We start from the raw sequence: 115,343 nt of genomic DNA on the forward strand, positions 1-115,343 counted from the left end.
TCGTGCCACGGGCCTACCTGTCGCTACGGCGTCGCCTGCACACCCGTCAGCGTCTTCGTTGCGACTGGCTGCACGTGGTGCAGCCCTCCGGGCACGCGGCCTGAACGCTGGCGAGGCGCGCCCAGCGTGCCCCGCGCCACGGCTCAATCGATCGGGCTGTCGTCGCCCGGTGAGTCGGCCGGCGGGGCCTCGGTGGCAGCGGGGCCCCGGTCATCTCGCGCAGCCCGGGCCACGCTGGCGGCCACAAGCATCTGCACCTGCACCACATCCACCGGCTGGCGCAGGCGGCACTTGAAACTGCGCACCCCGCGGCCACTGCCCTCGAGCAGCGACAGGCCCGGCGGCAGCAGATGACCGTTGAAGATCTGCAGGTTCACGTGACCGCGGTGCGGCGCGATGGCCAGCATCGGGGCACTGTCCCACAAGAACACCAACTGCCCCCAGCGAACGATTTCGGTGAGGCCCGGCTCGGCTTCGCGTATGGCCGCCCGCAGCGCCTGGGCGACCTCACGCTGCGCCTCGGGCTGGAAGTCGAGCCAGGCGGAAACAAGCGCTTTGGAGCGAGGGCCGGTGCGCATATCAGGACAACGGTCTACAGGGCGTGAGGGCTCAGAGCTGACGAGCCTGGAAAGTGTCGCAGTCCTTCACCCGACCACTCTCCAGGCCACGGCGGAACCAGGCCACCCGCTGCGCGCTGGTGCCGTGGGTAAAGCTCTCGGGCATCACCTCGCCGCGCGCCTGGCGCTGCAGCGCGTCGTCGCCGATGCGTGAGGCGGCGTTCAGTGCCTCTTCCACATCGCCGCTTTCCAGGATCTGCCGGGCCTGATTGGCATGGTGGCCCCACACCCCGGCAAAACAATCGGCCTGCAATTCGACGCGAACCGACAGGGCATTGGCCTGCGCCTCGCTGAGCCGGCCGCGGCGCTGCTCGACCTGCTCGTGCACACCCATCAGGTTCTGCACATGGTGGCCGACCTCGTGGGCGATGACGTAGGCCTGCGCAAAATCGCCCGGCGCGCCCAGCTGGCGTTTCAAGGTGTCGTAGAACGACAGGTCGATGTAGACCTTCTGATCTCCCGGGCAGTAGAACGGCCCCATCGCCGTCTGGCCCAGGCCGCAGGCGGTGCGCGTCGATCCTCGAAACAGCACGAGACGCGGTCGTTGGTAGGAACCGCCGGATTGCTGGAACAACTCCGTCCAGACGTCTTCCGTGTCCGCCAACACCGTGGAGACGAACGCCGCCTCGCGATCATTGGCCGGTGGCGCATGCGCCGGTGCTGTCGGCGCCGCCGTCTCCGCTCCGCCGCTGAGCAGACCCAGCATCGTCAGCGGGTTGATGCCGAAGATCCAGCCCGCGAGCACCGCAACCGCCACGGTACCCAGGCCCACGCCGCGGCCGCCCAGGGCGATGCCGCCACCGGGGCCGCCGCCCTCGTCCCGCCGATCTTCGACGTTGTCGCTCTGTCGGTTGCCGTCCCACCGCATGGCACCACCCTCCAGGTATTTCAAGCACCGCCCCGCCAAGGCTGAGAAACCGGCCTCACCCCGAACCGGAGGAAGCCATCCAGCCGCGACGTGGGCACTCTTTCGAATGTGGGGCAAGTGCCGCGCCACGCCAGGCGATCGCATCGGCCAGGTGCTGCCTGCACGGGTCAGCGCCCCTGCAGGTCATTGTGAAACTTTTTATGACAGATCGCGCTGCCGACCGCCACCGTAGTGGCAGGCGTGGAACATCTGCAACGCCAATTCCCGCAGCGAGGCATCACCACTGGCGTGGGCCAGCGCGATCTGCTCGTAGGCGTAGAGACGATCGAAGCACATGCGCGTCATCTGTACCGAATGCCCTTGGCCGGTCATCAGCCGATGGAAGCGCTGCAGCGCCGGCCAGCCCGCTTCACCACCCGCCGCCCCGAGCGGCAGATTGGCCCAGGCGCTGGCCGGCAGCCCCGTAGGCCAAGGCACATCGAACCGGGCAGCAATGGACCCCGTGGCAGTCGTCGGCATCGTTCGTCTCCAGCAACGCGGCCAACACGGGAGGTGGCCGCCTGGAGCGATCGTGCCGTGCGAGGTTGGCGCCTGTTTGTATGAACAAGCGTGTAGAGACCCCCGATTTCACCGGCACACGAGCTACACGCTCCCCAAGGCGAGTGGAGCCGATCCCAGGCGTGTAGCCAACCAAGAGATCGACCGAGCCTGTGAAGGACGTCACCTGGTGATTCGTTCGCGTCGTGGGGAATATCACGTCGGCGCAAGCGGGCAAGCCACTCGACAGACAAGCCGAACTCGACAATCCAAGGTTTGGCTCCGCGACGCAATCGATGACGTCGCCAAGCCGAAAAGCCGACTCTCCATTCACCCAACTCCGAGGGATATATACATGAAGAAACTCGTCGTCTCTGGCCTGGTCGTTGGCATGCTCGCTGGATGCGCCAGCTATGAGAAGCGCCCGATGACCCAAGAGTCTGCCAAGGCTCTGCGCGGCCAATCCGTCGCAGTTACAGCGCGCAAAGCCCCTGACTTCACGGCCATGACTCCAGCCAAGGCCGCTTTCGGCCTCCTAGGCGCGGCCGCCATGATCAGCGAGGGCAACGGCATCATCGCCAGCAACCAGGTGGCCGATCCGGCGTCGACGATTGCCGCCCAATTGACGGCCGCGATAGGTGCCAACTACGGCACCACCAGTTCTTCAAATGCCGTGGCGACCGACAAGGACGATGCGCCATCCATCGCTGCCAGTGCAACGTCGGCAGACCGGTTTGTGATCGACGTGCAAACCATCAATTGGAGTTTCGTCTACTTCCCGTCGTCATGGGGGCGTTATCGGGTTATTTACACCGCCAAGGCACGGCTGATCGATGCGCAATCCAAATCCGTCATTGCGGAGGGCTTCTGCAAGCGGATTCCCGAAGACGCGACAAACGCACCGTCCTATGACGAGCTACTCAACAACCAGGCCGCCCGCCTGAAATCAGAGCTCTCGCTCGCGGCCGAAGAGTGCGTCAAGACACTCAAAGCCGAAATGCTCGCACTCTGATCTTCAAGTCATTAATCAGCCCGTCTGTTCCTTTTGGGATGACGGGCGTTTGATCCGAATGAAGGGGTCAAGCCTTGGGCAGTGTCACTCCACGCTGGCCCTGGTACTTCCCGCCACGGTCCGCGTAGCTGGTTTCGCAGACCTCGTCGGATTCGAAGAACAGCACCTGGGCGCAGCCCTCGCCCGCGTAAATCTTGGCGGGCAGTGGGGTGGTGTTGCTGAACTCGAGCGTGACGTAGCCTTCCCACTCGGGCTCGAACGGGGTGACGTTGACGATGATGCCGCAACGGGCATAAGTGCTCTTGCCCAGGCAGATCGTCAGCACATTACGCGGGATGCGGAAGTACTCCACGGTGCGCGCCAGCGCGAAGCTGTTGGGCGGGATGATGCAGACATCGCTCTCGATGTCCACAAAGCTCTTCTCGTCGAAGTTCTTGGGATCGACGACGGTCGAATGGATGTTGGTGAAGACCTTGAATTCACGCGCGCAGCGGATGTCGTAGCCGTAGCTCGAGGTGCCGTAGCTGACGATCTTGTGGCCATCGGCCGCAAAGCGCACCTGCCCGGGCTCGAACGGCTCGATCATGCCGTGCTGCTCGGCCATGCGGCGGATCCATTTGTCGCTCTTGATGCTCATCGTCGGGGCCCTGGGGTGAGCCGGCGATTCTCTCACTGCGATGGCGCAGCCGATTCGAGCTGTGCCTCCAGGCGCGCCAGGTGGGCACGCATCCGTTCGCCCATCGCGATCTGCGGGTTGGAGTAGCCGTCGGTCTTGCCCGCCTCTTTCTCGCGTTGCTCGATCACCAAACGGGCCTCGGCGTGGGCCCGCTCAAACGAGCGGGTGTGCCGAAGTTGCTCGTCGTACATCGCCCGGCCAAAGAAGGTCAAGTCGGAGCGACGACCGCAGCCGTACGAGGTGTGTTCGGCATCCGCGGCGGTCATCACCAGCGTGTCCGGTTCGGCCAGCGCCGGCACCCAGCTGCCCGAGTAGCAGGCCGAGATCGACAAGATGCGGTGGCGGATGCCCGCCGTGTCCAGCCAGGCCTTCAGCGCGTCGGGTGTCACGGGGGCCACGTCCAACGGCCAGAAACTCGCGGCCAGTTCGCCCGATTGAGCACCGTGGGAGGTGAGGTGGATGAACAGCACATCCTGCTCATGGTCCATCAGCCGGCTCACCCGCTGGATCGCACGCTGCAGGTTCAACGGCGTGGCCCACGGCCATTCGCGTGCCGCGTCGCGGTGATTCACCAGCTGGATCACACGCCCTTGTGCGTCAAAGCGCTGCTGCACGACCTGGGCGACCATGCCGCTCTCGCGCCGGAAGACGTCGGCCTCGGCATAGGGCGCGAAGGTGATCGCATACACATCGATCAGCCCCTTGCGCTGGGGCTGCAGTGCATCGAGCCTCTCGGCCAGCAGGCGTGGCTGCAACTCCAGCGTTTCCTGGGTGAAGCTGAACTCACCCGCACTGTCGCCAGATTCATCTTCCATCGCGGCCGGATCGGGGTACCAACGGCGAAAAAACTCCGGGTTGGTGATGGAGCAACCGGCCACCGCGCACAGCAGCATCGACCCCACGGCCTTGGCCCGCGGACGGGCACTGGCACCACGCCACAGCAGCAGCACCTGTGCCAACAGGGGCCAGGCGGCCGGCAACAGCATCGCCACCCACAGCCCAGGCGTGCCAAAGGCCTGCCGCAAGTCCACCTCCCCCCGGGCGATGGGCAGCAACGCGAGGCTCACACCTGCGATCGTGGCCAGCGACTGCGCCAGCATCATCGATAACAGCGCCGCCGCGCTGGGTGCCTTGCCAGCGGCAGAGGTGGTCGATGTGGCGCGGGCCTCGACCATGGCCTGCGGAGGCACCATGAGCCAGCAGACCCAGGCCCACACCATCAGCCAGGTGAGGCTCGACAACAAGCCCGGCGCGTAGAAGACCGCCGGGCCGTCGATGAAAAGGCGCTCGAGCCCCACAGCGGCCGCCACACTCACCAGGGCCAGGACCGCCAGGACACTGGGCGTGACCTGCAAGCCCTCCCAGCGTGGCCGCAGCAACAGGGCCGAACGCAGGCCCTGCGCCCACCAAGCTCCGAGCGCGCCGCGGCGCATGGGCTCGTGGCCCAGCGGCCAAGCAGGCGCGCCCGAGGGCTCGCTCGGCGTCGTCAAAGGCAGTGCCGCCGGCGCGGCGGGGGCCAGGTCCAAGTCCACCATGTCTGATCGGTATGGTCTAGAAAGACCCGCACTGTAGCCACTCGGCCCGTTCGGGCCGTTGAGCGACCCGGCCCCGTTCGGGCCGATCATCGCCCGCCACTGGGAACGGACGTCAGTCGGGCGGCAGGCGATCACCGAGGGCCGCCAGCCCCGGCAGGTCGAGCAATTCGATCGTTCCATACCGCAAGGTGATCAACCCCTGCGATTCGAGCGCCCGCAACGCCTTGTTGGTGCTCTGGCGGCTCACGCCAAGCATCAGCGCCAACTGCTCTTGAGGCAGTTGCAGAACACGCCGCGGTGCCCCCGCGCGTCCGCCGTAGCCGTGCGCCACCAGCCACAGCCGCTTGGCCAGCCGCCCTTGCAGCGGCAGGTGAGCGATGTCTTCCACCACGCCGAACAACATGCGCAGCTTCGCGCAGGCCAGCCGGGCGATGGACTGCCAATGCGCCGGGTGGGCGGCCAACCACCCCAGCAGCGCCACCTGGGGCACGAGCCACAGTCGCGTTGCCCCGTCGGCCACAGCGTCGTGTGTGCGGGGGCGCCCATCGATCAGCGATATCTCGCCAATCCATTGCCCTGGCTCGACAAAGGCGAGCAGCGACTCGCTGCCGTCTGCCTGGACGGCACCGACGCGCAACGCGCCTTCCAGCACGCAACACAGACCCTCGGCCGATTGGCCGCGTGCGAAAAGCGCTTGCCCCGGCCCCAGGGCCACCCCATGGCCGAGTTCCATCAGTGCGGCGCGAAACTCAAGTGGCACTTGCGCAAACCAGCTGTCGGCCATGAGCACGTCGCGCCACGGTGCGAGCGCTGGCGGCCAGATCCTGCCTGGGTGCGCCTGGGGATAGTCCTGATCCTGCATGGTGCTGACGGGGAGCCGAATGTCGGTGATTTGACAGTCGAGGCGGGGGCGAGTGCATAGCATGCCGCCACCGCCCATGCCACGACAGGAGTCCTCCATGCGCAGCGCGACCGATCTGTTGATCCAGTATGCCCACTACCACCGCGATCGCCGCAACATCGCGACGCACTTCTTCGGCATTCCCCTGATCGTCTTCGCGGTCGGCGTGCTGCTGGCACGGGCCAGTTTCACCGTGGGTGGCATGACGCTGACGGCCGCCTGGGTGACGGCAGCGGTGGTCACCGTGTGGTATCTGATGCGGGGCCGGATCGACCTGGCGGTGGCCGTCAGTGCGGCCACCTGGCTGCTCGTGGCGTTGGCCCATCAGGTGGCCGGCGGCACCACCGGCGAATGGCTGGCCTGGGGCGTCGGCACCTTCGTGTTTGGATGGGTCCTGCAGTTCATCGGCCACTACTACGAAGGTCGCAAGCCGGCGTTCGTGGATGACCTGGTGGGCTTGCTGGCGGGCCCGATGTTCGTGACGGCCGAGGCCTTGTTCGCGATGGGTTGGGGTGCCGAGCTGAAGGCAGAGATCGAACGGCAGGCCGGCCCGACCCATGTTCGAGACATGAAGCAGCCGCTCGCTTCGCATTGAGCGCGGACGGTTCTCCCCCGGGGTCGGTGCTGGTGATGGGCGCCGGCTGCGTGGGCGGCTACGTCGGCGGGTGTCTGCGAGCGGCCGGCGTCGACGTCCACTTCGTGGGCCGCCCCCGCATGCTGGAGAGCTGGCGCGCGCACGGCTTGCGCCTGACCGACCAAGATGGACGGGACGAGCGCTGCATCCCCGCCGACCTCCGCTTGTCCACGTCGGTACCCGATCAGGTCCACCCGGCCCTGGTGCTGCTCACGGTGAAGTGCGGCGCCACTGCCGAGGCCGCCAGGGCCTTGGGTGCGACGCTGCCTGCAGGCACGCCGGTGCTGTCCCTGCAGAACGGCCTGGGCCATGCCGAGACGGGACGCCGCGAGGCGCCGCATCTGCGCTGGCTGTCGGGCATGGTGCCGTACAACATCGCCGAAGTGGGGCCGGGTCACCTGCATCGAGGGACCAGCGGAATCCTCGCCGCCCAAGACGACCCGGCGCTTCGCCCATGGCGACCTGTCTTCGAGGCCGCGCGCCTCGCCCTGGTGTTGCACACCGATCTGCTGCCGGTGCAGTGGGGCAAGCTGTTGTTGAACCTGAACAATCCGGTCAACGCCCTGTCCGGCCTGCCTCTGCGGGCCGAGTTGATGCAGCGAGGCTACCGGCAGGTGCTGGCGGGGCTGCAGCGCGAAGCGCTCACCGCGCTGACGGCCGCAGGCATCGCGCCGGCCCAACTGGCCGCCGTTGCCCCCCGCCGCCTGCCGCGTCTGCTGTCTTTGCCGGATTGGATCTTCCGGCGCCTGGCTTCGCGCATGCTTCGGATCGATCCCGAAGCGCGATCCAGCATGGCCGATGACCTGGCCCAAGGCCGGCCAACCGAGGTGGACGCGCTGTGCGGCGAAGTGGTGCGGCTGTCGCGTCAACACGGCCAAGCGGCGCCTCTGAACGAACGCATCCAGGCGCTGGTGGAGGCTTGGCCTCGCGATCCGCGGCCTCTCACGGCCGAGGCCTTGCGGCAAAGGCTCGGTTTGCGCTGACAGCCGTCACGCAAAGGCGCCACAAAGCTGTCATTTCACTCTGTTCAGCCTTTCGATGCAGCGCTAGCATCGCCGCATGCATCGACCCCGGGAGGCTGTCATGCCCTCACCTTTTCGCCCGGCCCGCGAGCTGCTGGTTCAGTACGCCCGCTACCACCGGGACCGGCGCAACATCGCCACCCACTTCGTCGGCATCCCGATGATCGTGTTCGCACTGTGCGTGTTGCTGGCGCGGCCCGTGTTGGACGTGTCCACGCCCGCGGGCATTCTGGCGTTGACGCCCGCGGTGGCGCTGTGGACGTGTTCGACCCTGTGGTATCTGACGCGGGGCGAGTTCTTGTTGGGCGTGGCGGTGAGCCTGGTCAACGGCGTGCTGGTGATGCTCGCCGGGCCGGCCGCCAGCATTGGCACCGTCACTTGGCTGGCCTGGGGCCTGGGCCTGTTCCTGCTGGGTTGGGTGATCCAGTTCCTCGGCCACCTGTACGAGGGCCGCAAGCCGGCGTTCACCGATGACCTGATCGGCCTGCTGGTCGGGCCGCAGTTCGTGACGGCCGAGGCCCTGTTCTCATTTGGGCTGTTGCGCGGCCTGCGAGACGAGATCGAACGCCGCGCCGGGCCCACGCACGTCCGCGATCTGGCATTGCCAGCCTGAGGCGGGCAGCCCCCCGGCTCCACGACGGCGCGCCCCTGCGTCTACGTCGACTTCGAAACGGTGACGGTGGGGAACTTGGCCGAGAAATCCTTGGCCTTCTGAGCGACCTTCACGGCCACCTGTCGCGCCACCGCCTTGTAGATGCCAGCCACTTCGCCATCGGGATCGGCCACCACGGTCGGGCGGCCACTGTCCGCCTGCTCGCGGATCTTCATCGTGAGCGGCAAGGCGCCCAGGTAGCTGACCCCGCGCTCCTGCGCCATCTTCCGGCCACCGTCGGCACCGAAGATGTGCTCGGTGTGTCCACAGTTCGGGCAGCAGTAAACCGCCATGTTCTCGACGATGCCCAGCACCGGCACACCCACCTTCTCGAACATCGAGAGGCCGCGCTGCGCGTCGATCAGCGCGATGTCTTGCGGCGTCGTGACGATCACGGCACCGGTCAAAGGCACCCGCTGGCTCAGGGTGAGCTGGATGTCGCCGGTACCCGGCGGCATGTCGACCAGCAGGTAGTCAAGATCGCCCCAGTTGGTCTGCCGCAGCAGTTGATCGAGCGCCTGGGTGGCCATCGGGCCACGCCAGATCATGGCCTGATTGGGCTCGACGATGAAGCCGATGGACATGACCTGCACGCCGTGGTTTTCGAGCGGCTCCATGGTCTGGCCGTCTTGGCTCTCAGGTCGACCGGCCAACCCCATCATCATCGGCTGGCTGGGGCCGTAGATGTCGGCATCGAGAATGCCCACCCGGGCACCTTCGGCCGCCAGTGCCAGTGCCAGGTTGGCCGTGGTCGTGCTCTTGCCCACGCCACCTTTGCCAGAGGCGACGGCGATGATGTTTCGCACCTTGGGCAGCAGCGCCACACCGCGCTGCACCGCATGAGCGACCACCTTGAAGCTGAAGTTCACGTCGACACGGCCGACCCCGGGCACCGCCTGCGCTGCGGCTGTCAAGGCGGCCCGCAATGCCGGATACTGGCTCTTGGCGGGGTAGCCGAGCTCGATATCGAACGACACCTTGTCGCCGTCGATGCGCAGATGGCGCAGTTGCTTGCCCGTGACAAAGTCTTGCTGGGTCAGGGGGTCGACGACGGTGCGAAGCGCGTCGGTCAACGCGGTCTCGGAAACGGGCATGGTGTGAAGGACTGTGGGGCGGGACAACGTGCCACCATTGGCGGCAACGTAAGCTACGCAGTCTAGCCGAGCCACCTGCGCATACGCTGATGGGCCCTTTCGACTCCATTCCTGTCACCGGAACACTCGTGCCCCCCGATTCCCACGTCGACGCCTTGCTGGCCCAGGCGGCCCAACTGGCACGCGCCGGCCAGGCCCGGGCGGCCATCGATGCCTACCAGCGCGCCTTGGCGCTGCGTCCCGCCTCGCCCAACAGTTGGTACAACCTGGCTCGCCTTCTGCGTCGGGTACGGCACTACGACGAAGCGCTCGCCGCCTACCAGAAGGCGCTGGATCACCATGCCGATCAGCCGGAAGAGGTGCACCTGAACCGGGCCGTGATCCTTGTCGACCACTTGGCGCGCCCCGTCGATGCCGAGCGTGAGCTGCACACGGCGCTCAAGTTGAACCCGCGGTATGTGCCGGCGCTGCTGAATCTCGGCAACATCTGCGAACACCGCGGGGACGCGTCTGGCGCCATCGGCCACTACAGCAGGGCGCTGTTCATCGATCCGTACAACGCATTGGCGCTCGCGCGCCTGTCGACCATCCAACCGTTGTCCGGCCCGGATGACCCGTTGATTCAGCGCCTGCGCCAAGCGGTGACGCGCCAGAACGCCCATCCCGCCGAGCGTGCGGACCTGGGCTTCAGCCTGGGCGCTGCGCTCGACAAAGTCGAGGCTTACGACGATGCATTCGCCGCCTACCGGGCGGCCAACGCGGCGAGCAGGGAGTCTGCCGCGCCCGGATCCGGCTACGACAGAGCCGCGCACGAGCGGCTGGTCGATCGGCTGATCAGCATGTTTCCGACGTCTGCACCGCGCACCGGGACGCAAGGCGGGCCAGCCAGTGGCGCGGGCTTGATCTTCGTGTGCGGCATGTTCCGCTCTGGCTCCACGCTGGTCGAGCAGATGCTCGCCAGCCACTCGAAGGTGACGGCAGGTGGCGAGCTGGACCTGGTGCAGGTCCTTGTGCAACAACACCTTCCCGACCTGGGTGAGCGCGATCTGCCGATCACGCCGGCGGTGATTGAGCGTATGCGGGAGCGCTACCTGGCCACGGCGAGCCGACTGCACCCGAACGCCATCTATCTGACCGACAAGCGACCCGACAACTTTCTGTACATCGGTCTCATCAAGGCCATGTTCCCGGATGCCCACATCGTCCACACGCGCCGGCACCCGATCGACAACGGCTTGGCGGTCTTCTTCCTGCACCTGAGCCATTCGATGCCCTATGCGCTCGACCTGGCCGACATTGGGCACTGGTACGGCCAGTACAGCCGGCTGATGCAGCACTGGAAGACGCTCTATGGCGACGACATCCACGACGTCGACTACGACGCACTGGTGACAGACCCGGCGCCGGTCCTGCGCCGACTGCTCGGCAGCCTGGGCTTGAAATGGGAAGACGCCTGCCTGAACTTCCACCAGCAGCCGACCGTCGTCAAGACCGCGAGTGTCTGGCAGGTGCGGCAGCCGCTGTACACCCGCTCATCCGGCCGTTGGCACCACTACGAAAAATACGTGGGCCCGCTGGTGGATGAGCTTCGACACCAGCTCGGAGACGCCGCACTCTGAGGGGTGGGCTCGGGAACGCACCTTGCCCCCGAAGGGGCGGAGGTGCATTCATCCATGCTGGAGCCGAACCTTTCCATTCCGTCCCGCCGCGCCCTGCCTGGGGTGCTGATGGCCGCCTGGATGTGGGCAGGCCTCCCGGCGGCCGTGGAAGTGCCGCCTTGCCCGCTGGACAAGACGGCGATGACCGCCACCGGAACGACCCGCCAGGAGGCGGGCCGGACGTTGGCCGAGTACCGCTGTCAACAGGGCCACGTCTACTGGATCGCCGTGGACTGATCTGTGCGCGTGGCCACGCACACTGGGCTCTGCGCCACAGGCGTGGCTGTGTGCGTCAATGAGCCTGAGGCTCGGCCTCGGTCAGATACTCGATGTCGCGCTCGAAGAGCTCGATGGCCGCTTTGGCCACCTGCGCTGTGTCGTAGTAGGCATAGGCGGCGACGCCCAGCGCCCCCACCACCGGAAGCCACCGCGAAGCGCCGTGCGAAACGCCGCGCTCAGTCACCTTGGCCCCGATGCGTTGCGCCACCATCTGCAGCGCCTTCAGCGACGCCTTCTTGACCACGAAGCGTTCACCCATGCGAACGACGAGATCGCGCACCGCCTGCGAAGCCGTGTGCTTGAAAAGGCAGTAGATCATCTGCTCTTGGGTCAAGCTGGCGGACTTGCCGTAGTGGGCGGCAATGTCGGCCACCATCTTGGCCTGGATGCGCCAAACCGCCAGCAGCTCGGGCAGGATCGTCAACCATCCCAGCGGCCCCGGCGGCAGGGCCAGGGTGCCCGCAGCGGCCGCCGCCTTGGCGGCAGCCGAGGCGGCCGTCTGCCGCGCCGCCTCGGCGGGATGACCGGTCGGCTGAACCGAAGTCCGCGGCACTTCCCCCACAAACCCAAGAATCGCCTGGCCAACGCGGGCCGCGACACCAGCCGATTCACCTGGAGGTGTTTCTGGGACGCGTCGTATGGCGGGCAAGCCGGCACGCGAACGGCCGGCGCGAGAAGAATCGCTCGAGGGGGTATTCACACCCGCATCATGGCACTGCCGCGAAAACCCTGCGAAGGGCGGCCGATGCCCACCGACGGCATCACGCAGGCCAACGGGACGCGCTCACCACCACCACCTGCGTCGGAGCCTCGTCGGCCTGGGCCATCAGCGCGTCGTCATAGCGGTCGTTCGCGAGCTGGCCCAGGGCTGACAGCAGGCTGAGCGTCATCACCAGCGCCACACCCGCAGCCGCGCGGCGGGCTTGGAGTTCCTGCTTGCCGAAGATGAAGCGAGGCGTTGAGGTGTGCATGGCGGGGCTCCTGGGCAGTCACTGGAATCGAGTGAGTGCACTGTAGAAAACGCCGCGCCGCAGCGCGACCCCGATGCGATGGCTGGCGTGGGCCAAGCGCTGAGCTGCAAGGTAGAGCGACGAGTGGTGATCCAGCACGGACAGCGCAGATCACACAGGCTGACGAGGTGACCCCAACCGGAGCATCAGCGCTCAGGGGGATGGTGGCTGTTTGGGTATCACCGTCACCTCGCCACTGGCTTCGAGATAGATGAGATCAACCTCATCGAAGCCTCGAACGCCCTCCCGGTGCAGCGTCTGCTTCAGCTCTTCCGTGGTGATGAGTTCACGCCGCATGGCGCGCCGGTTCAACTGCCCGGATCGGAACAAACACAGACGCTGCCCCATCGCCAGTCGCTCGAATCCTGGCCAGCGATAGGCGAGGTAGTTCAACAAGACATTCCATCCCACCAACGTCGCGATCAACAGCATCGAGTCTGCCGACGACGTGGCCTCGCCGATCATCCCGTTCTGCGCCGCGTCGCCAATCAACACGACGAACAGAAAGTCCGAGAGGCCAATCGACCCGGCATCGCGCCGCAACACGAAGCGGAACACCAGGAACAGGAACACATAGATCAACGTTCCCCGGAGCACCAACTCCCACGGCGAAACGGAGAAGGCGAAGAGCGTGGATCCATCCATGACAGCCGGGCCGAAACCGAGTTGACATGAAGATAGATCGGCGCGACTGACCGCGGTGTCGGAGACCGGGCCATGCACGCGTCGGAGGGCAACCCCTCAACGAAGCTCCGACAGACGAAGCGGGGGGCCAGTTCAACAGAGGCCCCAATGAAAAAAGGACTTGCCTCGCGACAAGTCCTTCTTCGTTCAAATTTGGTGGGCCCTGTAGGATTCGAACCTACGACCAACGGATTAAGAGTCCGCTGCTCTACCAACTGAGCTAAGAGCCCTGAGTCTTTCGACCGGTGCCGTCTTTCGACCGCTGACTCGAAACCAAAGCCCTCGGCCTCAGCTTCTCGTCAAGCCCTCTATCATGCCACAGATTTCCGAAGAAACTTGCAACTGCGCACTTGGCGGCGCGATAGCGGGTGGTGGGTTGTGCAGGATTCGAACCTGCGACCAACGGATTAAAAGTCCGCTGCTCTACCGACTGAGCTAACAACCCTTTCCGGCAGAGCCTTAGATCATAGCACCAGTTTGACGAGATGGGGAAGATCCGTGTCGCGCAAGACACAACGCAATCGTTTCGCCGGCAGCTGCCATCCCGAAGCTGGCTGTCACGGTGACGGTGGAGCCGTAGCCGTGGCAATTGAGGCTGCTGTCTCGGCCGGCCGTGTCACACGTCGCATCCGCCGGGGGTGCGACGCTCTCACGCGAGAACACACAGCGCACGCCGATGGCGCCCTGCCCTGCCTTCGTGGCGCCATGTTCGCGACGCAGCCGCTGCCGCATCGACGCCAACAAGGGGTCGTGCGTCACTGCGGCCAGGTCGGCGATGTCGATTCGTTCAGCGTGCCGCTTGCCGCCCGCCGCACCGCAGCACACCAGTGGCACGCGCTCTTGCAGCGCCCAGGCGGCCATGGCGGCCTTGGCGCGCACCTGATCGCAGGCATCGATCAAGGCGTCGATCGGGCCCGGCAACAAGCTGGGCCAATTGCCAGCTTCGACGAACTCGTCGATCACCCGAACCTGGCAGCCGGGGTGGATATCTGCCACCCGATCAGCCAGGGCCAAGCCCTTGGCCATGCCCAGCGTCGAGCCGGTGGCCTGGATCTGCCGGTTGATGTTGGACTCGGCCACATGGTCCAGATCGATCAGCACCAGCTCCGCCACACCAGAGCGCGCCAGCGCCTCGACAGCCCAGGAGCCGACACCGCCCAGACCGACCACGGCGACCCGCAGGCCACGCAGCCGTTCATAGGCCGCGTGGCCGTACAGCCGCCTCAGCCCGCCAAAGCGGCGCTCCAGGTCAGCATCCATCGGCGCGGCGGCCACCGTGGCCGCCGCATGCTCAGGGTCTTTCGGGCTCAGCAATGGCCGGTCACTTCAAGGTGACGACGCGGTCACGCCCGGCTTGGGCCGCTTCGGACTTCGGATACTGACGAATCAGCTCTTCGAGCGTGCGCTTGGCGCTCTTGTTGTCTTTCAGCTCGGCCTGGCAGTTCGCCAACGCCAGCAGCGCCTCTGGCGTGCGCGGGTTGTCCGGCGCCGCCGTCACGAATGCGCGGAAGGTGGCGATCGCGTCCTTGTACTGCCGCAATCCGTATTGCGCGTTGCCCAGCCAGTAGCGGACCGAGTCGACATAGCCGCTGCTCGGGTAGCGCTTGAGGAACGTGACCAGCGCAGGCGCGGCCTTGTCGAACTCACCACCCCGCATCGCGGCCATGGCGTCGTCGTAGGCGCGCTTTTCTTCCGCCTCGACGAGGAAATCCTTGCCATCGACCGACACTTGCTGCGGCTCAAGCCGGCGCACGCGCTCGTCCACGTTCTGGGCGATGTCTTTCTGGTAGCGCTGCACCTCGGCGACATCGCGCCGCATTTGTTCGTTTTCGCCGCGCAGCTTGGCCACGTCGGCGCGCAATTGCTCGTTCTGGTTGTTCAGATCGAGCAGATTGCGCTGCAGGTTCTGCAACTGCTCGGTCAATTGCTTGACCTGCGCAGCCAGTTCGCCGCGCTGCTGGTCGCCCGTGGCCACCTTGCTGCGCAGGTCGAGGATCGCCTTGCGCGCTTCATCGTCGTCAAACAGGCCCGCTTGCGCGGGCAGCCAGACGGCCAGTAGCGCGCCCAACGAGACGGCGCGCAGCATGTGTCGGGAGGCCAGCAGCATGGGATCAGCGATCCTTCAGTTCGGCACGACGGTTCTTCGCCCAGGCTGCTTCGTCGCTGCCTTGGGCCGCAGGCCGCTCTTCGCCGAAGCTCACCGCTTCGAGCTGGCCGTCGGTGGCGCCGACCACCAGCATGGCCTTTTGAACGGCTTCGGCGCGCTTCTGACCCAGTGCCAGGTTGTACTCGCGGCTGCCGCGCTCATCGGTGTGGCCCTCGATGAGCATCTTCTTGGCCTTGTTGGCGCCCAGGTACTTGGCATAGCCTTCGACGATCGGGCGGAACTCGTCCTTGACGACGAAGCTGTCGAAATCGAAATACACCGTGCGTCCCAGGCCAGCGGGCGGCACGGCGTTGGCACCCAAGTCCACCGTCTTCACGGCGCTTTCCGCCGGCTTGGTGGTGTTCGCGTTGGCGTTGTTGTCCGTGGTGGTGCGGCTCTCCACCGGCGCCGGCTCCTCCAGCTTGGTGGTGCTGCAGCCTGCCAGCCAGACCAATGCCAATGCCGACAGCGCGGCGGCCCCAACGTTCCTCTTGACCTTCACGGCTCTCTCCTTCGTGTTGACGTGACTACTTTGTCGACGTGAATAAAGCGATGTATCTGGCGGCACCGCCGGCTCAGCGGCCGTAGGGGCCCCAGACCGGCTCGCGGATGTCGAGGCCGCTTGTCAACAGCCTCGTCTTGATCTTGCCATCCAGGGTGGTGGTCATCAACAGCTCACGCCCTTGGGCGCGGGTGGCGAAGATGATGAATCGGCCATTGGGCGAGAAACTCGGGCTCTCATCGTCGTTGGTGTCGCTCACCGACTGGACGGCCCCACTGCCGAGATCCATCGTCATCACCTTGAAGCCGCCACCACCGGTGCGCTGGACGAAGGCCATCGTTCGGCCGTCGGGGCTGATGGCCGGGCTGACGTTGTAGCTACCCTGGAAGGTGACCCGTTCCGGGTTGCCGCCGCCCGCCGGCATGCGATAGATCTGCGGGCTTCCCCCGCGATCGCTCACGAAATAGATCGACGCTCCGTCCGGGCTGAAGCACGGTTCGGTGTCGATCGCGTGGCTCTGCGTGATGCGGCGTGGGTTGCTGCCATCGCGCCCGAGCAGGAACAGCTGCGAGCCCCCGTCGCGAGACAGGGTCACGGCCAGCTGGCGACCGTCGGGCGACCAGGCCGGCGCACTGTTCGAGCCCTTGAAGTTGGCCACTTGGCGCCGCTGGCCGGTGGCCATGTCCTGCACCCACACGACTGGCTTGCGCGTCTCGAAAGACACGTAGGCGAGCTCGCGGCCATCAGGCGACCACGCGGGCGAGATGATCGGATCGGGGCTGGTCAACGGCACCTGGCCGCCTTCGCCATCGGCATCCGCCACGCGCAGCGTGTAGCGCCCGCCGCCCTTGGTGACATAGGCGATGCGCGTCGCAAACACGCCCTTTTCACCGGTGAGCTTTTCGTAGATCGCGTCAGCGATCCGGTGGGCGGCCAGGCGCAGGTCGGCCGCCTGCACCGCCATGCTCTGCCCGCCCTGGTCGACACCCTTGACCACATCCCACAGCTTGTAGCGCACGTCAAAGCGCCCATCGACCAGCTTGCTGACGGAGCCGGCCACCAGGGCATCGGCACCGCGGCTGCGCAGGTCTGGAAAGCCCGGCGAGCCAGTTTCGTCGATCGTCAACGGGGACTCGACAAACTTGAAGGCGCCGCTTCGCTCCAGGTCGGCGCGGATGATGGCCGACACCAGGTTGTCACCACCCAGCTCTTCGCCACGGAAGCGCAGCAGCGTGATCGGCAGCTGCGTCGCGCCGATACCGGAGATTTCCACGCGGAATTCAGCCCGCGCCGAGAAGGCGGCGGCACCACCCAGGGCGCCGAGCGCACCCATCCACTGTCGTCGGGACCACATAGCGGCAGATCGAGTCATGCTGTGGCCGAAGGTTCCCCCCGGCTTTCTTGTTGCGTTCGCCAAAAGTATGGCGCCGCGCATTTTAGGGGTGAGGCTTTGACCGGCCTACCATCACGCCCTTGGCGTTTGCCCCTTGTGCGTGACCATGAGTAACCCCCCTCCCATCAGCCGCTTCCCCGTTCCGGCCGTGGCCGACCTGCCCGAGGACCTGCGCGCGCGCATTCTCGAAGTGCAGGAAAAGGCCGGCTTCGTGCCCAATGTCTTCCTGGCGCTCGCCCACCGGCCCGCCGAGATGCGTGCCTTTCTCGCCTATCACGATGCCCTGCTGCTCAAGGACGGCGGCGGCCTGAGCAAAGGCGAGCGGGAAATGATCATCGTCGCCACTTCGGGCGCCAACCGCTGCCTCTATTGCGTGGTGGCGCACGGGGCCATCTTGCGGATCTACGAGAAGAAGCCGCTGATCGCCGACCAGATCGCCACCAACCACCGCAAAGCCGACATCACGCCCCGTCAGCGGGCCATGCTGGACTTCGCGATGAAGGTGTGCCTGCACGCCGACCAGATCGAGGAAGCCGACTACGCCGCCTTGCAGGCCCACGGCTTCAGCGATGAAGACGCCTGGGACATCGGCGCCATCGCTGCGTTCTTTGGCCTCTCCAACCGCATGGCCAACCTGATCGGCCTGCGCCCGAACGATGAGTTCTACCTGATGGGCCGCGTGCCGCGGCAGAAGTGATGACCAACCTCTCACCCGCTTCCCTGCAGATGTCCGCCCTGGTCGCCGGCGCTTGGCGCCTGGGCGATTGGGGGTTCGACGTAGGCCAGCGACAGGCCTGGATCGAAGGCAACCTCGAGCGAGGGCTCACCACCTTCGACCACGCCGACATCTATGGCGGCTACCGCGTCGAGGGCTTGTTCGGCGAAGTGCTGGCACAGGCGCCCGGTCTGCGTGACCGGATGCAGCTGGTGACCAAGTGCGGCATCAAGTTGACGGGCCCGGCCCGCCCCGCCCACGAAACGCACTGCTACGACACCTCCGCCGCCCACATCATCGCGTCGGTCGAGAACAGCCTGCGCGAGTTGCGCACCGACCGGATCGATCTGCTGCTGATTCACCGCCCCGACGCGCTGATGGATGCCGACGAGGTGGCTGCCACCTTCGAGCGGCTGCGCCGTGACGGCAAAGTGCTGCATTTCGGCGCCTCGAACTTCACGGTGCAGCAGTTCGAGTTGCTCCACAGCCGCATTGCGCTCGAAACCAACCAGGTGGAGTGCTCACCGCTCCAGATGGGCGCCATCCACGACGGCACCTTCGATCAGGCCCAACGCCTGCGGGCGCGGCCCATGATCTGGTCGCCTTTGGCCGGCGGCCGCCTGTTCAACGAAGACAGCCCTGCCGCGCACCGCGTGCGCTGGGTGATGGGGGAGATCGGCGCGCGGCTCGGGGTGTCCACCACCACGCTGGCCATCGCCTGGTTGATGCGCCTGCCCAGCCGGCCGATTCCGGTGGTCGGCTCGCGCCGCTTGAGTGCCACCGACGAGGCGGTCGCGGCCCTGAAGCTCACGCTCAACCCCGACGACTGGTACCGCATCTGGTCGGCCTCGACCGGCCACGAGGTGCCCTGACCGGCCGCGCCGGCCACGTTCTCAGAGCAGGACGATGTCGTACTGAGGGGCTTGAATCGAAAGGCGCTGACGGGACAACGGCCCGCGATGGGGCTCTCGACTTGTGGCGACTCAAGCAACCCGCCTGGCTACCTGGATTGCATGGCCTATGCTCGGACTGCATGACACGCGGTGAGACCGCGCTTTGTCCACGCAGTCGCAAACTCGATGCAAGGCTAGGCCATTCCGACGTGGGCAATGCATCGGAGTACTCGTCGGTCATCGATCAGAAGTCATCCTCAGGCATATCCAGGCCAATGCGCTTGGCGATGTCCTGGGCCAAAGCCTTGAAGTCGCCATGGGCCTTGGCAACCGCATTGGCATGGGAACCGATGGCCCCATCGGCAGAGCGCAGCGAGAAGATGGGCTTGCGCGCCTCTTGGGCCAACGGCATGAGGCTGTTGTAGTTCTTCAGCATGGCCAAGCAATACGAGTCTTCTTCGATCACCGGGACCTTTGCAGCGTCCTTCGCCAGCACGCTCCGCCTGAACTCGGCGGGGATCTGATCCAGCCAGCGGGTATACGCCTTCACGGGACGCGTGAGACGCACTCCGTGCCGCATCGCGATGTAGCCCACCGGAGTCATGTCACCCAACGGCAGAGCGAACTCCGGTGACTTCCAGTCATCGCGCCGCCTCGTCCAGCCCAATCGCCAGTCCCGAAGGGTGGGTCCAAGGTTGCGCAGACCCTGCAAGGAGAAGAGATCCGCCCCCAACGGAACGACAACATGATTGCTGGCCAACAACGCGGCGCGGTTGATGGCGCCGAGATTAGGCCCGACGTCAAACAGGATGAGGTCGGCGTCAAAGCGCTTGGCTGACTCCTGTGAAGCCCGCCAGAACGCCGTGAGGATTCGGAACGGTCGCGCCTTGTTCTTGTCGCTCAGGGCATCGGTCCAAGTCGCAGACAGTTCATCCTCGAAGCCAGAGAGGCCAAGGTCGCCAGGAATGAGCGCAAGCCTCCGATTGACCTTCTGATAGTCGACAGGCGCAAAGTCACCAACATCCAGGAGCGGCCTCACGCTACGAAAGATGGTGGACGCGCCAGCACTGTCCGCCCACAGTTCTGCAAGCTGATCTTCGTCGAGGAACGCGGCGGTGAGGTTGGCTTGTGGGTCGAGGTCAACCGCCAGCACCCGCAGACCTTGCTCGGCAAACATCCATGCAAGGTGGTACACCAGCGAGGTCTTGCCGACGCCTCCTTTGTTGTTGAAGAAGGTCAGAACCGGAACGCTCATGCCGACCTCCGAACTGTGACTAGAACGTGAGTTTCTCGCGGTTCGAACTGGGGAGCTGGGTTCCCGTTCTCGGCAAGCAACCTGCGTGCGGTTGCTATGCCAACCCCGAAGCGCTGGACGTAGCCGAGCACCTTCATAGCCTCTGCAAGGTGGGGGTTCCGATAGTCAGTGACACCAGGCTGGCCAAAGTTTGCAGCCGTGACAATGCCGAATGGCCCGCCTGGGTTAACGATCTCGATTCGATCCGAGAACCACGTTAACCGAACCGGCGCATTCGTCCCCTCGTAGCTCCGATGCATCACCGCATTGCGCACCAGTTGTTGGAGCGCGGCCAGAGGGTAGTCGGCTCGGCGCTTCTCAGTGTCTGCAGAGTGGACGTCAACAGCCGTTGAGATGTGGGCCTTAATCTTCTCATCGACCCGATTGATCACTTCACCCAAGCGACCGTCGATGGCGGCTTCGTCGAGGATCGGCGCGTCCAATTCAGTGCCGTCAATCCGGAGAAACTGAATATAGGCGCAAGGAATAAGGTCTCGAGTTCGTGTCCCCAGCACCAAGCTTCCCAGAACAGTCGGGACGGGACTTTCAATCGACTCGACCATGCGGCAGGAACTGAGGCGCTCTTCGAAGGTCCGATGATTGGCCTCCAGCACGTCTGCCGAGAAAGCGCCTACGAGGTATTCTTCCTCGAACACTCGTCGGCTGATGTCTGCAAGGGTCGCGAACGACACCGGCTGCAAGTCGAAGGGAAGGTTGCGGTGCCTTCTTCGTTCGTTGAGGATGCGCTCGTCCTGCAGACTGGCAATGTCGCGCCGCGGACCTGTACGAATGTACGTGCGGCCCTTGCAGCGCACGGGTGGGGCATCGGCCGGGAGCACGGTGATTACAGCAACCTCAACACCGCGCAGGACCCGCTTTTCGACGGTCATGCTCGGAATGGGTTGGATGTTCCCATCGCTGCGAATGCTCGCGAGAGTGAGAAGCAAGTCGTCCGTAATCGGCAGATTCGTAGGCGTACCGTCATCTCGAACGCCAATGAATGCCACTCCCGGTCGACCGTGCCCGGGAAGGTCATTCGCAAATGCGCAAACCGCTTGGCGCACTTTCTCTGGAGCGTCACCGTTAAACGTCTCCTTTCGCTCCGCGCGATCCGACTCCAGGTCGGCGAGCATGGCCTCAAGTTCTTCGTCTGGCAGTCTCATGGGCGAGCTCCTCATTTGTTCATTGCCGGTTGTCGCCGGACAGCGCCCGCAAACATGCGTATCCGACGTAGTTCTTGCCCAGCACTCATCTCCTCGCTCTGGCGACCGAGCCACCCATGGACTTCGCGGCCTGGGCAGTCCTGCCCGAGCTTAGGGGGATTTCCATGCATTGCGCGGATGGCGCAAGCCACTGTGTGACCGTCGTCCTTACGCCTCGAATCAAGATCCAGCAATGACAGCGCGAGTTGACTTGCGAGCATCAGCCGCTCCCGTCCGAGCGTCGGTTTCCACGACAAGGATGGTTGGCCTTCAACGACCATCATTACCCTCAACCCTCAGGTCGATTTGAGCATCGGACCCGTCCGCCATGGCCGATGTCTTGCGCAGGATGCTGGCCAACTCGACGAAGATCAGCCCGCTCGTGTTGGCGCTGTAGACCTGCCGGTTGCCTCGCGTCTCGCGCCGCAGCAGTCCTGCCGGCAGGCAAGCCCGTGCGCCGGGCGACCTCCCGGCCATGCAGCGATTCTTCTGGCCGCAGCAAGAGCAGGCCGAGCACGCGGCGGCGGTACTCAGGGAACAGCAGGGAGGCCAGAGGTTGATGCATAGAAGGCGTCAATTGTCGCCACTTCCACAGCGGTCCGCAGAGTACTTGGTCAGGTTCAATGCCACGGCACCGGCCGCTTTGTTGTACGCCACACCTCCAGCTCACTGGACCGATCGCCTCGCCTCGAAAAGCGGTGGCCTGAGCAAAGATTAGCGGGGAATTATCATCGTTGCCGCTTCGGGCGCCAACCGCTGCCTCTATTGCGTGGCGGTGCGCGCACCGCTGCGACACCTCCGCGCCCACATCACCACGTCGGTCGAGAACAGCCTGCGCGAGTTGCGCACCGACCGGATCGATCTGCTGCTGATTCACCGCCCCGACGCGCTGATGGATGCGGACGAGGTGGCTGCCACCTTCGAGCGGCTGCGTCGCGACGGCAAAGTGCTGCATTTCGGCGCCTCGAACTTCACGGTGCAGCAGTTCGAGTTGCTCCACAGCCGCATTGCGCTCGAAACCAACCAGGTGGAGTGCTCACCGCTCCAGATGGGCGCCATCCACGACGGCACCTTCGATCAGGCCCAACGCCTGCGGGCGCGGCCCATGATCTGGTCTCCTTTGGCCGGCGGCCGCCTGTTCAACGAAGACAGCCCTGCCGCGCACCGCGTGCGCTGGGTGATGGGGGAGATCGGCGCGCGGCTCGGGGTGTCCACCACCACGCTGGCCATCGCCTGGTTGCTGCGCCTGCCCAGCCGGCCGATTCCGGTGGTCGGCTCGCGCCGCTTGAGTGCCACCGACGAGGCGGTCGCGGCCCTGAAGCTCACGCTCAACCCCGACGACTGGTACCGCATCTGGTCGGCCTCGACCGGCCACGAGGTGCCCTGACCGGCCGCGCCGGCCACGTTCTCAGAGCAGCACGATGTCGTAATGCTCGGGGCTGAACGAAGGCTCGGCGGACAGCGAAATGGGTTTGCCGATGAAGGCGGAGAGGTCGGCCAGGTGCTGGCTCTCTTCGTCGAGCAGCATCTCGACGACCGAGGCACTGGCCACCACCCGAAACTCTTTCGGGTTGAATTGCCTGGCTTCCCGCAGGATTTCGCGCAGCACGTCGTAGCAGACGCTGCGCGCCGTCTTCACCTGGCCGCGGCCCTCGCAGGTGGGACACGGCTCGCACAGCATGTGGGCCAGTGACTCACGGGTGCGTTTGCGCGTCATCTCCACCAGGCCCAGCGCCGTGAAGCCACTCACGGTGGTCTTCGTGCGGTCTTTGCTGAGCTGCTTGCGGAACTCGGCGAGCACCGCCTGCTGGTGGTCGTCACGCACCATGTCGATGAAGTCGACGATGATGATGCCGCCCAGGTTGCGCAGACGCAGTTGCCGCGCAATCGCCTGGGCCGCCTCAAGATTGGTCTTGAAGATCGTGTCGTCGAAGTTGCGCGCGCCGACATAGCCGCCGGTGTTCACGTCGATCGTCGTCAACGCTTCGGTCTGGTCGACGATGAGGTAGCCGCCCGATTTCAGCTCGACGCGGCGCGCCAACGCCCGGGAGATCTCCTCTTCGATACCGAAGAGGTCGAAGATCGGCCGCTCGCCACGGTAGTGCTCCAGCTTGGCGACGGCGGTGGGGGTATACACCCCGCCAAAGGCCTTGAGCTGGTCGAACTGCATTTTCGAATCGATGCGGATCGACTGTGTCTGTTCGGTGGCCAGATCACGCAAGACCCGCTCGACCAGACTCAAGTCCTGGTGCAGGAGCGTGCCTGGCGGTTGCGACAAGGCCCGCTGGCGGATCTGGGCCCAGGTCTTGCGCAGGTAGCTGATGTCGTCGGCCAGCTCGGCATCGGTGGCTTCCTCGGCATTGGTGCGCAGGATGAAGCCGCCACCGCCGCCCTCCTCGGGCTTGCCCACCAGCGCCAGCATGCGCGCGCGAAGCTGGTCGCGTGTCTCGGCGGAGCCGATCTTCTGGGAGATGCCGATGTGGTTGTCCTGCGGCAGGAACACCAGCATGCGGCCGGCGATGCTGATCTGGGTGGACAGGCGCGCGCCCTTGGTGCCGATCGGGTCCTTCACAACCTGCACCGTGAGGGTTTGGCCTTCGAAGACCTGTTTTTCGATCGGCGTGGGTGGGGCGTTGTCGTTGCCCGCACGCGGGTTGTAGCCGGCGGTGTGCAGATCGGCCACGTGCAGGAAGGCGGCGCGTTCCAGCCCGATATCGATGAACGCGCTCTGCATGCCGGGCAGCACCCGCGCCACTTTGCCAAGGTAGATGTTGCCGACGAGGCCGCGTTCCAGCGTGCGCTCCAGGTGCAGTTCCTGGATCGCTCCGTTCTCGATGATGGCGACCCGCGTCTCCTGCGGGGCCCAGTTGATCAGGATGTCGTGCATGGGGCGCTGAATGTACGCGTCCGGGCCGGCTACTGCGTGGTTTTCACGGGCGCAGACCTGCGCGACGCAGCAGTTGATGGGTCTCGAAGAGAGGCAAACCCATGATACCGGAGTGACTGCCTTCGATGCGCTCGATCCAGCCTGCCAAGGAGCTCTGGATGGCATAGCTGCCCGCCTTGCCGAACGGCTCGCCACTGTCGACATAGGCCTCGATGACCTCGGCCGGAATCGCGGCGAAGCGAACGCGGGAGTCGTTCACCACCAGCGAGCTTCGACGTCCATCGAAGACAGCTACCGCCGTCAGCACGCGATGGCTGCGGCCGGACAGCGCCGTCAGCGTGGCCCGGGCGTCGGCCGCATCGGCCGGCTTGCCCAGAATGCGCCGGCCCAGCGCCACGGTGGTGTCGGCACACAGGATCGGCGCCGGCGGCAATTCGCGGCGCTGATGCCGACGGCGCGCAGCCGCCAGCTTGGCCCGTGTCACCCGTTCCACATAGTCGCGCGGCAGCTCACCGGCACGAGTGGCTTCCAGGGCTTCGGCATCTTCGTCGGCATCGGCCAGCAACAGCTCATGGCGCACACCGATCTGGCTGAGCAATTGGCGCCGACGCGGGCTTTGGGACGCCAGGTAGATGAAATCGTGTGAGGGCATGGGGCAACGATGGGCAAACGGGATGAAGCGCGCGACATCATCGGGCCACTGGCCGCGGCAGCGTCGGGCCTGACCAGCGCTGGCGCCACCACCGGTTGATGGGCTCGGCAAAATGGCGTGACACGATCGCCGCCACCCCCGCGCTGGCCAGGCCAAAGCCGATCAGCAGCGGCAGCCTCCAATCGCGATCGAGTGTCGCGCGGTCAAACAACTGCCGCATCCCCGCCAGCACGATGATGTGGAACAGGTAGATCTCGTAGCTGTGCCGGCCCAGCCAACGCCAAGGCCATGTGACCAGGACGGCCCAATGAGCCCCACCCGGCCCCGCGCCCGACGGCGCCCGGCCTGCCGGCCAGGCTCGGGTGGCCCAAATGAACAGGGCGGTGGCCCCCGCCATGGCGCTGAAGCCTACAACGGGGTGGTCGGCGAAGCCCACCAAGTACGTAGCCACCATCGCGGTCGCGGCCAGGGGCGCCAGCACACGGGCCACACGCCAGGAGACCGACCACCGCCGCGAGGCCAAGGCACACAGGCAACCCAGCGCGATGGCGTCGAAGCAAGCCGGGTAAGCGTAGAGGTACGCAATTTCGTTGTCCGGGTGTTGGGCTCGGTAGGCCGGCCCCATCAGCACCAACACGCCAAGGGCTGCCACGAGCCACACCTCGCGGCGCAGCAGCAGACAAAGCCCCGGAAGGGTCAGATAGAACACCTCTTCCACCGAGAGCGACCAATAGACGTTCAGGCAGTAGTTGAAGTAGCCAGCGCTCTGCATCAGCTGGTTGTGCCAGAAGGTCAGCACCGAGCCGACGGCCGGCCACCAGAAACCGGCCGGGCGCAGCACCTGGCCGTCGCTGTTGTCGAAGAAGGGCACACCCGCCAGGCCCAGCGGCACGATGATGCCCAACGCCAGCAACAACGGCGGCAGGATGCGCCCACTGCGGGCCACGTAGAACGGCAGCAGCTGCACGGTTGAGAGGTCACCGTGCCGGTCGATCAGGCCCCGGGTGATCAGGTAGCCGGACACGACAAAGAACACGGTCACGCCGTAGTTGCCATTCAGCACGATCGCCCGCAGAAGCGGCTTGCCCAGGAGATCTCCCAGAGCGCTGTCGGTCAGGCCGAAGGCCAATGCGAAATGCAGCAGCAGCACTACCGAGATCGCAGCGCCGCGCAGGCCATCGATGGTCGCATCGCGCTGAGGTGTCGGGCCCGTCATTCCCGGTGGTACGGATGCCCAATGGCCAGCGACCAGGCCCGATACAGCGCCTCGGCCAACAGCACACGGACGAAGGCGTGCGGGAGAGTCAGGTCGGACAGGCGCAGCGTTTCATCGGCGGTGTTCTTCAAGGCGGGGTCCAGGCCGTCCGGCCCGCCAATGAAAAACACCACGTCGCGCCCCTCGCCACGCCAGGCCGTCATGCGCTCGGCCAGTTGCACGGTCGTCATCCGCGTGCCACGCTCGTCGAGAAAGACGCGGCGCGCCCCCTTTGGCGCCGCAGATTCCAGCCGCGGCGCTTCGGCGGCCATCAGCTGCGCAGCGGTCTTCCCTCCGCTGCGCGGCTCGGCCTTCACCGCCTTCAGCTCCAGCCGCATCTCCGGCGGGAACCGTTTGGCGAAATCGTCATAGGCGGTGTCGGCCCAGGCAGGCTGGCGCTGGCCGACGGCCGCGATCAGCAACCGCATGGGGGTGATCGAAGCCGCTGGCTCAGCGAGAGCTGGTCTTGCGCGGCGCAGCCTTCTTGGCCGGCGCCTTGGCGGCCGTCTTGGCCGCGGTCTTGACAGAAGTCTTGGCAGCCGTCTTGGCGGGTGCTTTGGCGGGTGCTTTGGCGGGAGCCTTCACCGCCGACTTGGTGGCCACCTTGCCGGCCGTCTTGGTCGGGGCCTTCGCCGGTGCCTTGGAGGGGGCCGCCTTCTTCGCCGGAGCCGACTTGGCCGCTGGCTTCGAAGCCGGCGAGGTGGTCGCCGCCGACTTGCGAGCCGGGGCTTTCCTGGATGCCGGCGCCGAGCCTGCGCTGACCTGCCCTGAGCTCACCTTGCGCGCCGGTGCAGCCTTCTTGGCCGCGGGGGCCGCGTCATCCGCGCTCTTGCGCTTGGACGTCGACGACTTGGCCGCCGAAGACTTCGTGGCGGCAGAGCCCAGCGCAGCGCGGCCAGCGGCCGACTTTTCGGTGGACTTGGCGCCCGCCTTCTTGGCGGCTGGCTTCTTGGCCGGCACCGGGGCGTCGTCGTCATCTTCGTCGTCAGACGCCTTGGGCAGGCCACCCTTGGCATCGGCGAGCTTGAGCTTCACCGGCTTGCCGCCCCAGATCTCTTCGAGGCGGTAGTAGTCTCGAATGGCCGGCTGCATGATGTGCGCCACGGCAGCACCGCAGTCGACGATGATCCATTCGCCGTTGTCTTCGCCTTCGGTGCGCAGCACCTGCTGGCCGCTGGATTTCACCGCGTCGCGCACACTCGCTGCGAGCGCCTTGGTCTGGCGGTTGCTGGTGCCCGAAGCCACGATCACGCGCTCGAACAGCGGCGACAGGTGCTCGGTATTGAAGACCACGATGTTCTGGGCCTTCACATCTTCGAGGCCATCGACGATGGCGCGTTGCAGTTTGCGGATGTCCATTCATTGGCCGGGGGCTGCCCGGTAGAGGTGCTGTTGATCAATATAGCCTGCGACCGCCTCGCCCACCAGCGGGGAAACGGGTTCGCCGGCAGCGGCCCGGCGGCGCACTTCGGTGGCCGAGATGTCGATGCGGGGCAATGGGAGCTCTTGCCAGGCCAGCGGCGGGCCCGGCCATTTCACTGGCGGTAACGCTGCTTGGCCCTCCCGCGCCGCCACCGCCAGCGTGGCCAGGCGGGCGATGTCGCCAGCTTCTTTCCAGGTATCGAGCCGGGCAAACTGATCGGCGCCGATGACCAGGAACAGCTGGGCGCCAGGGCGCTCGGCCGCCACCTCACGCAAGGTGTCGATGGTGTAGCTGGGGCCAACCCGCTCCAGCTCGCAAGTATCGATCACGAATCCAGGCTCATCCTGGGTGAGCAGATGCAGCATCGCGACGCGCTGGCGGCCTGACGCCACCAGCCGGCCCGCCTTCTGCCACGGCTGCCCGGCCGGTTGCCAGCGCAGTTCGTCCAGGCCCAGGCGGTCCCGCGCCAGGCGCGCCAAGGCCAGATGCGCCAGGTGCGGCGGGTCGAAGCTGCCGCCGTACAGGCCGATTCGCCAGGTCACTCGGCCCCTTCGCTCACCGTTTCATCGGCCCAATCGCGCGGGCGAAGGAAGTCGGCGTAAAGCGCGGCTTCGGGTGTGCCCGCCTCGGGCTGCCAGGCGTATCGCCAACGAACGAGGGGTGGCATCGACATCAGGATGGCCTCGGTGCGCCCACCTGATTGCAGACCGAACAAGGTGCCGCGGTCGAAGACCAGATTGAATTCGACGTAGCGGCCACGGCGATAGGCTTGGAAATCGCGCTCACGCTCTCCGTAGGGATGATCTCGCCGACGCCGGGCGATCGGCAGGTAGGCGTCCAGAAACGCATCGCCGACGCTGCGGGTGAGCGCGAAGCTGCGCTCGAAGCCCAACTCGTTGAAATCATCGAAGAAGATGCCGCCCACCCCTCGCGGCTCATTGCGGTGCTTGAGGAAGAAGTACTCGTCGCACCAGCGCTTGAAGCGCGGGTGGAACTCGTCCCCGAAAGGCGCGAGGGCCTGCCGGCACACCCGATGGAAATGCACGGCGTCCGCCTCGACGCCGTAATAGGGCGTGAGGTCCATGCCGCCGCCGAACCAGACCACCGGCTCGGCGTCTTTCGGCATGGCGGCGAACAAACGCACATTCATGTGCACGGTGGGCACATAGGGGTTGCGGGGGTGCAGCACCAGCGAGACGCCCATGGCCTCGAACGGTGCCCCCGCCAGTGCCGGGCGATGGGCCGTGGCCGATGCGGGCATCGAGGCACCGCGGACATGGCTGAAATTGCAGCCACCGCGCTCAAAGAGTTGGCCTTCTTCGACCAGCCGGGAGATGCCATCACCCTGCAGCCGCTCGCCCTCGGGGCGCGTCCAGCTGTCACTCAAGAACGGGCTGCCGTCCAGTTCAGCCAGCGCATCGACGATGCGCGCCTGCAAACCGACAAAGTAGGCACGGGCCTCGGCGGTGTTGAAGCTCATCGGTTCATCCTTTCAGAACGATGGGGGCGGCCAAATCGGGGTGTTTGCCGGTGACGCGATCGTAGGCCGCGCGGATGGTGGCCAGGTCGGCTTCCCGGTCACCGCAGAGCTTGAGAACCACCTCGACGCCGAACCGTTTGCGCTGATAGTCGAAGAAAGCCAGCGCCAAGGGCACGTCGGCCTGCAATGCCACCTGGTAGAAGCCGCTGCGCCAGTGGGGCTGGTACCGGCGCGTCCCTTCAGGCGCCAGCGCGAGCCAGAGGAACTGGTCGTTCGCCCGGGCCACCTGGAATCGCTCGACCATGTCGCCAACGATGCCGTTGGCGTTGAAACGATCCACCGGAATGCCACCCAGCCAACGCAGCCAGCGCCCGAACAGCGGGATGCGAAACAGGCTTTCCTTGCCCCAGAACGCGAAGTGAAGCCCCAGGGCCCATTTCGCCAACACCCCGACGACGAAGTCCCAGTTCGAGGTATGTGGGTAGCCGATGATCACCCCCTGCCGGGCCGGCAGGCCATCGAACACCAGTTGCCAGCCCGCCAGACGCAGCAGCGCCCGCGCTAGGCGGCTGCCGCGCGGTGCCGGCAGCCTGGTGGTGAGGATCTGCGGGCTGGGCGGACCAGCCTCAGCGCTTGATGGCACGGTGGCCGATGTCGGATCGATGGATCGCCCCGTCGAATTGAATCGACTTCAGCACGTCATAGGCACGGGCTTGCGCAGCGCGTGCCGAATCACCCAGCGCGGTCACGCAGAGCACTCGGCCGCCGCTGGTGACAAGTCGGCCATCCTCCTGGGCGGTCCCCGCATGGAACACCATCGCGTCATCGCTGCCGGAGGGATCGGCCGGCAGGCCGGTGATGCCGTCACCCTTGCGGGGGTTGGCGGGGTAGCCGGCCGCCGCCATCACCACGCCGAGCGCGAATCGGCGGTCCCACTGCAGCTCCACCGTGTCGAGCGTGCCATCGGTGGCATGCATCATCACGTCGACCAGATCGCTCTTGAGCCGCATCATGATCGGCTGAGTCTCCGGGTCGCCCATGCGGGTGTTGAACTCCAGCGTCTTGGGCTGTCCGTGGGCATCGATCATCAAGCCGGCATAGAGGAAGCCGGTGAACGGGATGCCGTCTCTCGCCATGCCGGCGATCGTCGGCAGGATGATTTCCTGCATGGCCCGCGCGTGGACGTTCGGGGTCACGACCGGCGCGGGGGAATACGCACCCATGCCGCCGGTGTTCGGACCGGTGTCACCATCGCCCACGCGCTTGTGATCCTGGCTGGTGGCCAGCGGCAGCACGTTCTTGCCGTCACACAGCACGATGAAGCTGGCTTCCTCACCCTGCAGGAATTCTTCAATCACGACGCGGGCGCCGCCGGCGTTGTGAACGACGCCAAGGGTGTTGTCTTCCAGCATGAAACGCACTGCTTCGTGCGCTTCCTCGAGCGTCATCGCGACCACCACGCCCTTGCCGGCGGCCAGGCCGTCTGCCTTGACGACGATGGGGGCGCCGAGCTTGTCGATGTAGGCATGCGCGGCGGCCGGATCGCTGAAGGTTTCATAGGCGGCGGTCGGGATGCCGTGCCGCTTCATGAAGTCCTTGGCGAAAGCCTTCGAGCTTTCGAGCTGCGCAGCGGCCTTGGTGGGGCCGAAGATGCGCAGGCCGCGCGAGCGGAACACGTCCACCACGCCCTGAGACAGCGGCGCCTCGGGGCCCACCACCGTCAATCCGACCTTTTCTGCGACCGCGAAATCCGCGAGCTGCTGCGGGTCGGTGATCGCCACGTTGGTCAGGCGCTTGTCCAGCGCCGTGCCACCGTTGCCGGGGGCCACGTAGACGTGTTGCACCTTCTCGCTGGCGGCCAGCTTCCAGGCCAGGGCGTGCTCGCGGCCACCGCCGCCAATCACCAGGACGTTCATGCAAGACTCCGTGCGTTCAACAGGCGAATGTCGCCAGTGCGCATCATTCTTCGATTTCAGCGTTGTGGTAGACGTCCTGCACGTCATCCAGGTCTTCGATCACGTCCAGCAGCTTTTGCATGCGGGCCGCGTCGTCGCCCGACAGGCTGATGGTGTTCTCGGCACGCATGGTCACCTCCGAGATCTCGGGCTTCAAGCCGGCGCCTTCCAGCGCGTTCTTGACCGCCTCGAAGTCGCCCGCGGCGCACAGCACCTCGATCGAACCGTCTTCGCCGGTGATGACGTCTTCGGCACCAGCCTCGAGCGCGACTTCCATCACCTTGTCTTCCGAGGTGCCGGGGGCGAACACGAACTGGCCGCAATGCTTGAACTGGAAGGCCACGGAGCCTTCGGTGCCCAGGTTGCCGCCGTATTTGCTGAACGCATGGCGGACCTCGGCCACGGTGCGCACGCGGTTGTCGGTCATGCAGTCGACGATGATGGCGGCGCCACCGATGCCGTAGCCTTCGTAGCGGATTTCCTCGTAATTCACGCCTTCGAGGTTGCCTGTCGCCTTGTCGATGTTGCGCTTGACCGTGTCCACCGGCAGGTTGACGGCCTTGGCCTTTTCAATCGCCAGCCGCAGGCGGGGGTTGGAACCTGGGTCACCGCCGCCGAGGCGGGCAGCCACCATGATTTCACGAATGACGCGGGTCCAGGCCTTGCCGCGCTTTTCGTCCTGGCGGCCCTTGCGGTGCTGGATATTGGCCCATTTGGAATGACCGGCCATGAAAACTCCTGTGCCGCCACCTTGTCGCGCCATCGCCAGAATCAGAGATGGCCCAGGCAGCGTTGTCGTCGACGGGGAACCGATCATTTTAGCGGGGCGGCGCGTTGACAGGCCGGAAGGCCCCCCGCACACTCGCGCCCCTTGCAGTCACTCAGCCGCTTTGGTGCATGGCCCTCGCCCTGACGGAACAGCAATTGGCGGCCTCGGCCCTCGGCCTTCTGGCGCAACCCGCACTCTGGACGCAGCTGCATCTTCCGGCCGCTACGACCGCCTCGGCAGCCGACTCCCCCTGGACCACCTACTGGGCCACCCGGATCGACAGCAGTCTTGATGCGGCCGAGTCACGTGGTCTGCTCGAAGCGGCCTTCGCCGCCTTCACTTCGCAGGCCGACCACCCCGGCGAGATGCTGTGCCTGGCCTCCATCATCGAGAGCTACTACGTCGACGAAGGTTCGCTGGAGCCTTTGGACGCATGGATCGCTGAACTCGAGCGGCGCCTTCCCGCCGAGGGAGGCTGGGCGTCCCCAGAGCTCGAAGCACGGGTGCTCGCCTGCGGCGTGGGCATCCTGCTGCGCGACCAGACTCACCCGTTGCTGGCCGCATGGGCCCGACGCGGATCGGCGCTCGTTCGACAGCTCAAGCCCGGCGCATCCCGCCTGAAGCTGGCCACCTTCCTCGCCCAGTACCACCTCTGGCGAGGCGAATTCAGCCGTGCGAGCCTCATTGTCGAAGCCTTGCCCGGCCTGGACATGACCGGCCTGTTGCCGGGCGAAGCCTTGGTGTGGCTGGAAACGCTGGCCACCCATGCCCGGTATGCCGCCGAACCTGAACGCGGCCAGCAGGCCATCGACGCCGCACTGCAGATCGTTCGCCAACACGGCCTGCGCCAGCACAAATACGCGCTCCATGCCCATGGGGCGTCGCTGGCGCTGGCGGCGCACGACGCCAAGGCAGCGCGCGATCACATCGAAGCGATGCGCCCAACGCTCGACCGTGGGCCACAAGCCGACCAGACCCACTACTGGCACTTCAGCGCCGGGTTGGCGTTGCTCCAGTGTGACACCGCATCATCGATCGAGCTGGCGCGCGCCGCCCTCGACAATTCGGCCGAGATCGGGGGGCCGTACCGCACGGCGACCCACGCCTTGAGCCTGGGCCAAGCGTTGCTGGCGGCGGGCCGGTACGGCGACGCGACGGCTGCCATGGATCAAGCCCTGGCCGCGGCACGGCCGATCGATGCCCAATTGCTGGTCTTCACCGCGCTGTTGATGCGGGCCGCCTGCCTGCATCGGCAAGACCGCCAGGCCGAGGCGCTGGCCGCGCTGCAAGAGGCCTGGAGCACGGCCGCCGCTCGGGGATTTCGGGCCACCGCGGTGTGGTGGCTACCGGAGGTCGTGGCCGACATGGCCGCCCTGGCGCTGGCCCATGACATCGAAACCGGCTTCGTCCGGCGCTTCGTTCGACTCCACGCGCTGCCGGCGCCGACCCATTCGCCCGACAACTGGCCGTGGTCGTTGACCCTGCGCACCTTCGGCGAATTCGAAGCCTCGCTCCACGAGACCCCGCTTGGCCGCACCGGCGGCAAGACCGCGCAACGGCCGCTCGACCTGCTGCGGGCGATCTTGGCCCACGGGGAGAGCCCGCTGCCGGTCGCCACCGTGCTGGACTGGCTGTGGCCGGACACCGACCCCGGCGCGCAACGCAAGGCCTTCGACGTGGCGCTGCTGCGTCTGCGCCGCCTGTTGGGCGACGCCCAGCTGGTGAGGCTGGAGGGAGGCAAGCTGTCGCTGGACGGGCGCTGGGTATGGAGCGATGTCGGGGCGTTGCATGGCCTGATGCAGCAGATCGGCTCGGCGCATGGGGCCTCGATGGCCCAGTTGAGGGCTTGGGGGCAACCGTTGCTGGGCCTGATGCGCGGCCCGTTCCTGATCGGCGAGGACGCGCCGTGGGTCCAGTCGGCCCGCCAACGCTACCAGCAGCGTTTCGTGATCACCGTGGCACAACTGGCTTCGCACATCGAACCGCTCGACCCGGCAGCGTCGGTCCAGCTGTACGAAAGGGCGCTGGACATCGAGCCGCTGGCCGAATCACTCAGCCGCCGTCTCATGCGCCTGCACTCGCAGCTGGGCCAGCACGCCGAGGCACTGCGGGCCTGGCGGGCCTGCTGCACCATGCTGGGCGTCGCCGCCGGCATCGGCCCGTCGGAGGACACACGTCGCCTGGCGGTCGAACTGGGGCTGCCTGCCTGGCGGCCATGAGCCCGGCAGTCCTTCAGGACCGATCGGGTCGACTCGCGCATGTGTGGCCTTAGGGGGATATCGGTGGGGCCTCGGTAGGGCATCGGTAAGACCGGGTCGGCGAAGCTGTTGGCAGGTCGAAAGACCCGATTCAATTGGCTGTCACCCCCATATCAACCTTCAGGAGGCGCCGTGCGTCATCACCCCCTTGCCCTTGCTGCCCTGGCTCTGTCTTCGCTCACCTGGACCCCTGCGGCCCACGCCACCGCCGACTGGCTGACCGCCGCCCCCACCTGTGTGCCGGATTCACCGCAGAGTCTGGACTTCGGCCTGACCAGCTTGACCGGCGGCTACGTACGCTCAGCCGGACGCAACCCCCCGGTGGCCTATTTCTGTCCGGTCTGGAACCCGGACGATCTGACCTCCGCCATACCGACCTGGAAGTCACTCAAGCTGCAAGCCCTCGATCCGAACTCGGGCGGCGGCAGCGTGGTGGCGACGCTCTATGCCAAGAGCCGCAGCAGCGGAGCCGTCAGCCCGGTCGCCACGGTCAGCAGCGGTCTGTCGAGCATCGTCACGGTGACCAGCGTGCCGCTGCCGGCCGCGCTGAACTTCAAGCGCAATGCCTACTACGTGACCATCCAGATCGATGCACCCACCCAACCGGCCGAGGCGCACATGGTGATGCTCACCAACTGACGCCCACGTGGGTTAGGGCGTGTTCACACTACGGAGCCCCGATGCGTTGCCACCAGAACCGGTCGAGCGCAAGGCGTAAAACGAAGCCGGGGTGCGACCCCGGCGAGGCTTTGCAACGCCGCGGGCGGCTGGTTCTGGTGGCAACCCTTCGGGAACGGGCCGTCCAGGGCGCATGGCGGCGTTGCCCACCTTGCCCAGGCACCAGCCTGGGCGGCGGCGGGCGCCTTGCCCTGCTTCCCTGGACAACCCGTTCGCACGGGGCTGCGTAGTGTGAACACGCCCTAGGGGGTGTGGCCTCCCACACCCGAATGGCTCCTGGCGCGAGAACGGAAGGAGATCGGTAGGACGCCCGACCGAACAGTAGGTACCGGGCCGACACACGGCAACGGTCCATCCTCAAAACCTACTGGAGTTCATCATGTCTTTCCGTTTTTCGTTCGCTTCGACGTTTGTCCTGCTCTCTGCCGCACTGGCTTGCGGCCAGGTGGCCGCACAAGCCGATCACAGCTGGACCAGCATCGGCGCCGTCGGCAGCGTCACGCCGGCTGAGCAGGGCAGCGTGGAGCAGTCCATCAACTGGGCGCGAGTGCCTTTCGGCCTCGCCTCCGGCAGCGCCACCTTGCGCTACAACGTGACCGCAGTCGATGGCTTGTTCGTACCGCCCCCCGCCCTGAGCAGCTTCGCTTTCGGCATGCGATTCATCGACAACGGCGCGTCGGGTCGCGTGCAACTGCGGCTGCGTTCATACGACCGAAGCACAGGCGCTCTGACCACGATCGAAGCGCTCGACAGCAACGACGTCGCTCCCAGCAGCAGCGCGCAGTCGACCTTCAAGTGCATCGCCCACGACTTCGACTTCTCTCAAAAAACCTACTTCGTGGAAGCCGTGCTCAGCAAAACGGCATTGGCGGGACGCGCGCAACTGGGTGCCACCTGGATCACCCCAACCACGTGCATCGTTTCACCATGACGGTGCGGAGACTGGTGTTCCGTGTCGGGGTAGGCCGAGATTGACTCCGTCGTACGGCTGAGCGCTAATATCAAGCTCCATCAGCCCGGCCCCTGTATCCGGGCTCGAGTGCCAAATATTGGAGGTTTCGTATGCGCCTACAGCCCGTTGTGCCCGCCCTGCTTCTGAGTGTTCTCGCCGTGCTGGCGGGTTGTGCGACTCCGGCTCCCCAGCCAGAGCCCGACGCGCCAGTCGCCGCTGCGGACATTCCTGATCCGTCGCGTCAGAAGTGCGCCACCTCCACAGGGAGCCGGATTCCGCAGACCTGCTCCAACCTCGTCAAATCGACGAGCAACACGGCGGCGATCCGAGAAATGCAGCGCCACAGCCCCATGGAAGGCGGAAAGTAAGCGCGACCTCGCATCAATTGCAACGATCAGGCGGCGGTGCATCTCACCGCCGCCTTTTCTTTTGCTGATGAAGCTTGATACTTCGTTCGGCAACTGTCTGTGACGTAACCCGTTACCATGTTTCGGTGCACGGCCCTCGGGCCAACAGAATGCACCGCGATACCAAACCAACTCTTGTGGAGGTTCCCATGCGTCATCGACGCGGCGCTCTGGCTTTGGCCTTGGTGGCTGGCCTGAGCGGTCTTCTTGGCGCCTGTGCGGCGCCCACATCGACCACCGAAGTCGCCAGTTCGGACATATCGGCTCCTCGGGACTGCGAGCCGCAAACGGGCACCCGCGTGCCAGCCTCGTGCACCAAGGCTCGCGCCAGCCGCAGCAACGCTGCAGCGGGCGAGGCCAGCCCCGGGAACACAGCAAAGTAAACGCGGCCAGTCGACTCCGCTAGACTGGGGTGGCCTTGCCACCCCAGTTTTTTTGGTAGTCCTTCCATGGCCGATCCCCTTCTCGTCGCCAAGCATGGCGACACCGAATGTCACCTGCTGCCCAGCCTGGCGAATCGCCATGGGCTGATCACCGGCGCCACCGGCACCGGCAAGACCATCACGCTGCAGACACTGGCCGAAGGTTTCTCGAAGATCGGCGTGCCGGTCTTCATGGCCGACGTGAAGGGTGACCTGACGGGCATCACCCAAGCCGGCCGCATCAGCGACAAGCTGGCCACGGTGCTGCAAGAGCGCGGTCTCGAACCACCCACTCCGCTCGCCTGCCCCGCCACCTTGTGGGACGTGTTTGGCGAGATGGGGCATCCCGTCCGCGCCACGATTTCAGACATGGGGCCCTTGCTGCTGGCCCGCATGCTGGCGCTGAACGAAACCCAGAGCGGCGTGCTGAACCTGGTCTTCAAGATCGCCGACGACCACGGCCTGGCCCTGCTCGACCTGAAAGACCTGCGCGCCATGCTGCAGCACGTCGGCGAGAACGCGAGCCAGTACACCACCGAGTACGGCAATGTCAGCGCCGCCAGCATTGGCGCCATCCAGCGGGGGCTGCTGCAGATCGAAGAGCAAGGGGGCGACCAGTTCTTTGGCGAGCCGATGCTCAACATCGGCGACTTCATGCAGACCGTCGAAGTGGCCCACGGGGGCGTTTCGACGCCGATGGGGGTGATCAACATCCTCGCGGCCGACAAGTTGATGAATGCGCCGCGGCTTTACGCCACGTTCTTGCTGTGGATGCTGTCCGAGCTGTTCGAGACGCTGCCCGAGGTGGGCGATGTCGAAAAGCCCAAGCTCGTCTTCTTCTTCGACGAGGCGCACCTGCTGTTCAAGGATGCCCCGGCCGCCCTGGTCGAGCGCATCGAACTCGTCGTCCGCCTCGTGCGCAGCAAGGGCGTGGGCGTCTACTTCGTGACCCAGAACCCGCTGGACGTGCCCGACACGGTGCTTGGCCAGTTGGGCAACCGCGTGCAGCATGCCTTGCGGGCATTCACCCCGCGCGACCAGAAGGCCGTGCGGACGGCCGCCGAAACGATGCGCGCCAACCCCGCGCTGGATGTCGCCGCGGCCATCGGCGAGTTGGCTGTCGGCGAAGCCTTGGTCAGCTTCCTGGACGACAAGGGGCGGCCGAGCATCACCCAGCGCGTCTTCGTGGTTCCGCCGGGCGGCCAGATCGGCCCGGTCACACCGGCGCAGCGGCAAGCCTTGCTGCAAGATTCGCTGGTGGCCGGCGTCTACGAAAAGGCCATCGACCGAGAATCGGCCTACGAGAAGCTCAAGGGACGGGCGGTGGCCAGTGCCGACACGGCGCAGTCCATGGCCGACGAAGCAGATCGCGCCACCCGCCGAGCCCCGGAAGGCGCGCCTGCTGCCGAAACCAGCGCGGCGGGCGGCGGCCTGTGGGGCGGGCTCAGCGATGTGCTGTTCGGCAGCACCGGCCCTCGCGGCGGCCGGCGTGAAGGCCTGGCCGAATCGGCTGCGCGCAGCGCGATGCGCTCGGTGGGTTCGGCCGTGGGCCGCGAGATCGTGCGCGGGGTGCTGGGCTCCATCCTGGGCGGCGGCTCACGTCGACGGCGCTGACCGTTCGCCGCCGTTCGGCGGCTCGCATACTGCCCCACTGCGCGGAGCAGGTCGTGACGCCATCCCCACGGTGGTTCACGCCAAGGTGCGCGCGGTTGGCGCCCTCTGTCCACCGGTCGTCGCAGGCGGCTGGCGCCGCGCGGTGCCGGGCGGACAATGAACGCGATGGCTGAACAACGACCCACCTCCGGCCTGCCCATGGGCACGCCATGGCCCCACCCCTGGCCGCGCCGAATGCTGCGCCACGTTGCGTACGCCTTGGTGCTCGGCAGCGCCGTGGCGTTGGTGCTGGTGCTGCTGTTTCCGAGGTCGTCATGGCGCACCTGGGTCTTTTCTTGGTGCATTGCCATGGGCTGCAGCGTATCGATCGATGTGTTGCGTCACCTGGCCTCGGCTTGGGTCTACCGCCATGACACCGAACCCAGCCTGGCCTCACAGTCGGATTGGCCCGGCTGGGGCTGGATGTCGGTTTGCCTGGTGCTGGGCACCACCGTGGGCTTCACCGGCGGGGCCGAGCTTGCCGGCTGGATGACTGGCGCGAAGGGATCTCAGCTGTTCAGCGGCGGCCAAGACATGGGCGTGGGAATGCTGTTGATCTCGCTGATTCCAGGGGTGGGCGCCACCTTCTACTTCCACTCCCGCGGGCAATTGCAAACCGCCAAGGCGCAGGCCGAGGCCGCGCAGCGCCAGGCCGCGGAGACCAAGCTGAAGCTGCTTGAATCACAGCTCGAGCCGCACATGCTGTTCAACACGCTGGCCAACCTTCGGGCGCTGATCTCGATCGACCCCGAGCGCGCCCAAGCCATGCTCGACCGGCTGATCGACTTCCTGCGCGCCACCTTGGGCGCCAGCCGTACCTCGATGCATCCTTTGTCGGCGGAGTTTTCTCGGCTCGCGGACTACCTCGCGCTGATGCAGATCCGCATGGGGGACCGCTTGCAGGTGGAACTCGACTTGCCGCCCAGCTTGGCCGCCAACCCGGTCCCTCCGCTGCTGCTGCAGCCCCTGGTGGAAAACGCCATCAAGCACGGTCTGGAGCCGCGACGTGGTCCTGGGTTGATAAGGGTCGAGGCCCGCGTGGAGGCTGCCGACCTGGTGCTGCGCGTGTCGGACACGGGTGTGGGCCTCCAGCCAGCCCGGTCCGGCCCGGACAGCGCAGCGCCCGCCGGCTCGGGTTTCGGACTTGTTCAGGTGCGGGAACGGCTGGCCACGCTCTACGGCGAACGAGCCTCATTGCAGATGGCGCCCGGATCGGGCACGGCCGGCGGCACTGTCGTCACACTGCGGTGGCCCTTGGCCTCCATCCCCTCCACCCAGGAACCTCAGACACCATGAGCGACGCCTCTGTTGACGACCCCGGCCTGGCCGCCACCGCACTCATCGCCGAGGACGAGCCCCTGCTGGCCCACGCCTTGCAGGCCGAGTTGCGGCGCGCCTGGCCAGGTCTGCAGGTGGTGGCCCACGCCCCTGACGGTGACGCCGCCGTCGAGCTGGCGCTGCAGCACCTCCCCGAGTTGCTGTTTCTGGACATCCGCATGCCCGGGCGCAGTGGCCTCGAAGCGGCCCAGGCGATCGTGGAGGATTGGCCGGCGGATCGGTTGCTGCCGCTGGTCGTGTTCATCACGGCCTACGATCAATATGCCTTGCAGGCGTTTGAAGCCACGGCCGTCGACTACCTCCTCAAGCCAGTGCAGTCGGCGCGCCTGGTTGCGTCCTGCCAGCGTCTCAGGGGGCTTGTCGCGCGGCGGCGCCCTGCGGCCGGCCAGCCCGTGTCTTCGCTCCACACCGGGTCGGGGGGCGGCACGGCCGGCCCCGATGGTGAGCACCTGCTGAGCCAATTGCGTCAGTTGCTGGGCGCGCCACCCAGTGCGGGCAGCGCACCGCAGTGGTTGAGTGTGGTGCAAGCCTCCATCGGCTCGACCGTGCACATGGTGCCGATCGAAGACGTCATCTACTTCGAAGCCGCGGACAAATACATCCGCGTCATCTCGGCCACGCGTGAATACCTGATCCGTACATCGCTGCGCGAGTTGCTGCCGCAACTGGATCCGCAGAGGTTCTGGCAGGTGCACCGCGGCACGGTCGTGCAGGCCCGCGAGATTGACCAGGCACTTCGCGACGAAGCGGGGCGCGTCCAGCTGGTGCTGCGTCAGCGGCCCGAGCGGCTGAACGTCAGCCGCATCTACGCGCCTCGATTCAAGGGCATGTGAACGAGCGTGGACCGCGGGCCCGGCGCCCCACGGTTCGCCTGCCGCCGGTATCCATTGGCGCCACGTGCCGACCTCTCACGAACGCCAGTGACCGGGCGTCGCAAAGCGCTCGTCCGGCAGCCCTGGATGCCCGACCATGCAGTCGTCTTTCAACACCCACGACTCGACTGCCATGAGCACTTGCACCTGCACCGCCACCCAGCTGTCCGATGACCCGATCGTGCGCCGTGCCCGCGACCGGGTGGCCGTCAAGCTCGGATTCCTGGTTCACCTGGTCGTCTTCACGGCGGTGAACTTCGGCATGTTCCTCATGACCGAAATGCTTGGCGTGCGGGGCTGGATCCACATGCCGCTGTGGGGGTGGGGCATCGGCCTCGTCATCCACGGCGCGGTGACCCTCATCCGCCTGCTCGGCGAAGGTACGCACGAACGGCTGCTCGGCGCCGAAATCGCACGCCTGCGCGAGCGCAGTTGATCGACGCGAAAGTACGGGCTGCCCGCGGGAAGCGCAGCCCCACGCGATCCGGGCTCAGGACGCTTTTTCGCCCAACAGAAGCGGCTTGAGGGTGGTGTCGGCCGGCTTGTCGCCCAGCCAGATCTTGAGCAAGGCGTTGTAGAAGGCCAGATCGGGGAGCGGCTCGGAGACCGACTTGCCGTTCAGGGTCATGACCGTGCCGGTGCCGGGCACCCAGTCGGTGATCAGCGTGTCACCCTTCTTCAGGCTGCCCTGGGTGGTGAAGATCTCGCCGAACTTGGCCATCTGACTGACCAGCTTGCTCTTCTCGGCCTTGTCGGTGTTCTTGTTGATGCCGCTCATGAAGGCTTCGCCGAAGTCCTCGCCGCTGACATCGCGCAGCATCACGAGCGTGAAGCGGCGCGGCCCGTCGACCGCCAACACCTCGGCCGGGGTCTTCTTCTTCTCGGGCAGGTACAGGCCCATCACATAGACCTTGAAGATGGCGCGGGTACGAACGCCGGCCCCATTGAGCTTCAGATCCTTGCCCGCCACCTTGGCGGTTTCATCCAACTTGACCCCTTCGACCTCGACCGCAGCAGCCGGCAACGCCAGCGCCATGGCGCACAGCAGTCCGCCCATCAGGCGGGGGATCGCGGAACTCAGTTTCATGCGGACTCCAGACTAGGAATGAGAAAGTGAGAACAGGGCCTGGTTCGGCCTGCCTCGTATCAGGTCACAGCGGTGGTCTGCCTGTCAAGGCAGGGAAACAGGTGATGGCGTGCCACACCGCAAACCCGGCATGACAACGCGGCGCCACGGTCTTCGGTTGTCGCGCCCGGCAGCTGGGCACCGCCGGATGCGAAGGATGTGGCGACATCCACAACCCAGAGGCAGCGTCCACGCGGCGGCGGCCCGGGTCAAGCCTCGAGCTTGAACAGGCTCACCGTCTGCTCGAGGTTTTGGGATTGGCTGCGCAGCGATTCGGCCGCCGCCGCCGCCTGCTCGACCAACGCCGCGTTTTGCTGCGTGGAGCTGTCCATCTGATCGATGGTTCGGCTGACCTGCTCGATGCCTTCGCTTTGCTCCTGGCTTGCCGTGCTGATCTCGCTCATGATGTCGTTGACTCGCCGCACGCTGGCCACGACCTCGTCCATCGTCGTACCGGCCTGCGCCACCAGCTTGCTGCCAAGGGCCACCTTTTCGACCGAATCGGTGATCAGGGTCCGGATTTCCTTGGCGGCGCCGGCCGAGCGCTGTGCCAGCGATCGCACCTCGCCGGCCACCACCGCGAAGCCGCGGCCCTGCTCGCCGGCACGGGCTGCTTCCACGGCCGCGTTCAGCGCGAGGATGTTGGTCTGGAAGGCGATGCCGTCGATCACGCCGATGATGTCGCCGATCTTCTTCGACGACGCGTCGATCGAGCCCATGGTCTGCACCACCTGCGACACCACATCGCCGCCCTGGCGGGCGACCTCCGAAGCGGATCGCACCAGCGCATCCGCCTGGCGGGCGTTGTCGGCGTTTTGACGCACGTTGTTGGTCAGGTCCTTGATCGAGTGCGCCGTCTGTTGCAAGGAGGCGGCCTGCTGCTCGGTGCGCGTCGACAAGTCCATGTTGCCGCTGGCGATTTCGGCCGAGGCGGCTGCAATCGATTCCGTCCCTTGGCGCACGTTTCCGACGATGCGCTGCAGGCAATCGTTCATGTCCACCAAGGCGGCCATCAGCTGGCCGGTTTCATCGTGCGTTCGCACCTCCAGGCGCGTGGTCAGGTCGCCCGCAGCCACCCGCTGGGCGATCTTCACCGCATTCGTCAGCGGCACGGTGATGCTGTGGGTGGACAAGTAAGCCACCCCGAGGCTCAGGGCCGCCGCACCGAGCGCCATGCCCAGAATCAGCAGGCCCGTCCGCTTGGCCTGTGCCGCCGAGGCTGTCCGAGCCTCTTCCATCTGGCTGTGCTGATAGCTGATGAATTTGTCCAGTGCGGCGAAGTACTTCAGCTGGGCCGGACGAACCGCGAAGATGAACTTCACCATCGCATCGTCCTTGTTGTCTTCGGCAATCAGCTGCGAAAAGGCGGTGGTGACTGGCTTGAACTTGTCGCGCATCGCCGACAACTCTTTCAGGTGCTCCTGGCCCGCCTCGTCCGTGACCAGCGTCTTGAGGGCATCGAAGGTCGCATCGTTGGCCTTCATCACCTTGTCGATGTTCTCGAGCTCCTTCTTGATCTGACTCGGCTCGGTCATGATCAGGATGTTGCCCATGTTGCGCGACACCTCGCTCAGCTCGGACTTGATCTGCCCGGCGACGACCGTCTTCTGGTAGCGATCGCCCACCAGCAGGGCGATCTCGTCGCTCATGGCGCCGATGCGCATGTAGGCCATGGCTGCCATGGCGCCGAAAACGGCGATGACGATGCCGAAGCCCATGGCCAAGCGTTGGCCGATCTTGAGTCGCGTGATGTCGAACATTCTCATTTCCGTGCGTGCAATGGGCCCATGGGCCAGCCAGGGCTCCGCCGGCGATCGGGCGGGCCTGCGCTCTCACGGTCATTTTCGGCAGCCGGGCCGGAATCTTGAGCTCAGAAATGAGGGCCAATCGCGGGCCTTCTGCACGCTGCCACGCAGCATTCATGCACCAGCCGAGCGCTGATGGCAAAACGGCCGGTGCCCGAAGGCACCGGCCGTTGCGTGATGCGAAATCAGTGAGGCCGCCGCTGAGGCGGCGCCGGTATCAGCGAACTGGCGCCGCAGCCATCGGGCCGTACACACCGCGGCCTGGGCGCACCGGATGCCAGTTCTGCACCGGCGGGTGGCCCGGGCGGTAGATCACGGGCGGGCGGTAATACACCGGCCGCGGCGCGTAGACCACAGGCGCCACGTACACCGGCCGAGGGGCCACGTAGACGGGCGGCGGCGGCGCATACACGACCGGCGGCGGCACGTAGACCGGCGGCGGGGCGTACACCACGGGGGCCGGAGCGTAGTAGCGGGCGTGTCCGTTGCCAATGACGGTGCCCACCTGGACGCCCGGGGCGATGGGCGCATTGATGCCCACCGACCAGCTGACACCAGCGTGCGCTGGCGTACTGAGAGCGGCCACGGCCAGCGTGGCGGCGAAGGGGGCAAGGCGAAGCAAACGGGTCAACATTCGGGGCTCCTCTCGGATGGCGGCCGGCATTCGCGACCTGTGAGCGTCCAACGGGCCGCGGCGTCGCGCCGTTGACGGTGCACTGGTGGCAAGTTGTAACCCCACGCCGTGCCACGGCGACGCTGGCCAGCTGCCCCTGCCTCCACGGCCAGCGCGACGGGGTGCCGCCTACAATCAAACCACCTATTTCCTCTGCGAACCACACCGCTTCATGAGCGACGCCAAGCCCCACTCTGCCCCCGAGGCAGCCAAGCCAAGCAACTTCCTGCGCACGATCATCGAGCGCGACGTGGCGGCGGGCACCTACGACCAGCGACCCTACGGCGGCACCCCGGGCGATGCGGCACACCATGCGGCGGGCCCAACGGATCCGGCTCGGGTGCGCTTGCGCTTCCCCCCTGAACCCAACGGCTACCTGCATGTGGGCCACGCCAAGAGCATCTGCCTGAACTTCGGTCTCGCCCGCGATTTCGGTGGCGTGTGCCACCTGCGCTTCGACGACACCAACCCCGAGAAGGAAGACCAGGAGTACGTCGACGCGATCGAAGAAATGGTGAAGTGGCTGGGTTGGGACTGGAACGCCTTCGGCACCAGCCACCTGTACTTCGCCAGCGACTACTTCGACTTCATGTACCGCGCCGCCGAACACCTGATCGAGCGCGGGCTTGCCTATGTGGACGAACAGAGCGCCGATGAGATGCGCGCCAACCGTGGCGACTTCAACACGCCCGGCAAGGACAGCCCGTACCGCGCCCGCACGCCGTCTGAGAACCTGGCGCGCTTTCGCGAGATGCGTGATGGTGTGCACGCCGATGGCTCGATGGTGCTGCGTGCCAAGATCGACATGGCGTCGCCAAACATCAACCTGCGCGACCCGGCCATCTACCGCATCCGCCGGGCCACCCACCACAACACCGGCGACAAGTGGTGCATCTACCCGATGTACACCTACGCCCATCCGATCGAGGACGCGCTGGAGCGCATCACCCACTCGATCTGCACGCTCGAGTTCGAAGACCAGCGCCCGTTCTACGACTGGCTGCTGGAGCGTCTGGCCGAAGGCGGCTTGCTGTCGCACCCCCTGCCCAAGCAGTACGAGTTCGGGCGACTGAACCTGAGCTACGTGATCACCAGCAAGCGCAAGCTGAAGCAGTTGGTGGACGAGGGCCACGTGTCCGGTTGGGACGACCCCCGCATGCCCACGCTCGCGGGCATGCGCCGCCGCGGTTACACGCCATCTGCCATCCGCAAGATGGCCGACGATTCCGGCGCCAGCAAGACCAACATCTGGCTCGACTATTCGGTGCTGGACATCGCCCAGCGCGACGACCTCGACCCGCAGGTGCCGCGTGCCATGGCGGTGATCGACCCGCTGCCGCTCAAGCTCACGAACTGGAAGGATGTGTTCGGCTCGGCCGACCACCGCGAGCCCTGCCAGGCCCCGGTTCACCCGCACCACCCGGAGCGCGGCGTGCGCCAATTCAGCCTGGGCCCGACCCTCTGGATCGAGCGCGACGACTTCGCTGAAGTGCCGGCCAAGGGCTTCTTCCGTCTCTTCCCGGGCAACAAGGTGCGCTTGAAGTACGGCGTCGTCGTGGAATGCACGGGCTGCGAGAAAGATGCCAGCGGGCAGATCACGGCCGTCACGGCCACGGTGGTGCCCGACACTAAGAGCGGCACCCCGGGCGCGGACGCCATCAAGGTCAAGGGCGTGATCACCTGGGTGGCGGCACACGAGGCCGTGGCGACCGAGTTGCGCTTGTTCGATCGCCTCTTCACCGAGCCCCAGCCCGACGCCGGCGGCCGCGACTATCTCAGCGTGCTCAACCCGAACAGCAAGCGGGTGGTGCAGGGCTACATCGAGCCATCGCTGGCCGACGTGCCCGCCGAGACCCGAGTGCAGTTTGAACGCCACGGCTACTTCATCACCGATCGGATGGATCACCGCGCCAACCAGCCGGTGATCAACCGGATCACGGGCCTGAAAGACGGCTGGTCGAAGTGACGACATGACCCCAAGAGGCGCCTCCCGCGCCTCTTGTTCTTTGGTGAGGGCATCGGCCGCGGCCATGTCGGAATCGTTCAAGACGAGCGCGGTGGACGGCGACAGACTGGCGACCATGAACAACGCCACCACCGCGCAACGCCCAGCCGACTCACCTCGTTCCACCCCGACCCAGCCCCCCGGGCCGCCGCGCCGCTGGTGGGGCCTGCCGCTGATGCGCTCGATGCGGGCGGACTACCTCGGCTTCACGTCCGGCCTGCATCGGCAATACGGCGACATGGTGCACATGCGCCTGGGGCCGGAGCGAACCTACGACCTTTTCACTCCGGAGCTGGTGCGCGAGGCCTTGGTGGACAACGCCGACGGGCTGATCCGCTGGCAACGGGGCATCGAGGTGTTCGAGGAGGTGTTCGGCCAGAGCGTGCTGGTCACCGAGGGGGCGCTGTGGCAACGCCAACGGCGCATGCTGCAGCCAGCCTTCTCTCCAAAGCGGGTGGCCGGTTACGCCGAACTCATGCGCGCAGCCGCGGCCGATGCGCTCGAGGCCGCCGTGCCTGCGGGTCAAGCCCAGGCCACAGTGGGCATGGACGCGCTGTGGACCCGGGTGGCGATGGACGTGATCATGCGCACACTGTTTTCCAGCCGCGCCTCGAACGACGCCCGCGATGCCGCCGAGGCCACCCAGGTGCTGTCTGAAATGGCCATGCGTGAGATGTACTGGCCTTTCACGCCGCCCAATTGGCTGCCCCTGCCCGGCAAGGCGGCCAAGCGCCATGCCATGAAGGCCCTGCGCAGCTTGGTATCGCGCCACATCGAGTCCCGGCGGGGCGACCCGTCAACGAATATGCCCAGCGACGATCTGCTGGCCCACTTGATGGCCCTGCGAGACGAGACGACCGGCGAGGCCTTGTCCGCCACCGAAATCTTCGACCAATGCATGGTCAGCTTTCAGGCGGGCCACGAGACCTCCGCGACGGCGCTGCTGTGGTGGAGCCGCCTGATGGCCGAACACCCCGACGCTGCGCGACGTGCATGCGAGGAGGTGGATGAGGTGCTCGGCGAACGCGACCCGTCCGCCCAGGATCTGCCGGCCCTGCCCTGGTTGACGGCGACGCTGAAGGAGGCGATGCGCCTGTATCCGCCGGTCGCAGCGGTCATGACCCGCCGCACCACCCGCGAGATGACCTTGGGGGGATGGCCCATCCCCCGTGGCGCCCTGCTGCGCATCACCCCGTGGGTGATTCAGCGTGACCCTCGCGTCTATGAGCAGCCCGAGGCGTTCCGGCCCGAGCGTTTCATGCCGGGCGCCACACCGCCGCCGCGTGGCGCCTGGATGCCCTTTGGCGCCGGCCCGCGGGTCTGCATCGGCCAGCACTACGCGATGCTGGAGATGACCAACGTCTCGGCCATGCTGCTGCAGCGCTACACCGTCTCATTGCCCGACGGCGCGGGCCCCTGTGAACCGGTGATGAATGTGACGCTGCGGCCGCGCCATGGCGTGCAGTTGCTGCTCGCGAGGCGCCCGAGCTTCAGGAACGCTGGCGTGGCGTGATCCGCGTCGCGAGCGGTGCGGGGCGGTAGCCAGGCTCGAAGCGGCACCCACTGCCGAAGCGCGCCTGCATCGCCTGGCAATCGGCCGCGATGCGCTCGGGCGTCGGCTTGTCGCCCTGCACGGCCCAGCGCAGCAGCGCCTGCATCAAGGCGGGGTAGACCGGATCACTCAGGTAGCTGTGCTCGCTGTCTCGGGTGAATGTCTGAACCAGGTGATCGCCGCGGCCTGCGCGCTGCATGGTGCGGGCAAATTCGTGGTCGAGCTCGACAAAGGCGGTGGCGTCGTCAATGCCGTGCACCGTGAGCACCGGAAGATCGATCAAGCCGGTGGGGTCGGTGTCCTCGCTGAAGCGCCGGGCCGCCACCGGGTCGGCCGCATAACGCGCCACCTGCGCATTGAGCCACGCATCTTCCGGCGTCCCGCCGTACACCGCACCGAGGTTGCCGAACGGCGAAGCGCCACCGGTGCGCCGCTGCACGATGTCTTGAAAGTGCCAGGTGGCCCACGCCAGGTGCGACACGATCGAGGACTCGGGGATGCGGATGACCCGGGTGATCGTCTGCACCTTTTGCCGCTGCTCGGGGCTGCGTTGCGCCACGGGCTTGTCCAGCCCCAGGCAGTCATTCACCCGATTGGTCAGTTCGGCGCGGGTGAGGCCCGCGCCCTCGGGCAGGCCCTGCCACAGAGGGTAGTCGGGCTCGCCCGGTTGCGGATGATTGCGGCACAGCGCTTGGTACACCACGCGCAGATCGAGGCGGAAGTCGTACGAGCGTGAACCGCCGCCCAGCACCCCGCTGGTCAGCAGCACCGCATCGTAGGCCGGCCGCTGTCCCGGCACGACCCGGCCAAACAACTCCGCGGTGCGCGCGGCCACGCTCGCCCCCCACGATTGCCCGTGCAACACCGTGTGGCGCGGCACCTGCACATGCTGGACAAAGATACGGCGCACACGTTCGGTATCTTCAGCCGCCGACATGACCGCCACGCCGCCTTGGTGAAAGGTGGATCCCGCCCACGCATACCCCGCCCTCACCATGATGGCCCAGCGTTGAAGGTCTTCGGCGACTCGCTCGGGCTTGGGGTCACCGAGCGACGGCCCTCCATGGGCATGCACGACGAGGTCACCCTGCCAGCCGGCCGGAATGGCGATGCGATAGAACGCGCCGGCACTGTCGCGCCCACCGAGGCAGCGCGTGCCCTCGGGCAGGCCGGCGGGGCAATCCATGGGCAGCGGCGGTGCTTCAGCAGGCCAGACGCGCGACGCGACGGCCGCCGCTTCGGCGGCGGGCGGCGAAGGTGGAGCAGGCGGCGCAAGTGGCGAAGAGCACCCCGCCACGGCGATCGCAGCCCACAGTGCCAACCCTGACAGCGAAGCCCCGCGGGGGCCGGCGGGTGGCTGATGCAGTTTCAATCCGGGCATTCGAGTCTCCTGCCATGCGAAGTGGCCATGCCATGATCGGGGCTGCTTCTACCCTGCTCCATCCGTAGTCGCCACAGCGACCTCGTGATGGCGACACGCCGCCGAACATGCCCTGGCCCCAGATCACGCGCCGCGACTTCCTCAACGGCGTGGCATTGGCGGTGCCGCCCACGCTGTCAATGGCCGAACCCGAGAACGGCTCCGGCACCTCGGGGGATCCGATCGCGCTGCGCACTGGCCTGCAGGGCCAGACGGATCAGGTCAACGCCGTAGCGCATGCCTGGCGCGACGATCCAGGCCGCTGGCAGCGGGAAGCCGCCGAGGTCGACCCCGACATCGAAGACCTCGTGGTGGTGGGCGCTGGCATCAGCGGGCTGACAGGCGCCCACCTGTTCCAGCAGCACGCCGGGCGGCCGGTCCGCATCCTGGTGCTGGATGCACTCGATGACATCGGCGGCCATGCCCGGCGCAACGAATTCGTTTCGCGATCCGGCGTTCGGCTGATTGGCTATGGCGGCTCGCAGTCGCTGGATTCACCGAGCCTGTTCTCGCCGGCGGCCAAGCAACTGCTGAGCGATCTCGGCATCGAGCTGACACGCTTCAAGACGGAGTTCTTCGACAAAGGTTGGGCAGCAAGGCACGGCCTGACACAGTCCGGCTTGTTTTTCGGGCGCGAGGCCTGGGGCGAAGACCGCCTGGTTCGCCACGGCAAAGACGATGCCAGCGCCGCATGGTTGGCGCGCACACCGTTGCCGGCCGCGGCGCAGTCTCAATTGGCGGCGTTGTTCGACGAGCCTCGCCAGGTGCTGCCCGGGCTGAAGACGGCGCAGGCGGTTCGAAGCGCCCTGTCGTCGATGACCTACCGAGATTTCCTGTTGAAGGCTTGGCGTGCAGACGCCACCGTGGTGCGCTACTTCCAAAGCGAGACACAGGGCTACTTCGGTGTCGGCATTGATGCGACCACGGCGCTGGATGCCTGGGCCGCGGGCCTGCCCGGGTTTCAGGGCCTGGCGCTCGGCGAAGGCCCCGACCGCCGCATGTCGCCCAGCGGCCGACAACTGATGGCCAGCCAGGACGAATACATCTATCACTTCCCCGATGGCAACGCCGGCGTCGCGCGCGCGCTGGTGAGGTCGTTGATCCCTTCAGCCCTGCCGGGCAGCGGCATGGACGCGCTGGTGGATGCAACGCTGGATCGTTCCCGGCTCGACGCGGCTGATGCGGCCGTTCGCATTCGTCTGGGCGCCACAGTGGTGGGGCTTCGGCACCTCGGGCCACCTTCCCAGGCGGAGTTCGTGGAGCTGCGGTACGTCGATCCCGCGGGCCGCCTGCGCATCGTCCGTGCACGGCAGGTGCTGTTGGCCTGCTGGCATCGCGTGATCGCCCGACTGACCGACGAGCTGCCACGCGCCCAGGTCGAGGCCCTGAACGATCAGGTGAAAACGCCTCTGCTCTACGGCACCGTGCTCTTGAACAACTGGCGGGCCTGGCAGCGCGCCGGCCTGCGCGGCTTCGGTGTCGTCGACGGATTCTGGGGTGAAGCCTCGCTGGACTTCCCGGTGAGCATGGGCAGCCAAAGGTATGCACAGTCGCCTGACGAGCCCGTGCTGCTGCACTTGAGCAAGGTGGTGGTGCCAGGCAACCAGGCGCCGGCCCGCGTTCAGGCCTCGCAGGGTCGCGCCATGCTGATGGGCTGGGACTACGCCCACTTGGAGGGCCAAGTGCGGACGCTGCTGAACGCCGCGCTGGGGCCGTTCGGCTTCGAAGATGCGCGCGACATCGAGGCCATCACCATCAACCGGTGGGCGCATGGCTACGCCTATGAATACATGCGGCCCTGGGACCGTTACTGGCCCCAGGGCCCGCTGCCCTGTGAACGGGCCCGACAAGGGTGGGGCCGCGTCGCGATCGCCAATGCCGACGCCGGCGCCTACGCCTACGCCCACAGCGCGATCGACCAAGCCACGCGAGCGGTCCAGGAGTTGATGCCTGCTGCCCGACTCCCCGCGTGGCATCGCATTCCCGGCCCTGATCCTCAACAAATTGGACTGACGTGAAGTTCAACTCACGTCGTCGCCACCCGCTTCAGCCTATGCACCTTCGTTCCCGTCTCGACCTGGCCTCGCGTTGCATGGCGATGGCGTTGGCGCTCGTCACCGTCCAAGCGGCGGCCCAGTCTGACGCGACTCCCCCCGATCTGGCACCTGACGGCGAAGCCAGCGCAGGCACGACAACCCCGGCGTTGTGGTCGGCGGGCTTGTTCATGGTGGGGGCCGATCACGCCGTCTACCCTGGTGCCGAGCGCCGCGCGCGAAACGCCACCGCCTTGCCCTTCATCACCTACCGCGGCCCGGTTGTCCGCCTGGAAGGCGGCACCGCGGGGGTTCGCACCTTGCGCACGCCGCGGGCCGAGCTCGATTTCAGTGCCGCCGCCGCGTTCGGGTCAGACGGCAAGGACACTGGCGCGCGCGAAGGCATGCCCGCCGTGGGCACCTTGGTGGAGCTGGGGCCGAGCGTGCGAATCCAACTCGGCGAGCTGGGTGACGACGGCCGTCGGTCGCCCTGGCGGCTGGATCTGCCGCTGCGCGCGGCCTTCGATGCCGACCGCGACTTCCGCTATGCCGGCGTCTCGTTCGAACCACGGCTGAACTGGCGCCTGCCGCGGCTGGGCGATTGGCGCCCGTCGGCCTATGCCGGGCTGATGTTCGGCAACCGCGCCTTGAACAGCCTGTACTACGACGTTGCGCCAGAGTACGCCACGCCGACGCGCCCCGCCTATGACGCACGGGGCGGGCTGGTCGCCTCCCGCCTGGGCGTGTCGCTGAGCCGTGCCTTGGGGGCTGACCTGAGACTCGGCCTGCACGCCAGCATGGAGACCATCAAATGCGCCGCCAACCGGGACAGCCCAGTGGTCGGCCGCAGCATCGACCACACGCTGGCGATCACGCTCACCTGGACCGCATGGCGATCAGACGAGCGCGGGGTCGAGTAGCACCCACTCGCGGCGCGTCGGCGGCACGGCGGCGGCACCCGGCTGCCAGGCACCATCCTGCCGGCGTGCCGTCAGACCAGTGACGACAGGCCGATGACGTCAAGAAAAAGGCCACCCGAAGGTGGCCTCTCGGTTCGGACGACGCCGAAGTGGATCAGCGCTCGGCCAGCGGCTTCACGTCGCGCTGCTTGGCGCCGACGAACAGCTGGCGCGGACGGCCGATCTTGTATTCGGGGTCGCCGATCATTTCGTTCAGCTGGGCGATCCAGCCGACCGTGCGGGCCAGCGCAAAGATCGCGGTGAACAGCGGCACCGGGATGCCGATGGCGCGCTGGACGATGCCCGAGTAGAAGTCGACGTTCGGGTAGAGCTTGCGAGCGACGAAGTATTCGTCTTCCAGCGCAATCTTCTCCAGCTCCATGGCCAGCTTGAACAACGGGTCGTTCTGCAGGCCGAGCTCACCGAGCACCTCGTGGCAGGTCTCGCGCATCAGCTTGGCGCGCGGGTCGTAGTTCTTGTAGACGCGGTGGCCGAAGCCCATCAGCTTGACGCCGGAGTTCTTGTCCTTCACCTTGGCGATGAAGTCGCCGATGCGCGCCACGCCACCCTGCTTCTGGATGTCGTACAGCATGTTCAGGCAAGCCTCGTTGGCGCCACCGTGCGCCGGGCCCCACAGGCAGGCCACGCCGGCCGCGATGGCCGCGAACGGGTTGGTGCCCGACGAGCCGCACAGGCGCACCGTCGAGGTCGATGCGTTCTGCTCGTGGTCGGCGTGCAGCGTGAAGATGCGGTCCATCGCACGCACCAGCACGTCGTTCGGCTTGTACTCCTCACACGGCGTGGCGAACATCATGCGCATGAAGTTGCCGGCGTAGCTCAGGTCGTTCTTCGGGTAGATGTACGGCTGACCGATGGTGTACTTGTAGGCCATCGCCACGAGCGTCGGCATCTTGGCGATCAAGCGGATCGCCGCGATCTCGCGGTGCTCGGGGTTATTGATGTCGGTGCTGTCGTGATAGAAGGCCGACAGCGCACCCACCAGGCCCGTCATCACGGCCATCGGGTGGGCATCGCGACGGAAACCTCGCAGGAAGAACTGCATCTGCTCGTTGACCATGGTGTGGTTGGTCACGCGGGCGGTGAAGTCTTCCTTCTGCGAAGCGTTCGGCAGATCTCCGTACAGCAGCAGATAGCAGGTTTCGAGGAAGTCGCAGTTCACTGCGAGCTGCTCGATGGGATATCCACGGTACAGCAGTTCGCCCTTGTCGCCATCGATGTAGGTGATGGTCGAGTTGCACGACGCCGTGGACAGGAAGCCCGGGTCGTAGGTGAACTTGCCAGTCTGGCCGTAGAGCTTGCGGATGTCGATCACGTCAGGCCCGATCGAGCCCTTGTAGATCGGCAGGTCCATGCTGGGGCTGCCGTCAGAGAACGACAGGGTGGCTTTCACGTCGGACGGTGTCATCGTCGGGTCCTTTCGAGCAAATCTTCTACGGCGGCAGCGCTGGCGCTCCCCGGCCTCAGCCGGGTTCCCGCATCAAGGCCAGCACTTGTTTCACTTCAGGGCGATCGAGCTCACCCTCGGGTTCTTTGCGAGCGAGCAGCAGGTCCAGCAAGTCGTTGTCCGACAGGTCCATCAGGCCCTGTAGCCCGTTGACCTGGTCGAGCGTGAGATCCGCCTCATGGCGGCGGAAAAAACGCTCGACGAACAGGTCGTTCTCCAGCAGCCCTCGGCGGCAACGCCACTTCAGGCGGCCCAGGTCGGCAGGGTTCAGGACGGCGGGCATGGTTGGATTCGACTGGCCGGGACTGCCGTCAAACGGCGCGGCGCACCATCAGCTCTTTGATCTTGCCGATCGCCTTGGTGGGGTTCAACCCCTTCGGGCAGACATCGACGCAGTTCATGATGGTGTGGCAGCGGAACAGGCGATACGGGTCTTCCAGGTTGTCCAGGCGCTCGCTGGTGGCCTGGTCGCGGCTGTCGGCGATGAATCGGTAGGCCTGCAGCAAGCCAGCGGGGCCAACGAACTTGTCGGGGTTCCACCAGAAGCTCGGGCAGCTCGTCGAGCAGCTCGCGCACAGGATGCACTCGTACAGGCCGTCGAGTTCCTCGCGCTCTTCAGGCGACTGCAGACGCTCTTTCTCGGGCGGCGGCGTGTCGTTGACGAGATAAGGCTTGATCGAGTGGTACTGGTTGAAGAACTGCGTCATGTCGACGATCAGGTCGCGCACCACCGGCAAGCCGGGCAAGGGGCGCAGCACGATCTTCGACGGCAGCGTGCGCATGTTCGTCAGACAGGCCAGACCGTTCTTGCCGTTGATGTTCATCGCGTCCGAGCCGCAAACACCTTCGCGGCACGAGCGGCGGAACGACAAGGTGGGGTCCTTGGCCTTCAACTTGACGAGGGCGTCCAGCAGCATGCGCTCATGGCCATCGAGCTCGATCTCGATGGTCTGCATGTACGGCTTGGCGTCCTTGTCCGGGTCGTACCGATAAATCTCGAAAGTACGCTTTTCCATGATTTCTGTGGCTGCAGGCTTAGAAGGTACGGACCTTGGGCGGCACCGATTCGACGGTCAGCGGCTGGAGCTTGACCGGCTTGTAGTCCAGGCGATTGCCTTCGGAGTACCACAGTGTGTGCTTCATCCAGTTGGCGTCGTCGCGGTTCGGGTAGTCGTTGTGGGCGTGGGCCCCGCGGCTTTCGGGGCGGGCCGCTGCCGACACCATCGTGGCCTGTGCGGCCTCGATCAGGTTTTCGACCTCCAGCGCTTCGATGCGGGCGGTGTTGAAGACCTTCGAGGTGTCCTTCAGGCCGATGGACTTCACGCGCTCGGCGATCTGCTTGATCTTGGCGACACCCTCGTCCATGCTGGCTTGGGTGCGGAACACGCCTGCGTGCTTCTGCATCGTCGCACGGATGTCGTTGGCCACGTCCTGGGCGTATTCGCCGTTGCGCGCCGCATCGAGGCGGGCCAGGCGGGCCAGCGTGCGGTCGGCGGCATCCGCCGGCAGAGACTTGTGGTTCTTCTGCTTGAGCGCGGATGCGACGATGTGGTTGCCGGCGGCCCGGCCGAACACCACCAGGTCGAGCAGCGAGTTCGTACCCAGGCGGTTCGCACCGTGGACGCTGACGCACGAGCATTCGCCCACAGCGTACAGGCCATTGACCACCGTGTTCGGCTCACCTGCCTTCGGGATCACCACCTGACCGTGGATGTTGGTCGGGATGCCACCCATCTGGTAATGGATGGTGGGCACGACCGGGATCGGCTCCTTGGTGATGTCGACGTTGGCGAAGTTGTGGCCGATCTCGTAGACCGAGGGCAGCCGCTTCATGATGGTGTCGGCACCCAGGTGGGTCATGTCCAGCAGCACGTAGTCCTTGTTGGGACCACAACCACGGCCTTCCTTGATCTCCTGATCCATCGAACGCGAGACGAAGTCACGCGGTGCCAAGTCTTTCAGCGTCGGGGCGTAACGCTCCATGAAGCGCTCGCCGTTGCTGTTGCGCAGGATCGCGCCTTCGCCCCGGCAGCCTTCCGTCAGCAGCACGCCCGCGCCGGCCACGCCGGTCGGGTGGAACTGCCAGAACTCCATGTCTTCCAGCGGGATGCCGGCGCGTGCTGCCATGCCCAGGCCATCGCCGGTGTTGATGAAGGCGTTGGTCGACGCGGCGTAGATGCGGCCCGCGCCACCGGTGGCCATCAGCACCGTCTTGGCCTCGAGGATGTGCAGGTCGCCGGTTTCCATCTCCAGCGCGGTCACGCCGACGCAGTCGCCATCCGCGTCACGAATGAGGTCCAGCGCCATCCACTCGACGAAGAAGTTGGTGCGGGCCTTGACGTTCTGCTGGTACAGCGTGTGCAGCAGCGCGTGGCCGGTGCGGTCGGCCGCGGCGCAGGCGCGCTGCACGGGCTTCTCGCCGTAGTTGGCCGTGTGGCCGCCGAAGGGGCGCTGGTAGATGGTGCCGTCGGGGTTCCGGTCGAACGGCATGCCGAAGTGCTCGAGCTCGTACACGACCTTCGGCGCTTCACGGCACATGAACTCGATCGCGTCCTGGTCGCCGAGCCAGTCGGAGCCCTTGACGGTGTCAAAGAAGTGGTAGTGCCAGTTGTCTTCGCTCATGTTCCCGAGCGAGGCGCCGATGCCGCCCTGGGCCGCCACTGTGTGCGAACGGGTCGGGAAGACCTTGGACAGCACGGCCACGTTCAGCCCGGCGAGCGAGAGCTGCAGCGAGGCGCGCATGCCGGAGCCGCCGGCCCCGACGATGACCACGTCGAACTTGCGTTTTGAAATCGAGGCGGTCACGTTCACAGTCTCCACAACACTTGAATCGCCCAGCCGGCACAGCCGACCAGCCACACGATGGTGAACACCTGCAGCGAAAGCTTCAGCGCCACCGACTTGATGTAATCCATCCAGATGTCACGCATGCCGACCCACACGTGGTACAGCAAGGACACGATGACGACGAAGGTGAAGACCTTCATCCACTGGTGGGCAAAGATGCCGGCCCACTTCTCGTAACCCATCGGGCCGCCCACCAGCACCTGCAGCAGCAGAACGATGGTGAACAGCGCCATCAGCACTGCCGTGACGCGTTGGGCGAGCCAGTCGCGGAAACCGTAGTGCGCGCCAACGACCAGGCGCTTGGAACCGTGGTTGATTGCCATGTCTTGTAGTCCTTGCCTGGTTGATCAGAACAGGCCGAAAAGCTTGGCGCCCAGCAGCACCGTCAGCACCAGGCTGATCACCAGCGTGGCGATCGCCGAGATGCGGCCCTGCTCCTTGGACACACTGTGCGTCATGTCCATCCACAGGTGGCGCACGCCGGCGCAGAAGTGGTGCAGGTAACCCCAGATGAGGCCCAAGGTGACCAGCTTGACGAACCAGCCGGGCACAAAGCCGATGCCGGCCAGGTAAGCGCTGCGGAAGGTGTCGTACGAGACTTCGGAGGTGAGGCTGACATCGAACAGCCAGATCACGAACGGCATCAGCAGGAACATCAGCGCGCCGCTGATCCGGTGCAGGATCGAGACGATGCCGGCAGGCGGCAGGCGGTAGTTCGGGAGGTCCGTCAACGCGTGGATGTTGCGGAATTCCGGGCGCTTGGCCGACGTTGTGGGCGGCGTTCCGGGCAGCGTATTGGCCATGTCGGGGTCCTTGGTGTGGCGCTCTTGTCGTTCGAAGAGAAGTCCGAGGGTCCGTGCGATCAGCGCGGGCGTAATCGCAGTGAAACCGATCGATTCTATTGCAGCGCAGCAAGCTTTCGCGGGCCTTGCCAGACGGTGTCCGACACCGTCACGAGGCTTCAACTGAGCTCGTTGCGGTAGTAGTGCGAAATGGTGTTGTACAGACCGCGGCGAAGCTCGACGGGCTTGTCTCCATAGGTGTGAGACAGGCGTTCGACGCTCAAAAGCGGTGAGCCTTGGGCAACTTGCAACAGCTCGGCTGTCGCTGCATCCGCCGCCACGGCTCGGATCTTTTCCTCGGCGCGGATCATCCGCACATCAAATTCGGTCTCGAACAGACCATACATCGGCCCGGCGTACTGGGCGAGCCGATCGGCCGTGAGGCCTTTGAACAATGCCGCGGGCAGCCAGATTTCGTCCAGCACCACCGGTGCCTGATTGCGCCACAACGTGCGGCGCACCAGCAACGCCTGCTCGCCCGCCTTCAGTGCCAACGCGCGCGCCACATCCGCAGGGGCCCGCATGCGGCGGCAATCGAGAAAGTGGCGCTCCATGCCGGTGGACGGCCCCTCGTCGGGAGCCAAGCGCAGGAAGCGGTACTGGATCTGTTCCTCGGCATGGGTGGCCACAAAGGTGCCCTTGCCTTGGCGCCGAACGAGCAGGTTTTCAGTTGCCAGCTCGTCGATGGCCTTGCGCACGGTGCCCTGGCTGACTTTGAACCGCCCGGCCAGCTCCAACTCGCTGGGAATGGCTTCGCCGGGCTTCCATTCTCCCCCTTGCAGGCTCTTGAGCAGCAGCGCCTTGATCTGCTGGTACAGCGGGCTGAATGCCGGGCCGGCCGGCAGCGCGGGGCCGTCGGCGTCGGTGTGGGGCGGCAGATCAACGGGCATGAGTGGGGCAGGCTCGACACAGTGGAAGGATGGATGCCCAGGATCGCACGCCACTGACCACGACCACCGACAACTGTGTCTTATATAAGACATAAGAATACCAGAATCCAAGGGTCAACCCCAGCCTTGCGCAGCTACACTTGCGGTTTCGGCTCGCGCCGGCCGTGCTGGCGCTTCCGACCCTGGATCTTTTTTCCTTCCCATCGGAGACCCCATCATGAAGAAGCCCGTCCGCGTGGCTGTGACCGGCGCAGCCGGCCAGATCGGTTATGCCCTGCTGTTCCGCATCGCCTCTGGCGAGATGCTGGGCAAGGATCAGCCTGTGATCCTGCAGCTGCTGGAGATCCCCGACGAGAAGGCCCAGAAGGCGCTCAAGGGCGTGATGATGGAGCTGGAAGACTGCGCCTTCCCGCTGCTGGCCGGCATGGAAGCCCACTCTGACGCGATGACCGCGTTCAAGGACACCGATTACGCCCTGCTGGTGGGTGCCCGCCCCCGTGGCCCCGGCATGGAGCGCGCCGACCTGCTGGCCGCCAACGCCCAGATCTTCACCGCCCAGGGCAAGGCCCTGAACGCGGTCGCCTCGCGCAACGTGAAGGTGCTGGTCGTCGGCAACCCGGCCAACACTAACGCCTACATCGCGATGAAGTCGGCACCGGATCTGCCGCGCAAGAACTTCACCGCCATGCTGCGCCTGGACCACAACCGCGCCCTGAGCCAGATCGCCGCCAAGACCGGCAAGCCGGTGGCCTCGATCAAGCAGATGGCCGTGTGGGGCAACCACTCGCCCACCATGTACGCCGACTACCGCTTCGCGACCGTTGAGGGCGCACCGGTCAAGGACATGATCAACGACCAGGTGTGGAACAAGGACGTGTTCCTGCCCACCGTCGGCAAGCGCGGCGCCGCGATCATCGAAGCGCGCGGCCTGTCGTCTGCCGCTTCTGCCGCCAACGCGGCCATCGACCACATGCGCGATTGGGCCCTGGGCACCAACGGCGCCTGGGTCACGATGGGCGTGCCCAGCAACGGCGAATACGGCATCCCCAAGGACGTGATGTTCGGCTACCCCGTCACCTGCGAAGGCGGCGAGTACAAGATCGTCGAAGGCCTGCCGATCGACGAGTTCTCGCAAGAGTGCATCAACAAGACCCTGGCTGAGCTCCAGGGCGAGCAGGACGGCGTCAAGCACCTGCTGTGATCGCCTCGACAGCGATGTAAGCCCAAAAGGCCGGAGGGTTCGCCCCCTCCGGCCTTTTTTCTTGATGCTCCACCCGTGCCTGGCCCGCGCACGCGTTGCGTCCGGCCGGCATGGATCTCCCTTCGAGCCCACCCATGTCCGACTGGAACCCTGCCCTGTACCGCCAATTCGAGGACGAGCGCACACGCCCCGCTCACGATTTGTTGGCGCGGGTGCCGCTGTCCGGCGCTCGGCGCGTGGTGGACCTGGGCTGCGGGCCCGGCAACTCCACCGAGTTGCTGGCCCGACGTTTCGGCGATGCGCAGGTCCTCGGCGTCGACAACTCGCCCGCCATGCTGGACGAGGCGCGACAGCGCCTTCCCGGCGCGCAGTTCGAGCTGGCCGATATCGCCACGTGGGCCCCTGCCGGCGATCGGCCCGATCTGCTCTACGCCAACGCCTCGCTGCAGTGGCTGAGCGATCACCAGGGGCTGCTGCCGCGCCTGTGGCGCTCACTGGCACCTGGCGGCGTGCTGGCCATCCAGATGCCGGACAACCTCGATGAGCCCTCTCACCGTCTGATGCGCGAGCTGGCTGCAAGGCCGCCGTACGCCGAACAGATCGGCGACGCTGGTGCGGTGCGCAGCCGCCTGCTCGCCGCGTCGCACTACTATGACCTGCTGGCCGCCGATGCGGCGCAAGTGGATGTCTGGCACACCATCTACCGCCACCCGATGTCGACACCGGCCGCGATCGTGCAGTGGCTGCGCAGCACGGGGCTGCGGCCCTTCGTGGATGCACTGGACGCCGCACGGCAGGCGGCATTCCTGGCCGACTACGAACAGCTGCTGAACGACGCCTACCCCGTTCGCTGCGATGGCCGTCGATTGCTCGACTTTCCACGCCTTTTCATCGTCGCGCAGCGAAAATCCTGAAGCCCACAGTTCCCGCCGGACCCCGCCCATGACCCGCCCCGATCTCGTCCACCCCCGTTATGCCTTGTTCGATGCTGGCGAGTTGCCGCCTGACCTGCCGGTGTGCGATCACTACGCGGGGGTCGAGGCCCGCATGCGGAAAAGCCTGGAGCTGCAAGCGGACCTGGGCCCGGCCTTCGACGTGACGCTGGACATCGAAGACGGCGCCCCCGTGGGCGGCGAAGTGGAGCACGCGCACCTCGTGGCCGAACTGCTTCTCGGCCCCGCCAACCACTTCGACCGTGTCGGCGTGCGCCTGCCCGCGAGCACCCATCCCGCCTTCGGCGAGGTGGCCCGCGTCATTGTGCAGCGCACCGGCGCACGAGCCGCCTACCTGATGCTCCCCAAGGTGGACAGCCTGTCCGAGCTGCAGGCCGCCGCCGACGAGATCGACCGTCTTTCTCAACAGGCCGGGCTGGCGCGACGCATCCCGCTGCACGCCATGGTCGAAACCCATGGCGGCCTGCGCGAAGTGGAAGCCCTGGCCGCGCACCCGCGCGTCGAGTCGCTGTCCTTTGGCCTGATGGATTTCGTCTCGGCACACCGGGGGGCCATTCCGCAGTCGGCCATGAGCGCGCAGGGCCAGTTCGAGCATCCGCTGGTGGTACGGGCCAAGCTCGCCATCGCGGCCGCGTGTCATGGCCGCGCCAAAGTGCCCTCTCACTGCGTGGTCACCGAGTTCAAGGACACCGATGCGCTGCAGGCCGCAGCCGAGCGCGCCTGCCGTCAGCTGGGATACACCCGCATGTGGAGCATCCATCCTGACCAGATCCGGCCGATCATCGATGCCTTCTCTCCAAGCGCTGCGGAGGTCGACCAAGCCATCGAGATCATCAACGCGGCGCGGGCGGCGAACTGGGCCCCCATCCGCCACGGACACCGCGGCCGAGAGCAACTGCACGACCGCGCCAGCTACCGCTACTTCTGGCATGTGCTGCAGCGCGCCCACCGCACGTCGTTCGCTGGCGGCCCCCAGTTGCCGGCTGAGGTGCGGCTGGAATTCTTCGGGTCGTGACGTGACATTGTTCGCGCGCCGCCAACAAGCGCAGCGCGCCGAAACGATCGGTCACCCCTGCGGGTGGACGGAACAGGACAATGCCGCCCGTTGTCCCGATCCCCGGAGTCTTGATTCATGCCCCGTTCCCTGAACCACACCCTCGCCCTCCTGCTGGCTTCGGCCTGGCTGATGGGCACCGCAGGAGTGGCCCACGCCCAGGCCTCGGCGCCTGCCGCCAAGCCAGCTGCGAAGCCGGCTTCGGCCCCCGCAAAAAAGGCCGCCAAGCCCGTCAAGGCCCCGCCGCCCGAGGTGCCACTGCCCGCCGCCGATGCCGATCAATTGAAGGCGGCCTCGATGACGCACATCGGCACCTATCAGTGCGAGTTCAACCAGTCGGTCGAGGTCTCTGCCAACCCGAAGTACGAGGGCTACGTGGATGTGGCCTTCAAGAAGCTGAAGTTCACGATGAAGCCGGTGCTCTCGTCCACCGGTGCGCTGCGCCTGGAAGACGTCAAGGGCCAGACGCTGATGCTGCAGATCGCCTACAAGTCGATGCTGATGGACGTGAAGGTCGGCCAACGTCTGGTCGACGACTGCATTCATGAAAACCAGGCCGCGGCCAAGAAGGCCGCCGAAGGCCAGGGCAGCCAGGGCCTGATGGGCAACTGAAGCCCGCTTCACGGCTGCCGCCGAAACGAAAGCCCGGCTCGACCGGGCTTTTTGTTGCCCGGCTGGCCCGCCTGCCTGCACGGACGACCCACACGAGCACGAACCGTTTTGCACCGCAACACGGCTGCGGGAGAATCGTCCGTCGCGCCTCGGGCCGTTCACGCGACCGGTTCTTGGCAAGTCTTATATAAGATATAAAATAGCGTAGAAACCCTCGCCCCGTCCTTCTGGAGAGCCACGCCATGCTGCAAGCCTATCGCCAACACGTCGCCGAACGCGCCGCACTCGGCATCCCCCCGCTGCCGCTCGATGCCAAGCAGATCGCCGACGTCATCGAACTGATCAAGAACCCGCCGGCGGGCGAAGAAGCCTTTCTGCTCGATCTGTTGATCCATCGCGTGCCGCCGGGCGTTGACGATGCCGCCAAGGTCAAGGCCAGCTTCCTCGCGGCCGTCGCCCACGGCGACATCAAGGTCGGCCTGATCAGCAAGGCCAAAGCCACTGAGTTGCTCGGCACCATGGTGGGTGGCTACAACGTGCACCCGCTGATTGAGCTGCTGGACGACGCCGAAGTGGCCGGCGTGGCCGCCGAAGGCCTGAAGAAGACGCTGTTGATGTTCGACTTCTTCAACGATGTGGCCGAAAAGGCCAAGGCCGGCAATGCCAAGGCGAAGGAAGTGATCCAGAGCTGGGCCGATGCCGAGTGGTTCACCTCGCGCCCGGAAGTCGACAAGAAGATCACCGTCACCGTCTTCAAGGTGCCCGGCGAAACCAACACCGACGACCTGTCTCCCGCACCCGATGCCTGGAGCCGCCCGGACATCCCGCTGCACTACCTGGCAATGCTGAAGAACACGCGCGAAGGCGCGGCGTTCAAGCCGGAAGAAGACGGCAAGCGCGGCCCGATGCAGTTCATCGACGACCTGAAGAAGAAGGGTCACGTCGTCGCCTACGTGGGCGATGTGGTCGGTACGGGTTCGTCGCGCAAGAGCGCCACCAACTCGGTGATCTGGGCGACCGGACAGGACATCCCGTTCGTACCGAACAAGCGCTTTGGCGGCGTCACGCTGGGCGGCAAGATCGCCCCGATCTTCTTCAACACGCAGGAAGACTCCGGCTCGCTGCCGATCGAGGTGGACGTCTCCAAGCTCGAGATGGGCGACGTGATCGACGTGCTGCCCTACGACGGCAAGATCCTGAAGAACGGCGAGACGGTCGCCGAGTTCAAGCTCAAGAGCGACGTGCTGCTCGACGAAGTCCGTGCTGGCGGCCGCATCAACCTGATCATCGGCCGCTCGCTGACCAGCAAGGCGCGCGAGTTCCTCGGCCTGCCCGCCTCGACCGCGTTCCGCCTGCCCAAGGCGCCGGTCGATACCGGCAAGGGCTTCACGCTGGCGCAGAAGATGGTCGGCCGCGCGTGCGGCATGCCGGTCGTCAACGGCCAGCAGCAAGGCATTCGCCCTGGCACCTACTGCGAACCGAAGATGACCACCGTGGGCTCGCAGGACACCACCGGCCCGATGACCCGTGACGAGCTGAAAGATCTGGCTTGCCTGGGCTTCTCGGCCGATCTGGTGATGCAGAGCTTCTGCCACACCGCGGCCTACCCGAAGCCGGTCGACGTGAAGACGCACCGCGAACTGCCGGCCTTCATCAGCAGCCGAGGCGGCGTGGCGCTGCGCCCGGGTGACGGCATCATCCACAGCTGGCTGAACCGCCTGCTGCTGCCCGACACCGTGGGCACCGGTGGCGACTCGCACACCCGCTTCCCGATCGGCATCTCGTTCCCCGCCGGCTCGGGCCTTGTGGCTTTCGGCGCCGCCACCGGCGTGATGCCGCTGGACATGCCCGAATCGGTGCTGGTGCGCTTCAAGGGCACGATGCAGCCCGGCGTCACGCTGCGCGACCTGGTGCATGCGATCCCCTACTACGCGATCAAGGCAGGTTTGCTGACCGTCGCGAAGCAAGGCAAGAAGAACATCTTCTCCGGCCGCATCCTCGAGATCGAAGGTCTGCCCGACCTGAAGATCGAACAGGCCTTCGAGCTGAGCGACGCCTCAGCCGAGCGCTCGGCCGCCGGCTGCACGGTCAAGCTCAACAAGGACCCGATCATCGAGTACCTCAACAGCAACATCGTGCTGATGAAGAACATGATCGCCGACGGCTACCAGGACAAGCGCACCCTCGAGCGCCGCATCAAGGCCGTCGAAGCCTGGCTGGCCAAGCCTGAGCTGCTCGAAGCCGATGCCGACGCCGAATACGCCGCGGTGATCGAGATCGACCTGAACGAGCTGAAGGAGCCGGTGCTCTGCTGCCCGAACGACCCGGACGACGCCAAGCTGCTCTCCGATGTGGCCGGCACCAAGATCGACGAAGCCTTCATCGGCAGCTGCATGACCAACATCGGCCACTTCCGTGCGGCGGCCAAGCTGCTGGGCGGCCAGCGCGACATCCCGGTGAAGCTGTGGGTTGCACCGCCGACCAAGATGGATCAGAGCGAGCTGATCAAGGAGGGCCACTACGCTGCCTTCGGCACCGCCGGTGCGCGCACCGAGATGCCGGGCTGCAGCCTGTGCATGGGCAACCAGGCTCAGGTGCGTGAAGGCGCCACGGTCGTCTCCACGTCGACCCGCAACTTCCCGAACCGCCTGGGCAAGAACACCAACGTGTTCCTCGCCTCGGCCGAGCTGGCTGCGATCGCCTCGAAGCTGGGCCGCATCCCGACCGTGGCCGAATACCACGCCGAGATGGGCATCGTGAACAAGGATGCCGCCAACATCTACCGCTACATGAACTTCGACCAGATCGGCGAGTACGCCGACACGGCCAAGAGCGTGACGGTCTGACGATCCGCGCCAGGTGATTGCAGCTGCAACGGCTGCCACCAACGAAAAGGCCACCTCGCGGTGGCCTTTTTCATGGGCAGCGGGCGCGCCTCGAAGCGCGCATCAAACTACTTGCCTGCCTTGATCGCCTTCTCGTCGTCTTCCTTGAAGCGACGGTTGCCGCAATTGTCGAGCCAGGCGATGCGGTCGTCTTCGTGGGCCTGTTGCTCCTTGGCCAGCGCCTTGTTGCGATCGTTCCAGCTTTGGGCGAGCTTCTGCTGCGCATCGACACGGGCGTTCAGCTTGTCCACCGCGTCATTGCTGCCGGAGCGGAACTTCTCGCTCTCGGCGTTCAGTTCGGCCTCTTCCTTCTTGATTTCCGCCGCTTCCTTTTCCATCTTGCGACGCTCGCGTTCAGCCGACGGGCCGCTGCGGCCGGACTTCTCGAGCTCATCCTGACGGGCTTGCAGATCTTTCACCTTCGCCGAGAAGGCGTTCATCTTCGCGTTCAGCGCATCAACATCGCCCTTGCGCGATGACAGGGCGGCCTGCTCGGCCTTGATCGCGTCAGTCTCTTTCTGGATCTCATCGCGCTCGGCATTGACCTTGGTCTGGCGCGCCTCGAGATCCGTCTTGCGCGTGGCCAGCTCAGCTTGCTGCTTCATGCAGGCACGAAGCTCGTCTCGGGTCATCACCTTGCCCGTGCCGGTCTTGCCCGTGAGCGTCTTGCTGTCGCTTTGTGCGAGGGCAGGAACCTGGACGGTGGCAAACAAAACTGCGGCCAGCACGCCGGTAACGGAGAGATATTCGGTTCGCTTCATGAGATCCTCTATAACGCTCGGGCTCGTGGCCCAAGCCGCGCATCATGCCACTGACGGTCGTCCGCGCGAGGCCCACCTCGGGAAAGCACATGTCACAAAGCATCCATGACTTCCACGACGACCCACGCAATGCGGACATCCGCATCTGGGTCAACGGCGAACTGAAATCGCGGGTTGACGCCACCGTGTCCGTCTTCGACAGCGGCTTCGTGCTCGGAGACGGCGTGTGGGAGGGCCTGCGGGTCGTCGGCGGCCACCCTGTCTTCCTCGAAGCGCACCTCGATCGCCTGTTCGAAGGGGCCAAGGCCATCGCACTGCGCATCGGCATGACCCGTGCCGAGCTCACCCAGGCCATCTATGACACGCTCGCCGCCAACGGCATGGACGATGGCGTGCACATTCGCCTGATGGTCACCCGCGGCGTCAAGCGAACGCCCTACCAGGATCCACGCGCCGCGGTCGGCCGAGCCACCGTGGTGATCCTGCCGGAGTGGAAGCTCGCCAAGCCCGAGACCGTCGCCCAAGGGCTGAAGCTGTTCACCGTGCACGTGCGGCGCGGCTTTGCCGATGTGCAAGATCCGAAGCTCAACAGCCACAGCAAGCTGAACTGCATCACGGCCTGCATCCAGGCCATCGAAGCCGGTGCGGACGAGGCCCTGATGCTGGACCCGCATGGGTTCGTCGCCACCTGCAACTCGACCCACTTCTTCATCGTTCGCAAAGGCGAGGTCTGGACGTCGTCGGGCGACTATTGCCTGGGCGGCATCACACGCTCCAACGTGATCCAGGTCTGCCGAGAAGCGGGCATCCCGGTCTTCGAGAAGAACTTCAGCCTCACCCAGGTCTACAGTGCCGATGAAGCGTTTTGCACCGGCACCTTTGCCGGCGTGGTACCGGTGCGCTCGGTCGACGGCCGCGGCTACGACGAGATCCCTGGGCCCATGGTGACCCGACTCCAAGGGCTGTACCGTGAGCTGGTGCAGCGCGACATCGCGGGGCGGCGGGCATGAGCACGACCTCTGCCGCCCCGCTGCGCGTGGCCATGTGGAGCGGGCCGCGCAACATCTCGACCGCGATGATGCGCGCCTGGGAAAACCGGGGCGACTGCGCCGTCAGCGACGAACCGCTGTATGCCGCCTACCTGGCCGCCACCGGGCTTGATCATCCGGGCCGCGACGAGATCATCGCCCACGGCGACACCGACTACGAGCGCGTCGCCAACACACTGTCGACCAGCGCGGCGCCGGGTGGGCAGCCCGTCTGGTACCAGAAGCACATGACCCACCATCTGCAGACGAAGTACTCGTCCGCCTGGGTCAACAAGCTGGTCAACGTGTTCCTGATTCGCGACCCGGCCGAGGTGGTTGAGTCGTACCTCAAGTCGCGCCCGACCGTGGCCCCGGAAGACATTGGCCTGCTGCAACAGGTGAAGCTGTTCGACCAGGTGGCTGATCACCTGGGCCACGCCCCCGCCGTGATCGATGCGGACGACTTCCTGCGCTCGCCAGGCCCGTTCCTCGAAGCGCTGTGCGAACACCTGGGCATCGGCTTCACCGAGCGCATGCTCGAGTGGCCGGCCGGGCGGCGTGACAGCGACGGCATCTGGGCCCCGCACTGGTACGACGCCGTGTGGAAGTCGACCGGCTTCGAAGCCTGGCGCCCTCGCAGCCCGCAGCTGAGCGGCGAGGGCCTGCGCGCCGCCGAAGCTTGCCGTCCGGCCTACGAAAAGCTGCGCGCGCAGCGCTTGGTGCTCGAGTGAGCGTCTCGGCCGTGCCGGGCCGGACACCGCATCATTTCTCGGCGCGAATGGCCTTCTCGTCGGCTTCCTTGTAAGGGCGATTGCCGCAGCGCTGCTTCCAGGCCGCGATCTGCTCGTCCTGGGCCTGCACCGCCTCGTTGAACACGCGGTTGTGTTCGATGGCGGCGTTAGCGGCTGCTTGCTGGGCCTGCGTGTGCTCGGTCAGCGCAGCGCGCGCCGGTTCCACCTTGGCCGACCACTGGGCCGCTTCCGCCTTGATGGCCGCATCCGCCTGCGCCACGGCGGCCCCTTCGGCCTCGAGTTGGCCGCGCTGCCGCTCGGCATCCACACCACGAGGCGGGTCGTCCTGGAACTCCTTCAGCCGCTGGTTGTAGACCGCCACGCGCTCACCGTGGGCCTTCACTTTCTCCTTGAAGGCCTGGACCTGCGCGGCCATCGCCGCGAACGCGTCGCGCTCGGCCTGCACGGCCTCTTTCTGCTGCCGCACCGCATCGGCCTCGGCCGCGATCTCGGCGCGCCGCTGCTCCAGCTCGGCCACGCGCGCGGTCTGGGCCCGCTGCTCTTTCAGGCAAGCCCGCAACTCGTCGCGGGTGAGCATGGTCCCCTTGGCCGCTGCACCACCGCCCAAGGTCTTCGCACCGGACTGAGCCCACGACGGCCCCGCCAGCAACGCGAGCAGCGCCAGCGCGGCGGCTGGCCACACGCCGCCCGCCCTCACAGCTTGCGAACCACCACGCTGCCCACCGAGTAGCCCGCACCGAATGAGCAGACCACCCCCACATCACGGCTGACCAGATCAGCACGGTGCTCGTGGAAGGCGATGATGGACCCGGCCGACGCGGTATTGGCGTACTCGTCGAGGATCAGCGGTGCGATGTCGCCGCCGGCTTCCTGGCCCACCAGCTTCTTCACGATCAGCTGGTTCATGCCCAGATTGGCCTGGTGCAACCAGAAACGGCGAACCTGGGTGGGCTCGATGCCCAGGGACTGCAGGTGCCCTTCGATGTGCGCCGCCGCCAGGGGCACCACCTCCTTGAACACCTTGCGTCCTTCCTGGCGGAAGGTCTTGTCGCGCGCGTTCGGGTCGCTGTCCTCGCTGCGGTTCAGAAAGCCGAAGTTGTTGCGGATGTTGTTCGAAAATTGCGTCACCAGCTTGGTGCCGAGGATCTCCCACTGGTCGGCCGAAGTCGCCGTGTCCGCCCGCTCCACGATCACCGCGGTGCACACGTCGCCGAAGATGAAGTGGCAGTCGCGATCGCGCCATTCCAGGTGCGCCGAGGTGATCTCGGGGTTGACCACCAGCACGCAGTTCGCGGTGCCCGCACGCACCGCGTTGGCAGCCTGCTCGATCGCGAAAGTGGCCGATGAGCAGGCCACGTTCATGTCGAAGCCGTAGCCGCGGGCGCCGATCGCCTGCTGGATTTCGCACGCCATCGCCGGGTAGGCGCGTTGCATGTTGGCCGCCGCGCAAAGCACGCCGTCGACCTGATCCGCTGTCTTGCCCGCCGCGGCCAGGGCCTTCCGCGAGGCGTCCACGGCAATCTCGGCCATCAGCGAGACTTGGTCGTCCGGCCGCTCCTTGAAGCGCGGGTACATGCGGGTCGGGTCGAGCACCCCGTCTTTCTCGATCACATAGCGCTGCTGGATGCCCGAAGCCTTCTCGATGAACTCCACACTGGAGGGCACCATGGCCTGCATCTCGCCCGCGGCGATGGCGGCCGCATTCTTCTCGTTTTGCAGCTCGACGTAACGGTTGAAGGCCTCGACCAGCTCGGCGTTGGTGATGACGTGCGGCGGCTGGTACAGGCCGGTGCCGCTGATGACGACTCGGGTCATGGTGGGATAGTCAGAGATCGTGGGGCGAAAAGACGCAGCCGGCCAGTGTAGGCCGACGGCAGCGCCTCCGCCCGACAGGGGTTGGAGGGAGCCGTCTAGGGGCGTGCCGGTGCGAGCGAAGCAGAGGACGCTGTCTCCTGGCAAGCGGGTCGCGAGCGCCGAAGCGCCGGCCGCGCCCGAAGCGAGGTGGTCACTTTCGGGGCTTTGAAGCGGCCTTGGCGGCTGGCGCCTCTTCGGCGGCACCGCCCTGCCGCAAGGCATCGGACATGCCCATCAACACGCCGCTGACCAAGGCAGCGTAGCTCTGCGCCAGTGTCTGCGCCGCCTTGAGCCCGGCGGCGCGGGTCTCGCGGATCGCCGTCTGCATCTGCCCCGTCATCTGCTCCAGGGTGGCCGTGGCCTGCATGCCGGTCATGCTGCCGGCCTGCTCCATCTTCCCCAGCACCTCGGCCCATGGGCCGGCCAGCTTGGCCATGTCCGTGCCCGCGGCCGACTTGCGCACCGTCTCGAACAGCGTGTCTTCCATCTTCTCCAGGTCGCTCAAGGCCTTCTTCAGCTGCTTGTCGTGCAAGTCCACGCCTTGCTCGGCCAAACGCTCCAGCGCCACCCGGTTGGCGTCGACCGCCTTCAGCAGCGCGTCGTCCATGCCGGCGAGTGCGCCATTGAGCATCGCTTCCACATCCACTTTCGGGGTCACGTTCTGCAAAGCCCCGGCACTGGCCGCCTCGGTGACCGACTTGAGCACCCCCTTGATGTTCTTCAAGCTCATCTCGCGGCCCTGCAATGCGCGCAGGGTGGCCTGGCTCACCGCCTCGCGCAGTTGCGCGGTCTGCTTCGCGCTCGCGTTGGCGAACATCTCGATCAGTGCATCCTGGTCGATGCCGGATTTGGGCATGTCGGTCTCCTGGGCTGAAAGTCAGCCCGCTACCTTACGCCCTGAAAAGGGCACCCGTCTCAGGGCTTGCCCCAAAGGAAAAGGGCCTCCGAAGAGGCCCCTGCCGTTCACCCAGGCAGCCGCCACTGCGCGGCCGACCTGTGTCAAGACATCACTGCGCCGTGCCGCAGACTTGCTTGAACGCCTTCTTGAATGCGGCGTTCGTGTACAGCGTGCCCTGGTTGGCGCCGCCGGACTGGGTGCAACCCGCATGGGTGTGGATCGCGACGACACGGCCGCCGGTCAGCACGGCCGAGCCGCTGTTGCCGCCTTCGGTGTCGGCCGCGTATTTCAGCGTCGTGGCCGCGGTGTCCACCGTGGCGATCGGGCCGGTCGAGTACTGTTGGGTCTGGTTGTCCACGCCGGTGTCCACACCATAGCCATGGATGTCCACCTTGTCGCCGACGGCCGGCACGGCCTTGGCCAGCTTCAGGCCGCCGCCTTGTGCTTCGAGCGGCATCTTGCCGGTTTCGCTGTTCGGCGAAACGGTGAACACGCCCCAATCGTTGCCCACGCCGCCGTTGGACGACTTGCGGTTCGTCGTCGGCACGTACTGGTCCTTCGGAGCGGGGTGGTTCAGGCTGCCGTTCGAGTTGGATTTGGGCACGTTGAACTCGACCACATCGACCAGCGAGGGCGTGGCCAGGCAGTGGCCGGCGGTGATGAAGCAGCCCTTGGCCATCAGGTTGACGGTGCAACCGACGTCGATCAGGCGAGCGCGATCAGACACGTTGGAAGCCACGCGGTCATCGTTGGCACCGCACTGGCTCTCGGTCACCGGCTGGGGCTTGCCGGCCAGCACCTTGACGATGCCGAACTGGCCGGTGCGGCCGGCCTTGTCGGCCAGCAGCTCAACGCGCACCGCCGAGCCGTTGAAGTAGGCCGAGGTGTTCTGCCACTGGGCCAGCGTCTTGGCATTCAGGTGCTGCTGGGCACCATCTTTCAGCGAGGTGATGCGCAGCACGGCGCCCTTGGGCAGCTTGACGCTGTCGAACTGCAGGCGCAGCCAATCGGCGTTCTCGATCACCACATCATGGCTGGCGACCACGCCGGCCTGGCGGGCCACCGATTCGGCGCTGTAGAAGGCATAGGCGTGGGTGTCTTGGGCCAGGCCCACCGTTTGGCCGGTGGCACTCAGGCTGGCAGCCGCCAGCGCGGCCAGTGCGAAAGCGCGCGAAACAGACTTGCGAATATGAAAGGCGAACACACTTTTCTCCTCTAGCACGTGTAGTCGAAGACGCTGGCGCAGCCGCTGGCGGCGGCTTGCGACTGCGCCAGATCATGAAGACAAAGCGGTCTCGCGCTTTGCCGCGCAAGACTAGTCGAACGAGGGGCTGCTGCGATCCCCTAGTCTGTCAAGCTCTATCAACGACGATCAAATGACAGCGTTCGCCTCGTCGTCGGGCAGGTGTTCGGGCGCGATCTGCTCGGCGTAGTCGTACAGCGCGCCGAGAATCTCTTGGCCACGTTCGTCGGCGGCCTCGGCGAGCACGTCGAGCTTCTCGAAGAAGGCAGCGAGGCTCAGGCCCCCGCCAGCGCCGTCGTGCAGCCGCTCGGCGCAGTGCCGCCCCCAACGCTCGCGCTCGGCCGCATCCAACGATTCGGGATGATTGCGGGCCCGGTAGCGAAAGACCAGCTCGTCCAGGCGCCGGTCTTCGAAGCTCGCACGCGTCCAGCCTGGGTCGTCCGGGCCCAGCTTGCGCAGGCGATCGAGGCGCTGGCGGTCGGTGGGGTTGATGAAACCACCGTAGAGGTCTTCATCGACATCGGGGCTGCGCTCGGCCGCCGGTCTGGAGAACACATCGGGCCAGATGCCAGCCATGGTGGGCCCCTGCTTGGCGCAGGCGTCGGCGTGGCGGTCCACCCGCGCCATGTCGATGCCCCAGCGCTCCGCCATCGGCGCAGACAGCGTCTTCAGCGAGCTGATGACCACCGGCGACTTGTTGATGTGGATCGTCTTCAGTGGCAAGCGGGTCACGCCCTCGGGCAGATCCTCGGTGCGGGTGAACATGCGTTCACGGATCGCGGCGGCGTTCAGGCCAAACAGCTCGGCAGGGTCTTCTGCCAGATCCCAGACGATCAGCTCGTTCTTGTTGGTCGGGTGGGGGGCCAAGGGCCACACCGCAGCAATGCAGCCGCGCTCCGGCCCGTACATGCCCGACACATGCAGGAACGGTCGCCCTTGCCGCTGCGCCGCCTCGATTTCTGCCCACACCGCCTGCTTCTGCCGCAGCTTCAGGCAAAACTCCCAGAGCCTTGGCTGGTGCTGGCGCACGAGGCGTGCCAGTGCCACGGTGGCACGCACATCCGACAGCGCATCGTGCGCTGCCTCGTGCGCCAGGCCGTTGGCCGCGGTCAGGTGTTCGAGCTTGAACGAGGGTCGGCCGTCCTCATGCCGTGGCCAGTTCAGGCCATCGGGCCGCAGCGCATACATGCAGCGGACGGTGTCCAGCAGGTCCCACCGCCCGCAATCGTTCTTGTACTCCCGGGCATACGGATCCATCAGATTGCGCCAGAACAGGTGGCGCGTGACCTCGTCGTCAAAGCGGATCGTGTTGTAGCCCACTCCCACCGTGCCGGGCCGCGCCAGCTCACGCTCGATCACCTCGGCGAACGCCGGCTCGGGCAACCCTTGGGCCAAGCATTGCTGCGGCAGGATGCCCGTCAGCAGACAGCTTTCCGGATCGGGCAGGTAGTCGGGCGAGGGGCGGCAGAACTGCATCACCGCCGTCCCGATTTCGTTGAGCTCGGCATCGGTGCGCACACCGGCGAACTGCGAGGGCCGATCGCGCCGCGGCACGCGGCCGAAGGTCTCGTAGTCGTGCCAAAAGAAGCTGAATTCACTCATGCCGGCACCATACCGCAGCTCGGATCACCAGCCGGCTTCCCGCACGCGCACGAGCGTGGGGAAGCGCGGCAGGCCTTGCAACGTTTCGCCGCGCCATCGGTAGGTGACCACGCTGCCGAGTGGGGGCGGGTCGCGCCGCTGCTCGTCGGTGAGGCCACTGCCGACCAGAAACTCGCGCCCGTTGTCGTCTCGCACACGCAGCGCACCGGTCTGGCCCTCGAAGCGCCCCTCACCCCGCGTATAGCCCATCACCACCGCTTCGGCGTCGTGGGCGGGCTTGAGCTTCAGCAGCACATCGCTGCGGCCCGTGCTGTACAGCGCATCGGCCCGGTGCAGCACGAGGCCCTCTCCCCCATCGGCCACCACGTGCTCCAGCCGCTGCTGCAAGGCGGCCGCATGGGCCACCTGCGTCTGCTCGACCGGCTGCCAGCTGCGCATGGGTGATGCCGCTGCCCAGGTCTGCAGGCGTTGCACACGTTGCGCAAAGCTGCCTTCGCCGTTCGGGCACTCGAAGACCATGTAATGCACCCGGCCCCAGGCGTGGGCATCGGCATGCCCCCGCCGCACAATCGACGAAAGCTCGTCGAAGCGACCGCGTCCAAGCCAGAGCTCGCCGTCCAGCGGCTGCCCGGCGGGCAGCCCCGCGAGAAAGGCGGCAGGCGCAGCCACCGTGCCGCCCCCTCGAAATCGCAGCCGCGCCCCATCCCAGTAGGCGCGAACGCCATCGAACTTCTCGCTGACGAGGTACCCCCAAGGGTCCTGTCCGTCGGCCGCCTCACGGGCGAGCAGCAGCGCCGGCGGCGGTTCCGCGGCGGCGCGCACCGGCGTCGTGACCGGCAAGCCCGCACACAAAGATGCCCCCAACCAGCGTCGCCGCGACCACAACCTCGAAGCCCTCATGGGTGACCTCACCTCGCATCAGCACAACAAGCCTCAGTGTGGGCCGCGGCCGGCCATGCCGTCTTTCCCTCCGGAGGGTGGCCCCTCAACAAATCGATGAGAAGGCCGCGCCGCCCGGGCGCCCGACGCTCAGCCGCGCTGGGGCGGCAGCATCGGCCGGGCCAACTCGTCGGTCGACAGCCCGCGCTCGCGCAGCAGGGCCTCCAGCGCCGGCAGCAGCGGGCCCAGGCGCTCGTCGAGCGCATCGCGCACCGTGTCGACAAATACCTGAGTCGAGCGCTCGATCTCGATGTTGAGCACGTCGCCGACCTGCTTCGATCCGAAGGTGGTCTGGCGCAGCGTCTCCGGAATCAGCCAGACCTCGAACCACCCCGCCTGCCGGTCGGCTTCTGCCACCGTGAGGCTGGCGCCGTTGATGGCGATGTAGCCCTTGGCGAACACGTAGCGCATCCAGCGCGGAGACAGGCCGATACGCAGCACATGGTTGTTCTCGGGCCGGCGGATCTCGCGCAGGGTCCCGGTCACATCGATGTGGCCCGAGAGGGGGTGTCCGCCGATCTCGGCGCCGTCTTTGGCGGCCCGCTCGACGTTGATCGCACTGCCCTGGACCAAGCCACCGAGTGTGGTCAACCCGAGGCTTTGCTGCATCACGTCGAAGCTGGCGGCGTCGTCGCCATCCAGCGACGTGACGGTGAGGCACACGCCATCGCAGGACACGCTCGCGCCGATCTCCAGCCCCTGCGCGAAGCCCGGCGGAAACCGGAGCCGAAAGCTGCGCAACCCGGGACGGTCGGTGAGGGCCTCGACGTGGGCCACGCCTTGAACGATGCCGGTGAACATCAGAAACGATCCCGCAGAAGTGTGAGCAAAGGCTGCGGATTATCGGCCTCGTCCCATCGCCGGCAGCGCGAAAGGACAAGGCACCCACGCCCAGATGACAGAGCGTCCTCGCCGGATGGGCCATTCAGGGCGGCTTCTGCCCCGTCTCACCCGGTCGCAGTGTCACGGCCGCTGCCGATAGTGCGCAGCGTGCACCGCCGCCCCGATGGTCCCGCAGCCAGGACCCCGGGCGACAACAAGAGCGGAGCGCAATGACTCAACCAAACCCCAAGACCTTGGAGTTACGCATGAAGATTCGTCTGATCGCCACGGCCGCCCTGATGGCCGCCGCTGGTTCCTCCCACGCGCTGTCGCTGGCCGCCATCGATTCCGCTCGCAGCGCCGGCACCCTGAAGGAAGTCGTCATCTTCGGCGCCTCGGCCCAGACGCCGATGCTGGCCGCCTACCTGAAGAACGTCGTCTGCGCCGGCGCCGCCGACTACGACGAGTTCTGGAACGACGCCTCGGGCAAGAACTTCCGTGCCTACTCGTGCACGATGTCCATCGCCAGCGGCTACCCGAAGGGCAGCAAGCTGCTCGTGATCAAGCGCGACAAGGACGGCTCGATCTACGGCGTGAACCAGGTCGCCAACAACACCGCCGGCCAATCGATGGTCGTCAGCAGCGCCGCCTGCTCGGCCTACAACCACGCCGTCACCCCGGCCGCCACCTGCGGCACGACCGCGCCCCAGACCCCGATCGCTGGCATCTCGGACGTCGAACCCGCCCTGTTCTCGAAGGCCTTCAAGATCGGCAACGCCGCCAACCAGTACCTGAACCAGCCTGACCCGGCCTCGACCGACGACGCCGGCAACGCCTGGGCCGTGCCGACCACCGCCGCCCTGAACGGCCTGGACATCGCCTCGGCGGGCCAGACCATCTTCGGCGTCGCTGTCAGCAAGACCCTGCGCAACGCGCTGCAATCGGCCCAAGGCCTGACCGTCAACTCCGACGCCGACGCCGACATGCCCAGCCTGTCGCGCGCCTTCATCGCTGGCGCCCTCTCGGGCTTCGTGCGTGGCGGCCCCGTGGCCACCTACGCCAACTGGAGCGCTGTGACCGGCGTGGCCGCCGATGCGGCCAAGAACGTCGTCGTCTGCCGCCGCACCCGCGGCTCGGGCACGCAAGCCGTCTCGAACGCCTTCTTCCTGGAAATGGGCCCGATGGCCGACACCGCCGTCGGCATGCTGTCGCCGGTGGCTTCTGGCGCTGCCGCCAACACCGATGGCACGCCGGTTCCGGGTCTGGTCGTGAACGAAGGTTCGGGCACGGGCGACGTCGAAACCTGCCTGGGCACGACCCACACCAACGATTTCGCGCTCGGCGTGGTCAGCCGCGAGAAGGATCCGCTGGTCAACGGCAAGTCGTACCGCTTCGTGAAGATCGACGGCTCGGCCCCCAAGCAAGCCCTGGCTCGCACCGGCGCCTATCCGTTCGTCTACACCTCGTCGATGCAATGGCGCAAGACCACCAACGCACCCGACGCCCAAACGAAGAGCTTCCTGATCGGCATCCGCGCCAACGCGGTGACCTCCAACAAGATCAGCCTGTACGCCAGCTCTGAAGCCAAGGGCGGCCTGCTCGCCAGCCCGCACAAGTGGCAAGTCGCCACCGACACCTGCGGCACCGCCACCGACGCCGACGACGCCATCTACGGCTCGTGCGTCGAGCGCATCGACGTGGGCAACACCACCCACAACCCTGGCTCGCACGTCTACGGCGTGGCCAACTTCAAGACGACCAGCTCGGCTCCGCTGCACATCGTGAAGTGATCGCGACCCGTCGCTGAGCGGCCGGCGGCCTCGCCGCCGCCCAGCGACCCCGGCGCCCAAGGGCAAGGCCACGCCTTGCCCTTGCCTTTTGGAATGCCCATCAATGAATAGAGGGAGAAATACAGATGAAAGCGATCAATCTGACGGTTGCACTCACCCTTTCCACGTGCGCGCTGCCGAGCCAAGCGCTCTCCCTGACAGAGATTGACAAGGCTCGAGCGGCAGGGACGCTGAAGGAGGTGGTGATTTTCGGGTCATCATCGCTCAGCACTTTAATCGGTTCATACATGAAGAGTGTCGTCTGCGGCGGCGCGGCAGACTACGATGAGTTCTGGGATGACGTGTCCGGCAAGAACTTCCGTGCCTACTCGTGCACGATGGCCATCGCCAGCGGCTACCCGAAGGGCAGCAAGCTGCTCGTGATCAAGCGCGACAAGGACGACTCGATCTACGGCGTGCACCAAGTCGCCTTGAACATGCCCGGGAAAACGATGGTGGTGAACGCCCTGGCTTGCTCCGAGTACAAGCACCAGGAAACGCCGGCTGCGACCTGTGACACCACCGAGTCGCGCATTCCGACTGCCGGAATGTCGGACGTGGCCCCCGCGATGTTCCCGCGTACGTACACAGTGGCAGGAGTGGCGCAGCAAGCGCTGAACTATCCCGATCCGACCACGAGCGATGACACCGGCAATCCATGGACGCCGCTGACCAAGTCACAACTGAATCAACTGGACACCGCAAGTGTCGGTCAGACGATCTACGGAGTTGTCGTCACCACGACTCTCCGCAACAACCTTCAAATGGCGCAAGGCTTGCCGGCCGGGTCCGACGACGCAGCACATAGCCCGAGTCTTAGCACCGCCTTCGTGAGTGGTGTATTGAGCGGCTTTGTCCGAGGAGGATCGCAGCCGAACTACGCCAGTTGGAAGAGCGTCACCGGAAGACAAGGGGACGAAACGAAGGGTGTAGTGATTTGCCGAGGCGCTGGTGGCAACGGTATCCAGGCCGTCTCGAATGCCCACTTCTTAAGAATGACGGCCTCTATTGATGACGAGGTGACATCGGTTCTTCACGACACGGCGCAGGGCCTGCTGACACCTTTGGCGTCGGGGCAAAAAGTGGGTGCAGATGGAGTACCCGTTCCTGGCGTGGTTGTGAATGAAGGCGACTCGGCCGCCGCCATCGAGTCATGCCTACGACTACACGCCGCGGAATACGCCATCGCAGTCTTGCCCCGCACTCGCAATCCCAACTTGCATGGATATGCACATCGTTTTGTTCGACTGGACGGCGTGCTCGCTGAACGCACTTGGGCTCGAACTGGCGCCTACCCGTTCGTTTACACCTCGTCGATGCAATGGCGTAAGACGATCAACGCGCCAGACGCACAGACGAAGGCCTTCTTGATTGGGGTACGGGCCAATGCCGCAAGTTCAAACAAACTCGTCTATTACGTCAATTCAGAAGCACCCACGGGATTGATGGCCAGCCCGCACAGATGGCAGGAACGAACTGACACCTGTGCCAATACCACTGATCTGGAGGACGCGATCTACGGGTCGTGCGTCGAGCGCGTCGACGAAGGTGACGCCACCTACAACCCAGGCAGCCACGTTTACGACGTGCACACGGTTTTCCGGAGCAGCAGCGGCGCCCCCCTGCATCTGGTCAGGTAGCTTGCGAAAGCGGCGCAACGCTGTTTGCGCCGCTCGCGCAAGCTCCATTCAATCAGCCTTGCCGCTCGCAAAAGCACCAAAGTGACAGTTTCACGACAGGCAATGAGTCTGATGTAGCCCCATTGCCTCAGAACGGTCCCTGCTCGGTGCCAAGTCAGCGTCGCAGACTTCGCGATCGCTGTGAACGATTGCCCGTCCCCGCCCAAATGAGTTGCCCCAGCACAAAGCGCCGATGGCGCCACAAGCCTTCGACTGCGCTGGCAATCAGCATGGCTGGCCTCCTCGCGGCCCTGCCTGTTGGGGCCGTCAACACGGAACTTCCGTCTGGTACTTCGGCGACAGAGCCCAGATTCGACATCTGGGAATACGAGATCGACGGCAACAGCGTGCTGCCGATCGAGGCCATCGAGCGCGCGGTGCAGCCGCACCTCGGGCCGGGCCAGTCGATGAAGGCCGTGGAAACTGCCCGAACCGCGCTGGAGGCGGCGTACCAGCAGGCAGGCTTCCTGACGGTGCTGGTCGACATCCCCGAACAGCGTGTCGATGAAGGCGTGGTGCGCCTGTCGGTGCTCGAAGGCAAGGTCGGCACGCTCTATGTGGCGGGCTCCCGCTACCACTCGCAGGGCTACATCCGCCGCACGGTCACGGCGCTGCAGGAGGGATCGGTGCCGAACTTCACCGTGGCCCAGCAGCAGTTGGGCGCCTTGAACCGCAGCGACGATCGCCGCGTGGTGCCGGTGGTGAAGCCCGGTCGACTGCCCGGCACGGTGGACATGGAACTGCAGGTCACCGACCAGTTGCCGATCGGCGGCTCGCTGGAGCTGAACAACAACCATTCGGCCGGCACCACCGACACCCGCGCCTCAGCCACGCTGCGCTACGACAACCTGTTTCAGCGTGACCATTCGCTGGCTTTGACGCTGCAGACAGCCCCCGAGGCCCCCGATGAATCGCGCGTGCTCGTCGCCAACTACACGGTGCCCGAGCCCGACGGCGACGCCTGGGGCCTGTCGTTCACCTTGTCGAACAGCAATGTCGAAACCCTGGGCGGCACGCAGGCGCTGGGCAAGGGCAAGACCTTCGGTCTGCGCCATCACCACAACCTGCAGCTCGGCGGCGCCGCCGGCACGGTGTCGCTCGGTGCGGACTTGAAGTACCTGAAGGACCGCCTCGCGTTCGGCACCTCGGTCATCGACACCCCCATCCGCTACATGCCGTTCCAGGCGGCCTACACCGGCTTGTGGAGCGAGGGCCGCGAGAGCCTTCAGCTCAATACCAGCCTCACCTTCGCCTGGCGCCGCATCTTGCAGCGCGAACTCGACTGCGTGGGCACCCGGCAAGACCAGTTCGATTGCAAGACGCAGGGCGCCAGCGGCAGCTTCGGTGTCTTCCGCCTCGATGGCCGGTGGACCCGGCCGTGGGGCGATTCCAGCCTCGTCACGCGACTGGCGGGGCAACTCGCTTCAGGCCCGCTCGTCAGCGCCGAGCAGTACACGCTGGGCGGTGCCGAAACGATCCGCGGCTATCTCGAAGGCGAGGTGTCGGCGGACCACGCGATCCTCGGCAGCCTCGAGTGGCGTGGCCCCAACCTCGTCGGCGCCCAAGAGCCGGCAGCAGGCTGGACGGACGTGCGGCCGCTGCTCTACATCGACCTCGGTCGCGGTCACCTGGCGCATGCCGGCGCCGGCCAGGCTTCGTATTCCTCGCTGTACGGCGGTGGCTTCGGGCTGCGCCTGTCCAGCGCCTGGCTCGATGCGGCCCTGGACGCCGCCTGGCCCGGCAAGACCACCCCGAACACCGCCGCCGGCGAGCCACGCGTGCACGTGCGCGTGACCGCCCGCTACTGATGGCACTCGATCGATTCCGCGATTGACCTGCCCCGACACGTCAGGACCGACCATGGCGACCGCCCTTCTCCGCTCCCCCACGCACCGCCCAACTCGTCAGGCGCCGCGCCGCTTCAGCGCGCGCCTCACCCCGCTGGCCACCGCGCTCGCACTGGCGTGGCAGCCCACGCTGCACGCGGCTGCCCCCGCGCCCACGACTGTGCCGGTGCCAGCGGCGAACTGGCGCGTGAACGGCACCGGCAGCAGTGCGCCGGTCAACACCTCGAACGGCCAGGGCGGCACCAAGCAGACGATCAACCAGACCAGCCAGCGCGCCATCTACAACTGGCAGAGCTTCGACATCGGTGCGAACAGCGAGGTGCTGTTCAACATGTCGCAGCAAGGTGCCAGCGCGCTCAACCGGGTCACCGGCTCGACGGCGCCCTCGCAGATCTTCGGCAAGCTCACGGCAACGAACAAGGGCGAGATCTTCCTCGTCAACCAGAACGGCATCCTGTTCGGCAAGGGTTCGCAGGTCAACACCGGCTCGCTGATCGCCTCGTCGCTCAACATCAGCGACAGCACCTTCCTGTCCGGCTTCGCCGAGAGCCTGCAGACGCCCAGCGACACCAACCGCCATCCCGCTTTCCGCTACGACGGCGACGTGGCGAACTTCGTCGACAGCAAGAACTTCGTCCGCGTCGATGACGGCGCGCACATCACCACCGACAGCGGCGGCCGCGTGTTCCTGTTCGCCAAGCGGGTGGACAACGCCGGCAGCATCCAGGCCCCTGGCGGGCAGGTGGTGTTGGGTGCGGGCGGCGAGGTGTTCCTGAAGCTGCCCAGCAGCGAATCGGGGCTGTATGCCTCCGAGACGAATCCTGCCGTCTCCGCCGTGCGCGGCTTCCTGGTCGAGGTGGGCAGCGGCCCGGCCGAAGGCGCCCTCGGCCACGGCAGTGCCAGCAACCTGAGCACCGGCAGCATCAGCACGCCGCGCGGCAACACCACCATCGTCGGCATGGCGGTGAACCAGATGGGCCGCATCAGCGCCACCACCAGCGTGAGCGAGAACGGCTCGGTGATCCTGCGCGCACAAGCCTCGCCAACGATCGTCGTCAACGAGGCCAACGTGCCGGTGCTGCGCGCCACCGAGAGCGGCGCCGTCACCCTCGGCCCAGGCAGCCGCATCGACATCGCGCCAGACGCCTCCACCGCCACCAGCACCGACAGCGCCGGCTTCGCCACCTCGCACATCGACATCGCCGGCCGCTCGGTCGAGTTCCAGCAAGGCGCCAGCATCGTGGCGCCGAGCGCCACGGTGAACGTGCGGGCAGAGACCACGCCCAGCTACAACGCCCGCCTCACCACTTCGGGCGGCTCACTGGCCGCAGGAGACCCCAACGCACGCATCGTGCTGGGCGAGGATGTGGTGATCGACGTGTCGGGCACGACCACCGCGCAACGCTCGGTGGCCGACCTGTTCGTCACGACCGAGCTGCTGGGCAGCAACGATCTGAAGGACGCACCGGTCCAGAAGGACGGCCTGCTCTACCGCTCCATCGTCACGCTGGACACGCGACGCGACTCGGCCATCCTGGGCAACCTGGACAGCTACCGCTCGGGCATCGAGCGCGGCGTCACCGAGCGCCTCTCGCGCGGCGGCACGGTGAACCTGCGCGCCGAGGGCGCGGTGCTCACCCACGGCAGCTCCAGCATCCGCGTCACCGGTGGCCGGGTCGGCTACACCGGCGCCACCGTTTTCCAGACGCAGCTGGTGGCCGACAACGGCAGCCTCTTCGACATCAACACCGCGCCGTCCGACCTCGTCTACTTTTCGGCGCTGAACATGCAGACGCCCGGCCGCGTGCAGTACGACCGCTGGGGCCGCGTCGTCGAATATGGCACCGTCGTCGGGCGTGCCGAAGCCGGCTACACCGAAGGCCGCGCCGCGGGCAGCGTCTCCATCGCCGCGCCGGTGGTGATGCTGCAAGGCGAGTTGAAGGCCGGCACCACAGTGGGCGAACGCCAGGCCGCCGGCCTCGACAAGGCCGCCCACGCCGGCAGCCTGACGATCGGCGCCACGGTCAATTCTCAGCTCAACTTCAATGACACCGGCGGATTGAACAAGTTTCCCGATGCCGTTTTGTCGCAGTTCACGGTGTCTGCTTCAGGCCCGTCGCTGCCCGGCGACGTCTGGAGGGCGCCCACCAGCGCGAGCCTGTCTGATGCATCCGGCATGTCCATGTCGACACTGGCCTCCGGAGAATTCGCCGACATCACCATCGTCGCCAACGGCCGCGTGGGCTTTGAACACGCCAGCTCCCAGCCGTTCCACTTGTCCGATGGGGGCAGCCTGAGGTTGTGGTCCGGCTATGGCGACGTCCACCTGGGTCAGAGCCTGCGGGGCGCGAGCGCATCAGTCGATTTGCTCAGCCGCGACAAGGTCAGCCTGTTCGACGACCAGGGAACCCCCATCCCGAAACGAACCGGTTCAATCGTCATAGAAGACGGTGTGACCGTCGACCTGCGCGGAGAATGGGTCAACCAGTGGCTGGCGGGCGGCCTGCAGACCACGGCCTACACGCGCGGCGGCCAATTCAGCGCCAGCGGCTTTGGCGTCGAGCTGGGTGAAGGCAGCGTGATCGACGTGTCCGGCGGCGCCTATGCCGCACTCAACGGTGCCGTCACCGGCGTGGCAGCCGGCGCGATCACCCTGCAAGACTTCACCGCCCTCAACGACGCCACCCACCCCACCCTGAAGCTGAATGGTGAGCTGCGCGGCTACTCGGCGGCATCGAGCCAGGGCACGAACAGCGGCGGCGGAACGCTGACGCTCAAGACCGCGCGCATCGTCGTCTCGAACGACGCCGCAGATGCTCGCCCCGATGCGTTGAATCTCGGCAGCAGCTTCTTCGACCAAGGCGGCTTCGGCAGCTTCTCGCTCGACGGCCGGGTGTCGCTCGATGTGGCCGAGGGCACGCGCATCGCGCCCACCACCGCGGTGCGGCAAGCCACCGTGCTGTCTCGCTATGTGGCCTCGGCAGACAACGCCGACTCGGCACTGGCCGATGGCCTCGCGCCCGGCCTGCGGCGCGCCGGCGTGAACCTTGGCCTGGCCTCGTCGGGCGACACCAGCGGCGATGACCTCGAAGGCCGCACTGGCGTGCTCACCGTCGCCCAAGGCGGCGATCTTCAACTCGGCCCCCAGGCCAGCGTGGACCTGCGTGCCGCGCACCGCCTGATGCACTTCGGCCGCATCGAAACGCATGGGGGCCAGGTGTCGATGAGCCTGGCGTCCAAGGGCCTGGCCGAGTCCAACCACCTCTGGCTCGGCACGGGCAGCGTGATCGACGTGTCCGGCACGACGCTGTACACCCCCGATTCGACCGACGGCCTGTTGCGCGGCAGCGTGCTCGCCGGCGGCACGATCAACCTGAATGTGGGCACTGCCAACGGAATCCTGGGCAGCCTGGTGCTGCAGCAAGGCGCCCGGCTCGATGCCCGTGGCAGCACCGGCACCCTGGATGTGACCGAGCGTTCTGCGGCCGGCGTGCAAACCACCCGCCAGCAGGTCGCCAGTGCCGGTGGCGCGGTGAACATCGCGGGCAACGGCGATCTGTGGCTGGAGGGTACCGTCGACCTGCATGGCGGCAGCGCCACCGTGGCAGGCGGCAGCCTCAGCGTGCAGCAACTGGCGGGCCGCGCCAGCTTCTCCGACAGCGACACCGGCTCCTACGACCCGCGCACCTTGCAACTCGTCAACCGGGCCGGACACGACACGGCCTCGATGACCGCGCAGGATCTGGCCGGCCCCTCAGAGCTGACGGGCCGGGCCGTGGTAGCGGCCGACTGGTTCAACGCTTCCGGCGCCAGCGATCTGCGGCTGGCCACGGCGGGAGAGCTGCGCCTGTCCGACAGCGTGGAGCTCAACGTCCAGCGCAACCTGCAGCTGGTGACGCGAGGGCTCTCCGCCGATGAAGGCACGCACTCGCACCTGAGCGCCGGCAACTTGTGGCTCGGCACCAACCGGGCCGACATCCTCCAAGGCAACGGCGATCTGCAGACGCTGGTCGCCAGCACCGGCAGCGCGAGTGTCGATCTCAGCGCACGCGCCGGCATGGTCCTGGACGGCCACGTCACCACCCAGGGCATCGGCTCGCTGGGGCTGCAAGCCCAGGGAGATCTGCGGCTGCAAAGCCGCGACGATCTGGTGGGCGGGCAGTATGCGGGTGGGCTGGCCACCCAGGCGGATCTGACCATCTCCGCCGCCCAGGTCTACCCGGCCACCGACACCCGATTCACCATCGACGCGGCCGGTCACTCCGTCACGTTCCAGGGTGGCGACGCCCAGGCCGTGATGCCCTACTCTGCACACGGCAGCCTCATCGTCAATGCGGCCCGCATCGAGCAGGACGGCGTGCTGCGGGCGCCGATGGGTCACATCGAGCTGCACGCCAGCGAGCAATTGCACCTGGGCAGCCACAGCGTCACCTCTGTGTCGGCCGATGGATGGCAGATCCTCTACGGCCAGGTGGATTCGGCCGGCGGACACTGGACCACCCCCACCGGCAGCGCGATGAACACCCCGCCGGACAAGCAGGTGCTGCTCGACAGCGCGTCGGTCATCACCTCGGCCGGTTCGCTGGTCGATGTGAGCGGCGGCGGCGATCTGATCGGCACCGAATTCATCCCGGGCAAGGGAGGTTCCGCCGACATTCTGGCGGGCGGCCGCGGCAGCTATGCCATCGTTCCCAGCCACGGTGCAGCACTGGCGCCCCACGACCCGAGCTTGGCCGCGGGCGAGGCCGCGCTCGGCAAGCAGATCGTCATCTCTCAGCCCGTGAAGCTGGGTGATGGCAGCGTGCTGCCCCCTGGGCGCTACACCCTGATGCCGGCACGCTACGCCATGCTCGACGGCGCCTTCCTGGTGCGTGCGGTGGCCGGCAGCCAGACCCTGGCCGAAGGCGCCAGCGTGGGCCGCACCGATGGCTCGGTCACGCTCGGTGCGCGGCTGGCCGATGCGGGCAGCTCGTTCACCGACGCCCAGCCGAGCACCTGGCAGGTGATGAGCAAGGGCATTGCGCTGAAGTACAGCGAGATCCGCAGCACCAGCGCCTCGAAGTTCTTCGCCGACCTGGCCACCAAGGCCGGCGTGGCCGCGCCGCAGTTGCCGCGCGACGGCGGCAGCCTGGTGATCCGGGCCCAGCAGGCCGATCTGCAAGGTCAAGGCCGATTTGCAGCCGGCAAGGACGCCCAGGGGCAGACCGGCTCGGCGGGCAGCCTGGAGATCGACGCCACGGCGATCGAAGTGCACGCCGGCACCACCGCCCCCACCGGCGACGGCGTGCTGCACCTGAGTGCCGCCCAGCTCAACCAGTACGGTGGCGGCACGGTGATCCTGGGTGGCACCACCGCGGGCGCCGCCGACGACGGCACGCGCATTCAAGTGCGTGCCAATTCGGTGGTGTTCGACCAGGGCGCCGACGCGTTGACCGTGTCGGGCCTGGTCGCCGTGGCCACGCAGGACATCGATGTGCGCGATGGCGCGGTGTTCACCCCGGCTCCACGCACGGGCAGCGCGACGCCCGTCCAGTACGTGATCGAAGGCAACGGCGCCGCGATGCGCATCGACGCGTCGGCCGGCGCCGGGCTGACCCGCACGGGCACCAGCAGCGACACCAGCAGCAGCCTCAGCGTCGGCCAAGGGGCCGCCTTCCACGCCGCCCAAGGCAGCCTCGTGCTCGACAGCAGCGGCAACAGCCATATCGACCGGCGGGCCACGTTGCGGGCCGCCGACGCGCTGATTTCCGGCCAGGCCATGGTCATCGGCGCTCGCGGCCCGGTCGACGACAAGCTGGGCTTGACCCCCGCTCAGCTCGCCGCGCTGGGCACGGCCGACCACCTCACGCTGCGCGCCTACGACCGCATGAGCTTTGTCGACGGCGCCTCGCTGGGTTCGGCCTCGCTCGACAGCCTGGTGCTCGACACCCCGGTACTCGATGTGAACCAGGCGTCTGGCGGCGCGCAGGTCACGGCCGGCTCGGTCATGCTGACGAACACCACCGCGCGCGCGCCCGGCGTGCTGCCGGGGGGCACCGGTCAGTTGTCGGTGAATGCCACCACCGCGGAAGGCGGCAGCGGCGAACTGCGCCTGGGCGCTGGCCACGTGGCCGTGGCAGGCGCGGCACAGTTGAACCTCAGCGCCGACCGCGGCATCAGCCTGGTCGGCACCGGCCAGTTGGTGGCCTCGAACCAAGTCACGATGCAGGCGCCAGCCATCACCGCGGCCGAAGCGGCGGCATCGCACAGCATCCAAACCACCGGCGAGGTGCGCATCATTGGCAGCGGCGCAACACCGCAGCTGGAGCTGTTCGACGGTGGCGCCTTCAGCGTCAACGCCGATTCGGTGGACATGCGTGGCCGCATCGTCATGCCCTCCGGTCAGGTCAGCTTGCAAGGCGAACACGGTGTGCATCTGTCGGCCGGTGCCCGCATCAACACCGCGGGCCGGTCGATCACGCTGGACAACCAGGTGGTGGAGCAGGCCGGAGGCCAAGTCACCCTCGGCAGCGCCGCGGGCAACGTGGCGCTGGATGCTGGCTCATCGGTCGATGTCTCCGGCGCCGGAAGGACCGGCCGCGGCGGCTCGCTGAACCTGCAGGCGGCCATGGGCGAGGTGCGCTTCGAAGGCGCGCTGATTGGCCGCACGGGTGACGACGCGATCGGCGCCAGCCTGGCCATCGATGCCGGCCGCGACCTGCGCCTCACCCAACTCAGCCAGAAGATCGAGGGCCAGTTCACCGACAGCCTCCAGCTTCGGCAACGCGAAGGCGACATGACGGTCGCACCGGTCGTCGCACTGAAGGCCCGGAACATCGACATCGCGGCAGACGCCGGGCAGCTGACCGTCGCCGGCACGCTCGACGCCACCGGCGCCGAGGCCGGCCGCATCACGCTGAGTGCGCGCGACGACCTGAACGTTGGCCAGGGTGCCCAGTTGCTGGCCCGCACCGACACCGCTGGCGCCAACGGCGGCCGCGTGGCACTGAATTCATCGCAGGGACAGATTCGCCTGATCGAGGGCAGCCTGATCGATGTGCACGCGGGCGCCGCCACCGACACCGTCACGCCCGATGGCGGTCGCGTCGAGCTGCGCGCACTGCAGCATGGCAACAACGTGGCCATCAGCGCCCTGAACGGGGAGATCGTCGGCGCCTCGCGCATTGACGTGCAGGCGGTGAAGGTCTACGACAACGTGTCGACGATCAGCAACTTCACCGATGGCAGCACGCTGGGCCGCGCGCGTATCGAGCACGACGCCGCACGCTTCATCGGCTTCTCGGGTGAGAACGCCGAGCGCATCGCCGAACGACTGCTCGCAGGCAACCCATCACTGGCTGGCGTGCTGAAGATTCACGCCGAAGCCGAAGTCCGGTCAAACGGTGATCTGAAGGTGACGTCGGGCGCCGACTGGGCCTTGCCGACAGAATCGATCAACACTGGCAACCAGTTCGTCGGCGACACCTCCCTGACGCTGAGAGCCTCCGGCAACCTGTATCTGGGGCGCGGAATATCTAGCGGTCTCAGCATCGACCCGTGGGGTTACTCGCTCGGTGTGCCGACCAGTGACAACGGCGGCTCGGTGCGGCTGGTGGCGGGTGCGGATCTCAAAGCTGCCCGGGTCGACTCAACCGGTACAGCGGCTCACGAGCTGACGCTGGCTGCCAAGATGGCGCACTACTACCCGCTCTACGACAGCTACACCTACAGCTTCACCGGAAGCAGCACCGGCGACTTGACGCTGGCCGCCAGCGGCGACATTGACATCGCCCACGCGGGCACCCGCCTGCAAACGACCGGCACACGAATCGATGCCGAGACTCAGGCTGTGCTGGATGTGTTCGCAGACTTCGAGCACGGGGGCGATCTTCCAAGGCCCGAGGCACTCTTCGGCGGTCGCAACGGTGGCACTGTGCAACTGGTTGCAGGGGGAAACATCCGCAGCGTAGCCGGGCAGCCCGAGATCTCTGGCTATGGTTATGACGGCGTCGGATCCTGGGACGGGCGCCATTGGGCGTTCGACAACTCCCTACTCTGGAGCAACCATCCAGAACGGCTCAATCGCGGCGTGATAGCCGGCGGCGGCGGCGCGATCGACGTTCGTGCCGGCGGCGATGTTCTCAATTTGGTCGCGGTGGCGCCCAGCAGTGGCTACCGCCTTGAAACGGGCACCGCTAGCGGATCAGCAGAGGAACGGCATTTCAGCGGCGGAAGTGTCCGGGTCGAGGCAGGACGCGACATTGTCGACGGCATGTACGAAAGCGGTGGAGCCGAGTTGACATTGAGGGCCGGCCGCGACATCACCTATCGCACCGAACCTGGCAGCTCGATCAATCAAGTCGGTACCCGCGTCTACTACGAGAACAATGACATCCACATCGACGCCCGGCGCAACGTCGATCTCGCCAAGCTCAGTGCACGGTTCGCCAACTACGAGTCCGCACTGAACGGCTCCAACATCCAAGGGCTGGATGGAGATGCGCGAGCCCAGGTGACTGCCATTGGCGGCTACTTGTCGCTGAACAACCTCGCACAGTCGACAGGCAATGACATCGGCCTGATGCTGCTGCCCGACCGGACACACCTCGCCGCACCTTCCGGGAGCATCGACATCGCCGCCCAACTGCTGCAACAGCCGCAGAACGATGGCGAACTGACCGTATTGGCCGGACACCATCTCAGCATGCATGACAGCCTGACGGTGAACGCCACGCAGACCAGTCAACGCACCGGCGCCTGGTGGCAGACGCAGGAAGAATCCGACCTCGAAAAGGCCGGTCTGATGACCGATGGTCCGACCTTACTCGATCAGAGCAACCGCACCCCGGTTCAGTTCGTCGCTGGCGACGGCGACCTCGCCTTCGACGGCAGCGGCGGAGTGCTTTCCGCCCGGCCGTTGCGCCTGGTTGCCGGAGGCGACCTGTACCTGAGCGGCACGATCTCGGCGCAACACCAGCCTCGCACCGCCGAAAGCTCGTCACTCTCGGAGCAGACGTTGCTACATGCAGGTCGCGACATTGTCTTTCACGACTCGAAGTTGCCCGGCGCGTTTGGTCAGCTTCAGATTGCCGGCCCAGGCGAAGGCCTGCTGCTGGCTGGGCGCGACATCGATCTCGGCGCCTTGACGGGCACCTCGGGATCGGGCGTGATGGCCGTAGGCAATACCACCAACATCTTGCTGCCATCGGGCAGCTCAGCCCTGACGTTGGTGGCCGGCCTGCGGGGCGACGGCACCGACTACGCCCAGGCCGTCGGCCGCGGCTTTGCCGTCGTTGGAAGCTCGGCCTTGGCGCAACGCGCTGGCGATGTCTACGCGCTGCTCAGCGCGAAAGACGCCGGCTCGTTGACGCTGGGCAGCGCGGCCGCCCAGGCCTTTGATGCCCTGGGCACCACCGAGCAGTTGGCCGCTGTCAAGACCCTGATGGGCGCCGCGGCCTACGACCAGGCCCTGGCCCAGTATGTGCGCAGCCTTCCTGGCAACGCGCAGCTCAGCGACAGCGCGGCCCTGGCGAAGTTCTCCAAGATGACGCCGGCGCGCCAGGATGCGGCGCCCGGCGCCCTGCTGAGCGGGCAATTCGCCACCGCATCGGCGGACGTGCGCCACAGCTTCCTCGCGCAAGTGGCGGCCGCCGACACGCCGCGCCAGGCCCAGGCGCTGCAGCGGTGGATGAAGCTGACCACCGGCCAGACGCTGTCGCTCGACCAGGCCATCGTGGCCTTCGAGTCGCTGCCGGTGGAGCGCCAGATCGGTTGGCTGAATCAGATGCTGGTGGAAGAGGTGCGCACGGCCGGCCGCGCAGCCGCCACCGCCACGGGGGTCGACAAAGAAGCGGCCTACCTGCGTGGCTACCTGGCGATCGACAGCATCTTCCCCGGGCTGCGGCCAGAGGGCGACATCCGCATGCCCAGCACCCAGGTCAAGACGGTGCAGCACGCCGGCGCCGAGCTGGTGGCCCAAAGCCAACAAGGCGGCATCACCCAGCGCTCGATCGATCTGAACGCGATCACGCTGGTGACGCCGGGCGGCGCCGTGAATGCGGGCGAAGTCGGTGCCACCGACCAGTCTCCCAACAACCTGGGCGTGGTCACAGTCGCTGGCGGCGACATCGCCGCGATCGCGAAGCACGACTTCCTCGTCAACCAGTCGCGCGTCTTCTCGCTGGAGCGGGGCGACATCCTGCTGTGGTCGTCCGAAGGCGACATCGATGCCGGCCGGGGCGCCAAGACGGTGACCGGCGCGCCGGCCCCGGTGCTGCGGCTGGACCCGCTGACGGGCCGCCTGTACCTCGACACCTCTGGTTCGTTCACGGGCAGCGGTATCGCCGTGCTCAACGAAGACAGTGACCTCGACCTTTACGCCCCCAAAGGAGCGATCGATGCCGGCGAGGCGGGCATTCGGGCCCGGGGCAATGTGTTCCTGGGCGCGGTGGTCGTGCGCGGCGCCGACAACTTCCAGGTGGGCGGCAGCGTGGCCGGCAGCTCGATCGGCACGGTGCCCGTGTCGCTGCCCGCGGTGGTGGCGCCGGTGCCGGCCGAGGCCCAAGGCGGCGGCACCGACGACGAGGACGAGCGCCGCAAGCGGCTGCGTGCGCGCCGCCAGCTGCTGCTCGATTTCCTGGGCTACGGCCGCGGATAGACCTGGGCAGCTTGACCACACCCGCACCTTGATGGCCTTTTTGAAGAGACGACAACCATGATCCGACAACTGCTGATGAGCCTGGTGGCCGGCGCGGCGCTGGTGGGAACCCCGGCCCACGCCTGGTGGAACGACGACTGGAGCGAACGCGCCCGCATCGTGCTGGACACCACCGACAAGGGCCTCGCGCTGCCTTCGGCGCAGAACGATGTGGTGGTGCCGCTGCGGCTGCACTCGGGCAACTTCGACTTCGCCGCCGCAGCGCCCGATGGCGCCGACCTGCGCGTGATCGGGCCCGACGACAAGACGCCGCTGCCCTTTGAAATCGAGCGCTTCGACACGGTCAATGAGCTGGCGCTGGTCTGGGTTCGCCTGGGTGCCGTGGCCCAGGGCAGCGACAAGAACGTGGTGCACGTCTACGCCGGCAACGCCAAAGCGGCCGCCGACGCTCGCGCCCCGGTCTTCGCGCAGGGCTTTGCCAGCGTGCTGCACTTCAGCGAAACCGACGGGCCGCTGAAAGACGCCGCCGGCGGACCTGGCAGCAACGGCAGCGTGACGCGCGAAGCCAACGGCTTGCTCGCGGGGGCTTTGCGCCTGGCCGGCGAGCCGGTCGAGGTCCCCTTGCAGGGCCGGCTGAAGCTCGCCGCCGGCGGCGCCTTGACGGCATCGATGTGGGTCCGCCCCGACCCGGGCGCCGGCCCGGCCACCCTGCTCGCCCTCGGCCCGTTGAAGCTGGTGCGCGCGGTCGACGAGGTGGAAGCGCAGCTCGATGGCAAGAAGCTCAGCGCCGCCGCCATGCCCGCCTCCGCCTGGACCCATGTGGCGCTGACGGTGGCGGGCGGCAAGGCCACGCTCTACATCAACGGCAAGGCCGGCGGCCAGGCCGATGTGCTGCTGCCCGATGCCACGCCCAACCTCGTGCTCGGGCAGGGCCTGCAGGGCCTGATCGATGAAGTGCAGTTGCTGCCGGTAGCGCGCGACGAAGGTTGGGTGCGCCTGGCGCACGCCGCCCAAGGCGCCGACAGCGGCTTCGTCCGCGCGCAGAAGGAAAGCCAGGGCTCGGCCGGCGGTGAAGAAGGCAGCACCAGCTACTTCGGTGTCCTGCTGAAGAACCTCACCACGGATGCGTGGGTGGTCATCGTGATCCTGCTGGTGATGTTCGCCATCGCCGCCTGGGTGATGGTGAGCAAGGCGATGCTGGTCGCGAAGATCGACCGATCGAACGATCTGTTCATCGAGAAGTTCCGCGCTTCGACCACGCCGGAGTTCGGCAACGACGAGGAGTTCCAGGGCTCGTCGCTGTGGCGTCTGTACCAGATCGGCACCCGCGAGGTGGCGAAGCGCCGCACCCAGGGCATTGAGACCCTGAGCGGCGCCAACCTCGACGCGATCAAGGCCACGCTCGATGCCACGCTGGTGCGCGAGAACCACACGCTCAATGCGCGCATGGTGTTGTTGACGATCGCGATCTCCGGCGGCCCGTTCCTCGGTCTGCTGGGCACGGTGGTGGGCGTGATGATCACCTTCGCGGCCATTGCGGCGGCGGGCGACGTGAACGTGAACGCCATCGCCCCGGGCATCGCGGCCGCGCTGCTGGCCACGGTGGCGGGCCTCGGCGTCGCGATTCCGGCGCTGTTTGGCTACAACTGGCTCGCCTCACGCATCAAGAACATCTCGGCGGACATGCAGATCTTCGTCGACGAGTTCGTCACCCGCGCCGCCGAGCTGCACGGAGCTTGACATGAGGCCGCCACGCCCCCTTCCCGGGGCTGCCCCCCGAGGGGGCTCGCGCAGCGGTCCGGCCCAGCCGGGCCCACGCACGCCACTTGAAGCGGGCGGCACTTCGCGCGCCCCGAGGAGCCACTGATGTCGGCCGATGTACGCACCGAGAACGCACCCTATGACGACATCAACATCACGCCGATGCTGGACCTGGCGTACGTGCTGCTGGTGACCTTCATCATCCTCACCACCGCCTCGGTGCAGGGGGTGAAGGTCGATTCGCCGAAGACGGAGGCGGCCAGCTCGCTGGCCAAGCCGCAGACGCGAGCCATCACCATCACCCGCGACGGCGCGATCTACCTCGACGCCTACCCCGTGACGCTGGACGAGTTGTCCCAACGGCTGGCGGTGATGAAAAGCGGCAACCCCGCACTGCCGGTGGTGCTGAAGGCCGATGCCCGCACCGCCTACCAGAAGGTCACCGAGGTGCTGGAGATCGCCAAGAAGCTCGACATCACCGAGATCGGCCTCGTCACCCAGCGCGCCACGCGCTGAACCGGATCCATCGAAAGGCCCCGCCATGTCCATCCAGGTCGGCAACGAATCCAAGCCCTACGACACCATCAACGTCACGCCGATGCTGGACCTGGCCTACGTGCTGCTGGTGGTCTTCATCCTGATGACCACCGCCTCGGTGCAGGGCCTGAACATCAGCATGCCCAAGCCTTCGAACCAGGCGCCCACCGAAAAGCACGACCTGCTGATCGTGCAGGTGGCCGACAACGGGCAGTTGCTGCTCAACGGGGCCGCGCTGTCGATCGACGAGATCGAGGCGCGCCTGGTCGACGCCAAGGCCCGCGATCCGAAGATGACCGTGGCCATCAAGGGCGATGGCGCCGCCGCTTACGAACAGGTGATGCAGGTGATCGACCTGTGCAACCGCCTGTCGGTCGACATGGGGCTGATCACCTCCCGCATCGGCACCTGAAGAGAAGGAACTCGCGATGAGCCGAACCAATACCGCATCAGCCCCCCCGCCGCGTTGGCGCACGGCCCTCGCCATCACCGTGGTGCTGCTCGCGGTGGCACTCGCCGTGCTCGGCCTGCGCCGCTTCATGCAAGGCGCGGCCCAGCCGAAGCAGCAGGTGGCCCGCATCGCGGTGCTGCCGGACAAGCTGCCGCCGCCGCCACCGCCTCCCCCGAAAGAGCAGAAGGAAGAGCCGCCGCCGAAATCCGCCAAGGAAACGCCAGCGCCCGACCCGCAGCCCAAGCCCCAGAACCCGGCGCCCGAGCCGCTGAAGATGGAAGGCGCGACGGGCACCGGCCCCAGCGCCTTCGCGGCCGGCTCGGTGACGCAGGACTATCGCGGCGGTGCGCCCACCATCGGTGGCACCGCCGCCTCCGGCGTCGGCAACGACAACGCCCGCCGCGCCCAGGAGCGCCTGTACGCCAACGCCGTGCGGCAGTTGCTGCGCGACGAACTGGAGCGGCACCTCAGCGCCGACGCGGGCGAACTGACCGCCACCTTCGCCCTCTGGGTCGAGAACAACGGCCACGTCAGCCGTTGGGAGATCGAAGACCACGACGCCCAAGTCGAGGCCCGGCGGCAGGCCGCCCTGAAGAACGCCCTCGATCAAAGCGCAGAACGCCTGCAACTGCCGCCTCAACAGATCGCGCTGGCCCAGCCGATGCGCTTTCGGCTGACGGTGCGGCCGGGCGGCTGACCGCCCGCCCCCTGACCTTTCAGACTGACCGGAGAACGATGAATGCCTGTTGACCACCTCCCACGGGGCGCCCGCGTGGTGGCCATGTCCACGCTGGCCTGCGCGGCCCTGGCGGCGCTGATGCCCAGCGGCGCGCACGCCCAGGCCGGCGCCGCGCCGGGCTCGGCCGAGAGCGCCGAGCGCGCCTCGCTCACCGAGTTGCGCAACACCACCCTGGCCCTGATCGACGCCCTGGTCGAACAGGGCCTGTTGACGCGGGCCAAGGCGGATGAGCTGATGCGCAAGGCCCGCAGCGGCCCGGCCACCACCGGCAGTGCGGCCGAGGGCGCCCAATGGGGCCAGCCGGCCCGCCCGGTCGTGCGCGTGCCCTACCTTGCCGAGACCACCAAGGCGCAGATCAAGGAAGATATCCGCAACGACATCCTGGCCACCGCGCGCGACGAGGGCTGGACCGATGGGCGCAAGCTGCCGGGTTGGTTGAAATCCGTCAGCGTCGAAGGTGATGTGCGGGTGCGCGCGCAGGGCGAGCTGTTCGACAAGAACAACGCGGCGGCCGATCTGTTCACACTGCAGAACTACACGCAGGAATCACCCGCCTGGGCCCCTGACCTGACCAACACCCAGAACGACCGCTCGCGCATGACGGTGCGGGCGCGTGTGGGTGTCACCGTGAAGGCAGGCGATGTGTCGGGCGGCGTGCGCATCGCCACCGGCGGCGCGTCGGGCAGCCCGAGCTCTGAATCGCAGACGCTCGGCAACAACTTCAACCGCCTCGCCGTCGGCTTTGACCGGGCCTGGCTGCAGTGGGAGCCCGTGCAGGGCGACTGGCTCAAGGGTGGGCGCATGGCCGTGCCCTTCGACCACAGCGAACTCTTGTGGCCAGACGACCTGGCGATCGATGGCATCGCCGCCAAGGGCGAACTCGACCTGGGCCCGGGCCTGTACGGCTTCGCACTCGGCGGGGCTTTCCCGCTGGAAGAGTTCGCCATCGTCAAACGCGACCGGTGGCTGTACGGCGCCCAACTGGGCGTGGACTGGGCCTCATCGAGCGGCGACTGGCAACTGCGTGCCGCGCTGGCCTACTACAACTTCCAGAACATCGCCGGCGTGCGCGAAGACGGGCCCCCGCCCGTCAACCAGAACGTGGGCACCATGCCCTACCTGGCCAGCCAGTACTCGGCGTCGGTGCGCCAGAAGGGCAACACGCTGATCAACCTGAACGCGCCGATCTGCGTGATCACGCCCAGCACGCCGGGGTGCAGCAGCACGGCCACCTGGGGCCTGGCATCGAAGTTCCGCCCGGTGGACCTGACGCTGGGCATCACGGCCAAGTTGTTCCGGCCCTACCAGGCCAACTTCGATGTCGACATCGTGCGCAACACCGGCTTCGATCTGGCCGACATCAGCCGCCGCGCCGGCCTGGACCTGAGCGGCCTGAAAGAGAAGACGACGGGCTACCAGCTGAAGCTGGGCTTCGGCATGCCGCGTGTGAAAGATCGGGGCGACTGGCGCAGCTTCCTGGCGTATCGCCATTTCGAGCGTGACGCCTGGGTCGACGCCTTCACCGACAGCGGATGGCACGGTGGCGGCACCAACTACAAGGGCTTCGGCGTCGGCGGCGAGTACGCCTTTGTCGACAACGCCAGCATCGGCCTTCGCTACTTCAGCACCCGCGAGCTGGACGATGGCCTGCGCTACACCAACAGCAACGGCCAGCAGGTGGGCAACATGAGCAGTGCGCCGCTTCGCATCGACACCGTGCAGGTCGAAGCCAACCTGCGCTTCTGATGGGGATGAAGATGACCGCCACCCGATCGTCCGCCTCCACTCGAGCCTGCCGCTCGCCATGGGCGCTGCTCGTGCTGACAGCACTCGCCGTGCACAGCGGCGCCTGCTTCGCCGAAGACGACAAGCGCAGCGCCCAGCTGCGCGAGGCCGCCCGCCGTGCCCAGCAGCAGTTGCAGCAGGCCCAGCAGGAGCTCAATGCCGTGAAGGCCGAGCGCGACAAGCTCGCGTCGCAGCAAGGCGCGCAGCAGCAGGCACTGGCCGCCGCCCAGGCCCAAGGCCGCGGTCAGATCAGCAGCCTGCGAACGAGCCTCGACCGTGCGAAGGCCGACGGTGAGCGCCTGCAGGCCGACCTGCAGTCCGAGCGCACGCAGCGCGAAACCCTGGCGCGCGAGCTGCAGGCCAGTCAGGGTCAATGGCAGTCGACCAGCCAGGCGCTGGAAGAGCAGCGGCGCGTGACCCAGACGGTGGCGGCCCTGCTCGAACGCAGCGTGAAGGCCCTGGCAGCGGCCGAAGAGGCCAATCGCCAGCTGCAGGCCCTGGGGCTCAAGGCGGTGGAGGCCTACACCCAGGCCACGCCCGAAGCGATGCGCGCGCACGACGAGCCCTTCCTGGGCCTGGCCGCCGTGCGGTTGGACAACGAGGCGGAAGTGCTGCGGCGCGACATGGCGCAGCACCGCATCGTGGCGCCCTGAGCCCTCCCCCGGGGCGCCCAGGCGCCCCGAGCCCTCTCTCCAAGGCGCCCAGGCGCCCCGAGCCCTGCCCCTCAGGCGCCCTGGTGAGCGATCCGCCGGGCCGGCGGCATCGCCGGCGTGCGCCATTCGCCGCGGGTGAAGCGGCCCACATGGGCCAGCGCCGCACCGATCACCTGGTGCATGTCGAAGTAGCGGTACTCGGCGAGCCGCCCACCGAAGTGCACCTGGCCGCCGAACGCCTCATCGGCCAAGCTGCGGTAGCGCTCGTAGCGCCGACGGTTGGCTTCGGTGCCGACGGGGTAATAAGGCTCAAGGCCAGGCCCATGGTCGGCCGGATACTCGCGGGTGATGAGCGTGTGCTGCACGCCAGGTCGACGGCCGGGGCTGCTGCGGTCGAAGTGACGGTGCTCCAGGATGCGCGTCCACGGCACCTCGGCCTCGGTGAAATTCACCACCGCATTGCCCTGGAAGTCGCAGGTGGGCAGCAGCTCGCGCTCGAAACGCAGTGAGCGGTACTCGAGCGCGCCATGTGCGTGGCCGAAGAAGGCGTCGATCGGCCCGGTGTAGATCACGTGATCGAAGCGCGAAATCCAGTGGCGCGCATCGGGAAGAAAGTCGATGCCGCACTGCACCGGCACGCCCGCCAGCAGGCGATCAAAGAGTGCCGAGTAGCCGCCGATGGGAATGCCCTGGTGGCGATCGTTGAAGTAGTTGTCGTCGAAATCGAAGCGCACCGGGATGCGCTTGATGATCTCGGCCGGCAACTCGGCCGGCGAGCGCCGCCACTGCTTGCGGGTGTAGCCCTCGATGAACAGGCGGTACAGCGTCGGGCCCACGGTGGCCAGGCAGTGTTGTTCCAGATTTGCTGGCTGGGCGATTTCGACGCGCTCGCGGGCCACGGCAGCGCGGGCCTCGGCGGGCGTTCGCACGCCAAACACCTGGTACAGCGTGAACAGGTTGATCGGGAAGCTGTACAGCTGCCCGGCATGCTGCACCTTGACGCGGTTGACGAAGCTGTTGAACCGCGCAAAACGGTTCACGTACTCCCAGATGCGGTCGCTGTCGGTGTGGAAGATGTGGGCCCCGTGCATGTGCTCGTGGCAATCGGCCTCTTCCACGTAGCGCGTGACGCAGTTGCCACCCGGCGCATCGCGCTGCTCGATCACCAGCACCTGGTGACCCGCGTCGTGCAGTTCGCGGGCACACACCGCGCCATACAGCCCGGCGCCGACGATGAGGATGCGGGCGCTCATGAAGGCCTTGTCGACAAGAAGAAGAGAGGTGTCACGGCGCCAAGCATCACGAGATCAATCGCATCGACATCGCCTCGGCCACCGCGTGCGCACGGTTGCGGGCGCCGAGCTTCTTCTGGATGCTGCGCAGGTGGTTCTTCACGGTCAGCGGGCTGATGCCCAGCATCACCGCGATCTGAGCATTCGCCTTCGCCTCGCGCACCGCGGCCAGCACCTGGATCTCGCGATCGGTCAACGGGCGCCCGCCGCTGCCATCTGCACGCCCGCGGGGCCTCGTCTCGGCCATCGCGCCGTTGGCCGCGTACACCCTCGACAAGGCGAAGCGCAGGTAGGGCATCCACAAGTCCAGTGCACAGCGGGCAGCCTCGCTCGGCGATTCAGCATCACCTTGGCGCAAGAAGGCGACCTGCACCTCCTCGCCCTGCCCGCCCAGGCCACGCAGCGCGTGGACCAGCACATGCGCAAAGCCACTGTCCACCAGGCCCACCGCCGTTGGATGGGTCGACCACGCCGGCGCGCGCAGATCGATGGCGAGCGCGCGCTCGCCACCGGACACCCAGGCATCCGACCACGCCGACCACAGGCGCAGCCCGGTGTCCGACAGCTCGCCCTCCAGTGTCTTGGGCAGCGGCACGCAGTTCAGCACATGGGTCTGGCGGCCGCCTTGACGGCCGGTGTCGGTGCGCAGCAAGGCCAGGTCATGGGGCAGGAAGCGGTAGACATGCAAGCGCAGCCAGACGAAGAACTGCTGTGGCGAACCCACCTGGTGGGCCGCTTCGGCGGCACGGAGGAACGCATCACCCACATCGGGTGCGTCGGGCGAGGTGGACAGGGTGGACAGCATCAGCTCAACCGCAGCGCGTGCGACGTCCCCAGGGTCCTGGCCCATGCCGTGGCCGAGGGCTCGCGGCGAAACGAGGCGTCGACGGCAGGGTGCATTTCAGCGATCAAGGCAGGCATGGGGGTACGGCTCCGGGCTTCCGATCTCGGTGGAACCCAGATCGAGAAGACGCGGCAGCGTAGGGCCCGGTCATGACAGGCCGATGGCAGGCCCGGGTGGTTTTTCGTGCCGGGTTGACGCGAAACCGTCACACGGCGCCGTCAACATCCGCGGCGGATTCAACTTCGCTTCCGGGCGGCCGGGCCCGGGCCGCACCACCTGCCGTGTCTGCGCCGTTCCCCCCGACCGATATCCCCCCCTGGCACCACCATGCCGGGCTTGACCTGTATCGCCTGCAGGCGCTGGACCGCTCGATGCTCGGCGCGCCCTCCCTCTATCTGGCTGCCAGTGAGGGGGTGGCCTGGCAAAGCACCTGCGGTTCGATCGACCTGCGCGCCGACGACTGGCTGGGCAGCGGCACGCTGCGCAACAGCTTTTATGTGGAGCCATGGGCGCGGCTGAGTTCGGTGCGAGATCTCTCGCTGGTGATCGATGCCCAAGGCAGCCTGCGCGTGCGGGTGATGTGCGCCTCGCTCGGCCAGCCCGCCCAGGTGCTGCGTGAAGCGCACATGGACAACGACCTCCCAGGGCGCTGCGTGCTGCCCATCGGGGCGATCGACGCGCTGCCGGCCAACAGCCGGCTGTTCTGGCACATCGATGCGATCGACGGTGCCCGCCTTCATGACGCCGTGTGGTGCAGCCGCACCCGTCCCCATGGGGCCACCCGCCTGGCGGTGCTGATGCGCACCTATGGCCGCACACGCGACCTGCGGGCTCAGCTCGACCGCCTGGCCGAAGCCGCTGCGGGCGATGCGCACCACAGCGCAGCGCTGGCGCGCATGAGCTTCTGGGTGCTGGATGCCAGCCCCGACGCGCCTGCCCTCTGGGACGACGCCGATCGCCACGGGCTGGACCTGCGTGTGCTGGAAGCCCCCAACCTGGGCGGTGGCGGCAACGCCAGCCACCTGATCCACCACTTTCTCGCCGCGTGCGATGAGGCACCGGGCGAGGCGCCGCAAGAGGTGCTCATCCTGGACGACGATGGTGCGGTGTCGATGGAATCGATGTCGCGCTACCTCACCAGTTGCAGCCTGCGCACCCGGGCCTACGTCGCCAGCCTGCCCATCTTGATGAAGAGCCGCCCGACCCAGGTGTGGGAAGACGGCGGCTTCTGGGGCCGATTGAATTTTCAGCAGCAAGGTGAATTCGGTCGACGCCGCAATCTCTCGCCGCACCTGCTGAAGCACGGCCTGTCGCTGGAGGGCTTCGAGCACCTGGATGCGTTCGGCCCGCTGAACACCTGCGAGTACGCGACCTTCATCTTCTTTGGCCTGCCCACCGATCTGCTGCGGCGCCTCGGTCTGCCCGCCGCCTTCTTCCTGCGCGGAGATGACATCGAGTATTCGCTGCGCGCGCAGGCCGCCGGCGTCGAGGTGATCACCAATCCCAACCTCGCTGCCTGGCACGAGCCCGGCCACAGCCCGGGTCAGGAGTACATGGCCATCCTGCATGCGGTGTTGATCAACCTGACGCACTCCGACGGTGACGCGGCCGACCTTGTCCGGTGGTTCGAACAGCGCCTGGTGGAACATGCATCGATCGACGACCTGGCGGGCATCCAGCTCTACCAGCGAGTACTCGATGCCTTGCTTGATCTCGACGGGCCCTTGCTCACCCCGGGCTTCGAACAGCACTACCTTGAGGTGCTGCCCGATTGCGCCATGCCGATGGCGCCGCTGCCCCAGGGTGACCGGCAACGATGGGAGCGCGAGGCCCAACAGCAGGGCTGGCTGCTGCGCCCCTTTCTCTACCCCGGCTACCAGCCCGACGCCGACCGGCACCGCGCCACCGTGCTGGTGAACGCCGGCGCCGGCACCTACCGTGAGCTGGCCCCCATCGAGCCCCGGGCTCGTCTGCAATGCATGCAGCAGTACCTCGAACGGCTCCAATCGATCGCCCAGGGCTTCGACGTGCTGCAGGCCCATTGGCGCGAGCGGCTGGCGGCGTCAGGTCGGGACGCTTTCTGGGCCGAGGTGGCAGGCCGGCACGCCCCGTCGACACACACCGTGCTGCACACGGCGTTCCGGGCCCGCGAAGCGACGCCTGAAGCATCGTCGCTGCCATTCGGGCAGGCGGCGCTGGCACCTGCGGTGCCCATTCGCGAACTGCGCGAGCGCATGGAACGAGAGCTGGCGCAATGGGCCCAACTGCGCCGTGGCGAGGCCGGCACCGCGCGCGGGCACCGAGCGCCACGCCCCTCGCGCTGGATCGATCGCCTGTGGGCCTGGTGCCGTCGGGCCGCCTCGCTGACACCCACGCCCCCCCGGCCGACGCTGGGCACGAATCGTCTGGCCCCCCTGCCGGTGGATTTCGACCCGGCCCAATACCTGGCCCTGAATGCCGACGTGGCCCGCACGGGCATCGACCCCGCACACCACTACCGACGCTTCGGTTCGGCCGAAGGCCGCCGCTACCGCCTCTGACTGCCTTTGACCGCCTTTGACCGCCTCCGACCGCCTGCAGCGTCGACGCTCAACGCCCCATGAATCGCCCCCAGATCGTTCTGCACATCGGCACCCACAAGACCGGCACCAGCGCTTTGCAAGCGGCGCTGGACGGCTCGCGCGAACACTTGCTTCAACGCGGCGTTCTCTACCCCGACACCCGGCGCCCGCCTTGGCCTGAGCTGCCCAAGCATTGCTCGGTGTACCAGGCGGCCGCCCACGGCAGCGCCGACGAGCAGGCCCGCGAACGAGACGCCCTGCTGAGCGAATGGCAGGCCAGCCGCGCCCACACGCTGCTGATCAGCGAAGAAGGCTTGTCCGAACCCGACGAGAAGATTCCGGAGTTCTTCGCACCCTGGGCAGCGCAACACGACCTGGTGGTGATCTGCCTGTTGCGCCGACAGGACCTGTTCGTCGAGGCGCTGTTCAACCAGTTCGTGCGTGAAGCGGCCCGCCGCGAGCCCCGGCCGCTGCTCACCTTTGCGCGAGGGCAGGCCACCCGGGCCCGGCTCGATTACCACGGTTTGCTCTCTCGCTGGGCCGCCATTGGGGCACGCGTCGTGGCGATCGACTTCGATGGCGCCCAGGTGCGAGAGAACGGCCTGATGACCACCTTCGACGCGGCCCTGGCGCACGCCACCGGGCGAGAGCTGTTGGCGCTGCCCGAGCGGCGCGCGAACTCGTCACCGGACATGCGACTGGCCCTGCTGCTGAACCGGTTGAACCGTCAGCGCATCGCTTACGAACTGGCCCCGCTTCTGCAGGCCACGCGGGGCCTGATGCACCAGGGTCTGCCCCCACTGCGCCACCTGCTGGGCCGCGACGAAAGGCGGCGACTGCTGGCCGATGTCGGGGCCAGCAACGAACGCCTGGCCGCGGACTTTGGCATCAGCTTCAGCCGCGAACTGCCACAGGAGCCGTCCTGTGCGACCGAAGATCTCGACCCCGGCTTCACGCTGCAATTGCTGGCCAGCCTGACCCACAGCCCCTCGCGGCCCAGCGTGCCGAGCTGATCTCGCTGGCGACGGTGACAACGGCCAGGCCCTATGCTCCAGGCATGGCTGAGTTGGAATTGAAGTTTCAGGTGCCGCCCGAGCGGCGCAACGAAGTGATGCGGGCGATGAAGGCGGGGCGGGTCGAACGCATCCATCTGCAGGCCCGCTACCACGACACCGCAGACGACCTGCTGGGGCAAAACCGCTTGGCCCTTCGCCTGCGGCAGGAGGGCCGTGCCTGGGTGCAGACGCTCAAGGGCAGCACCGGCCACGTGGCCGAACGTGCCGAGCACGATGTGGCCCTGTCCCGCGTACCGCGCGGCGGCCCGACGCTGGACATCAACCGCCACGCCGACAGCGCAGTGGGCCAGGCTTTGCTGGCACTGCTGCGCGATCATCCCGAAGCCACGCTGCAGCAGGTCTACGCCACCGATGTCTGGCGCACCCACCGGGTGGTGGCCCATCAGGGCGCGCGCATCGAACTGGCCTTTGACGAAGGCCGCATCGTCGCGGGTGAGGCTGAACACCCGCTGTGCGAAATCGAGTTCGAGCTGAAATCCGGCCCGCCGGCCGCCCTTTTCGATCTGGCGCTGCGCTGGTGCGAACGGCACGGCCTGTGGCTGGACAGCGTCTCCAAGGCGCAGCGAGGCCAACTGCTGGCCCGCGGACGGCGCCACGCGGAACCCGTGAGCGCTCAAGCGCCCGCCATCCGCCGGGACACTGGCGCCGCCCATGTGCTGGCCCATGTCGTGAACAGCACGCTGCAGCAGATCCTGCCTAATTCCAGCGAGGTGGCCAGCGAGGTAGCCAGCGAGGTAGCAAGCGAATTGGCCGGCGGCAGCGCCACCGCCGAACATGTGCACCAGTTGCGGGTGGGGTTGCGGCGGCTGCGCACCGCCCTGCGTGAGCTGAAGTCCCTCGGCCCGAGCCCTTGCACGCCAGAAGACACCTCGGCGCTGGAGCACGCGTTTGCCCAGTTGGGCATGGCGCGTGATCAACAGGTGGCGCTGGAACACATCGTGCCCATGCTGGAGGCGGCCGATGCGCCGTGGACCGTGGGGCCAGCGACGGCGCAGCACGCCACCCGCGCGGCAGAGGTGGTACGTGCAAGCGGCTTCCAGATGGCGCTGGTGCGGCTGTTGGCCACCACCTTCCTCTCGCTTCGCGAGCCTGACGACAGCGCGCCGCCGGCACACCACATCGCCCGGCGCCTGCACAAGCTGCACCGGCGCGTTGCCCAAGCGGCCGATGGCTTTGCCGAGCTGCCGGTGGCCGAGCAACACCAGACCCGCAAGCGCTTGAAGCGTCTTCGTTATCTGGCCGAGTTCGCCGCTCCGCTGTTCAAGGCCAAATCGGTCGATCGTTACCTCGCGGCCCTGAAACCGGCCCAGGATGCGCTGGGCCTCTTGAACGATCAGGCCACGGCCGAGGCCGCGTACCGGCAGTGGGCCGGCACCGAGCCACGGGCTTGGTTCGCCGCGGGTTGGCTGGCGGGCCGCCACGACGCCAGCGCGCGGCAATGCGGTCGGGCGTTGCGTCGGGTGGCCGAGGCGAAGCCGTTCTGGCGCGGATAGACCGCCGCCGCCCAAAAGGGCGGGGTGAGCGCCTTCACCCTCGCACTTTTACTCACACAGTGCTCAGGCGTCGGCCAGCACGGTCCACGGCACATCGATACACTCCGGCCATGCGCCGACTCGTGCTCATCTGCCTGCTGTGCCTGCTGCCGCTCCAATGGAGTGCGGCGGTCGCAGCTTGCTATGCCGGGCATGACGGTGGCGCACCGTGGTCGAAAGCCTCGGCCGAGTCGCCCTGCCAACTGGTCTTGACGGGCGACAAGACGCCCGAGACCGGCAACACCGGCCCCGCGTCTGGCGCGGCCGACGACGACCACTGGTGCACTGCCGACGGCCACGCCGACGATCCACTCTGGCTGGCCAGTCCCTTGGCCAGCGCGGCACGGCCGCCGTCGGCCCGGCCCTGCTTCGAGTACAACGCCCCTACGGGCTCGCACATTCCTGAAGGCCCCGAGCGCCCGGACAGGCTTCGCGCCGTCTGATCCGGCGCCGTCGTCACACCCTCGTTGTGGCGGTACACATCGACGAGCGCCGAGTTCCATCCCGCTGGGTACCCATGACCTTCAGGAGAATTCGATGCGAAGCAAGACGCTGGCCCTGGTCAGCACCCCCACCACCTCATCGCTGTCGACCGGCATCATGACGAAGCCGCTCGCGCCGCTCAGCCCCACCGAGCAGCCCCAACCGGCTGAAACCGCGGGTCTGGCTCGCCCGCGCCAGCTGGACCTGCCGAACATCGGCACCGCCCGCCCCATGCTGGGCGAGGTGGCCACCCCGCTGCAAAAGTGGGCCAGCCAAGACCTGCTGGCCGGCGCCGACGAAGCCATCATCACCCACGGTGATCAGGTCTACCGGCTGCGCCGCACGCTGACGGGCAAGCTGATCCTCACGAAGTAGAAGGGGATGGCACCTGGGGCAGCCGCATCAGCGCCTGCCCCATCCTGATCCGCGCACCCGTCTGGATGCCCTCGGCCAGGCTGAAGCCTGGCGGGGTGAAGACGATGATCGTGGATCCGTGCTGGAACCAGCCCAGTTCGTCCCCTTTGAGGCAACGGGCACGACAGGCGATTTCATTCGGCCCGCGGTAGCGCAGGTGCAGCAGCAGATTGACGAAGTGCAGCCTCAGGCTGGCCACCAGGATGGCGGCCACCGGCACCAGCGCGATCGGCTGCCCTGAATCGAGCCGCAGCCGCAACACCGCCCGCTCATTGCGGCAGAACAGCTTCTCCACCCGTTTGAGCGCGATCGGGTTGACGTTCCAGGTGTCACCGGACAGGTAGGTGACGTGCTGCACCTCGCCATCGGCGGGGGCGTGGAAGCGGTGGTACATCGCCGAGGTCAGTCGCAGCGTCACGTACTGGCCGTTCTCGAACGTCCGGGTGTCCTGGCTCGGGCCGAACAGCTCGCGCAACTCATACGGGTAGCCCTTGGCCTGGAAGACCGTCGTCCCGGCCACCGGGCCGCAGGCGCCCACGATCGCGTCGCAAGGGCTGGCGAGCACGGCGGGATCGCCATCCACCGGCCGAGCGCCCTCTTTGAGCTGGCGGGTGAAGCAATCGTGCAGGCTCTCGAAGCGCTGTTCACGGGCTTCGCTCAAGTCCAGGTCGGTGAATTGCCGCCAGACGGCGATCGACAGCCGGCACAGCCAGGGGTGGCGAATCTGGCTGAACCAGCCCATGAAGCGGGTCAGCGCGATGCGCGGCACCCGGTTGGTGAGGAGAAAGTTCAAGTCTTCTTGCTGGACCAGCCGCTGCAGGCTGAGGCGTTTCATCGTCATGTCAATGGAACCCGGTCAGATGGGTGGTTCTGTGGTTTTCGATCGCGACACATGGATGACACCCTCGCCCTCCTGGCCGCTCCCGCGCTGGCGCTCGGCGCCGTCGGCTGGGCTTTGCCGCGCGCCTGGCGGCGGCTGCAGCTCTCGCGCGCCAAGCACCGCTCGCTCACCGGGCATGCCCGCATGGCCAAGCGGGTGGCCTCGCTGATCCCGGGCTATGCGTACGACGAAGCGGGCTTCTTCGGCTCGGACAACGCGCCCGCTGACTGGCAGGCTCGCCGACGCTCCGGCTTCGAGCGGCTGGCGCAGGTGTTTGGCGAACGTTTTCCGCGCAGCGCCACGGCCACCGCCGAGCTGCGCGCATCGCTGCCGGACCTGCAGTTCACCGGCGCCTACCGCGTGCCGTTCCAGTACAGCCCTTACCTGCGCGAGCACCTGAAGATCGGCAACGTGCTGCGCGCCTCGGCTGGCGTCATGGTCGAAGATCTGGATGGCAACCGCTTCTTCGACCTCACCGGCTCGTACGGTGTCAACCTGCTGGGCTACGACGCCTACAAGCAATGCATCGCCGAGGCCGAGGCGCGCGCCCGATCGCTCGGCCCGGTGCTGGGCGGCTACCACCCGGCCCTGCTCGACGTGGTGGGCCGACTGAGGTCGCTGTCGGGCCACGAGGCGGTGTCGTTCCACATGTCCGGCACCGAGGCCGTGATGCAGGCCGTGCGTCTGGCGCGCTATCACACGCAGCGCAGCCACCTGGTGCGGTTCTGCGGCGCGTACCACGGCTGGTGGGAAGACGTGCAACCCGGCCCGGGCAACCCCGTGCCGCCGCGCGACACGTACACCCTGAAGGACATGGACGAACGCAGCCTGCAGGTGCTGCGCACGCGACGCGACATCGCCTGCGTGCTGGTGAACCCGCTGCAGGCGCTGCACCCGAACTCCGCCGCCCCGGGGGATTCGTCGCTGGTGGATTCCAGCCGCCGCGCCCAGTTCGACCGCGAGGCCTACACGGCTTGGTTGATGCGCCTGCGCCAGGTCTGCAGCGAACGCGGCATCGTGCTGATCTTCGACGAGGTGTTCGTCGGCTTCCGCCTGGCCCGCGGCGGCGCGCAAGCGTATTTCGGCGTTCGAGCCGACCTCGTCACCTATGGCAAGACCTTGGGCGGCGGCTTGCCGGTGGGCGTGGTCTGCGGCAGCCAGGCCTTGATGCAGCGCTTTCGCAGCGATCGCCCGGCCGACATCTGCTTCGCACGTGGCACCTTCAATGCGCACCCCTACGTCATCTGCGCGATGCAGGCCTTCCTGGAGCGGCTGGATCTGCCGGAGGTTCAGGCCCTGTACAACGGCCTGGACGAGCGGTGGAACGAGCGCGCCGAGCGCTTCAATCGGCGGCTCGCCGACGCGGGTGTCCCGGTGAGGGTGGCCCACCTGTCGTCCATCTGGACGGTGACCTACACCGAGCCCTCGCGCTACAACTGGATGCTGCAGTTCTACCTGCGTCTGCATGGCCTGGCCTTGAGCTGGGTGGGCACGGGGCGTTTGATCTTCAGCCTGAACTACGGGGATGCCGAGTTCGATGCCGTACTCGACCGGTTCACCGCCGCCGCACTGGACATGAAGGCCGACGGCTGGTGGTGGACAGACCCCGCGCAAACCAACCGGGGCATCCGCCGCCACCTGTTGGCGGAGATGCTGCGGCGGCGATTCCGAGGCGACTGAGGCGCCGAGCAGGCCGCCGCCGTACGCGGCGGCACCTCAGCCCCTCAGCCCCTCAGCCGCTCAGCCCCTCAGCCTTCTGCGCGCCCGCGATCAGCGTGGCTGCACCTCGGCCACGGGTGCGTCAGACTCGGCGTGCACATGGTGCATCGGGTCGATCCACTCGCCGCGCAGCAGGTGCCACGGGGCCTTGTGATAGAGCCAGATGTCGTGGAACGGATCGGTGAGGATCTTGCTCATCCACACCAGCCCCTTGGCCAGGCTCTGCTGCCAGGCCAACTGCGCCACGCGGAACAGCAGCCCGGTGACGCCGAGGAAGAACCACGCCATGCCCACATCGTGGGCATAGGCCTCCCAACCCACCGCCGGCTCGATCAGGCCGAAGAGGCTGGGCTGCCACCACAGCAACACCGGCAACGAGACCCACACGCCCATCAGCACGATCTTGCGGCGGATGTTGTAGCCGACCTTGATCGCTTCCTTGTAGTCGTCGGTGGCCTGGTTGACCTCGTCGTAACCCCGCGGCTCGAAGAAGAAGTGGCCCGCCTGGCGGGTGGTCATCGACACGCCCCAGGCGAGCAGCGCCGCCCACGCCGGATCGATGAACACCAGCCCATAGGCCACCAGGAAGCTGATCGCACTGACCAGGTGCAGGCTCTGGTTGATTCGGCTGTGGTGGTAGTAGCGGTGGTCGTCCCAGCGCTGGATGGCCAGCTCTTTCAGGAAGGCATTCACGTTGAACCTCGATGACGGCAAGGGGCACCGGGCCGCAGGGCCGCGACGCCGGCATGACACGATGGTGACCACCCGATGTGAAACGGCCGTGACGCGCCACGGGCCCCTCGGTCTGTCATCGAACTGTTGTGCGAGCCCGGCACGATGCGCACATGAAGCCGAGCGCCCACCGGACCGACACTCCAGGCATCGTCGTCGACAGCATCGCCGCGCCGCGGCGCTCGCTGCGCATCGCCTGCGTGACCGAGACCTATCCCCCCGAAGTGAACGGCGTGGCCACCACGATGGCCCGCTTCGTCGAGGGGCTGCACCGCCGCAATCACGATGTGCAGCTGATCCGGCCGCGCCAGGCGGCCGAACCGGCAACGGTCGCGGCCGATGCCCCGCCGCGCTTCCACGAGGTGCTGATGCGCGGCCTGCCGATCCCCAAGTACCCCAATCTGCGCATGGGCGTACCGTCCAAGCGAGCGTTGGTGCGCCTGTGGTCGACCCACCGTCCGGATGTGGTGCACATCGCCACCGAGGGGCCGCTGGGCTGGTCGGCCTTGCAGGCCGCCTTGCACTTGAAGCTGCCGGTCTGCTCGGACTTTCGCACCAACTTCCACGCCTACAGCCGGCACTACGGCGTGGGCTGGCTGCATCGGCCCATCATGGCCTACCTGCGCAAGTTCCATAACCGCACCCAGTGCACCATGGTGCCGACCGAAGCGTTGCGGCGAGACCTGGAGTCAGCCGGCTTCCGGCATGTGAGCGTCGTCAAGCGCGGTGTCGATACCGAGCGGTTCAATCCGCAGTTCCGCAGCGCGGCGCTGCGCCGCCAGTGGGGAGCCGACCCCGACGACCTGGTGGTGGGCTATGTGGGCCGGCTGGCTGCCGAGAAGAACTTCGCCACGCTCAACGACGCCTTCGAAGCCATTCGCCGCATCGACCGCCGGGCGCGGCTCGTGTTCGTGGGCGAGGGCCCCTTGCGCGCCGAGTTGCAAGCCCGTTGGCCCGAGGCGGTGTTCGCCGGCCAGCAGGTGGGCGAGGCCTTGTCGGCCCACTATGCGTCGCTGGATCTCTTTCTCTTCCCGAGCCTGACCGAGACCTTTGGCAATGTGACGCCGGAGGCCATGGCCAGCGGCCTGCCGGTGGTCGCGTTCGACTATGCCGCGGCATCGCAGGTCATCGAGCACACCCGCAGCGGCATGCTGGTGCCCATGGGCGACGCCGCGGAGTTCGCACGCCTGGCCGCGCTCATCGCCAGCCACGGCCCGCGCCGGGCCGCGATGGGCCAGGCGGCACGCGACGCTGCACTGAGGCTGGGGTGGGACGAGGTGGTGGCGCGCTTCGAAGGCGTGCTGCTGCAGGTGATCGCGCAGGCCGACGAACCCTCGCAGGCACCGATGGGCCAGGCGGTCCCGCTGGCTTAGCGGCGGCTCACGCGCGCCGCATCAGCCATGCCATGGCCGCGGCGATCGCCAGGCCGAAGATCCACATCACGGGCACGATGGGCACGTCGCCCGCCACCAGCGCCGCGTAGCCTGCCAGCATCACGAGGATGCTGGCGTTCTCGCTGCAGCCTTGCACCGCGATCGAGCGCCCGGCGCTGAGCAACTCGTGGCCACGGTGCTGAAGCAGCGCATTCAGCGGCACCACCATCAGCCCGCCCACGATGCCCACCGTGGCGAGCAAGGGAATGGCCAGCGCCAGGTGGCCCGAGCATGCCACCACCGGCATCATCAGGCCCAGCACCACACCGGCCGGCAGCATGCGCTTGGCCTGCGCCAGGGGCACCCAGCGGCCCGCCACCGACGCCCCCACCACCACGCCAACCGCCACCGCGGCCTGAAGGTAGGCCGCCTGGTCAAGCGTCAGGCCGAGCCGATCCACCGCCCAGCGCAGCACAGCGAACTGCAAGGTGGCCCCGACGCCCCAGAAGATCGTGGTGACAGCGAGCGACAGCCCGCCGTCACGATCGCGCCACAGCAGCAGATGATCGCGCCAGAAAGCCCGCGCCAGCACGACCGGGTGGATCTGGCTGGCGGGGTAGCGTGCGCCGCTGTCGGCCACGCGGATGTTGAAGGCGCCCGCCAACGCATACAGCAGCAGCAACCCGGCCAGCGAGGCGGTGAGCGCGCTGTGGTCGGCCACCACCGGCCACGCCGCCAGCCACCGGCCCGCGGCCTGCACGGCCTCGGCACCCAGCAGCCACGGGCTCACCAGACCGCCCCCCAGCACGGTGCCGAGCAGCGCCGCGCCAACCACCGACACCTCGATCCAGCCGTTGGCCGCCACCAGTTGGCGCGGCGGTACCAGCTCGGTGATCAAGCCGTACTTGCAAGGCGCGTAGGCCGCCGCCCCGAAGCCGACAACCGCAAAGGCCAGCACCGGGTGCAGGCCCGCCAGCAGGGCCAGCACGCCGAGGGCCTTCACCCCGTTCATCACCGCCATCAGCCGCGCCTTCGGAAAGGCATCGGCCAACGGCCCGACAAACGGCGCCAGGAAAACATACGACAGCGTGAAGCTGAACTTCAACAGCGGCGCCCACCAGCCGGGCCACCCCTGCTCTTGCAGCAAGGCGATGGTGACGATCAACAGGGCGTTGTCGGCCAACGCCGAGGTGAACTGCGCCGAGATCAGCCATCGGAAGCCAGGCGGGAAGCGGCGGTCGGGCGTGTGCATGGCCCGGCATTTCAAAACGGGTGTGTGACAGTCGGACCGCTCGCTCACCCCCAGCTGGCTCAGGCCGGCGGACTTCGCCGCGTCACTTGGTGAGCAGCGAGTTCATCACCTTCACGCCCAGCAATTCGCCGGAGCCGGTGGAGACCTTCGAGATCTCGCGGTAGGCGCTCGCCTGCACCTTGGCGGGCAGCGGCACGAAGCGGGCCTCCCGGGCCAGCGCGTCGCCGCGCAAATAGGCCCAGACGATGAAGCTCAGCGTGCGCTCGGCTCGCTCGCGGCTCTTGGGCACCCGCGGCAGCGCCATGTAGGTGCCCATCGTGATCGGCCAGGTCCGCGTGCCAGGCACATCGTTGATCGTCGCGAAGAAGTCACCCTCGCGAAACCACGCGCTGTTCATCACCGCCTCGCGGAAGCTGTCCACCCCCGCGGCCACGAAATGACCGTCGGCGTTCTTCAGCGACACGTCGACCAGACCTTCCGACACCACATAGTTGTAGTCGACATAGCCGATGGCGCCGGCCGTCGCGCGCACGGCCTTGGCCATCTCGGCGCTTCCCTTGACCGCCGTCACCTCGCCGGCCCATTCGAGCTTGGTAGCCGCCGGGTGACGCTGCTTCCAGGCAGCGTGCACGCGCCCCAGGTAGTCGCCGAAATGGTAGGTGGTGCCCGAGCCATCCGCGCGGACGATGCGGCGAATCGGCAGCGCGGGCAGCTTCAACTCTGGGTTGAGCATCTGAATGGGCGCGGCGTCCCATTGGGTGATGTCGCCCAGAAAGATTCTGGCGAGCACCTCGCCGCTCAGGCGCAGCGCCCGGGGCGCCACGCGAGGCAGGTTGACGACGGGGACGACCCCGGTGACTGCGGTCGGGAACATCACCAGCCCATCTCGCTCCAGCTCCTGTCGAGGCGCGATGACGTCCGAGCTGCCGAAGTCAACCTCGCCGGCGCGGATCTTCGCCATGCCCGCGCTCGATCCAATCGGGGCGTAATCGAGGCTGTCGCCGCGCAGCTTGGCGTATTCACGCCCCCAGGCGGAGTAGATCGGGGCCGCAGCCGACGACCCGGCGCCGCTCAATGGAGCGACTGGCGCCGTTTGGGCGCCGCACGGGCCCACCAGGCCCAGCAGGCACAGGACGAGACCACCGGCCCACGGGCGGCAATGGCGAGGCAAGAACAGGACGGACATGGGTACTGCGATCAAAGTGCGGGAAACGACACTGCGCCTCCGGAGAATGCGGCGGCACGCTCGGTCACCAACGCCACCGGACCTCCGGCGGCAAAACCGCGCATTGTCGTCGTGGCGACGATGTCCAGCACCTGGCCAGCGTCATCGAGCCTGTAGGGGGCCCGGCACGAATGGCTGCACAGCCCCGCAGGCCAGACCGTCAGCAAGGATCACGCGCCCGCCCATCCCCCCAATCCAGGCCTTGCGGTCCCCCACAGAGCCCGGTGCAGAATGCGCGCAGGCATCGGCGCACCGTCGCCGTGCACTCACCCAGGGGATTTGACATGCCAGGTTCGATCGATCGCCGCCATTTCATCGCCCAAGGGACCGCCGCCGCGATGTGGCTCGCGGCACCGCTGTCGGCACGTGCCGCCGCGTTTCCGCGCTATCGCATCAGTGACCTGGGAGACCTCGGCGGTTCGACCATCTCGGTTCGCGGCATCAACGACGCCGGCGTGGCCGTGGGCATGGCCACGCGGCACGACCTCGACAAGGCCGGCGTCGCCTTCATCTGCGACGGCGGCCCGATGCGTGGCCTGCGCATGGAAAAGCGCAGCGTCTCGTCGGCGGCGGCGGCGATCAACAACGCGGGCGTGGTGGCCGGTTATGACGTCGACCGTGCCGACGCGCACTTCACCCACAGCGCCTGGACGTGGAATGGCTCGGCGCGGCAGTACTTCACCAAGCAGGCCCTCACCGACAGCACCTACACCACCGACATCAACGACGACGGGGTGGTCACCGGCTTCGTCTACCCCTCGGCCGCGGTGCTGTGGCGCGACGGTCAGTTGATCGACCTCAGCACCGAGACCGGCCTGTCGTTCGTGCAGGCCAACGCGTTGAACCACGCTGGCGACGTGGTGGGCGTGGCGCTGGGCCGCAAGCGGCGCTTCCAGTCGTGCCTGTACCGTCACGGCGCGGCCACGCTGCTGGACATCTTCGGCACCCCCGAACACGAGGCCACCGACATCAACGCCGCCGGCCAGGTCTGTGGCCGCTACACGCAGGTGGTCGATGAACGACGCTGCTATGGCTACCTTTGGCAGGACGGCGTGGCGACGGAGCTCGGCCAGTTGCCCGGGCCCGAGCAGGCCATCTTCCCCGCGGCGCTGAACGATGCCGGCATGGTGGTCGGCACCTCGGTCGTCACCGCCTTGGTGAGCCCCCGCGTGCCGCACGCGTTCGTCTGGCAGAACGGCAGCATGGTCGACCTGAACCGGTTGATCGACGGCGACCGCGACGGCTGGGTGCTGAACAAGGCGGTTGACATCAACAACCAGAACCAAATCGTCGGGCAGGCCACGCGGCATGGCGTGCCGCGCGCGTTCATCGCGACGCCGGTGTAGGCACCCACCGGGCCGCGATGCATCGCCGCGCCGGGGCCGCACGCAACGACCCCGACAGGCCTCAGGGCTGCGAGCGAGTCGTGGTCGGCTCTTAGAGGAAGCCGGCGTCGTACTCGACTTCGACCCCCTTGGACAGGGTGCCCCACAGCGCCAGCTTGGTGCTCCACCAAGCGGCCCCACGGAAAACATCCCTTGCTGGGCGTGCGCTCACCGCGAGGACGAATCGTTTGAAGTCGCGGCCATCCGGCTGGACGCCGACCCCTTCGAACTAGGGACATGAGTGCACAACGATGACGCCCCTAACTTCATTGTTGAGTGTATCAATTTGACACTAACGTGCAAAAAGCACGCATCAACTGTGACCGTCAGCCTAGGATGAATCGTCCCTCCCGTCACGCGGGCCTGGGCACCGATCCAACTCGAACATGGAGGCCACACTTGAGCAGCACCCTGGCGCCCACCGGCGCTCGCCAAGCAGTCCCACCGCCTTGCCAGGACTCACCGCCCCGCGCGGATGAACCGGCTCACCCCGCACCCTGGAAAGAGCGCTGGCAACGTCGTTGGCGCGCCGGTCGCCTGCAGGCCATGGTCCAGCGGCTGGAGCTGCGTCCCGGTGACAGCATCCTCGATCTGGGCGGCAACATCGAAACCTGGGCGTTGACCGATCAGGCTTTTCGCGTGACGCTGCTCAACACCAACGAGGCCAGTGCCGGCACGCTGCGCCCCTGGCGTCTGCCGACGAATGGGTGCGAGTGGAAGGTGGAGGTCGGTGATGCCAGCGATCTCAGCCGTTATGCCGATGGCAGCTTCGATGCGGTCTTCAGCAACAGCGTGATCGAGCACCTGGGCAGCGACGATGCCGTCGCCCGATTTGCCCGCGAGGCGCAGCGGGTCGGCCAGCGCTACTGGGTGCAGACACCTGCCCACACCTTTCCCATCGAAGCACACACCGGCCTGCCCTTCTACTGGCGCTACCCTGAACGCTGGCGGCGCGCCTGGGCCGGGTGGCAGGATCGACGGCACGCCCACGAGCCCTGGCACTGCCCCTTGGCGCAGACCACCTACCTGCCTTTGCCCACCCTCCAGCGGCTCTTCCCGGGGGCGCAGCTGTACACCGAGCGGGTGGCCGGGTTCGCCAAGTCGTGGTCGGTCTATGGCGTGGGCCAGGGGGGCAGGTCATGAGCGCCGCCAACTGGTCTCGCCTGTGGTCGCTCGGCCGACAGCGGGTCGCGCAAGAGTGGCGCGAAGCGATCGAGTTGAAGACAGGCCTTCCGCTGTCGCGGCCCTTCGCCATCCGCGCGCACCCCACCGAACGCTGCAACTACCGGTGCGGCTCCTGCGCCTGCTGGCGCTTGGACGACTACCCGGCCGAGATGACGCTCGCACAGTGGCAAGACGCCTTCGCTGGCTTGCAGGAGTACGTCGGCCGATTCAACGTGCAGTTCGCGGGCGGCGAGCCCTTGATGTTCAAGCCGTTCCTGGATCTGGTGCAGTGGTGCGACGAGCGTGGCCTGCACTGGGGCATGATCACCAACGGGTCGGCGTTGACGCCCTCGGTGGTGTCCCGCCTTGTCCGGGCCCGGCCCACGAACATCGACATTTCGGTCGATGGCGCCACCGACGCCGTGCATGACGCGTCGCGCGGCACGCCGGGCTCGCTCGCCCGGATCCGCCAGGGCTTGCAGCGCCTGCGCGCCGCGCGTGATGCGCAGGGGCACCGTTTCCCGATCCGCCTGAAAGCCACGGTGCATCGGCACAACCTGCACGACATGCCGGCGCTGGTGGAGTGGGCAGTGGCTGCCGGCGCCTCGTCGGTCGACTTCAGCCCGGTGCGCCCGTGGACCGACGAGGTCTCCCGCGACCTGTGGCTGCGGCCGGCGGATGAGGCGCGGCTGCAGGAGACGGTGGAGGCGCTCGTGTCGGCCAAGCGCCAAGGCGCGCCCATCGAGACCGAGGAGCGGCGCATGCGCTCGTGGCCGGCACACTTCCGTGGCGATGCGGTTCAGCCGACCCGCACCCCCTGCCGTGTCGGTCTGCGCGACTTTCACATCCTGGCCAACGGCGACGTCCGTACCTGCTGGGAGTACCCCGTCATCGGCAACATCACGCGCCAAGGTGCACGCGAGATCTGGACGAGTGCCCTCGCACGCG

At 66.9% G+C, this 115,343-nt stretch carries 100 protein-coding genes and 2 tRNA genes (2 of these 102 cut by a window edge); 48 read left to right on the top strand and 54 right to left on the bottom strand.

The features are described 5' to 3' along the window. Positions 1–104: the 3' portion of a hypothetical protein gene (locus AACH06_RS17490; RefSeq protein ID WP_341427038.1), read on the top strand. It extends 181 nt beyond the left edge of the window; 104 of the gene's 285 nt are visible here — the last part of the coding sequence; its start codon lies beyond the left edge, outside the window; the stop codon is at positions 102–104. Positions 105–143: 39 nt separating this feature from the next. Here the strand turns inward: AACH06_RS17490 and AACH06_RS17495 are convergent, their stop codons facing one another. The 3 genes from AACH06_RS17495 to AACH06_RS17505 form a co-directional block, all read right to left on the bottom strand. Beyond that, positions 144–578 (bottom strand): DUF1801 domain-containing protein, encoded by a 435-nt coding sequence (locus AACH06_RS17495; protein ID WP_341427039.1) that lies wholly within the window; start codon positions 576–578, stop codon positions 144–146. 31 nt (positions 579–609) lie between these two features. Next, entirely contained in the window at positions 610–1,485 is an 876-nt protein-coding gene (gene ypfJ, locus AACH06_RS17500) for a KPN_02809 family neutral zinc metallopeptidase (protein WP_341427147.1), read from the bottom strand. Between the two features lie 198 nt (positions 1,486–1,683). Further along, positions 1,684–2,004 (bottom strand): hypothetical protein, encoded by a 321-nt coding sequence (locus AACH06_RS17505; protein WP_341427040.1) that lies wholly within the window; start codon positions 2,002–2,004, stop codon positions 1,684–1,686. 373 nt (positions 2,005–2,377) lie between these two features. On the opposite strand from AACH06_RS17505, the gene AACH06_RS17510 reads away from it, so the two are divergent. Continuing rightward, the gene (locus AACH06_RS17510; RefSeq protein ID WP_341427041.1) at positions 2,378–3,034 is read left to right on the top strand and encodes a hypothetical protein; all 657 of its coding nucleotides are present in this window, start codon (positions 2,378–2,380) and stop codon (positions 3,032–3,034) included. 67 nt (positions 3,035–3,101) lie between these two features. On the opposite strand, the gene dcd is transcribed toward AACH06_RS17510, so the two are convergent. The 3 genes from dcd to AACH06_RS17525 form a co-directional block, all read right to left on the bottom strand. Next, positions 3,102–3,671, bottom strand: a complete 570-nt coding sequence (gene dcd / locus AACH06_RS17515; protein ID WP_341427042.1) for a dCTP deaminase — start codon at positions 3,669–3,671, stop codon at positions 3,102–3,104. A gap of 32 nt (positions 3,672–3,703) precedes the next feature. Beyond that, positions 3,704–5,245: a C13 family peptidase gene (locus AACH06_RS17520; protein ID WP_341427043.1), complete on the bottom strand. Its 1,542-nt coding sequence runs from the start codon at positions 5,243–5,245 to the stop codon at positions 3,704–3,706. Positions 5,246–5,357: 112 nt separating this feature from the next. Continuing rightward, on the bottom strand, positions 5,358–6,029 hold the full coding sequence (locus tag AACH06_RS17525) for a Crp/Fnr family transcriptional regulator (RefSeq protein WP_341427044.1): 672 nt from the start codon (positions 6,027–6,029) through the stop codon (positions 5,358–5,360). 175 nt (positions 6,030–6,204) lie between these two features. On the opposite strand from AACH06_RS17525, the gene AACH06_RS17530 reads away from it, so the two are divergent. The 3 genes from AACH06_RS17530 to AACH06_RS17540 all read left to right on the top strand — a co-directional run bounded on the left by AACH06_RS17530 (position 6,205) and on the right by AACH06_RS17540 (position 8,415). Further along, on the top strand, positions 6,205–6,741 hold the full coding sequence (locus tag AACH06_RS17530) for an Mpo1 family 2-hydroxy fatty acid dioxygenase (protein WP_341427045.1): 537 nt from the start codon (positions 6,205–6,207) through the stop codon (positions 6,739–6,741). A 35-nt stretch (positions 6,742–6,776) separates the two neighbouring features. Next, on the top strand, positions 6,777–7,763 hold the full coding sequence (locus AACH06_RS17535) for a 2-dehydropantoate 2-reductase (RefSeq protein ID WP_341427148.1): 987 nt from the start codon (positions 6,777–6,779) through the stop codon (positions 7,761–7,763). 100 nt (positions 7,764–7,863) lie between these two features. Then, positions 7,864–8,415 carry an Mpo1 family 2-hydroxy fatty acid dioxygenase gene (locus AACH06_RS17540; protein WP_341427046.1) on the top strand — a complete coding sequence of 184 codons (552 nt, stop codon included), beginning with the start codon at positions 7,864–7,866 and terminating at the stop codon, positions 8,413–8,415. Between the two features lie 41 nt (positions 8,416–8,456). Here the strand turns inward: AACH06_RS17540 and apbC are convergent, their stop codons facing one another. Continuing rightward, positions 8,457–9,548, bottom strand: coding sequence for an iron-sulfur cluster carrier protein ApbC (gene apbC / locus AACH06_RS17545; RefSeq protein ID WP_341427047.1), 1,092 nt, complete (start codon positions 9,546–9,548; stop codon positions 8,457–8,459). A 128-nt stretch (positions 9,549–9,676) separates the two neighbouring features. Here apbC and AACH06_RS17550 point away from each other — a divergent pair, with 128 nt between their 5' ends. Together AACH06_RS17550 and AACH06_RS17555 are read left to right on the top strand one after the other, a co-directional pair. Further along, on the top strand, positions 9,677–11,167 hold the full coding sequence (locus AACH06_RS17550; protein ID WP_341427048.1) for a tetratricopeptide repeat-containing sulfotransferase family protein: 1,491 nt from the start codon (positions 9,677–9,679) through the stop codon (positions 11,165–11,167). A 54-nt stretch (positions 11,168–11,221) separates the two neighbouring features. Further along, positions 11,222–11,443 (top strand): hypothetical protein, encoded by a 222-nt coding sequence (locus tag AACH06_RS17555; protein ID WP_341427049.1) that lies wholly within the window; start codon positions 11,222–11,224, stop codon positions 11,441–11,443. Between the two features lie 55 nt (positions 11,444–11,498). On the opposite strand, the gene AACH06_RS17560 is transcribed toward AACH06_RS17555, so the two are convergent. The 9 genes from AACH06_RS17560 to tolB form a co-directional block, all read right to left on the bottom strand. Further along, positions 11,499–12,038, bottom strand: a complete 540-nt coding sequence (locus AACH06_RS17560) for a hypothetical protein (protein ID WP_341427050.1) — start codon at positions 12,036–12,038, stop codon at positions 11,499–11,501. A gap of 208 nt (positions 12,039–12,246) precedes the next feature. After that, positions 12,247–12,456: a hypothetical protein gene (locus AACH06_RS17565; protein WP_341427051.1), complete on the bottom strand. Its 210-nt coding sequence runs from the start codon at positions 12,454–12,456 to the stop codon at positions 12,247–12,249. Between the two features lie 192 nt (positions 12,457–12,648). Then, positions 12,649–13,140, bottom strand: a complete 492-nt coding sequence (locus tag AACH06_RS17570) for a DUF421 domain-containing protein (protein ID WP_341427052.1) — start codon at positions 13,138–13,140, stop codon at positions 12,649–12,651. A 193-nt stretch (positions 13,141–13,333) separates the two neighbouring features. After that, positions 13,334–13,409: transfer RNA gene (locus tag AACH06_RS17575), tRNA-Lys, on the bottom strand. Between the two features lie 139 nt (positions 13,410–13,548). Further along, a tRNA-Lys gene (locus AACH06_RS17580) sits at positions 13,549–13,624 on the bottom strand. Between the two features lie 14 nt (positions 13,625–13,638). Next, positions 13,639–14,439 carry a tRNA threonylcarbamoyladenosine dehydratase gene (locus tag AACH06_RS17585; RefSeq protein ID WP_341427149.1) on the bottom strand — a complete coding sequence of 267 codons (801 nt, stop codon included), beginning with the start codon at positions 14,437–14,439 and terminating at the stop codon, positions 13,639–13,641. Positions 14,440–14,500: 61 nt separating this feature from the next. Beyond that, a complete protein-coding gene (gene ybgF / locus AACH06_RS17590; RefSeq protein ID WP_341427053.1) occupies positions 14,501–15,286 on the bottom strand; it encodes a tol-pal system protein YbgF in 786 nt (261 codons plus the stop codon). A gap of 4 nt (positions 15,287–15,290) precedes the next feature. Then, positions 15,291–15,827 (bottom strand): peptidoglycan-associated lipoprotein Pal, encoded by a 537-nt coding sequence (pal, locus tag AACH06_RS17595; RefSeq protein ID WP_341427054.1) that lies wholly within the window; start codon positions 15,825–15,827, stop codon positions 15,291–15,293. A 73-nt stretch (positions 15,828–15,900) separates the two neighbouring features. Beyond that, on the bottom strand, positions 15,901–17,181 hold the full coding sequence (tolB, locus tag AACH06_RS17600) for a Tol-Pal system beta propeller repeat protein TolB (RefSeq protein WP_423222049.1): 1,281 nt from the start codon (positions 17,179–17,181) through the stop codon (positions 15,901–15,903). Between the two features lie 145 nt (positions 17,182–17,326). On the opposite strand from tolB, the gene AACH06_RS17605 reads away from it, so the two are divergent. Continuing rightward, positions 17,327–17,917: a peroxidase-related enzyme gene (locus AACH06_RS17605; RefSeq protein ID WP_341427055.1), complete on the top strand. Its 591-nt coding sequence runs from the start codon at positions 17,327–17,329 to the stop codon at positions 17,915–17,917. Continuing rightward, positions 17,917–18,807: an aldo/keto reductase gene (locus tag AACH06_RS17610; protein ID WP_341427056.1), complete on the top strand. Its 891-nt coding sequence runs from the start codon at positions 17,917–17,919 to the stop codon at positions 18,805–18,807. Before AACH06_RS17605 ends, AACH06_RS17610 begins: the two co-directional genes overlap by 1 nt. 265 nt (positions 18,808–19,072) lie before the next feature. On the opposite strand, the gene AACH06_RS17615 is transcribed toward AACH06_RS17610, so the two are convergent. The 3 genes from AACH06_RS17615 to AACH06_RS17625 form a co-directional block, all read right to left on the bottom strand. Continuing rightward, complete coding sequence (locus AACH06_RS17615; RefSeq protein ID WP_341427057.1) at positions 19,073–20,083, bottom strand: ParA family protein; 1,011 nt, start codon at positions 20,081–20,083, stop codon at positions 19,073–19,075. Then, a complete protein-coding gene (locus AACH06_RS17620) occupies positions 20,080–21,285 on the bottom strand; it encodes an ATP-binding protein (RefSeq protein ID WP_341427058.1) in 1,206 nt (401 codons plus the stop codon). The genes AACH06_RS17615 and AACH06_RS17620 overlap by 4 nt, the downstream gene beginning before the upstream one ends. Positions 21,286–21,594: 309 nt before the next feature. Beyond that, positions 21,595–21,801 carry a hypothetical protein gene (locus AACH06_RS17625; protein WP_341427059.1) on the bottom strand — a complete coding sequence of 69 codons (207 nt, stop codon included), beginning with the start codon at positions 21,799–21,801 and terminating at the stop codon, positions 21,595–21,597. Positions 21,802–22,099: 298 nt separating this feature from the next. On the opposite strand from AACH06_RS17625, the gene AACH06_RS17630 reads away from it, so the two are divergent. Further along, complete coding sequence (locus AACH06_RS17630; RefSeq protein WP_341427060.1) at positions 22,100–22,711, top strand: aldo/keto reductase; 612 nt, start codon at positions 22,100–22,102, stop codon at positions 22,709–22,711. Between the two features lie 21 nt (positions 22,712–22,732). Here the strand turns inward: AACH06_RS17630 and rng are convergent, their stop codons facing one another. The 10 genes from rng to AACH06_RS17680 are packed head-to-tail and all read right to left on the bottom strand — an operon-like array spanning position 22,733 to position 31,706. Beyond that, entirely contained in the window at positions 22,733–24,211 is a 1,479-nt protein-coding gene (rng, locus tag AACH06_RS17635; protein ID WP_341427061.1) for a ribonuclease G, read from the bottom strand. 43 nt (positions 24,212–24,254) lie between these two features. Further along, positions 24,255–24,863, bottom strand: a complete 609-nt coding sequence (locus AACH06_RS17640) for a Maf family protein (RefSeq protein WP_341427062.1) — start codon at positions 24,861–24,863, stop codon at positions 24,255–24,257. Positions 24,864–24,900: 37 nt separating this feature from the next. Continuing rightward, positions 24,901–26,079, bottom strand: coding sequence for an acyltransferase family protein (locus tag AACH06_RS17645; protein ID WP_341427063.1), 1,179 nt, complete (start codon positions 26,077–26,079; stop codon positions 24,901–24,903). Beyond that, a complete protein-coding gene (rlmH, locus tag AACH06_RS17650) occupies positions 26,076–26,546 on the bottom strand; it encodes a 23S rRNA (pseudouridine(1915)-N(3))-methyltransferase RlmH (protein ID WP_341427064.1) in 471 nt (156 codons plus the stop codon). The genes AACH06_RS17645 and rlmH overlap by 4 nt, the downstream gene beginning before the upstream one ends. A 22-nt stretch (positions 26,547–26,568) precedes the next feature. Beyond that, the gene (gene rsfS / locus AACH06_RS17655; RefSeq protein WP_341427065.1) at positions 26,569–27,477 is read right to left on the bottom strand and encodes a ribosome silencing factor; all 909 of its coding nucleotides are present in this window, start codon (positions 27,475–27,477) and stop codon (positions 26,569–26,571) included. After that, positions 27,478–28,083, bottom strand: coding sequence for a nicotinate-nucleotide adenylyltransferase (gene nadD / locus AACH06_RS17660; RefSeq protein WP_341427066.1), 606 nt, complete (start codon positions 28,081–28,083; stop codon positions 27,478–27,480). Beyond that, positions 28,080–29,021: an oxygen-dependent coproporphyrinogen oxidase gene (hemF, locus tag AACH06_RS17665; RefSeq protein WP_341427067.1), complete on the bottom strand. Its 942-nt coding sequence runs from the start codon at positions 29,019–29,021 to the stop codon at positions 28,080–28,082. Before hemF ends, nadD begins: the two co-directional genes overlap by 4 nt. A gap of 4 nt (positions 29,022–29,025) precedes the next feature. Further along, positions 29,026–29,664, bottom strand: coding sequence for a 1-acyl-sn-glycerol-3-phosphate acyltransferase (locus AACH06_RS17670; protein ID WP_341427068.1), 639 nt, complete (start codon positions 29,662–29,664; stop codon positions 29,026–29,028). Beyond that, on the bottom strand, positions 29,648–30,937 hold the full coding sequence (purD, locus tag AACH06_RS17675; protein ID WP_341427069.1) for a phosphoribosylamine--glycine ligase: 1,290 nt from the start codon (positions 30,935–30,937) through the stop codon (positions 29,648–29,650). Before purD ends, AACH06_RS17670 begins: the two co-directional genes overlap by 17 nt. Positions 30,938–30,980: 43 nt before the next feature. Continuing rightward, complete coding sequence (locus tag AACH06_RS17680) at positions 30,981–31,706, bottom strand: YebC/PmpR family DNA-binding transcriptional regulator (RefSeq protein ID WP_341427070.1); 726 nt, start codon at positions 31,704–31,706, stop codon at positions 30,981–30,983. A gap of 167 nt (positions 31,707–31,873) precedes the next feature. Here AACH06_RS17680 and AACH06_RS17685 point away from each other — a divergent pair, with 167 nt between their 5' ends. The 7 genes from AACH06_RS17685 (at position 31,874) to AACH06_RS17715 (ending at position 40,761) form a co-directional block, all read left to right on the top strand. Next, positions 31,874–33,964: an AfsR/SARP family transcriptional regulator gene (locus tag AACH06_RS17685; RefSeq protein WP_341427071.1), complete on the top strand. Its 2,091-nt coding sequence runs from the start codon at positions 31,874–31,876 to the stop codon at positions 33,962–33,964. Positions 33,965–34,135: 171 nt separating this feature from the next. Continuing rightward, a complete protein-coding gene (locus AACH06_RS17690) occupies positions 34,136–34,642 on the top strand; it encodes a hypothetical protein (protein ID WP_341427072.1) in 507 nt (168 codons plus the stop codon). Positions 34,643–35,060: 418 nt separating this feature from the next. Next, positions 35,061–35,612 (top strand): hypothetical protein, encoded by a 552-nt coding sequence (locus AACH06_RS17695; protein WP_341427073.1) that lies wholly within the window; start codon positions 35,061–35,063, stop codon positions 35,610–35,612. Positions 35,613–36,489: 877 nt separating this feature from the next. Next, positions 36,490–38,076: a helicase HerA-like C-terminal domain-containing protein gene (locus AACH06_RS17700; protein ID WP_341427074.1), complete on the top strand. Its 1,587-nt coding sequence runs from the start codon at positions 36,490–36,492 to the stop codon at positions 38,074–38,076. A gap of 165 nt (positions 38,077–38,241) precedes the next feature. Further along, positions 38,242–39,411: a sensor histidine kinase gene (locus tag AACH06_RS17705; RefSeq protein ID WP_341427075.1), complete on the top strand. Its 1,170-nt coding sequence runs from the start codon at positions 38,242–38,244 to the stop codon at positions 39,409–39,411. Further along, positions 39,408–40,286 carry a LytR/AlgR family response regulator transcription factor gene (locus AACH06_RS17710; RefSeq protein WP_341427076.1) on the top strand — a complete coding sequence of 293 codons (879 nt, stop codon included), beginning with the start codon at positions 39,408–39,410 and terminating at the stop codon, positions 40,284–40,286. The genes AACH06_RS17705 and AACH06_RS17710 overlap by 4 nt, the downstream gene beginning before the upstream one ends. A 172-nt stretch (positions 40,287–40,458) precedes the next feature. After that, positions 40,459–40,761 carry a 2TM domain-containing protein gene (locus AACH06_RS17715; RefSeq protein ID WP_341427077.1) on the top strand — a complete coding sequence of 101 codons (303 nt, stop codon included), beginning with the start codon at positions 40,459–40,461 and terminating at the stop codon, positions 40,759–40,761. A 54-nt stretch (positions 40,762–40,815) separates the two neighbouring features. Here AACH06_RS17715 and AACH06_RS17720 read toward each other — a convergent pair whose 3' ends face one another. The 3 genes from AACH06_RS17720 to AACH06_RS17730 all read right to left on the bottom strand — a co-directional run bounded on the left by AACH06_RS17720 (position 40,816) and on the right by AACH06_RS17730 (position 43,890). After that, on the bottom strand, positions 40,816–41,412 hold the full coding sequence (locus tag AACH06_RS17720; protein ID WP_341427078.1) for a chalcone isomerase family protein: 597 nt from the start codon (positions 41,410–41,412) through the stop codon (positions 40,816–40,818). Between the two features lie 248 nt (positions 41,413–41,660). Then, a complete protein-coding gene (locus AACH06_RS17725) occupies positions 41,661–43,211 on the bottom strand; it encodes a methyl-accepting chemotaxis protein (RefSeq protein ID WP_341427079.1) in 1,551 nt (516 codons plus the stop codon). A 262-nt stretch (positions 43,212–43,473) separates the two neighbouring features. Further along, entirely contained in the window at positions 43,474–43,890 is a 417-nt protein-coding gene (locus AACH06_RS17730; protein WP_341427080.1) for a hypothetical protein, read from the bottom strand. A 211-nt stretch (positions 43,891–44,101) separates the two neighbouring features. Here AACH06_RS17730 and AACH06_RS17735 point away from each other — a divergent pair, with 211 nt between their 5' ends. Both AACH06_RS17735 and AACH06_RS17740 read left to right on the top strand, forming a co-directional pair. Next, positions 44,102–45,895 carry a glutamine--tRNA ligase/YqeY domain fusion protein gene (locus AACH06_RS17735; RefSeq protein ID WP_341427081.1) on the top strand — a complete coding sequence of 598 codons (1,794 nt, stop codon included), beginning with the start codon at positions 44,102–44,104 and terminating at the stop codon, positions 45,893–45,895. A 115-nt stretch (positions 45,896–46,010) separates the two neighbouring features. Continuing rightward, entirely contained in the window at positions 46,011–47,447 is a 1,437-nt protein-coding gene (locus tag AACH06_RS17740) for a cytochrome P450 (protein ID WP_341427082.1), read from the top strand. On the opposite strand, the gene AACH06_RS17745 is transcribed toward AACH06_RS17740, so the two are convergent. Then, on the bottom strand, positions 47,425–48,867 hold the full coding sequence (locus tag AACH06_RS17745) for a hypothetical protein (RefSeq protein WP_341427083.1): 1,443 nt from the start codon (positions 48,865–48,867) through the stop codon (positions 47,425–47,427). The two genes, AACH06_RS17740 and AACH06_RS17745, sit on opposite strands and share 23 nt — an antisense overlap. A 107-nt stretch (positions 48,868–48,974) precedes the next feature. Here AACH06_RS17745 and AACH06_RS17750 point away from each other — a divergent pair, with 107 nt between their 5' ends. Both AACH06_RS17750 and AACH06_RS17755 read left to right on the top strand, forming a co-directional pair. Continuing rightward, positions 48,975–50,924: an NAD(P)-binding protein gene (locus tag AACH06_RS17750; RefSeq protein WP_341427084.1), complete on the top strand. Its 1,950-nt coding sequence runs from the start codon at positions 48,975–48,977 to the stop codon at positions 50,922–50,924. Between the two features lie 35 nt (positions 50,925–50,959). Then, positions 50,960–51,859: a MipA/OmpV family protein gene (locus AACH06_RS17755; RefSeq protein ID WP_341427085.1), complete on the top strand. Its 900-nt coding sequence runs from the start codon at positions 50,960–50,962 to the stop codon at positions 51,857–51,859. Between the two features lie 154 nt (positions 51,860–52,013). On the opposite strand, the gene gltA is transcribed toward AACH06_RS17755, so the two are convergent. From gltA to AACH06_RS17790, 7 genes are all read right to left on the bottom strand, one after another. Then, the gene (gene gltA / locus AACH06_RS17760) at positions 52,014–53,324 is read right to left on the bottom strand and encodes a citrate synthase (RefSeq protein WP_341427086.1); all 1,311 of its coding nucleotides are present in this window, start codon (positions 53,322–53,324) and stop codon (positions 52,014–52,016) included. Positions 53,325–53,379: 55 nt separating this feature from the next. Further along, positions 53,380–53,646 carry an FAD assembly factor SdhE gene (locus tag AACH06_RS17765; protein WP_341427087.1) on the bottom strand — a complete coding sequence of 89 codons (267 nt, stop codon included), beginning with the start codon at positions 53,644–53,646 and terminating at the stop codon, positions 53,380–53,382. Between the two features lie 28 nt (positions 53,647–53,674). Beyond that, positions 53,675–54,379: a succinate dehydrogenase iron-sulfur subunit gene (locus AACH06_RS17770; protein WP_341427088.1), complete on the bottom strand. Its 705-nt coding sequence runs from the start codon at positions 54,377–54,379 to the stop codon at positions 53,675–53,677. A 19-nt stretch (positions 54,380–54,398) separates the two neighbouring features. After that, on the bottom strand, positions 54,399–56,105 hold the full coding sequence (gene sdhA, locus AACH06_RS17775) for a succinate dehydrogenase flavoprotein subunit (RefSeq protein WP_341427151.1): 1,707 nt from the start codon (positions 56,103–56,105) through the stop codon (positions 54,399–54,401). Positions 56,106–56,170: 65 nt separating this feature from the next. Continuing rightward, on the bottom strand, positions 56,171–56,533 hold the full coding sequence (gene sdhD / locus AACH06_RS17780) for a succinate dehydrogenase, hydrophobic membrane anchor protein (RefSeq protein ID WP_341427089.1): 363 nt from the start codon (positions 56,531–56,533) through the stop codon (positions 56,171–56,173). Between the two features lie 24 nt (positions 56,534–56,557). After that, positions 56,558–57,013, bottom strand: a complete 456-nt coding sequence (gene sdhC / locus AACH06_RS17785; RefSeq protein ID WP_341427090.1) for a succinate dehydrogenase, cytochrome b556 subunit — start codon at positions 57,011–57,013, stop codon at positions 56,558–56,560. A 158-nt stretch (positions 57,014–57,171) separates the two neighbouring features. Further along, positions 57,172–57,942, bottom strand: a complete 771-nt coding sequence (locus tag AACH06_RS17790) for a GntR family transcriptional regulator (RefSeq protein WP_341427091.1) — start codon at positions 57,940–57,942, stop codon at positions 57,172–57,174. A gap of 214 nt (positions 57,943–58,156) precedes the next feature. Between AACH06_RS17790 and AACH06_RS17795 the strand changes: the two genes are divergently transcribed. The 5 genes from AACH06_RS17795 to acnB all read left to right on the top strand — a co-directional run bounded on the left by AACH06_RS17795 (position 58,157) and on the right by acnB (position 64,608). Beyond that, positions 58,157–59,143, top strand: a complete 987-nt coding sequence (locus tag AACH06_RS17795; RefSeq protein ID WP_341427152.1) for a malate dehydrogenase — start codon at positions 58,157–58,159, stop codon at positions 59,141–59,143. Positions 59,144–59,277: 134 nt separating this feature from the next. Then, positions 59,278–60,057, top strand: a complete 780-nt coding sequence (gene tam, locus AACH06_RS17800) for a trans-aconitate 2-methyltransferase (protein WP_341427092.1) — start codon at positions 59,278–59,280, stop codon at positions 60,055–60,057. 28 nt (positions 60,058–60,085) lie between these two features. Continuing rightward, the gene (locus tag AACH06_RS17805; RefSeq protein ID WP_341427093.1) at positions 60,086–61,111 is read left to right on the top strand and encodes an HpcH/HpaI aldolase/citrate lyase family protein; all 1,026 of its coding nucleotides are present in this window, start codon (positions 60,086–60,088) and stop codon (positions 61,109–61,111) included. Positions 61,112–61,228: 117 nt separating this feature from the next. After that, entirely contained in the window at positions 61,229–61,762 is a 534-nt protein-coding gene (locus AACH06_RS17810; RefSeq protein ID WP_341427094.1) for a hypothetical protein, read from the top strand. A 242-nt stretch (positions 61,763–62,004) separates the two neighbouring features. Next, positions 62,005–64,608 carry a bifunctional aconitate hydratase 2/2-methylisocitrate dehydratase gene (gene acnB / locus AACH06_RS17815; protein ID WP_341427095.1) on the top strand — a complete coding sequence of 868 codons (2,604 nt, stop codon included), beginning with the start codon at positions 62,005–62,007 and terminating at the stop codon, positions 64,606–64,608. A 107-nt stretch (positions 64,609–64,715) separates the two neighbouring features. Here the strand turns inward: acnB and AACH06_RS17820 are convergent, their stop codons facing one another. After that, positions 64,716–65,408: a hypothetical protein gene (locus AACH06_RS17820; RefSeq protein WP_341427096.1), complete on the bottom strand. Its 693-nt coding sequence runs from the start codon at positions 65,406–65,408 to the stop codon at positions 64,716–64,718. 89 nt (positions 65,409–65,497) lie between these two features. Between AACH06_RS17820 and AACH06_RS17825 the strand changes: the two genes are divergently transcribed. Both AACH06_RS17825 and AACH06_RS17830 read left to right on the top strand, forming a co-directional pair. Next, positions 65,498–66,418: an aminotransferase class IV gene (locus AACH06_RS17825; protein ID WP_341427097.1), complete on the top strand. Its 921-nt coding sequence runs from the start codon at positions 65,498–65,500 to the stop codon at positions 66,416–66,418. Beyond that, the gene (locus AACH06_RS17830) at positions 66,415–67,167 is read left to right on the top strand and encodes a sulfotransferase-like domain-containing protein (protein ID WP_341427098.1); all 753 of its coding nucleotides are present in this window, start codon (positions 66,415–66,417) and stop codon (positions 67,165–67,167) included. Before AACH06_RS17825 ends, AACH06_RS17830 begins: the two co-directional genes overlap by 4 nt. Positions 67,168–67,198: 31 nt before the next feature. Here the strand turns inward: AACH06_RS17830 and AACH06_RS17835 are convergent, their stop codons facing one another. From AACH06_RS17835 to AACH06_RS17865, 7 genes are all read right to left on the bottom strand, one after another. Further along, entirely contained in the window at positions 67,199–67,870 is a 672-nt protein-coding gene (locus AACH06_RS17835) for a hypothetical protein (RefSeq protein ID WP_341427099.1), read from the bottom strand. Between the two features lie 11 nt (positions 67,871–67,881). Further along, positions 67,882–69,003 carry a beta-ketoacyl-ACP synthase III gene (locus AACH06_RS17840; RefSeq protein ID WP_341427100.1) on the bottom strand — a complete coding sequence of 374 codons (1,122 nt, stop codon included), beginning with the start codon at positions 69,001–69,003 and terminating at the stop codon, positions 67,882–67,884. Positions 69,004–69,193: 190 nt separating this feature from the next. Further along, positions 69,194–69,898, bottom strand: coding sequence for a DUF6781 family protein (locus AACH06_RS17845; RefSeq protein ID WP_341427101.1), 705 nt, complete (start codon positions 69,896–69,898; stop codon positions 69,194–69,196). A gap of 151 nt (positions 69,899–70,049) precedes the next feature. Then, complete coding sequence (locus AACH06_RS17850) at positions 70,050–71,144, bottom strand: trypsin-like serine peptidase (RefSeq protein ID WP_341427102.1); 1,095 nt, start codon at positions 71,142–71,144, stop codon at positions 70,050–70,052. Positions 71,145–71,312: 168 nt separating this feature from the next. Beyond that, on the bottom strand, positions 71,313–72,785 hold the full coding sequence (gene sbcB, locus AACH06_RS17855) for an exodeoxyribonuclease I (protein WP_341427103.1): 1,473 nt from the start codon (positions 72,783–72,785) through the stop codon (positions 71,313–71,315). 24 nt (positions 72,786–72,809) lie between these two features. After that, positions 72,810–73,625 carry a DNA ligase gene (locus AACH06_RS17860; protein WP_341427104.1) on the bottom strand — a complete coding sequence of 272 codons (816 nt, stop codon included), beginning with the start codon at positions 73,623–73,625 and terminating at the stop codon, positions 72,810–72,812. Positions 73,626–73,814: 189 nt separating this feature from the next. Further along, positions 73,815–74,525: a riboflavin synthase subunit alpha gene (locus AACH06_RS17865; protein WP_341427105.1), complete on the bottom strand. Its 711-nt coding sequence runs from the start codon at positions 74,523–74,525 to the stop codon at positions 73,815–73,817. 287 nt (positions 74,526–74,812) lie between these two features. Here AACH06_RS17865 and AACH06_RS17870 point away from each other — a divergent pair, with 287 nt between their 5' ends. The 10 genes from AACH06_RS17870 to AACH06_RS17915 all read left to right on the top strand — a co-directional run bounded on the left by AACH06_RS17870 (position 74,813) and on the right by AACH06_RS17915 (position 96,463). Then, positions 74,813–76,336, top strand: a complete 1,524-nt coding sequence (locus AACH06_RS17870) for a hypothetical protein (RefSeq protein WP_341427106.1) — start codon at positions 74,813–74,815, stop codon at positions 76,334–76,336. Positions 76,337–76,461: 125 nt separating this feature from the next. Next, complete coding sequence (locus tag AACH06_RS17875) at positions 76,462–78,015, top strand: hypothetical protein (protein ID WP_341427107.1); 1,554 nt, start codon at positions 76,462–76,464, stop codon at positions 78,013–78,015. A 269-nt stretch (positions 78,016–78,284) separates the two neighbouring features. Next, on the top strand, positions 78,285–79,862 hold the full coding sequence (locus AACH06_RS17880) for a ShlB/FhaC/HecB family hemolysin secretion/activation protein (RefSeq protein ID WP_341427108.1): 1,578 nt from the start codon (positions 78,285–78,287) through the stop codon (positions 79,860–79,862). Between the two features lie 52 nt (positions 79,863–79,914). Next, the gene (locus AACH06_RS17885) at positions 79,915–90,537 is read left to right on the top strand and encodes a filamentous haemagglutinin family protein (RefSeq protein ID WP_341427109.1); all 10,623 of its coding nucleotides are present in this window, start codon (positions 79,915–79,917) and stop codon (positions 90,535–90,537) included. A gap of 57 nt (positions 90,538–90,594) precedes the next feature. Beyond that, positions 90,595–92,277 (top strand): DUF2341 domain-containing protein, encoded by a 1,683-nt coding sequence (locus AACH06_RS17890; protein ID WP_341427110.1) that lies wholly within the window; start codon positions 90,595–90,597, stop codon positions 92,275–92,277. 126 nt (positions 92,278–92,403) lie between these two features. Further along, positions 92,404–92,814 carry an ExbD/TolR family protein gene (locus AACH06_RS17895; RefSeq protein ID WP_341427111.1) on the top strand — a complete coding sequence of 137 codons (411 nt, stop codon included), beginning with the start codon at positions 92,404–92,406 and terminating at the stop codon, positions 92,812–92,814. 25 nt (positions 92,815–92,839) lie between these two features. After that, positions 92,840–93,247, top strand: a complete 408-nt coding sequence (locus tag AACH06_RS17900) for an ExbD/TolR family protein (protein WP_341427112.1) — start codon at positions 92,840–92,842, stop codon at positions 93,245–93,247. A 16-nt stretch (positions 93,248–93,263) separates the two neighbouring features. Then, on the top strand, positions 93,264–93,983 hold the full coding sequence (locus AACH06_RS17905; protein ID WP_341427113.1) for a hypothetical protein: 720 nt from the start codon (positions 93,264–93,266) through the stop codon (positions 93,981–93,983). A 42-nt stretch (positions 93,984–94,025) separates the two neighbouring features. Further along, positions 94,026–95,771 carry a putative porin gene (locus AACH06_RS17910; RefSeq protein ID WP_341427114.1) on the top strand — a complete coding sequence of 582 codons (1,746 nt, stop codon included), beginning with the start codon at positions 94,026–94,028 and terminating at the stop codon, positions 95,769–95,771. 11 nt (positions 95,772–95,782) lie between these two features. Further along, positions 95,783–96,463, top strand: a complete 681-nt coding sequence (locus AACH06_RS17915; protein ID WP_341427115.1) for a hypothetical protein — start codon at positions 95,783–95,785, stop codon at positions 96,461–96,463. Between the two features lie 71 nt (positions 96,464–96,534). On the opposite strand, the gene glf is transcribed toward AACH06_RS17915, so the two are convergent. Both glf and AACH06_RS17925 read right to left on the bottom strand, forming a co-directional pair. Next, a complete protein-coding gene (glf, locus tag AACH06_RS17920; protein ID WP_341427116.1) occupies positions 96,535–97,716 on the bottom strand; it encodes a UDP-galactopyranose mutase in 1,182 nt (393 codons plus the stop codon). 46 nt (positions 97,717–97,762) lie between these two features. Next, positions 97,763–98,560, bottom strand: a complete 798-nt coding sequence (locus AACH06_RS17925) for a helix-turn-helix transcriptional regulator (RefSeq protein WP_341427117.1) — start codon at positions 98,558–98,560, stop codon at positions 97,763–97,765. A 320-nt stretch (positions 98,561–98,880) separates the two neighbouring features. On the opposite strand from AACH06_RS17925, the gene AACH06_RS17930 reads away from it, so the two are divergent. The 5 genes from AACH06_RS17930 to AACH06_RS17950 all read left to right on the top strand — a co-directional run bounded on the left by AACH06_RS17930 (position 98,881) and on the right by AACH06_RS17950 (position 104,626). Then, positions 98,881–101,139 carry a hypothetical protein gene (locus AACH06_RS17930; protein ID WP_341427118.1) on the top strand — a complete coding sequence of 753 codons (2,259 nt, stop codon included), beginning with the start codon at positions 98,881–98,883 and terminating at the stop codon, positions 101,137–101,139. Between the two features lie 59 nt (positions 101,140–101,198). Continuing rightward, positions 101,199–102,173 carry a hypothetical protein gene (locus AACH06_RS17935; RefSeq protein WP_341427119.1) on the top strand — a complete coding sequence of 325 codons (975 nt, stop codon included), beginning with the start codon at positions 101,199–101,201 and terminating at the stop codon, positions 102,171–102,173. 44 nt (positions 102,174–102,217) lie between these two features. Continuing rightward, positions 102,218–103,729, top strand: a complete 1,512-nt coding sequence (locus AACH06_RS17940) for a CYTH and CHAD domain-containing protein (protein WP_341427120.1) — start codon at positions 102,218–102,220, stop codon at positions 103,727–103,729. 110 nt (positions 103,730–103,839) lie between these two features. Beyond that, the gene (locus AACH06_RS17945; RefSeq protein WP_341427121.1) at positions 103,840–104,211 is read left to right on the top strand and encodes a hypothetical protein; all 372 of its coding nucleotides are present in this window, start codon (positions 103,840–103,842) and stop codon (positions 104,209–104,211) included. Between the two features lie 94 nt (positions 104,212–104,305). Then, positions 104,306–104,626, top strand: a complete 321-nt coding sequence (locus tag AACH06_RS17950; RefSeq protein ID WP_341427122.1) for a hemin uptake protein HemP — start codon at positions 104,306–104,308, stop codon at positions 104,624–104,626. Here AACH06_RS17950 and asd read toward each other — a convergent pair. After that, positions 104,616–105,506 carry an archaetidylserine decarboxylase gene (gene asd, locus AACH06_RS17955; protein ID WP_341427123.1) on the bottom strand — a complete coding sequence of 297 codons (891 nt, stop codon included), beginning with the start codon at positions 105,504–105,506 and terminating at the stop codon, positions 104,616–104,618. The two genes, AACH06_RS17950 and asd, sit on opposite strands and share 11 nt — an antisense overlap. A 51-nt stretch (positions 105,507–105,557) precedes the next feature. Between asd and AACH06_RS17960 the strand changes: the two genes are divergently transcribed. Beyond that, positions 105,558–107,225 (top strand): aminotransferase class III-fold pyridoxal phosphate-dependent enzyme, encoded by a 1,668-nt coding sequence (locus tag AACH06_RS17960; protein WP_341427124.1) that lies wholly within the window; start codon positions 105,558–105,560, stop codon positions 107,223–107,225. Between the two features lie 90 nt (positions 107,226–107,315). Here AACH06_RS17960 and AACH06_RS17965 read toward each other — a convergent pair whose 3' ends face one another. Further along, a complete protein-coding gene (locus tag AACH06_RS17965; protein ID WP_341427125.1) occupies positions 107,316–107,957 on the bottom strand; it encodes a hypothetical protein in 642 nt (213 codons plus the stop codon). A gap of 152 nt (positions 107,958–108,109) precedes the next feature. Between AACH06_RS17965 and AACH06_RS17970 the strand changes: the two genes are divergently transcribed. Next, the gene (locus tag AACH06_RS17970) at positions 108,110–109,369 is read left to right on the top strand and encodes a glycosyltransferase family 4 protein (protein WP_341427126.1); all 1,260 of its coding nucleotides are present in this window, start codon (positions 108,110–108,112) and stop codon (positions 109,367–109,369) included. A 7-nt stretch (positions 109,370–109,376) separates the two neighbouring features. Here the strand turns inward: AACH06_RS17970 and lplT are convergent, their stop codons facing one another. Next, complete coding sequence (gene lplT, locus AACH06_RS17975) at positions 109,377–110,621, bottom strand: lysophospholipid transporter LplT (protein WP_341427127.1); 1,245 nt, start codon at positions 110,619–110,621, stop codon at positions 109,377–109,379. Between the two features lie 82 nt (positions 110,622–110,703). Beyond that, positions 110,704–111,807, bottom strand: coding sequence for a phosphate ABC transporter substrate-binding protein PstS (gene pstS / locus AACH06_RS17980; protein WP_341427128.1), 1,104 nt, complete (start codon positions 111,805–111,807; stop codon positions 110,704–110,706). Between the two features lie 323 nt (positions 111,808–112,130). On the opposite strand from pstS, the gene AACH06_RS17985 reads away from it, so the two are divergent. The 3 genes from AACH06_RS17985 to AACH06_RS17995 form a co-directional block, all read left to right on the top strand. After that, entirely contained in the window at positions 112,131–113,192 is a 1,062-nt protein-coding gene (locus AACH06_RS17985) for a DUF3466 family protein (RefSeq protein ID WP_341427129.1), read from the top strand. A 438-nt stretch (positions 113,193–113,630) separates the two neighbouring features. Further along, positions 113,631–114,374 (top strand): class I SAM-dependent methyltransferase, encoded by a 744-nt coding sequence (locus AACH06_RS17990; RefSeq protein ID WP_341427130.1) that lies wholly within the window; start codon positions 113,631–113,633, stop codon positions 114,372–114,374. After that, on the top strand, positions 114,371–115,343 hold the 5' portion of the coding sequence (locus AACH06_RS17995; protein WP_341427131.1) for a radical SAM protein. The gene runs 128 nt beyond the window's last position; the window shows 973 of its 1,101 coding nt (coding positions 1–973); its start codon is at positions 114,371–114,373; its stop codon lies beyond the right edge, outside the window. The genes AACH06_RS17990 and AACH06_RS17995 overlap by 4 nt, the downstream gene beginning before the upstream one ends.

Source organism: Ideonella lacteola, from assembly GCF_038066555.1.
In the GTDB taxonomy this organism is placed as follows: domain Bacteria; phylum Pseudomonadota; class Gammaproteobacteria; order Burkholderiales; family Burkholderiaceae_C; genus Ideonella; species Ideonella lacteola.

Coding starts and splice junctions, on each gene's coding strand:
- AACH06_RS17495 (WP_341427039.1), bottom strand. CDS start 578: ATGCGCACCGGCCCTCGCTCCAAAGCGCTTGTTTCCGCCTGGCTCGAC.
- ypfJ (WP_341427147.1), bottom strand. CDS start 1,485: ATGCGGTGGGACGGCAACCGACAGAGCGACAACGTCGAAGATCGGCGG.
- AACH06_RS17505 (WP_341427040.1), bottom strand. CDS start 2,004: ATGCCGACGACTGCCACGGGGTCCATTGCTGCCCGGTTCGATGTGCCT.
- AACH06_RS17510 (WP_341427041.1), top strand. CDS start 2,378: ATGAAGAAACTCGTCGTCTCTGGCCTGGTCGTTGGCATGCTCGCTGGA.
- dcd (WP_341427042.1), bottom strand. CDS start 3,671: ATGAGCATCAAGAGCGACAAATGGATCCGCCGCATGGCCGAGCAGCAC.
- AACH06_RS17520 (WP_341427043.1), bottom strand. CDS start 5,245: ATGGTGGACTTGGACCTGGCCCCCGCCGCGCCGGCGGCACTGCCTTTG.
- AACH06_RS17525 (WP_341427044.1), bottom strand. CDS start 6,029: ATGGCCGACAGCTGGTTTGCGCAAGTGCCACTTGAGTTTCGCGCCGCA.
- AACH06_RS17530 (WP_341427045.1), top strand. CDS start 6,205: ATGCGCAGCGCGACCGATCTGTTGATCCAGTATGCCCACTACCACCGC.
- AACH06_RS17535 (WP_341427148.1), top strand. CDS start 6,777: ATGGGCGCCGGCTGCGTGGGCGGCTACGTCGGCGGGTGTCTGCGAGCG.
- AACH06_RS17540 (WP_341427046.1), top strand. CDS start 7,864: ATGCCCTCACCTTTTCGCCCGGCCCGCGAGCTGCTGGTTCAGTACGCC.
- apbC (WP_341427047.1), bottom strand. CDS start 9,548: ATGCCCGTTTCCGAGACCGCGTTGACCGACGCGCTTCGCACCGTCGTC.
- AACH06_RS17555 (WP_341427049.1), top strand. CDS start 11,222: ATGCTGGAGCCGAACCTTTCCATTCCGTCCCGCCGCGCCCTGCCTGGG.
- AACH06_RS17565 (WP_341427051.1), bottom strand. CDS start 12,456: ATGCACACCTCAACGCCTCGCTTCATCTTCGGCAAGCAGGAACTCCAA.
- AACH06_RS17570 (WP_341427052.1), bottom strand. CDS start 13,140: ATGGATGGATCCACGCTCTTCGCCTTCTCCGTTTCGCCGTGGGAGTTG.
- AACH06_RS17585 (WP_341427149.1), bottom strand. CDS start 14,439: ATGGATGCTGACCTGGAGCGCCGCTTTGGCGGGCTGAGGCGGCTGTAC.
- ybgF (WP_341427053.1), bottom strand. CDS start 15,286: ATGCTGCTGGCCTCCCGACACATGCTGCGCGCCGTCTCGTTGGGCGCG.
- tolB (WP_423222049.1), bottom strand. CDS start 17,181: ATGTGGTCCCGACGACAGTGGATGGGTGCGCTCGGCGCCCTGGGTGGT.
- AACH06_RS17605 (WP_341427055.1), top strand. CDS start 17,327: ATGAGTAACCCCCCTCCCATCAGCCGCTTCCCCGTTCCGGCCGTGGCC.
- AACH06_RS17610 (WP_341427056.1), top strand. CDS start 17,917: ATGACCAACCTCTCACCCGCTTCCCTGCAGATGTCCGCCCTGGTCGCC.
- AACH06_RS17615 (WP_341427057.1), bottom strand. CDS start 20,083: ATGAGCGTTCCGGTTCTGACCTTCTTCAACAACAAAGGAGGCGTCGGC.
- AACH06_RS17620 (WP_341427058.1), bottom strand. CDS start 21,285: ATGAGACTGCCAGACGAAGAACTTGAGGCCATGCTCGCCGACCTGGAG.
- AACH06_RS17625 (WP_341427059.1), bottom strand. CDS start 21,801: ATGGCCGGGAGGTCGCCCGGCGCACGGGCTTGCCTGCCGGCAGGACTG.
- rng (WP_341427061.1), bottom strand. CDS start 24,211: ATGCACGACATCCTGATCAACTGGGCCCCGCAGGAGACGCGGGTCGCC.
- AACH06_RS17640 (WP_341427062.1), bottom strand. CDS start 24,863: ATGCCCTCACACGATTTCATCTACCTGGCGTCCCAAAGCCCGCGTCGG.
- AACH06_RS17645 (WP_341427063.1), bottom strand. CDS start 26,079: ATGACGGGCCCGACACCTCAGCGCGATGCGACCATCGATGGCCTGCGC.
- rlmH (WP_341427064.1), bottom strand. CDS start 26,546: ATGCGGTTGCTGATCGCGGCCGTCGGCCAGCGCCAGCCTGCCTGGGCC.
- rsfS (WP_341427065.1), bottom strand. CDS start 27,477: ATGGACATCCGCAAACTGCAACGCGCCATCGTCGATGGCCTCGAAGAT.
- hemF (WP_341427067.1), bottom strand. CDS start 29,021: ATGAGCTTCAACACCGCCGAGGCCCGTGCCTACTTTGTCGGTTTGCAG.
- purD (WP_341427069.1), bottom strand. CDS start 30,937: ATGAACGTCCTGGTGATTGGCGGCGGTGGCCGCGAGCACGCCCTGGCC.
- AACH06_RS17680 (WP_341427070.1), bottom strand. CDS start 31,706: ATGGCCGGTCATTCCAAATGGGCCAATATCCAGCACCGCAAGGGCCGC.
- AACH06_RS17685 (WP_341427071.1), top strand. CDS start 31,874: ATGGCCCTCGCCCTGACGGAACAGCAATTGGCGGCCTCGGCCCTCGGC.
- AACH06_RS17695 (WP_341427073.1), top strand. CDS start 35,061: ATGTCTTTCCGTTTTTCGTTCGCTTCGACGTTTGTCCTGCTCTCTGCC.
- AACH06_RS17700 (WP_341427074.1), top strand. CDS start 36,490: ATGGCCGATCCCCTTCTCGTCGCCAAGCATGGCGACACCGAATGTCAC.
- AACH06_RS17705 (WP_341427075.1), top strand. CDS start 38,242: ATGGCTGAACAACGACCCACCTCCGGCCTGCCCATGGGCACGCCATGG.
- AACH06_RS17710 (WP_341427076.1), top strand. CDS start 39,408: ATGAGCGACGCCTCTGTTGACGACCCCGGCCTGGCCGCCACCGCACTC.
- AACH06_RS17715 (WP_341427077.1), top strand. CDS start 40,459: ATGAGCACTTGCACCTGCACCGCCACCCAGCTGTCCGATGACCCGATC.
- AACH06_RS17720 (WP_341427078.1), bottom strand. CDS start 41,412: ATGAAACTGAGTTCCGCGATCCCCCGCCTGATGGGCGGACTGCTGTGC.
- AACH06_RS17725 (WP_341427079.1), bottom strand. CDS start 43,211: ATGTTCGACATCACGCGACTCAAGATCGGCCAACGCTTGGCCATGGGC.
- AACH06_RS17730 (WP_341427080.1), bottom strand. CDS start 43,890: ATGTTGACCCGTTTGCTTCGCCTTGCCCCCTTCGCCGCCACGCTGGCC.
- AACH06_RS17735 (WP_341427081.1), top strand. CDS start 44,102: ATGAGCGACGCCAAGCCCCACTCTGCCCCCGAGGCAGCCAAGCCAAGC.
- AACH06_RS17740 (WP_341427082.1), top strand. CDS start 46,011: ATGAACAACGCCACCACCGCGCAACGCCCAGCCGACTCACCTCGTTCC.
- AACH06_RS17745 (WP_341427083.1), bottom strand. CDS start 48,867: ATGCCCGGATTGAAACTGCATCAGCCACCCGCCGGCCCCCGCGGGGCT.
- AACH06_RS17750 (WP_341427084.1), top strand. CDS start 48,975: ATGCCCTGGCCCCAGATCACGCGCCGCGACTTCCTCAACGGCGTGGCA.
- AACH06_RS17755 (WP_341427085.1), top strand. CDS start 50,960: ATGCACCTTCGTTCCCGTCTCGACCTGGCCTCGCGTTGCATGGCGATG.
- gltA (WP_341427086.1), bottom strand. CDS start 53,324: ATGACACCGTCCGACGTGAAAGCCACCCTGTCGTTCTCTGACGGCAGC.
- AACH06_RS17765 (WP_341427087.1), bottom strand. CDS start 53,646: ATGCCCGCCGTCCTGAACCCTGCCGACCTGGGCCGCCTGAAGTGGCGT.
- AACH06_RS17770 (WP_341427088.1), bottom strand. CDS start 54,379: ATGGAAAAGCGTACTTTCGAGATTTATCGGTACGACCCGGACAAGGAC.
- sdhA (WP_341427151.1), bottom strand. CDS start 56,105: ATGCGCGCCTCGCTGCAGCTCTCGCTCGCCGGGCTGAACGTGGCCGTG.
- sdhD (WP_341427089.1), bottom strand. CDS start 56,533: ATGGCAATCAACCACGGTTCCAAGCGCCTGGTCGTTGGCGCGCACTAC.
- sdhC (WP_341427090.1), bottom strand. CDS start 57,013: ATGGCCAATACGCTGCCCGGAACGCCGCCCACAACGTCGGCCAAGCGC.
- AACH06_RS17790 (WP_341427091.1), bottom strand. CDS start 57,942: ATGCCCGTTGATCTGCCGCCCCACACCGACGCCGACGGCCCCGCGCTG.
- tam (WP_341427092.1), top strand. CDS start 59,278: ATGTCCGACTGGAACCCTGCCCTGTACCGCCAATTCGAGGACGAGCGC.
- AACH06_RS17805 (WP_341427093.1), top strand. CDS start 60,086: ATGACCCGCCCCGATCTCGTCCACCCCCGTTATGCCTTGTTCGATGCT.
- AACH06_RS17810 (WP_341427094.1), top strand. CDS start 61,229: ATGCCCCGTTCCCTGAACCACACCCTCGCCCTCCTGCTGGCTTCGGCC.
- acnB (WP_341427095.1), top strand. CDS start 62,005: ATGCTGCAAGCCTATCGCCAACACGTCGCCGAACGCGCCGCACTCGGC.
- AACH06_RS17820 (WP_341427096.1), bottom strand. CDS start 65,408: ATGAAGCGAACCGAATATCTCTCCGTTACCGGCGTGCTGGCCGCAGTT.
- AACH06_RS17825 (WP_341427097.1), top strand. CDS start 65,498: ATGTCACAAAGCATCCATGACTTCCACGACGACCCACGCAATGCGGAC.
- AACH06_RS17830 (WP_341427098.1), top strand. CDS start 66,415: ATGAGCACGACCTCTGCCGCCCCGCTGCGCGTGGCCATGTGGAGCGGG.
- AACH06_RS17840 (WP_341427100.1), bottom strand. CDS start 69,003: ATGACCCGAGTCGTCATCAGCGGCACCGGCCTGTACCAGCCGCCGCAC.
- AACH06_RS17845 (WP_341427101.1), bottom strand. CDS start 69,898: ATGCCCAAATCCGGCATCGACCAGGATGCACTGATCGAGATGTTCGCC.
- sbcB (WP_341427103.1), bottom strand. CDS start 72,785: ATGAGTGAATTCAGCTTCTTTTGGCACGACTACGAGACCTTCGGCCGC.
- AACH06_RS17865 (WP_341427105.1), bottom strand. CDS start 74,525: ATGTTCACCGGCATCGTTCAAGGCGTGGCCCACGTCGAGGCCCTCACC.
- AACH06_RS17870 (WP_341427106.1), top strand. CDS start 74,813: ATGAAGATTCGTCTGATCGCCACGGCCGCCCTGATGGCCGCCGCTGGT.
- AACH06_RS17875 (WP_341427107.1), top strand. CDS start 76,462: ATGAAAGCGATCAATCTGACGGTTGCACTCACCCTTTCCACGTGCGCG.
- AACH06_RS17880 (WP_341427108.1), top strand. CDS start 78,285: ATGGCTGGCCTCCTCGCGGCCCTGCCTGTTGGGGCCGTCAACACGGAA.
- AACH06_RS17885 (WP_341427109.1), top strand. CDS start 79,915: ATGGCGACCGCCCTTCTCCGCTCCCCCACGCACCGCCCAACTCGTCAG.
- AACH06_RS17890 (WP_341427110.1), top strand. CDS start 90,595: ATGATCCGACAACTGCTGATGAGCCTGGTGGCCGGCGCGGCGCTGGTG.
- AACH06_RS17895 (WP_341427111.1), top strand. CDS start 92,404: ATGTCGGCCGATGTACGCACCGAGAACGCACCCTATGACGACATCAAC.
- AACH06_RS17900 (WP_341427112.1), top strand. CDS start 92,840: ATGTCCATCCAGGTCGGCAACGAATCCAAGCCCTACGACACCATCAAC.
- AACH06_RS17905 (WP_341427113.1), top strand. CDS start 93,264: ATGAGCCGAACCAATACCGCATCAGCCCCCCCGCCGCGTTGGCGCACG.
- AACH06_RS17910 (WP_341427114.1), top strand. CDS start 94,026: ATGCCTGTTGACCACCTCCCACGGGGCGCCCGCGTGGTGGCCATGTCC.
- AACH06_RS17915 (WP_341427115.1), top strand. CDS start 95,783: ATGACCGCCACCCGATCGTCCGCCTCCACTCGAGCCTGCCGCTCGCCA.
- glf (WP_341427116.1), bottom strand. CDS start 97,716: ATGAGCGCCCGCATCCTCATCGTCGGCGCCGGGCTGTATGGCGCGGTG.
- AACH06_RS17925 (WP_341427117.1), bottom strand. CDS start 98,560: ATGCTGTCCACCCTGTCCACCTCGCCCGACGCACCCGATGTGGGTGAT.
- AACH06_RS17935 (WP_341427119.1), top strand. CDS start 101,199: ATGAATCGCCCCCAGATCGTTCTGCACATCGGCACCCACAAGACCGGC.
- AACH06_RS17940 (WP_341427120.1), top strand. CDS start 102,218: ATGGCTGAGTTGGAATTGAAGTTTCAGGTGCCGCCCGAGCGGCGCAAC.
- AACH06_RS17945 (WP_341427121.1), top strand. CDS start 103,840: ATGCGCCGACTCGTGCTCATCTGCCTGCTGTGCCTGCTGCCGCTCCAA.
- AACH06_RS17950 (WP_341427122.1), top strand. CDS start 104,306: ATGCGAAGCAAGACGCTGGCCCTGGTCAGCACCCCCACCACCTCATCG.
- asd (WP_341427123.1), bottom strand. CDS start 105,506: ATGACGATGAAACGCCTCAGCCTGCAGCGGCTGGTCCAGCAAGAAGAC.
- AACH06_RS17960 (WP_341427124.1), top strand. CDS start 105,558: ATGGATGACACCCTCGCCCTCCTGGCCGCTCCCGCGCTGGCGCTCGGC.
- AACH06_RS17970 (WP_341427126.1), top strand. CDS start 108,110: ATGAAGCCGAGCGCCCACCGGACCGACACTCCAGGCATCGTCGTCGAC.
- lplT (WP_341427127.1), bottom strand. CDS start 110,621: ATGCACACGCCCGACCGCCGCTTCCCGCCTGGCTTCCGATGGCTGATC.
- pstS (WP_341427128.1), bottom strand. CDS start 111,807: ATGTCCGTCCTGTTCTTGCCTCGCCATTGCCGCCCGTGGGCCGGTGGT.
- AACH06_RS17985 (WP_341427129.1), top strand. CDS start 112,131: ATGCCAGGTTCGATCGATCGCCGCCATTTCATCGCCCAAGGGACCGCC.